Source organism: Nonomuraea sp. NPDC005692 (genome assembly GCF_040631115.1).
Classification (GTDB): Bacteria; Actinomycetota; Actinomycetes; order Streptosporangiales; family Streptosporangiaceae; genus Nonomuraea.
This window is the reverse complement of record NZ_JBEXYU010000016.1, coordinates 1-114,666: the sequence shown is the minus strand read 5'-3', so window position 1 is coordinate 114,666 and position 114,666 is coordinate 1. Positions and strand designations below refer to the sequence as shown.

At 73.7% G+C, this 114,666-nt stretch carries 99 protein-coding genes (1 of these 99 only partly in view); 51 read left to right on the top strand and 48 right to left on the bottom strand.

All coding sequences use genetic code 11. The annotated features are described in order from the left end of the window. The 5 genes from ABZ459_RS29380 to ABZ459_RS29360 all read right to left on the bottom strand — a co-directional run. Positions 1-1,857, bottom strand: partial view of a choice-of-anchor J domain-containing protein gene (locus ABZ459_RS29380; protein ID WP_357976867.1) — the 5' portion only. It extends 300 nt beyond the left edge of the window; the window shows 1,857 of its 2,157 coding nt (coding positions 1-1,857); it begins with the start codon at positions 1,855-1,857; the stop codon falls past the left edge of the window. 119 nt (positions 1,858-1,976) lie between these two features. Continuing rightward, positions 1,977-2,948 (bottom strand): LLM class flavin-dependent oxidoreductase, encoded by a 972-nt coding sequence (locus ABZ459_RS29375; protein WP_357976864.1) that lies wholly within the window; start codon positions 2,946-2,948, stop codon positions 1,977-1,979. Between the two features lie 29 nt (positions 2,949-2,977). Next, positions 2,978-3,736 (bottom strand): aminotransferase class IV, encoded by a 759-nt coding sequence (locus tag ABZ459_RS29370; RefSeq protein ID WP_357976861.1) that lies wholly within the window; start codon positions 3,734-3,736, stop codon positions 2,978-2,980. Next, positions 3,733-4,716 (bottom strand): adenylate/guanylate cyclase domain-containing protein, encoded by a 984-nt coding sequence (locus ABZ459_RS29365; RefSeq protein ID WP_357976858.1) that lies wholly within the window; start codon positions 4,714-4,716, stop codon positions 3,733-3,735. The genes ABZ459_RS29370 and ABZ459_RS29365 overlap by 4 nt, the downstream gene beginning before the upstream one ends. 30 nt (positions 4,717-4,746) lie before the next feature. After that, positions 4,747-5,508 carry an FCD domain-containing protein gene (locus ABZ459_RS29360; protein ID WP_357976855.1) on the bottom strand — a complete coding sequence of 254 codons (762 nt, stop codon included), beginning with the start codon at positions 5,506-5,508 and terminating at the stop codon, positions 4,747-4,749. Positions 5,509-5,597: 89 nt separating this feature from the next. Here ABZ459_RS29360 and ABZ459_RS29355 point away from each other — a divergent pair, with 89 nt between their 5' ends. From ABZ459_RS29355 to ABZ459_RS29310, 10 genes are read left to right on the top strand one after another with little or no spacing between them, the layout of a single operon-like run. After that, complete coding sequence (locus tag ABZ459_RS29355) at positions 5,598-7,097, top strand: ABC transporter substrate-binding protein (RefSeq protein ID WP_357976852.1); 1,500 nt, start codon at positions 5,598-5,600, stop codon at positions 7,095-7,097. Further along, positions 7,094-8,032 (top strand): ABC transporter permease, encoded by a 939-nt coding sequence (locus tag ABZ459_RS29350; RefSeq protein ID WP_357976849.1) that lies wholly within the window; start codon positions 7,094-7,096, stop codon positions 8,030-8,032. Before ABZ459_RS29355 ends, ABZ459_RS29350 begins: the two co-directional genes overlap by 4 nt. Next, complete coding sequence (locus tag ABZ459_RS29345) at positions 8,029-8,862, top strand: ABC transporter permease (protein ID WP_352351220.1); 834 nt, start codon at positions 8,029-8,031, stop codon at positions 8,860-8,862. Before ABZ459_RS29350 ends, ABZ459_RS29345 begins: the two co-directional genes overlap by 4 nt. Beyond that, positions 8,849-9,763 (top strand): ABC transporter ATP-binding protein, encoded by a 915-nt coding sequence (locus ABZ459_RS29340; RefSeq protein ID WP_357976846.1) that lies wholly within the window; start codon positions 8,849-8,851, stop codon positions 9,761-9,763. Before ABZ459_RS29345 ends, ABZ459_RS29340 begins: the two co-directional genes overlap by 14 nt. Beyond that, on the top strand, positions 9,732-10,556 hold the full coding sequence (locus tag ABZ459_RS29335; RefSeq protein ID WP_357976843.1) for an ATP-binding cassette domain-containing protein: 825 nt from the start codon (positions 9,732-9,734) through the stop codon (positions 10,554-10,556). The genes ABZ459_RS29340 and ABZ459_RS29335 overlap by 32 nt, the downstream gene beginning before the upstream one ends. Further along, a complete protein-coding gene (locus ABZ459_RS29330) occupies positions 10,553-11,734 on the top strand; it encodes a M20 family metallopeptidase (RefSeq protein WP_357976840.1) in 1,182 nt (393 codons plus the stop codon). Before ABZ459_RS29335 ends, ABZ459_RS29330 begins: the two co-directional genes overlap by 4 nt. Next, complete coding sequence (locus ABZ459_RS29325) at positions 11,734-12,870, top strand: P1 family peptidase (protein ID WP_357976837.1); 1,137 nt, start codon at positions 11,734-11,736, stop codon at positions 12,868-12,870. Before ABZ459_RS29330 ends, ABZ459_RS29325 begins: the two co-directional genes overlap by 1 nt. After that, a complete protein-coding gene (locus tag ABZ459_RS29320; protein ID WP_357976834.1) occupies positions 12,867-14,279 on the top strand; it encodes an aldehyde dehydrogenase family protein in 1,413 nt (470 codons plus the stop codon). The genes ABZ459_RS29325 and ABZ459_RS29320 overlap by 4 nt, the downstream gene beginning before the upstream one ends. Before the next feature lie 44 nt (positions 14,280-14,323). Beyond that, the gene (locus tag ABZ459_RS29315; protein ID WP_357976831.1) at positions 14,324-15,736 is read left to right on the top strand and encodes a WD40 repeat domain-containing protein; all 1,413 of its coding nucleotides are present in this window, start codon (positions 14,324-14,326) and stop codon (positions 15,734-15,736) included. A 59-nt stretch (positions 15,737-15,795) separates the two neighbouring features. Then, positions 15,796-18,879 carry a chondroitinase family polysaccharide lyase gene (locus ABZ459_RS29310; protein ID WP_357976829.1) on the top strand — a complete coding sequence of 1,028 codons (3,084 nt, stop codon included), beginning with the start codon at positions 15,796-15,798 and terminating at the stop codon, positions 18,877-18,879. Positions 18,880-19,116: 237 nt separating this feature from the next. Here ABZ459_RS29310 and ABZ459_RS29305 read toward each other — a convergent pair whose 3' ends face one another. After that, positions 19,117-19,671, bottom strand: a complete 555-nt coding sequence (locus ABZ459_RS29305; protein ID WP_357976826.1) for a DUF4142 domain-containing protein — start codon at positions 19,669-19,671, stop codon at positions 19,117-19,119. Between the two features lie 104 nt (positions 19,672-19,775). After that, entirely contained in the window at positions 19,776-20,540 is a 765-nt protein-coding gene (locus tag ABZ459_RS29300) for an SDR family NAD(P)-dependent oxidoreductase (protein ID WP_357976823.1), read from the bottom strand. 128 nt (positions 20,541-20,668) lie between these two features. Between ABZ459_RS29300 and ABZ459_RS29295 the strand changes: the two genes are divergently transcribed. Further along, on the top strand, positions 20,669-21,298 hold the full coding sequence (locus tag ABZ459_RS29295; protein WP_357976820.1) for a class I SAM-dependent methyltransferase: 630 nt from the start codon (positions 20,669-20,671) through the stop codon (positions 21,296-21,298). A 134-nt stretch (positions 21,299-21,432) separates the two neighbouring features. On the opposite strand, the gene ABZ459_RS29290 is transcribed toward ABZ459_RS29295, so the two are convergent. After that, complete coding sequence (locus ABZ459_RS29290) at positions 21,433-21,993, bottom strand: GNAT family protein (protein WP_357976817.1); 561 nt, start codon at positions 21,991-21,993, stop codon at positions 21,433-21,435. A 315-nt stretch (positions 21,994-22,308) separates the two neighbouring features. On the opposite strand from ABZ459_RS29290, the gene ABZ459_RS29285 reads away from it, so the two are divergent. From ABZ459_RS29285 to ABZ459_RS29265, 5 genes are all read left to right on the top strand, one after another. Further along, on the top strand, positions 22,309-23,160 hold the full coding sequence (locus ABZ459_RS29285; RefSeq protein ID WP_357977101.1) for an aldo/keto reductase: 852 nt from the start codon (positions 22,309-22,311) through the stop codon (positions 23,158-23,160). A 121-nt stretch (positions 23,161-23,281) separates the two neighbouring features. Continuing rightward, a complete protein-coding gene (locus ABZ459_RS29280) occupies positions 23,282-24,226 on the top strand; it encodes a TIGR01777 family oxidoreductase (RefSeq protein ID WP_357976814.1) in 945 nt (314 codons plus the stop codon). Between the two features lie 67 nt (positions 24,227-24,293). After that, positions 24,294-24,818, top strand: coding sequence for a type II toxin-antitoxin system prevent-host-death family antitoxin (locus tag ABZ459_RS29275; RefSeq protein ID WP_357976811.1), 525 nt, complete (start codon positions 24,294-24,296; stop codon positions 24,816-24,818). 88 nt (positions 24,819-24,906) lie between these two features. After that, positions 24,907-25,209 carry a hypothetical protein gene (locus ABZ459_RS29270; RefSeq protein ID WP_357976808.1) on the top strand — a complete coding sequence of 101 codons (303 nt, stop codon included), beginning with the start codon at positions 24,907-24,909 and terminating at the stop codon, positions 25,207-25,209. A 163-nt stretch (positions 25,210-25,372) separates the two neighbouring features. Further along, entirely contained in the window at positions 25,373-29,389 is a 4,017-nt protein-coding gene (locus ABZ459_RS29265) for a hypothetical protein (RefSeq protein ID WP_357976805.1), read from the top strand. A 7-nt stretch (positions 29,390-29,396) separates the two neighbouring features. Here ABZ459_RS29265 and ABZ459_RS29260 read toward each other — a convergent pair whose 3' ends face one another. Both ABZ459_RS29260 and ABZ459_RS29255 read right to left on the bottom strand, forming a co-directional pair. After that, complete coding sequence (locus ABZ459_RS29260) at positions 29,397-30,587, bottom strand: alpha/beta hydrolase (protein ID WP_357976802.1); 1,191 nt, start codon at positions 30,585-30,587, stop codon at positions 29,397-29,399. 10 nt (positions 30,588-30,597) lie between these two features. Then, positions 30,598-30,888, bottom strand: a complete 291-nt coding sequence (locus tag ABZ459_RS29255) for a hypothetical protein (protein ID WP_357976799.1) — start codon at positions 30,886-30,888, stop codon at positions 30,598-30,600. 111 nt (positions 30,889-30,999) lie between these two features. On the opposite strand from ABZ459_RS29255, the gene ABZ459_RS29250 reads away from it, so the two are divergent. Beyond that, positions 31,000-31,977 carry an alpha/beta fold hydrolase gene (locus ABZ459_RS29250; protein WP_357976796.1) on the top strand — a complete coding sequence of 326 codons (978 nt, stop codon included), beginning with the start codon at positions 31,000-31,002 and terminating at the stop codon, positions 31,975-31,977. 52 nt (positions 31,978-32,029) lie between these two features. On the opposite strand, the gene ABZ459_RS29245 is transcribed toward ABZ459_RS29250, so the two are convergent. Together ABZ459_RS29245 and ABZ459_RS29240 are read right to left on the bottom strand one after the other, a co-directional pair. Further along, positions 32,030-32,317 (bottom strand): iron-sulfur cluster biosynthesis family protein, encoded by a 288-nt coding sequence (locus tag ABZ459_RS29245; RefSeq protein WP_352327979.1) that lies wholly within the window; start codon positions 32,315-32,317, stop codon positions 32,030-32,032. Positions 32,318-32,427: 110 nt separating this feature from the next. Then, complete coding sequence (locus ABZ459_RS29240) at positions 32,428-32,877, bottom strand: pyridoxamine 5'-phosphate oxidase family protein (RefSeq protein WP_357976792.1); 450 nt, start codon at positions 32,875-32,877, stop codon at positions 32,428-32,430. A gap of 181 nt (positions 32,878-33,058) precedes the next feature. On the opposite strand from ABZ459_RS29240, the gene ABZ459_RS29235 reads away from it, so the two are divergent. From ABZ459_RS29235 to ABZ459_RS29225, 3 genes are all read left to right on the top strand, one after another. Then, on the top strand, positions 33,059-33,604 hold the full coding sequence (locus ABZ459_RS29235) for a DUF4142 domain-containing protein (RefSeq protein WP_357976789.1): 546 nt from the start codon (positions 33,059-33,061) through the stop codon (positions 33,602-33,604). A gap of 14 nt (positions 33,605-33,618) precedes the next feature. Continuing rightward, positions 33,619-34,254, top strand: a complete 636-nt coding sequence (locus ABZ459_RS29230; protein ID WP_357976786.1) for a hypothetical protein — start codon at positions 33,619-33,621, stop codon at positions 34,252-34,254. A 104-nt stretch (positions 34,255-34,358) separates the two neighbouring features. Then, positions 34,359-35,264, top strand: a complete 906-nt coding sequence (locus tag ABZ459_RS29225) for a PRC and DUF2382 domain-containing protein (protein ID WP_357976783.1) — start codon at positions 34,359-34,361, stop codon at positions 35,262-35,264. 77 nt (positions 35,265-35,341) lie between these two features. On the opposite strand, the gene ABZ459_RS29220 is transcribed toward ABZ459_RS29225, so the two are convergent. The 5 genes from ABZ459_RS29220 to ABZ459_RS29200 form a co-directional block, all read right to left on the bottom strand. Beyond that, complete coding sequence (locus ABZ459_RS29220; protein ID WP_357976780.1) at positions 35,342-36,658, bottom strand: flavin-dependent oxidoreductase; 1,317 nt, start codon at positions 36,656-36,658, stop codon at positions 35,342-35,344. Continuing rightward, positions 36,655-37,623 carry an ABC transporter substrate-binding protein gene (locus ABZ459_RS29215; RefSeq protein WP_357976777.1) on the bottom strand — a complete coding sequence of 323 codons (969 nt, stop codon included), beginning with the start codon at positions 37,621-37,623 and terminating at the stop codon, positions 36,655-36,657. The genes ABZ459_RS29220 and ABZ459_RS29215 overlap by 4 nt, the downstream gene beginning before the upstream one ends. An 88-nt stretch (positions 37,624-37,711) precedes the next feature. After that, entirely contained in the window at positions 37,712-38,455 is a 744-nt protein-coding gene (locus ABZ459_RS29210) for an ABC transporter permease (protein ID WP_357976775.1), read from the bottom strand. Beyond that, on the bottom strand, positions 38,452-39,246 hold the full coding sequence (locus tag ABZ459_RS29205) for an ABC transporter permease subunit (RefSeq protein ID WP_357976772.1): 795 nt from the start codon (positions 39,244-39,246) through the stop codon (positions 38,452-38,454). Before ABZ459_RS29205 ends, ABZ459_RS29210 begins: the two co-directional genes overlap by 4 nt. Positions 39,247-39,501: 255 nt before the next feature. Next, positions 39,502-41,205, bottom strand: a complete 1,704-nt coding sequence (locus ABZ459_RS29200) for an exo-alpha-sialidase (protein ID WP_357977098.1) — start codon at positions 41,203-41,205, stop codon at positions 39,502-39,504. Positions 41,206-41,452: 247 nt separating this feature from the next. Between ABZ459_RS29200 and ABZ459_RS29195 the strand changes: the two genes are divergently transcribed. The 5 genes from ABZ459_RS29195 (at position 41,453) to ABZ459_RS29175 (ending at position 46,924) form a co-directional block, all read left to right on the top strand. After that, entirely contained in the window at positions 41,453-42,343 is an 891-nt protein-coding gene (locus tag ABZ459_RS29195; RefSeq protein ID WP_357976769.1) for a hypothetical protein, read from the top strand. 69 nt (positions 42,344-42,412) lie between these two features. Next, the gene (locus ABZ459_RS29190) at positions 42,413-42,673 is read left to right on the top strand and encodes a hypothetical protein (RefSeq protein WP_357976766.1); all 261 of its coding nucleotides are present in this window, start codon (positions 42,413-42,415) and stop codon (positions 42,671-42,673) included. A 46-nt stretch (positions 42,674-42,719) separates the two neighbouring features. Further along, the gene (locus ABZ459_RS29185; RefSeq protein ID WP_357976763.1) at positions 42,720-44,105 is read left to right on the top strand and encodes an FAD-binding oxidoreductase; all 1,386 of its coding nucleotides are present in this window, start codon (positions 42,720-42,722) and stop codon (positions 44,103-44,105) included. 85 nt (positions 44,106-44,190) lie between these two features. Continuing rightward, the gene (locus ABZ459_RS29180; protein WP_357976760.1) at positions 44,191-45,759 is read left to right on the top strand and encodes an MFS transporter; all 1,569 of its coding nucleotides are present in this window, start codon (positions 44,191-44,193) and stop codon (positions 45,757-45,759) included. Positions 45,760-45,784: 25 nt separating this feature from the next. Further along, positions 45,785-46,924 carry an FAD-dependent oxidoreductase gene (locus tag ABZ459_RS29175; protein ID WP_357976757.1) on the top strand — a complete coding sequence of 380 codons (1,140 nt, stop codon included), beginning with the start codon at positions 45,785-45,787 and terminating at the stop codon, positions 46,922-46,924. Between the two features lie 36 nt (positions 46,925-46,960). Here ABZ459_RS29175 and ABZ459_RS29170 read toward each other — a convergent pair whose 3' ends face one another. Further along, positions 46,961-47,419: an Lrp/AsnC family transcriptional regulator gene (locus tag ABZ459_RS29170; RefSeq protein WP_357976755.1), complete on the bottom strand. Its 459-nt coding sequence runs from the start codon at positions 47,417-47,419 to the stop codon at positions 46,961-46,963. A gap of 95 nt (positions 47,420-47,514) precedes the next feature. Here ABZ459_RS29170 and ABZ459_RS29165 point away from each other — a divergent pair, with 95 nt between their 5' ends. The 3 genes from ABZ459_RS29165 to ABZ459_RS29155 all read left to right on the top strand — a co-directional run bounded on the left by ABZ459_RS29165 (position 47,515) and on the right by ABZ459_RS29155 (position 49,998). Further along, complete coding sequence (locus tag ABZ459_RS29165) at positions 47,515-48,396, top strand: LLM class flavin-dependent oxidoreductase (RefSeq protein WP_357976752.1); 882 nt, start codon at positions 47,515-47,517, stop codon at positions 48,394-48,396. Continuing rightward, positions 48,383-48,808, top strand: coding sequence for a nucleoside deaminase (locus ABZ459_RS29160; protein ID WP_357976749.1), 426 nt, complete (start codon positions 48,383-48,385; stop codon positions 48,806-48,808). The genes ABZ459_RS29165 and ABZ459_RS29160 overlap by 14 nt, the downstream gene beginning before the upstream one ends. Positions 48,809-49,032: 224 nt before the next feature. Next, positions 49,033-49,998, top strand: coding sequence for an acyl-CoA desaturase (locus ABZ459_RS29155; RefSeq protein WP_357977095.1), 966 nt, complete (start codon positions 49,033-49,035; stop codon positions 49,996-49,998). Here ABZ459_RS29155 and ABZ459_RS29150 read toward each other — a convergent pair. Continuing rightward, on the bottom strand, positions 49,965-50,267 hold the full coding sequence (locus ABZ459_RS29150) for a hypothetical protein (RefSeq protein ID WP_357976746.1): 303 nt from the start codon (positions 50,265-50,267) through the stop codon (positions 49,965-49,967). The two genes, ABZ459_RS29155 and ABZ459_RS29150, sit on opposite strands and share 34 nt — an antisense overlap. 76 nt (positions 50,268-50,343) lie before the next feature. On the opposite strand from ABZ459_RS29150, the gene ABZ459_RS29145 reads away from it, so the two are divergent. From ABZ459_RS29145 to ABZ459_RS29135, 3 genes are all read left to right on the top strand, one after another. Further along, the gene (locus tag ABZ459_RS29145) at positions 50,344-50,907 is read left to right on the top strand and encodes a hypothetical protein (RefSeq protein ID WP_357976743.1); all 564 of its coding nucleotides are present in this window, start codon (positions 50,344-50,346) and stop codon (positions 50,905-50,907) included. A 110-nt stretch (positions 50,908-51,017) separates the two neighbouring features. Further along, the gene (locus ABZ459_RS29140) at positions 51,018-51,551 is read left to right on the top strand and encodes a copper resistance CopC family protein (RefSeq protein WP_357976740.1); all 534 of its coding nucleotides are present in this window, start codon (positions 51,018-51,020) and stop codon (positions 51,549-51,551) included. Then, complete coding sequence (locus ABZ459_RS29135; protein WP_357976737.1) at positions 51,541-52,533, top strand: hypothetical protein; 993 nt, start codon at positions 51,541-51,543, stop codon at positions 52,531-52,533. Before ABZ459_RS29140 ends, ABZ459_RS29135 begins: the two co-directional genes overlap by 11 nt. 46 nt (positions 52,534-52,579) lie before the next feature. Here the strand turns inward: ABZ459_RS29135 and ABZ459_RS29130 are convergent, their stop codons facing one another. From ABZ459_RS29130 to ABZ459_RS29115, 4 genes are read right to left on the bottom strand one after another with little or no spacing between them, the layout of a single operon-like run. Beyond that, on the bottom strand, positions 52,580-54,484 hold the full coding sequence (locus tag ABZ459_RS29130) for a hypothetical protein (protein WP_357976734.1): 1,905 nt from the start codon (positions 54,482-54,484) through the stop codon (positions 52,580-52,582). Positions 54,485-54,536: 52 nt separating this feature from the next. Beyond that, on the bottom strand, positions 54,537-55,154 hold the full coding sequence (locus ABZ459_RS29125; protein ID WP_357976731.1) for a pentapeptide repeat-containing protein: 618 nt from the start codon (positions 55,152-55,154) through the stop codon (positions 54,537-54,539). A gap of 17 nt (positions 55,155-55,171) precedes the next feature. Then, positions 55,172-56,332: a cation:proton antiporter gene (locus tag ABZ459_RS29120; protein ID WP_125637599.1), complete on the bottom strand. Its 1,161-nt coding sequence runs from the start codon at positions 56,330-56,332 to the stop codon at positions 55,172-55,174. A gap of 6 nt (positions 56,333-56,338) precedes the next feature. After that, entirely contained in the window at positions 56,339-56,821 is a 483-nt protein-coding gene (locus tag ABZ459_RS29115; protein WP_357976728.1) for a cation:proton antiporter regulatory subunit, read from the bottom strand. Between the two features lie 217 nt (positions 56,822-57,038). Here ABZ459_RS29115 and ABZ459_RS29110 point away from each other — a divergent pair, with 217 nt between their 5' ends. From ABZ459_RS29110 to ABZ459_RS29100, 3 genes are all read left to right on the top strand, one after another. Next, entirely contained in the window at positions 57,039-57,683 is a 645-nt protein-coding gene (locus ABZ459_RS29110) for a response regulator transcription factor (protein ID WP_357976725.1), read from the top strand. Positions 57,684-57,776: 93 nt separating this feature from the next. Continuing rightward, complete coding sequence (locus ABZ459_RS29105) at positions 57,777-58,205, top strand: ATP-binding protein (RefSeq protein ID WP_357976722.1); 429 nt, start codon at positions 57,777-57,779, stop codon at positions 58,203-58,205. A gap of 40 nt (positions 58,206-58,245) precedes the next feature. Then, the gene (locus ABZ459_RS29100) at positions 58,246-59,286 is read left to right on the top strand and encodes a PAS domain-containing sensor histidine kinase (protein ID WP_357976719.1); all 1,041 of its coding nucleotides are present in this window, start codon (positions 58,246-58,248) and stop codon (positions 59,284-59,286) included. A 24-nt stretch (positions 59,287-59,310) separates the two neighbouring features. Here ABZ459_RS29100 and ABZ459_RS29095 read toward each other — a convergent pair whose 3' ends face one another. After that, positions 59,311-60,489: an acetate kinase gene (locus tag ABZ459_RS29095; protein ID WP_357976715.1), complete on the bottom strand. Its 1,179-nt coding sequence runs from the start codon at positions 60,487-60,489 to the stop codon at positions 59,311-59,313. After that, entirely contained in the window at positions 60,465-62,768 is a 2,304-nt protein-coding gene (locus ABZ459_RS29090; protein ID WP_357976713.1) for a phosphoketolase family protein, read from the bottom strand. Before ABZ459_RS29090 ends, ABZ459_RS29095 begins: the two co-directional genes overlap by 25 nt. Before the next feature lie 62 nt (positions 62,769-62,830). On the opposite strand from ABZ459_RS29090, the gene ABZ459_RS29085 reads away from it, so the two are divergent. The 6 genes from ABZ459_RS29085 (at position 62,831) to ABZ459_RS29060 (ending at position 69,250) form a co-directional block, all read left to right on the top strand. Next, positions 62,831-64,537: an IlvD/Edd family dehydratase gene (locus tag ABZ459_RS29085; RefSeq protein ID WP_357976711.1), complete on the top strand. Its 1,707-nt coding sequence runs from the start codon at positions 62,831-62,833 to the stop codon at positions 64,535-64,537. Positions 64,538-64,673: 136 nt separating this feature from the next. Beyond that, complete coding sequence (gene pgi, locus ABZ459_RS29080; RefSeq protein WP_357976709.1) at positions 64,674-66,305, top strand: glucose-6-phosphate isomerase; 1,632 nt, start codon at positions 64,674-64,676, stop codon at positions 66,303-66,305. Positions 66,306-66,307: 2 nt separating this feature from the next. Then, positions 66,308-67,675 (top strand): glucose-6-phosphate dehydrogenase, encoded by a 1,368-nt coding sequence (zwf, locus tag ABZ459_RS29075; RefSeq protein WP_357976706.1) that lies wholly within the window; start codon positions 66,308-66,310, stop codon positions 67,673-67,675. Positions 67,676-67,702: 27 nt separating this feature from the next. After that, positions 67,703-68,059 (top strand): spore germination protein GerW family protein, encoded by a 357-nt coding sequence (locus ABZ459_RS29070; protein WP_357976703.1) that lies wholly within the window; start codon positions 67,703-67,705, stop codon positions 68,057-68,059. Between the two features lie 19 nt (positions 68,060-68,078). After that, positions 68,079-68,615: a hypothetical protein gene (locus ABZ459_RS29065; RefSeq protein WP_357976700.1), complete on the top strand. Its 537-nt coding sequence runs from the start codon at positions 68,079-68,081 to the stop codon at positions 68,613-68,615. After that, a complete protein-coding gene (locus tag ABZ459_RS29060) occupies positions 68,612-69,250 on the top strand; it encodes a LysE family translocator (protein WP_357976698.1) in 639 nt (212 codons plus the stop codon). Before ABZ459_RS29065 ends, ABZ459_RS29060 begins: the two co-directional genes overlap by 4 nt. A gap of 42 nt (positions 69,251-69,292) precedes the next feature. Here ABZ459_RS29060 and ABZ459_RS29055 read toward each other — a convergent pair whose 3' ends face one another. From ABZ459_RS29055 to pulA, 3 genes are all read right to left on the bottom strand, one after another. Continuing rightward, complete coding sequence (locus ABZ459_RS29055) at positions 69,293-70,015, bottom strand: VIT1/CCC1 transporter family protein (protein WP_357976695.1); 723 nt, start codon at positions 70,013-70,015, stop codon at positions 69,293-69,295. 200 nt (positions 70,016-70,215) lie between these two features. Next, a complete protein-coding gene (locus tag ABZ459_RS29050; protein WP_357976692.1) occupies positions 70,216-70,911 on the bottom strand; it encodes a hypothetical protein in 696 nt (231 codons plus the stop codon). 156 nt (positions 70,912-71,067) lie between these two features. After that, positions 71,068-73,638: a pullulanase-type alpha-1,6-glucosidase gene (gene pulA / locus ABZ459_RS29045; RefSeq protein ID WP_357976689.1), complete on the bottom strand. Its 2,571-nt coding sequence runs from the start codon at positions 73,636-73,638 to the stop codon at positions 71,068-71,070. A 138-nt stretch (positions 73,639-73,776) separates the two neighbouring features. Between pulA and ABZ459_RS29040 the strand changes: the two genes are divergently transcribed. After that, a complete protein-coding gene (locus tag ABZ459_RS29040; RefSeq protein WP_357976686.1) occupies positions 73,777-76,026 on the top strand; it encodes a hypothetical protein in 2,250 nt (749 codons plus the stop codon). On the opposite strand, the gene ABZ459_RS29035 is transcribed toward ABZ459_RS29040, so the two are convergent. Then, entirely contained in the window at positions 75,986-77,179 is a 1,194-nt protein-coding gene (locus ABZ459_RS29035) for a cytochrome P450 (protein WP_357976682.1), read from the bottom strand. The genes ABZ459_RS29040 and ABZ459_RS29035 overlap by 41 nt on opposite strands. A 105-nt stretch (positions 77,180-77,284) precedes the next feature. On the opposite strand from ABZ459_RS29035, the gene ABZ459_RS29030 reads away from it, so the two are divergent. The 3 genes from ABZ459_RS29030 (at position 77,285) to ABZ459_RS29020 (ending at position 84,261) form a co-directional block, all read left to right on the top strand. Further along, complete coding sequence (locus tag ABZ459_RS29030; protein ID WP_357976679.1) at positions 77,285-80,692, top strand: phosphodiester glycosidase family protein; 3,408 nt, start codon at positions 77,285-77,287, stop codon at positions 80,690-80,692. A gap of 183 nt (positions 80,693-80,875) precedes the next feature. Next, entirely contained in the window at positions 80,876-83,053 is a 2,178-nt protein-coding gene (locus ABZ459_RS29025; RefSeq protein ID WP_357976676.1) for a glycogen debranching N-terminal domain-containing protein, read from the top strand. Between the two features lie 29 nt (positions 83,054-83,082). Next, the gene (locus ABZ459_RS29020) at positions 83,083-84,261 is read left to right on the top strand and encodes a glycosyltransferase family 4 protein (RefSeq protein WP_357976673.1); all 1,179 of its coding nucleotides are present in this window, start codon (positions 83,083-83,085) and stop codon (positions 84,259-84,261) included. Here ABZ459_RS29020 and ABZ459_RS29015 read toward each other — a convergent pair. From ABZ459_RS29015 to ABZ459_RS28995, 5 genes are read right to left on the bottom strand one after another with little or no spacing between them, the layout of a single operon-like run. Next, positions 84,203-85,480 carry an ABC transporter substrate-binding protein gene (locus ABZ459_RS29015; protein ID WP_357976670.1) on the bottom strand — a complete coding sequence of 426 codons (1,278 nt, stop codon included), beginning with the start codon at positions 85,478-85,480 and terminating at the stop codon, positions 84,203-84,205. The genes ABZ459_RS29020 and ABZ459_RS29015 overlap by 59 nt on opposite strands. After that, positions 85,470-86,573, bottom strand: a complete 1,104-nt coding sequence (locus ABZ459_RS29010; RefSeq protein ID WP_357976667.1) for a branched-chain amino acid ABC transporter permease — start codon at positions 86,571-86,573, stop codon at positions 85,470-85,472. The genes ABZ459_RS29015 and ABZ459_RS29010 overlap by 11 nt, the downstream gene beginning before the upstream one ends. Further along, entirely contained in the window at positions 86,566-87,456 is an 891-nt protein-coding gene (locus tag ABZ459_RS29005; protein WP_357976664.1) for a branched-chain amino acid ABC transporter permease, read from the bottom strand. The genes ABZ459_RS29010 and ABZ459_RS29005 overlap by 8 nt, the downstream gene beginning before the upstream one ends. Then, the gene (locus tag ABZ459_RS29000; protein WP_357976662.1) at positions 87,453-88,223 is read right to left on the bottom strand and encodes an ABC transporter ATP-binding protein; all 771 of its coding nucleotides are present in this window, start codon (positions 88,221-88,223) and stop codon (positions 87,453-87,455) included. Before ABZ459_RS29000 ends, ABZ459_RS29005 begins: the two co-directional genes overlap by 4 nt. A gap of 23 nt (positions 88,224-88,246) precedes the next feature. Further along, entirely contained in the window at positions 88,247-89,023 is a 777-nt protein-coding gene (locus ABZ459_RS28995; RefSeq protein WP_357976659.1) for an ABC transporter ATP-binding protein, read from the bottom strand. 188 nt (positions 89,024-89,211) lie between these two features. Between ABZ459_RS28995 and ABZ459_RS28990 the strand changes: the two genes are divergently transcribed. Together ABZ459_RS28990 and ABZ459_RS28985 are read left to right on the top strand one after the other, a co-directional pair. After that, complete coding sequence (locus ABZ459_RS28990; protein ID WP_357976656.1) at positions 89,212-90,414, top strand: helix-turn-helix domain-containing protein; 1,203 nt, start codon at positions 89,212-89,214, stop codon at positions 90,412-90,414. 300 nt (positions 90,415-90,714) lie between these two features. Further along, on the top strand, positions 90,715-91,674 hold the full coding sequence (locus ABZ459_RS28985) for a TNT domain-containing protein (protein ID WP_357976653.1): 960 nt from the start codon (positions 90,715-90,717) through the stop codon (positions 91,672-91,674). A gap of 43 nt (positions 91,675-91,717) precedes the next feature. On the opposite strand, the gene ABZ459_RS28980 is transcribed toward ABZ459_RS28985, so the two are convergent. The 5 genes from ABZ459_RS28980 to ABZ459_RS28960 form a co-directional block, all read right to left on the bottom strand. Then, positions 91,718-93,406, bottom strand: coding sequence for an aromatic amino acid ammonia-lyase (locus ABZ459_RS28980; protein WP_357976650.1), 1,689 nt, complete (start codon positions 93,404-93,406; stop codon positions 91,718-91,720). A gap of 131 nt (positions 93,407-93,537) precedes the next feature. Further along, complete coding sequence (locus ABZ459_RS28975; protein ID WP_357976647.1) at positions 93,538-94,323, bottom strand: ABC transporter ATP-binding protein; 786 nt, start codon at positions 94,321-94,323, stop codon at positions 93,538-93,540. Further along, on the bottom strand, positions 94,313-95,425 hold the full coding sequence (locus ABZ459_RS28970) for an iron ABC transporter permease (RefSeq protein ID WP_357976644.1): 1,113 nt from the start codon (positions 95,423-95,425) through the stop codon (positions 94,313-94,315). Before ABZ459_RS28970 ends, ABZ459_RS28975 begins: the two co-directional genes overlap by 11 nt. After that, positions 95,418-96,491 carry an ABC transporter substrate-binding protein gene (locus ABZ459_RS28965; RefSeq protein WP_357976641.1) on the bottom strand — a complete coding sequence of 358 codons (1,074 nt, stop codon included), beginning with the start codon at positions 96,489-96,491 and terminating at the stop codon, positions 95,418-95,420. The genes ABZ459_RS28970 and ABZ459_RS28965 overlap by 8 nt, the downstream gene beginning before the upstream one ends. A gap of 135 nt (positions 96,492-96,626) precedes the next feature. Next, a complete protein-coding gene (locus ABZ459_RS28960; RefSeq protein WP_357976638.1) occupies positions 96,627-97,244 on the bottom strand; it encodes a hypothetical protein in 618 nt (205 codons plus the stop codon). Positions 97,245-97,489: 245 nt separating this feature from the next. Between ABZ459_RS28960 and ABZ459_RS28955 the strand changes: the two genes are divergently transcribed. Beyond that, the gene (locus ABZ459_RS28955) at positions 97,490-98,098 is read left to right on the top strand and encodes a hypothetical protein (protein ID WP_357976635.1); all 609 of its coding nucleotides are present in this window, start codon (positions 97,490-97,492) and stop codon (positions 98,096-98,098) included. 10 nt (positions 98,099-98,108) lie between these two features. Here the strand turns inward: ABZ459_RS28955 and ABZ459_RS28950 are convergent, their stop codons facing one another. After that, entirely contained in the window at positions 98,109-99,833 is a 1,725-nt protein-coding gene (locus ABZ459_RS28950; RefSeq protein ID WP_357976632.1) for a phosphatidylglycerol lysyltransferase domain-containing protein, read from the bottom strand. Between the two features lie 78 nt (positions 99,834-99,911). Here ABZ459_RS28950 and ABZ459_RS28945 point away from each other — a divergent pair, with 78 nt between their 5' ends. From ABZ459_RS28945 to ABZ459_RS28930, 4 genes are all read left to right on the top strand, one after another. Further along, positions 99,912-101,000, top strand: a complete 1,089-nt coding sequence (locus ABZ459_RS28945; protein WP_357976629.1) for an alpha/beta hydrolase-fold protein — start codon at positions 99,912-99,914, stop codon at positions 100,998-101,000. A gap of 62 nt (positions 101,001-101,062) precedes the next feature. Beyond that, a complete protein-coding gene (locus tag ABZ459_RS28940) occupies positions 101,063-102,247 on the top strand; it encodes an amidohydrolase family protein (RefSeq protein WP_357976626.1) in 1,185 nt (394 codons plus the stop codon). Then, positions 102,244-103,506 (top strand): M20 family metallopeptidase, encoded by a 1,263-nt coding sequence (locus ABZ459_RS28935; RefSeq protein WP_357976623.1) that lies wholly within the window; start codon positions 102,244-102,246, stop codon positions 103,504-103,506. The genes ABZ459_RS28940 and ABZ459_RS28935 overlap by 4 nt, the downstream gene beginning before the upstream one ends. Positions 103,507-103,617: 111 nt before the next feature. Beyond that, complete coding sequence (locus ABZ459_RS28930; RefSeq protein WP_357976620.1) at positions 103,618-106,419, top strand: glycoside hydrolase family 2 TIM barrel-domain containing protein; 2,802 nt, start codon at positions 103,618-103,620, stop codon at positions 106,417-106,419. A 63-nt stretch (positions 106,420-106,482) separates the two neighbouring features. Here the strand turns inward: ABZ459_RS28930 and menC are convergent, their stop codons facing one another. From menC to ABZ459_RS28890, 8 genes are all read right to left on the bottom strand, one after another. Then, positions 106,483-107,583 (bottom strand): o-succinylbenzoate synthase, encoded by a 1,101-nt coding sequence (menC, locus tag ABZ459_RS28925; RefSeq protein ID WP_357976617.1) that lies wholly within the window; start codon positions 107,581-107,583, stop codon positions 106,483-106,485. A 132-nt stretch (positions 107,584-107,715) separates the two neighbouring features. After that, a complete protein-coding gene (locus tag ABZ459_RS28920; RefSeq protein WP_357976614.1) occupies positions 107,716-108,270 on the bottom strand; it encodes an acyclic terpene utilization AtuA family protein in 555 nt (184 codons plus the stop codon). Between the two features lie 70 nt (positions 108,271-108,340). Then, positions 108,341-109,918, bottom strand: coding sequence for a Na+/H+ antiporter (locus ABZ459_RS28915; protein WP_357976612.1), 1,578 nt, complete (start codon positions 109,916-109,918; stop codon positions 108,341-108,343). Between the two features lie 46 nt (positions 109,919-109,964). Beyond that, positions 109,965-111,005: a M24 family metallopeptidase gene (locus ABZ459_RS28910; protein ID WP_357976609.1), complete on the bottom strand. Its 1,041-nt coding sequence runs from the start codon at positions 111,003-111,005 to the stop codon at positions 109,965-109,967. Further along, positions 111,002-111,904 (bottom strand): ABC transporter ATP-binding protein, encoded by a 903-nt coding sequence (locus tag ABZ459_RS28905; RefSeq protein ID WP_357976606.1) that lies wholly within the window; start codon positions 111,902-111,904, stop codon positions 111,002-111,004. Before ABZ459_RS28905 ends, ABZ459_RS28910 begins: the two co-directional genes overlap by 4 nt. After that, positions 111,904-112,686, bottom strand: coding sequence for an ABC transporter ATP-binding protein (locus tag ABZ459_RS28900; protein ID WP_357704654.1), 783 nt, complete (start codon positions 112,684-112,686; stop codon positions 111,904-111,906). Before ABZ459_RS28900 ends, ABZ459_RS28905 begins: the two co-directional genes overlap by 1 nt. Next, the gene (locus ABZ459_RS28895; RefSeq protein ID WP_352328927.1) at positions 112,683-113,543 is read right to left on the bottom strand and encodes an ABC transporter permease; all 861 of its coding nucleotides are present in this window, start codon (positions 113,541-113,543) and stop codon (positions 112,683-112,685) included. The genes ABZ459_RS28900 and ABZ459_RS28895 overlap by 4 nt, the downstream gene beginning before the upstream one ends. Next, a complete protein-coding gene (locus tag ABZ459_RS28890; protein WP_357976603.1) occupies positions 113,540-114,562 on the bottom strand; it encodes an ABC transporter permease in 1,023 nt (340 codons plus the stop codon). Before ABZ459_RS28890 ends, ABZ459_RS28895 begins: the two co-directional genes overlap by 4 nt. Between the last annotated feature and the right edge of the window lie 104 nt (positions 114,563-114,666).

The window sequence follows — 114,666 nt, the reverse complement described above, 5'->3', positions numbered from 1 at the left end:
CACCGTGACGTCGTCGATCTTCCAGCCGCCCTCGTTGACCCCGCCGTCGCTGACGTACTGGAAGCCGACGAGGATCTCCTTGCCCGCGTAGGCGGACAGGCTGTAGGTGTGCGGCTGGAACCCGGTGGTGGTGCCGTTGACCGCCGGGCCGAGCGGACCGGCCACCGTCCTGTCACCGGGGATCGCGGTGTAGGTCTTGCCGCCGTCCGCGGAGACGATCACGTAGCCGTAGTCGAAGCCGGACTCCGCGCCGTACTTGGCGAGGAAGCGCAGCGTCGGGTCGGCGGCCGGGACCGTCACCTTGGTCACCGCGGCGACGTTGAGGTTGCTGGCGTTGCCGGACCACAGCACCGGGTTGCCCGCGCGGTCGGGGTCGTCGGAGACGACGGTCCAGGCCAGCGGGATCGGCGGCAGCGTCTTGGCGCCCTGGAACGACAGCGAGGTCGGCGCCGCGCCGCCCGGCTTGCGGATCTGCACGTAGTCGGCGCCGTTCGGGGCCGCCCCCGGAGTGTTGTACGTGGCCGGGTTGGCGAGGTTGACCGTGGAGTTCAGGCTCGCGGTCGTCACCCGCTTCTTCGGCACGCCCAGCACCACGCCGTGGCTGCCCACGACCTTGTCCACCAGCACCATCGTCTGGTAGTCGTGCAGCACCTGGTACAGGCTCGTGCTGCCGAGCGCCGCCTTGACGCTGGCCAGGCCCTGGAGGGCGCCGTCACGGTGCAGTTTGGACAGGAAGTCCGCGCCGTACCGGTCGTACAGGAACAGCATGAACGAGTAGGCGTTGCCGTAGTCGGCCAGCACGGCGTCCGGGTTGCCGCCGTCGCCCCACAGGTTGAGCGAGTTCTGCGGGCCGCCGCAGTTGCGCGGGTTCGGGTTGTACGGCGTCTGGACGATGCCGAAGCCCTGGAAGCAGTTGATGTGGTTGTCGAAGCCCTTCTCGAACACCGTCGCCTTGGGGTTGCCGTAACCCGTCACCGAGATGGCGAAGTCCGACAGGCCCTCGTTGACCCAGGTCGTCTCCAGCGGGTCGGTGTAGTAGTGCAGCAGGTGCTGCCACTCGTGGGCGAAGACGCCCTCGTACTGGAAGGGCCGGGCCGAGCGCGAGGTGCACACGTCGGAGGTCGGGTTGTCCGGCGGGTTCGCGCCGGTCCTGTGCAGCCAGTCGAACGCGTCGATCGTCATCACGTTGCGGTCGAGCAGCTCGTTGTACTGGGAGGAGAAGAAGCCCGCGATGTACGTGGTCGCGGCCGGGAAGGTGTAGTAGTTGTCGTCCCGGACGTTGTCGATCAGCGTCACCGTGCGGTCGCCGGCGCCGGTGTAGACGCCGCCGTTGCCGTTGGCGTCGGGGCCGAGCACGGCGTTCGTGCCGTCCCGGTCCGGCGGCGTGCTGAAGGTCGCGGTCTCCTTCGGGAACATGTTCGTGTCGAACTGCTGCACCAGGTTCGTGACCTGCGCGTCGGTGATCTCCGTGGTCCCGGGGACCTGCATCCGGCAGTCGCCGGCCGGGAAGGCCAGGTCGTTGGCGACCCAGACCTCGATCTTGTCGCCGACGCCGCGCAGCGTGTAGTCCTTGCGGTAGAGGCGGCCGTTGTAGTCGTCCGTGGCCAGCCACTGCCGAACGGTGCCGACCGGCGGCGTCTCGGCGGCGGCCTTGGCCGTGGCGCGGGCCTCGTACTTCGCGGGGACCTTGACGGGCTTGCCGTCGAGGGTGAAGTCCTTGCGGGTGAGCTCCTTGACGTCGCTCGGCGGCGCGGCCGTGGCGGCCGCCTGCGGGGACTCGGCCGACGCGGGTATCGCGGTCAGCGTGGGCAGTAAGAGAAGTGCGGCAGCGATTCCGATGATTCGGGTGCGCGCCATTGAACCCCCTAGGTATGGGTGTTGCCCGGATGGAACAGGGGTGACATCCGGTAATTACCGGAGCCCAATTGGCGCGCGCAATATGGGCATTTGCCAACAAAACACGACTGAATTGGCGATCACATCAGAACGGCCAGCCGCCGGTACGACTCCAGCCGCCGCTCCAGGTCGTAGGTGTTCATCGTGACCAGCACCTCGTCGGCGCCGGTGGCCTCCACCAGCGAGCCCAGCGCGACCGCCACCTCCGGCGCGGTGCCGTGGATCTGGCCCTTCAGCGCCTCCTCCAGCAGCGCCCGCTCCCGCCCGGCCATCTCCAGCCGGGCGACCTCCTCGGCCGGCACCAGCGGCGGGAACGCGCCGCTGGTGCGCGAGCGCGCCGTGGACCACGCCTCGGGCAGCTGGAGCAGCGCCGCCTCCTCGCTCGTCGCCCCCACCGCGACGCTGACCGCCGTCATCACGTACGGCCGCGCCGCCCACTCCGAGGGCCGGAACCCCGCCCGGTAGCGCGCCGCCGCCTCCACCGCCCGCGGCCCGGCCCCGATCACCATGGGCAGCCCGAGCTCCGCCGCGAGATCCGCCCCCGACCCCATGGCCAGCACGAACACCTGCGGACGCAGCCCCTCGGCCGGGACGGCGTGCACGCCCGGATGCGCCCGCTGCCCGCCGGTGAAGTACCCCAGCAACTCGCCGACCTGGTCGCCGAACCCGTCCGCGGCCTCCTTGCCGTGCCCGAGCGCCCGCCGGACGCCGCCGGTGAACCCCACCGAACGCCCGAGCCCCATGTCGATCCGCCCGGGGTGGAGCGACTCCAGCACCCCGAACTGCTCGGCCACCACCAGCGGCCGGTGGTTGGGCAGCATCACGCCGCCGGTGCCCACCCGGATGCGCCCGGTCGCCGCCGCGACGGCCGCGGCCAGCACGGTCGGCGCCGCCCCGGCCACGCCGGGCACGCTGTGGTGCTCGGCCACCCAGAACCGGTGGTAGCCCAGCTCCTCGGCCTGCCGGGCGAACGCGACGGTGTCCCGCAGCGCGGTGGCCGCGTCGGAGCCCCGGCGCAGGAGCGAACGGTCGAGAATCGAGTACAGGGTCACGCCTGCGTGCAACGCCGCACGGCCCGGGATCAATCCAGCGGGTCCCACGGGACGGCGTCGTAGCAGGAGAGCAGCCGGGCCAGCGTCGCGCCGTCCTGGCGCAGCGGCACGCCGTCGACCTCGCCGACCGGGACCACGCCGTGGGAGTTGCACAGGAACACCAGGTCGAAGCCCGGCAGGTCGGCGACCCGCAGCGGACGGCGCTCCTGGGGCACCTCGACACCCGCCAGCAGGCCCATGGCGGTGCCGCGCAGCATCGGCGCGTCCGGCCACAGCAGGCGCCCGCCGGACCAGCAGCCGACGTTCGTGATCGCGCCCTCGCTGATCAGGCCGTCGGCGGTGGTCAGCAGCGCCTCGTCGAAGCCCAGGGGCGCGACGGTCCGCCGCAGGTGCGCCTGGGCGAACCCGGCCGCCTTCTTGATGTGCGGCAGGTAACGCTGGAAGACGACCGCCGTGACGCGCTGCGGGCGGGTGGAGACCTCGGTGGGCGGGGCGGCGGTGGCCACGACGCGCGGGCGGCCGTCGTGCTCGACGACGTAGACCCGCACGCCCGCGTCGCGCAGGTCGTCGCCGAGCACGGCCCTGATCGAGCCGAGCACCGCCGCCGGATCGAGCCGGGCGCCGAACAGCTCCAGGTTGGCCGCCGCCAGCCGCTCCAGGTGCAGGGCCAGGCCGCGGGTGCGCCGGTCTCTGACCTGCATGGCGGTGAAGTGCCCGTAGCGGGCCTCCAGCGCGAAGCGCGCGTCGGCGTCCACCGGCCTGCCCTCGACCACCGCTCGTACGATCATGCGTCCAGCATGTCCCGTCCGCCCGCTCCCGCGCGCATGATCGTGAAGGGTGCCAGCTCGCCCAGCCCGCGCACCGACAGCCGGTCGACCGCGCGCAGCAGGAACGCCCGGTCGCCCTCCAGCTCCTCGGCCATCTCGGGGTCGGCCAGGATCGTTCCAGGCAGGGAGAGGGCGGTGAGCCGGCTGGCCAGGTTGACGGTGGTGCCGAACACGTCGCCCATGCGCCAGATCACCGGGCCGGCGGCCAGGCCCACCCGCAGCTCGGGCATGTCCCTGCCGCGGTGGGTCTCCACCAGGCGCAGCGCGATCTCGGCCGCCACGTGCGACTTGTCGGCCACGAACAGCACCGAGTCGCCGAGCGTCTTGACCACCCGCCCGCCCGAGGACGTCACGACGTCGGCCGACCGCCCCTCGAACCTGTCGACCAGCCGGGCCAGCTCGGTCGCCGTGATCTGCCGGCTGAGCCGGGTGAAGGCCACCAGGTCGGCGAACCCCACCGCCATGCGCACGGCGCTCATGTCCTGGTCGGCCAGCCGGCCGGCGGCGGCGGCGAGCTGGCGCTGCCAGGCGTAGACCAGCAGCCGCGCCAGGTCGGGCACCACCCGCTCGGCCCGCCGCCGCCAGGCCCGCGGGCGTTCGGCCAGCGGCACGCCCGCCTGGTCGAGCGCCTCCGCGCCCAGCTCGGCCTGCGACTCGGCGAGCCGGGCCGTCGCCCGCCCGATCGAGCGGGCCATCAGCAGCATGTGCTCCTCGTCGTAGGCGCCGGAGCTGACCATCGCGAGCATGGTGCGCAGCGCCTCGACGTCGGCGTCGGTGAACTCGACCGCGTCGTCGGCCACGTTGGCGAACCCCAGCGCCCGCCACAACCGGCGCGCCCGGTAGACCGGGACCCCGGCCATGTGGGCCACCTGGTGGCTGGTGTAGCGGCGCGGCGTGCGCAGGAACGCCTCCGCCACCCCGTCCCCGTCCTCGCGTGACACGCGTGCAACATAACACCCCTGTGGCGGGCGTCACTCCAGGAGGGCGCGCAGGGCGGGCCGCTCGGCGTCGGGCAGGTGGACGGCGTAGTAGTCGTACATGGACCGGCGCAGCAGGCGTGCGGCCGCGGCCCCGTCGCCGGCGCGCACGGCGGCCAGCACCTCCTCGTGGTGCCGGATGCTGCGCCGCATCAGCGACCCGCGGTCGGGCGCGTCGGCGATCTTCCCGGCGATCAGCCCCAGCACGACCGAGCGGACCACGTCGGTGCAGACCTGGATCAGCGTGTTGCCGCTGGCCGCCACGACGACGTCGTGGAAGGCCACGTCGGCCGCGCTGAAGGCGTCGTGGCCGGAGGCCGCGGCGTCGCGCATGGCGGCGCGCATGCCGGCGATGGCCGCCTCCATCTCGGCGAGCTGCTCCTCGGTGCGCAGCCGCGCGGCCAGCAGCACGGCCGAGGAGTCGAGCACCATCCTGAACTGCACCAGCTCGGCCAGCGACAGCTCGGCCACCCGCGCCAGCGTGGTCATCGACTTGTGTAAGGCGGCGGGGGAGAACGGCAGCACCTCCGCGCCGTTGGGATCGCCCGGCCGGGACCGCACCAGGCCGCGCGCCTGGAGCACGCGCAGCGCCTCCCGCACCGTGGAGCGCCCCACCGAGAACTGCACCATCAGCTCGCGCTCGCTGGGCAGCCGCGCCCCCGGGCCGAGGGCCCCGCTCTCGATGGCCTCCTCGACCTGTTCCACGACCCGCTCGTAGGCGCGTACGGCCCGCACCGGCTCGAACCGTGCACCCATGGGAAGCCCCCTTGACCCGAGCCGTCACGGACTGGCAATGTGCGTAGCCTACTGGTCAGACCAGTGCACTAGCCAGGAGGCTGTAAGACATGAGGCGAATCGGAATCTGGATCGCCGTGGGCGGTCTCCTGCTGGTCACAGCCGCCTGTGGCGGCGGTTCCGGCTCGGGCGGTTCCGGCACCGGAGGCACCCCCAAGGCCCAGTCCCTGTCCGTCGGGTTCGTGGCCGAGCCGGCCAACCTCGACTTCACCGCCACCGAGGGCGCGGCCATCCCGCAGGCGTTGCTGGTCAATGTCTACGAAGGCCTGGTCAAGCTCGACCAGGACGGCTCGATCAAGCCGCTGCTGGCCGAGAAGTGGTCGGTCTCCGACGACCGGAAGACCTACACCTTCACCCTGCGCAAGGGCGTCACGTTCAGCAGCGGGGCGCCGTTCACGGCCGACGACGTGGTGTTCTCGCTCGACCGGGTCAGGAGCGACTGGAAGCTCAAGATCAAGGCCCAGCTCGACGTCATCGACAAGGTGGCCAAGACCGACGACGCCACCGCGGTCGTCACCCTCAAGCGGCCGAGCAACGGCTTCCTCTACGCCCTGGCCACCCGGCTCGGCGCCATGTTCAGCCGCACCGGCGTGGCCGACCTGGCCAACAAGCCCGTCGGCACCGGGCCGTACACGCTGGGGGCGTGGAAGCGCGGTGAGTCGATCCAGCTCGCCGCCAACCCCTCCTACTGGGGCACCAGGCCGGCGCTGTCGGCGATCACCCTGAAGTACTTCAAGGACGCCACGGCGATGAACAACGCGCTGCTGACCGGCGGCATCGACGTCATCTCCGCCGTGCAGGCGCCCGAGTCGCTGCAGCAGTTCGCCGATCCGGGCCGGTTCCAGACGGTCGAGGGCACCACCAACGGCGAGGTCGTGTTGTCGATGAACAACGCCCGGCCGCCGTTCGACGACGTCAAGGCCCGCCAGGCCGTCCGGTACGCGATCGACCACAAGGCGCTGCTGGACACCGCGTGGGCCGGGCGCGGCCAGCTCATCGGCTCGATGGTGCCGCCCACCGACCCCTGGTACGAGGACCGCACCGGCGACTACCCCCACGACCCGGCCAAGGCCAAGGAGCTGCTGGGCGGCAAGACGCTGACGGTCAAGATGCGCATACCCAACCTGCCGTACGCGGTGGCGAGCGCGCAGGTCGTGAAGTCGCAGCTGGCCCAGGTGGGCATCACGGCCGACATCGAGCCGCTGGAGTTCCCGGCCCGCTGGCTGGACGTGGTGTTCAAGCAGGGCGACTACGACCTGTCCATCATCAACCACGTCGAGCCCCGCGACATGGGGATTTTTGCCGATAAATCGTATTACTTCCACTATGACAACCCCGAGTTCGGCAAACTCCTCGCCTCCGCCGACGCCGGCACCGAGCAGCAGCAGACCGACGACCTGAAGAAGGCCGCCAAGCTGCTCTCGGACGACGCCGCCGCCGACTGGCTGTTCCTGTTCCCCAACCTGATCGTGGCGAAGAAGGGCGTCACCGGGCTGCCGAAGAACGCCATCGCGGAGTCCTTCGACTTCACCGGTCTCGCCAAGCAGTGACGCTCTACCTGCTCAAACGGCTGGCGGTGCTGATCGTGAGCGCCGCCGTCGCCGCCGTCGCGGTGTTCGCGTTCATGGCGCTGCTGCCCGGCGACCCGGCCGAGATCGCGCTCGGCGTCAACGCCACCCCCGACGCGGTCGCCGCGCTGCGCCGCCAGTTCGGCACCGACCGCCCGCCGGTCGTGCAGTTCCTCGACTGGATCGGCGGGCTGGCCCACGGCGACTTCGGCGTCTCCTACGTCACCAGCTCGCCCATCGGCCCGCAGATCGGCGAGCGGCTCGGCGTGACGGCCGTGCTGGTGCTGGGCGGCATGGTGCTGGCGCTGGCCGTCGCGGTGCCGCTCGGCACGTTCGCCGCCGTGCACCACCGCAACCCGCTCGGCGCGGCGATCAGCGCGGCCAGCCAGCTCGGCATCGCCGTCCCCGCCTTCCTCGCCGGCATCCTGCTGGTGTTCGTGTTCGCGGTGAAGGCGCAGGCGCTGCCCTCCGGCGGGTACGTCCCGATCGCCGACAGCCCGCAGGAGTGGCTGCGCTCGCTGCTGCTGCCGTGGTTGTCGCTGGGGCTCGTCCAGGGCGCCGTGCTCACCCGTTACGTGCGCAGCGCCGTCCTCGACGTCGTGCGCGAGGACTACCTGCGCACCGCCCGCGCCAAGGGCCGCGGCAGCACCGGCGCGCTGTGGCGGCACGGCCTGCGCAACGCCTCGATCCCCGTGGTCACCGTGCTCGGCCTGCAACTGGCCACCCTGCTGGTCGGGGCGGTCGTGGTCGAGCGCGTCTTCGTCCTGCCCGGGCTCGGCGACCTGCTGCTCAACGGGGTCGCCGGGCGCGACCTGCTGCTCGTCCAGGGTGTGGTGATGGTGCTGGTGGCCGCGGTCCTGCTGATCAACTTCGTGGTGGACGTCGCCTACCGCCTGCTCGACCCGAGGCTGCGATGAGGGGCCGGGCGAACGCCGCGCTGCTGACCGGCGGCGCCCTGGTCGGGCTGGTGACGCTGGCCGCGCTGGTCTCCTTCGTCTGGACGCCGCACGACCCCACCCTCGTCGACGCCGCCCGCAAGCTGCGCGACCCCGGCGGCGGCTACCTGCTGGGGGCCGACAAGTTCGGCCGCGACACCCTTAGCCAGCTCATGGTCGGCGCGCGCACCACCCTCTACGTCGGCGTGGTGGCCGTCGGCATCGCCGCCGTCCTGGGCGTGCCGCTCGGCGTGGTCGCCGGGATGACGCCGCGCGGCTGGCTGTCGGAGCTGATCATGCGGGTCAACGACCTGGTGTTCGCCTTCCCCGCGCTGCTGCTGGCCGTCATGCTGGGCGCGGTCTACGGGGCCGGCACGCTCACCGCGATGATCGCGATCGGGGTGGCGACCGTGCCCGCGTTCGCGCGGGTGGCCCGCGCCGCCACGCTCCAGGTCATGGTGACCGACTACATCCTGGCCGCGCGCGCCGCGGGCCGCCGCCGGGGCGCGATCGCCGTGCGGCACGTGCTGCCGAACATCGGGTCCGTGCTGATCGTGCAGGCGTCGGTGTCGTTCGCGATCGCGATCCTGGCCGAGGCGGCGCTGTCGTTCCTCGGGTTCGGCACCCGGCCGCCGACCCCGTCCTGGGGGCGGATGTTGCAGGAGTCGCAGGAGCTGCTGTTCTCCACCCCGCGTCTGGCGCTGTGGCCGGGCCTGGCGATCGCGCTCGCCGTTCTTGGGTTCAACCTGCTCGGCGACGGCCTGCGCGACCACCTCGATCCGAAGCTCAGGAGGGTCCGTGCTGACGGTTGAGGGGCTTTCCGTACGGGCCGGCGGGGTGGGGCTCGTGCACGACGTGTCGTTCGCGATCGGGCCCGGCGAGCGGGTCGGGCTGATCGGCGAGTCCGGGTCCGGCAAGTCGCTGACCGCGCTGTCGCTCATGGGCCTGCTGCCCGAGGGCGTCACCGCCGCCGGCACGGCCAGGCTCGGGGAGCGCGACCTGGTCGGCGTGCCCGAGAAGCGGCTGAAGGACCTGCGCGGGCGCGAGCTGGCGATGGTCTTCCAGGAGCCGATGACCGCGCTCAACCCGCTCATGCGCCTCGGCGCGCAGGTCGCCGAGGCCATGACCCTGCACGGCGTCCCCCGCGCCGAGGCCGGGCGGCGCGCGCTCGCCCTGCTGGACCGCGTCCGGCTCCCCGAACCAGGGCAGATCGCCCGCGCCTACCCCCACCAGCTCTCCGGCGGCCAGCGGCAGCGCGTCATGCTCGCCATCGCCCTGGCCAACGAGCCGGGGCTGCTCGTCTGCGACGAGCCGACCACCGCGCTCGACGTCACCGTGCAGAAGCAGATGCTGGAGCTGATCGCCGAGGTCGCCCCCGCGCTGCTGTTCATCACCCACGACCTGGCGGTGGTGGCCTCCGTCTGCGAGCGGGTGATCGTCATGTACGGCGGCCGCGTCGTCGAGACCGGGCCCATCCGCGAGGTCTTCACCCGCCCCCGCCACCGTTACACCGAGGGCCTGCTGGCCGCCTCCCGGCTCACGCCGCGCGGCACCAGGCTCCCGACCATCAAGGGCAGCGTGCCGCCCGCGGGCGCCTTCCCCGAGGGCTGCGTGTTCCGCAACCGCTGCCCGCACGCCACCCCGCGGTGCGAGACCCCGCCGGCGCTGACAGGAGACGGCCATGCCTACGCATGCTGGCACCCCGCGGAATGAGCCCACGGCCGACGTGCTGATCGAGGCCCGTCGTCTCAGCCGCGTCTACCACCGCCCGCGCACCTCGCTCACCAGGCCGGGCGCGCCCGTCCACGCCCTGCGGGAGGTGTCGCTGACCGTCCGCCGCGGGGAGCGGTTCGGCATCGTCGGCGAGTCCGGCTCCGGCAAGTCCACGCTGCTGCGCCTGCTGTGCGGCCTCGACCGGCCCACCGGCGGGTCCGTCGTCTTCGACGGGCGGGAGATCACCGGCCTGCCGGAGCGGCGGCTGCGCTTCCTGCGGGAGAACCTGCAGATCGTCTTCCAGGACCCGATGAGCTCGCTCGACCCGCGCATGCGCGTGCGCGACCTGGTGGCCGAGCCGCTGGTCGCGCTCGGCCTGCCGGTCGGCGGGCGGGTGCCCGAGCTGCTGGAGGAGGTCGGCCTGCCGGCCTCGGCCGCCGACCGCTACCCCCACCAGTTCTCCGGCGGACAGCGGCAGCGCATCGCCATCGCCCGCGCGCTCGCGCCCCGGCCGAAGGTGCTGGTCGCCGACGAGCCCGTCAGCGCCCTCGACGTGTCCGTCCGCGGCCAGATCCTCAACCTGCTCGCCGACCTGGTGGACGAGCTGGGCCTCACGCTCGTGTTCGTCTCGCACGACCTGTCGGTGGTCCGGCACGTGTGCGAGACCGTGGCCGTCATGAGCGGCGGCGAGATCGTCGAGACCGGCCCGGTGGACGACGTCTGGGCCGCGCCGCGCCACCCCTACACGCGTGACCTGCTGCAGGCCGTACCGACCCTGGAGGGATTGTTGTGATCGAGGTCGACGAGCGGGGCGTCGTGGAGTTCACGCAGGCCCTGGTGCGCATCCCCAGCACCAACGACCCCGCGCGCGGGCGCACCGAGCGGCCCGCCGCCGAGCTGGTCGCGGCCAGGATGCGCGAGTGGGGCTGGGACCCGGTCGTGAGCGAGGCCGCCGCCGGGCGGCCCAACGTCGTCGCGGTGGTCGAGGGCGGCGGCGGCGACGGGCCGACGCTGATGTTCGAGGGCCACACCGACGTCGTGACCGAGGGCGACCTGTCCACCTGGACCGTCGACCCGTTCGGCGGCGAGATCCGCGACGGGCGGTTGTGGGGCCGGGGCAGCGCCGACATGAAGTCCGGCCTGGCCGCCACCCTCTACGCCACCCGCGCGCTCCAGCTCGCCGGCCCGTTCCCCGGCCGGATCAAGGTGTGCGCGCTGGCCGACGAGGAGGGCCTGATGATCGGCGCCCACCACTTCGTCGCCTCCGGGCTGGCCGACGGCGTGGACGGCGCGATCGTCGCCGAGCCCGAGGCCGGGGAGATCTGCGCGGTGGCCAAGGGCGCGTTGCGGCTGCGCGTCGACCTCACCGGCAAGATGGCCCACGGCGCGATGCCGCAGCACGGCCGCAACCCCGTCCAGGCGGCCGGCACGCTGCTGGTCGCCCTGCGCTCCCTCCAGCGGGAGCTCCAGGAACGGCATCCGGCCCACGAGCACCTCGGCGAGGTGTACGTCACCCCGACCGTGGTCCGGGCGGGCAGCGAGGAGCAGGTCAACGTCATCCCCGCCACCGCGTCCGTCTTCGTCGACGTGCGCACGGTCCCCGGGCTGGAGCACAAGGTCGTGGCCGACCGGGTGGCCGCCCTCGCCGCCGCCGAGGACGGGATCGAGGCGTCGGTGTCGGTCCTGGTGGACCGGCCGCCGGTGGACGTGCCGGTGACCGACCCGGTGGTGGCCGCGCTGGCGGCGGCCCACCGTACGGTGACGGGGGAGGAGCCGGTCTACGGCGGCGTGCCGGGCTCGACGGACGGGACCGTGCTCACCCACTGGGGCGGCGTCCCCTCGGTCGTGTACGGCCCCGGCGGCAAGTGGATCGCCCACCAGGCGGACGAGTACGTCGAGGTCGCCGAGATCGTCCGGTGCACCCGGGTGTTCGCCGAGGCGGCGCGGCGCTTCCTGCACCGGGACTTCTGATGCTCGCCGAACCCGGGCCCGGGATGCGTCCCGGGCCGACGAACTCGCTGGTGGACGTCGCCGGGTTGCGCGTCGGGCACGCGCACCGCGTGGGCGGCGGCTACCGCACGGGCACGACCGTGGTGCTGGCGCCCCCGGAGGGCGTGGTGGCCGGCGTCGACGTGCGCGGCGCCGCTCCCGGCACCCGCGAGACCGAGTTGCTGGATCCGCGCAACCTGGTCGAGCGCGTGCACGCCGTCGTGCTGTCGGGCGGCAGCGCGTACGGGCTGAGCGCGGCGTGCGGGGTGATGGACGCGCTGGCCGACGCGGGCATCGGCTTCCCGGTGGCGGGCGGCGTGGTGCCCATCGTCCCGGCGGCCGTCATCTACGACCTCGGGCGCGGCGGCGACTTCCGCGCCACCCCCGACGCCGGCCTCGGCGCCGCCGCCTGCGCCGCCGCCCGCACTCCGGCGCACCTACCGCCCTTCCCCGCGCCCCTGCCCCGCCCCGGAGACAGCGCGGGGGCCGCCCTCGCTCCCTCCTCCCCGGGGACGGCGGCCCGGTACGCCACCGCGCCCCCCACGGCCAGCGGGTCCATCGGGGCCGGCGCCGGGGCGATGGCGGGCGGCCTGGCCGGCGGCGTCGGGACGGCCAGCGCCGTCCTGCCCGGCGGCGTCACCGTGGCCGCCCTGGCCGTCGTCAACGCCGCCGGATCCGTCCTCGACCCCGCGGGCGCCACCCTCGCCGGCGTGCGCTACGGCCTGCCGGGCGAGTTCGGCCACCTGCGCCGCCCGGACCCCGCCGAGGCCGGGGCGTGGCAGCCGGACAAGGTCACCTCGTTCAACACCACCATCGGCGTGGTGGCCACCGACCTCACCCTCACCAAGGCCCAGTGCGGCAAGCTGGCCGGTGTGGCCCACGACGGCCTGGCCAGAGCCATCCGGCCGGCCCACACCATGGTCGACGGCGACACCGTCTTCGGCCTGGCCGCCTGCGCCCGCCCGGCCCCCGGCCCCGACGGGCTCCAGGACGTCCTGGCCGCCGCGGCCGACGTGTTCAGCCGGGCGGTGGCCCACGCCATGCTCGCCGCCACCGGCCGCGAGGGCGCGCCCGCGTACCTCGACGTGTTCCCGAGCGTCCTAGGGGGAGACAGATGACCTGGCCGGACGGCCTGCCCATCGGAGCCGGATGGGCCGCCACCGAGGACACCACCGAGGTGATCTTCCCCTACGACGGCTCGGTGGTGGCCCGCGCCCCGCTGGGCACCCCCGCCCACGCGGCCCGCGCCCTGGAGGAGGCGCTGGCCGTCGCGCCCGCCATGGCCGCGCTGCCCTCGCACGCCCGCCGCGCCGCGCTCATGGCCGCGCACGACGCGCTCGCCGCCCGCCGCGAGGAGTTCGAGCGGCTGCTCGTCCTGGAGACCGGCAAGCCGCTGGTCGACTGCCGGGTCGAGGTGGCCAGGACGCTGCTCACCCTCGCCACGGCCGCCGAGGAGGTCGCCCGGCTGCACGGCGAGACCGTCCCGCTGGACCTGCTGCCCTCGGGGGAGGGGCTGATCGGGTTCTGGACGCGGCGGCCGATCGGCGTCGTCGTCGGGATCACCGGCTACAACTACCCGCTGCTCCTGGCCGCCCACAAGATCGCCCCGGCGGTCGCGGCCGGCTGCCCGGTGATCGTCAAGCCCGCCCCGGCGACGCCCCTGGCCACGCTCCGGCTGGTGCACCTGCTCCGCGAGGGCGGCCTGCCGCCCGCCGGGGTCCAGCTCGTCACCGGGGACGTCGAGGTCGGCCGCACGCTGGTCGAGGACCGGCGGATCGGCGCGGTCTCCTTCACCGGCTCGGCCGCCGCCGGGCACGCCATCGCCCGCGCCGCCGCCCCCACCAAGGTGCTGCTCGAACTCGGCTCCAACGCCGCGCTCGTGGTCGCCGCCGACGCCGACCTGGCGGCTGCCGCCGACGCCGTCGTGCGCGGCGGTTACTACGCCTCCGGGCAGGCGTGCATCGCGGTGCAGCGGGTGCTGGTGGAGGAGCCCGTACGGGAGGAGTTCCTGGCGCTGCTGGCCGCCCGCGTCAAGGACGTCGCCGTCGGCGACCCGCGCCTGCCCGGGACCCGCGTGGCCCCGCTGATCGACCCCGCCGCCACGGACCGCGTCCTTGAGTGGATCGGCGACTCGGGCGCCGAGGTGGTCGCCGGCGGGATGCGCGAGGGCCGGGCGATCGCGCCGACCGTGCTGTCCGGCGTGCCCGACGGCGCCGCCGCGTGGGACGAGGAGATCTTCGGCCCGGTGGTGTGCGTACGCGGGGTGCCGGACCTCGACGCCGCCTTCGAGGCCGTCAACCGCTCCCGGTACGGCCTGCACGCCTCCGTCTACACCCGCTCGCTGGCCACCGCATTCACCGCGATCGAACGCATCCAGACCGGCGGCGTGGTGGTGAACGAGGTGCCCGGCTTCCGCGCCGACAACATGCCGTACGGCGGCGTCAAGGACTCGGGCAGCGGCCGCGAGGGCCCGAGGTTCGCCATGGAGGAAATGACGGTGACCAGAATGGCGATCATCCGCCCCTGACGGCCGCTGTAGGGTGGCGCCGAAACGGCGAGGAGGCGCGTGCCTTGGCTATTCAGGCGGACGAGCCGGCGGTTGTTCCGCGAGCGCGCGGCGGCAGGGCCCTGCCGGTGCTCGCCGTCCTCCTGGCCGTCGCCCTGGCGTGCGCCGGCACGGCCTGGTGGCGGGAGCACGGGCAGGCGCGGGACCGGGAGCGCGTCGCACTGGCCCACGGGCTCGCGCTGCACGCCGCCGAGCTGCGGGGGGACGATCCGGTCAAGGCTCGCGACCTCGGCCTGGCCGCTCTGGGCCTGCACGCCGACGACCAGACCCGCGCCGGGCTGACCGACACCCTCCTGCTGGGGCGCAGGGACGACCTCTGGCTCCGCGGCCCCGGCGGCGCCTGGCATGCCGAGCTGAGCGGCGACGGGCGCGTCGGCCTGGTCGCCGGGAACGGGAAGGCCGAGGTCTGGCAGCTCGGCTCCGGGAGAGCGGTCATCCTGGACGGCCCCGAGGGCGCGGTCGAGGCGCCGGCGCTCTCCCACGACGGCCGCACCGCTCTGACCGGCGGCGACGACGGCGCCACGACCGTGTGGGACCTCACCGATCCCGCCCACCCGGCCCGGCGGGCGACGTTGCCGGGCGTGGCGGCGAAGGGGCCGCTCGACGACGTCCAGGCGGTGGCGGTGAGCCGGGACGGCCGGGTCGCCGCGGTCGCCGACTTCGCCGGGAACCTGCTGGTGTGGGACCTGACCGTACGCGACCACCCGGCCCGGCGCTCGGTCACCGCCGTCCACGACTCCCCGACGGCGGACCTCGACCTCAGCGGCGACGGCAGGACGGCGGTCACCACGGCCGACGATGGCCCGGTGACGATCTGGAACCTGGCGGACCCGGCGCACCCGGTGAAGGCGGCCGAGCTGACCCCGGCCATCCACACCGGCACGGCCGCCGCCCTGAGCGGCGACGGACGCGTCCTCGTCGTCGCGCGGCGCGACCCGGGGGCCGACTGGCGGAGCCAGGCGGAGGTCTGGACGCTCGGCGACCCGGCCCGTCCGGCCCGCCCGGTCCGGACCGCCGTCATCGTGATGCCTCCGGCGGACATGCTCGACGTGGCCCTCACACCCGACGGCGGGACCGCTCTCCTGGCGGGCTCCAACGGCAACGGATCGCTCTGGGACCTGTCCGTCCCTTCCCGGCCCGTCCGGCTGGCCGGGCTGCGCGGGTACCCGTCGGAGGTGCGGGGGGTGGCGTTGAGCGACGGCGCCCGCAGCGCCCTGCTGGCCGCCCCCGACAGCACCACCTTCTCCCTGTGGGACCTCCACGACCTGCGGCAGGTGGTCGTCGACCCCGGGCAGGTCCTGTGCGACGGCGGCTCCCGGATGTTGAGCAGGGCGGACTGGGACCGCTACACGGGCGGCGCGGACCCTTCGGACCACGGCGGCGGCGACGGGGACGTGAGCCTCTGCTCGCTCCGATGAGGGTAACGGTTTGACCAGATGTCTTTACCTTGCCGCAGCGGTCGCGTTGGATGGCGCGCATGGTGGAGATCACGCGCAGAACGGTGTTCAAGGCGGGTGCGGCAAGCGCTTTCCTCGTGGGTGGCGGCCCGGGGACGGCGGCACTGGCGGCGGCCGGACCGGCGGGCGGACCGGCCGCGGAGGGGCTGGAGCAGCGGGCCATGGCGATGGACCCGCCGGTGTTCCTGCTGGAGAGCGCGGTCCCGCCGCACTTCGCGGCCGGGCCGGGCTCCACGTTGTCGATCAGCGACCGGGTCGCCGTGTGCGGGACGAGGTCGCTGCGCTGGGAGCACGCGAGCCGCGACGTGATCACCGTGCGGGCGCCGCTGCGGTGGGCGCCCGACCCCTACCGGCTCGGCGACGACCAGGCGTGGCAGGGGCTGGTGGACGCGTTCTGTGTGTGGGTGCACAACGCCGAGCCGGTGGATGACGTGCTCAGGTTCGAGTTCGGCCGGGGTGAGCGCACCGACCTGTGGTTCGAGTTCCGGCTCGGGTTCAGCGGGTGGCGTACGGCGTGGGTGCGGTACGCCTACGACATGCACGGCAGGCCCCACCCCGACATGGACACCCTGCGCATCGTCGCCCCGCGCAGGGCCGGGACCCTGCACCTCGACCAGCTCATGCTCAACGTGCCGCTGCGCCCCGACGCCCCCTGCCGCGACCACCAGCTCCCCGACATCGCCCCCGAGGGCGACGAGTACGACAACCAGCACTGGCAGGCCCTCCACCGCTTCGACCGGCTGCTGGCCACCGTCGAGCCCGACCTGTCGCCGCCGTCCGCCGGCGAGCTGGCCTCGCTGCGCGCCCTGCACACCCGCTACCACGACGAGTACCTGACCGCCCAGGTCAAGCCGGACGTGCCGGGGCTGACGGCGCAGGTCGCCGCCCTGGAGGGCCGCCCCACGCACGCCTACCAGTCGCAGATCTACCCGGCCGCGATCGCCGCCGAGCTCAAGGCGTTCGTGAACCCGGTCACGCTGCGCGCCTGCACCGATCTGATGAAGACGATCGCCCAGGCCCACCAGGCCGCCCCCGCCGAACGTCCCGCGCTGGCCGCGCTCTACCTGCGCATGGTCGCCCACCTGCGGGAACAGGGCTGGACGAAGGGCAGCTGCCAGGGCACCATCCACCACCTCGGCTACGATGTCCGCGGCCTGTACGACTCCGTCTACCTCATGCGGGACGCCCTGCGCGAGGCCGGGGAGTTCGAGCGGGTACGAGCGGACCTGGAATGGCTGAGCGGACTCGGCCGGATCTTCCGCGGTTTCGGCTTCCGGATGGCCCGGGGCAGCATGATGGACCTGTACAACACCACGGTCCGCGGCATGCTGGCGGCCGTGCTGCTGCGCGACGGCGAGGCGCAGCAGGTGGCCTACCTGCGGGCGCTGCGCGACTGGCTGAACGCCACCCTGCTGCCCACCGACGGCATCCAGGACGGCATCAAGGTGGACGGCACCGCCTTCCACCACGTCGGCTTCTTCCCCGACTACGTCCGTGACGGCTTCGCCGGGCTGGCGCCGCTGGTCTACGTGCTGCACGGCGGCTCGTTCGCGATCTCGCCCGAGGCGTCCGGCTGGCTGCGCAAGGCGCTGCTCACGCAGCGCGTCTACGCGAACAAGAACCACTGGCCGATCTCGATCAGCGGCCGCAACCCCAGCGGCGCCACGGCGTTGTCGATCGTCCCGTTCGAGTGGCTGGCCCCGATCGACGACGAGATCGCCGCCGCCTTCCTGCGGCTGCTGCCCGGCAACCCGACGCAGCGGCAGAAGGAGCTCGCGGCCCGGCTCGCCGCGCGCGGCATCGCCCCGGAACCGGCTCCGACCGGCGCCTGGGCGCTCAACTACGCCGCGCTCGCGGTGCACCGCCGCGACGAATGGCAGATCACCGTACGCGGGCACAACCGCTACCTGTGGAGCACCGAGATCTACGTCGGCGCCAACTGGTACGGCCGCTACAACACCTACGGCCAGATCCAGGTCCTGCACCGCGGCGACCCCGTCACCAACCAGGACAGCGGCTACGCCCAGCCCGGCTGGGACTGGAACCGCCGCCCCGGCACCACGGTCATCCACAAACCGCTCGACCGGCTCAAGGGTGACCTGACCGGGGCCATCGAGGAGATGCTCCTCACCGACTCCCGTTTCGCCGGAGCCTGCACCATCGACGGACGCAACGCCCTGTTCGCCATGGACCTGCACGGACACCCCAAGTACGACGGCACGCACCGGGCCCGCAAGTCGGTGTTCCTGTTCGACGACCGCGTCGTGGCCCTGGGCACCGGCATCACCAACGACGACGCCGCGGACGAGACGGAGACCACCCTCTTCCAGACCCGGCTGCCGGCCAGGAACGCGCCCACCGTGGTGGACGGCGCCGCGGTCACGGCCTTCCCGCACCAGGCGCTCGACGGCGGCCCGCGCTGGCTGCTCGACGACAAGGGCATCGGCTACTACCTGGCACCCGGGCAGAAAGTGGCCCTGACCCGCTCGGCCCAGACCTCCCGCAACAACGCCACGGAAGAGCCCACCAGCGGAGACTTCGCCACGGCCTGGATCAGGCACGGCACCGCCCCTCGGAACGGGACGTACGAGTACGCGATGGTGGTCAACGCCACGGCCGAGCGCATGGCCGGCTTCGCCGCCGCGATGGAGGACGCGGCGCGCGCCCCTTACCAGGTGCTGCGCGCCGACACGGCGGCCCACGTCGTACGGGATCGCGGCACCGGCATCACGGGGTACGCGGTGTTCGAGCGCACCCGTCTGGAAGGTCTGGTCCGCGAGGTCGACACGCCTTCGATGCTGCTCGTCCGTACGGAGGGGGAGACGCTGGTGATCGCGGTATGCGATCCCGACCTGCGCCTGTACGGCGGGATCGACCACGACCAGTACGAGAAGGGCCGCTACGTCGGGCACTACAGCCCGTGGTCGCGGCCCTGGCTGGCCAGCCCCAGCCACCCGCACCGCATGAAAGTGACCCTGGACGGGCGGTGGCGGGCGGACGCCGGCCAACCCTGCCGGGCCAGGATCACCGGGCCGTGCACGGCCCTGGAGTTCGAGACCGTGCACGGACGGCCGGTGCAGGTGCGGCTGAGTCCCGCGACCTGACCCGGGCGGGGGCGGGGGCGCCCCCGCCCGGGGATCACGCCCGTGACCGCGACGGCCACCGTCCCGATCAGACGGTTCACGTCCCCAGTCGGACGGTTGCCGTCCTGGCCGGACGGTTCACGTCCGCAGTCGGACGGTTGCCGTCCTGGCCGGAGGGTTCACGTCTCCAGGCGGACGGTTCGCGTCCCGGTCAGACGGTTCGCGTCCCGGTCACGGGGCGGGACGGTGCACGCCCGGTCAGCGGGTGTGCCGGTCGAGCTCTGCGCGGACCTCGCGCAGGTGGTGCCGGACCACGGGGGCGCCGTCGCGCGCCAGGTCCCGCACCCAGCCGGAGTGACCGTCCCGCAGCTCGCGCCTGATCAGCGTGAGCGTCCGCTCGTGCGCCCCGGCCTCCAGGCGCAGCCACGCCCGGTCGAACCGGTGACCGGACCGGCGGGCGAGCACCGCGTCCAGGTCGTCGCGCTGGGCGGCGCTCGGCGCGTCAGGAAGGCTGACGCGCAGCCGGTGCGCGACCTCGCGCAGCCGGGCGTCGAGCTTGCGGTGGTCACGGATCAGCCGCCAGGCGATCTCGCGCACGTCCTTGTCGTGCGACCTGCGGAGCGCGGCCTTCCCGGCCGCGATCTCGGCGAGATTGCCGCGGTGCGCCTGCCGCAGGTACGCCCGGTCCTGGGCCGAGGCGTGGAACGCCTGGACGGACTGGGCGGCTGCGGCGCCGGGCGCGGCCACCGGCTGGACGGTGGTGGCGGCCTGGGCCGCGGCGGGTGCAGTGGCGGACACGGTCAACGCCAGCACGGCCGCGATTCCCGCGGGTGCTAAGTGGCTCCGTGCTGTTCTCATGAGTCCCTCCCTTCAATGGGACCCGTGCCTGCTGCCCCATCCGGTCGGGAGTATTCGCGTTAATTGGGTGGATCGAAACGGCCGTCCACGGCGGTCCAACCGCCGTCCACGTACAACACCGAGCCCGTCACGAAGCTCGCCGCGTCGCCGGCCAGGTAGACCACCGCACCCGCCATCTCGGGCGCGGTGGCCCACCGGCCGAGGGCGCTCTTGGCGGCGTACGCGGCGTACCAGTCGGGGTTGTCCTTGATCTGTCTGGTCAGCGGGGTCTCCACGACGCCGGGCGCGATCGCGTTGACGCGCACGCCGTGCGGGCCGAACTCGGCCGCCGCCGTGCGCAGCAACTGCACCAGCCCCGCCTTCGTGGCCGAGTAGACGCCCTGCCCCGGCTCGGTCACCGACGCCCGGATCGACGCGAACCCGATGATCGACCCGCGCCCGCGCCGCACCATCCCGGCGCCGAACGCCCGCACCACGTCGAACGAGGCCCGCAGGTTCAGCCCCACCACCCGGTCGAACTCCTCGCCGGAGTAGTCGAGCAGCCGCTTGCGCACGTTCGTCGCCGCCGTGAACACCAGCACGTCGGCCGGCTCCTCCGCGGCGGCCGCCCGGACGGCGTCGGCGTCCAGCACGTCGAGCAGCCGGGCCGTGCCCCCGCACCCGGCGGCGGTCTCCTGCGCGGCGGCCAGGTCCCGGTCCACGCACACCACGGACGCCCCGTGCGCGGCCAGGGCGAACGCCGACTCCCTGCCGATCCCGCTGCCGGCCCCGATCACCACGGCCCGCCGCCCGTCGAGGCGGAACAGCGCGTCATATCCCGTCATGCTGAGAAACACTAGCGACTGGTCAGACCAGTACACCAGGTTCTCCCGATCGCGACCGCCCACCTCGCGCCTGGGGGCGTTCGGCCGCAGGCGCGAAACTGTCGGGGCCGCCTGCCAGGATGCGAGTCATGACGACCATCGCAGGCTTCTGGGACGCCGCCGCCGACTCCTTCGACGACGAGGCCGACCACGGGCTCCGCGACCCCGAGGTCAGGGCCGCCTGGGCGGCGCGGCTGGCCGAGTGGGTGCCCGCCGGGCCGCTCGACGTGCTCGACCTGGGCTGCGGCACGGGCTCGTTGTCGTTGCTGCTGGCCGTCCAGGGCCATCGGCTGACCGCCGTCGACCTGGCCCCGCGGATGGTCGAACGCGCCCGCGCCAAGCTGGCCGCCACCGGCGCCACGGTGCTGACGGGAGACGCGGCCGCCCCGCCCGTCGGCGACCGCCGCTTCGACGTCGTGCTCGCCCGCCACCTGCTGTGGACCATCCCCGATCCGGAGGCGGCGCTGGCCCGCTGGGTGTCGCTGCTGCGCCCCGGCGGCCGGCTGGTGCTGGTCGAGGGCCGCTGGCAGACCTCCGGCGGGCAGTCCGACTACGTGCCGGGTGAGCATTTCCCGTGGATGGGCGGCGTCACCGCAGACAACCTGACCACGGCCCTCCGTCCCCTGGTCGGCGACCTCCGGGTGCATCCCCTGCCCGACCCGGCGTTGTGGGGCAAGGAGATCACCGACGAGCGCTACGCGGTGGTGGCCACACTCTGAGCACACTTGGAGCGCCGGATGCCTGGCCCAGGCTCCCGGCCGGGGCCTGTCCCATGTCAGGAGCTGTGTGCCGAGCCGGCTTCACTGCTGAGAGCAACAGAATGAGGGCCGGTTCGGGACGAGGAGGGTTGCACCTACCGGCTGCGGTTGGCGGGGGCTTCAAAGATGAGTCCGCGACCGTCCTCTTCGTCCCAGTCTTCTCCGACCTCGACGAAGCCGAAGCCCGCGATCGTGGCCAGTGACGCCACATTGTCGGGACTGATCGTCGCCCGTACGGTCTTGACCGCCGGTTCGGCGGCGGCCCGACGCAGCAACTCGATCAGAATGGCCCGGCCATAGCCCTGGCGACGGAAGTCGGGAGCAACCGCGTACCCGATCTCCACCATGCCCGCCTCGTCGGGCGGTCCGTGAAAGCCGGCATGACCGACGACGACATCTTCCGGCCCGATCACCGCCTGCCGCACCATCCACCGTGCGTGGTCGGGATCGGCGGCCATCTGGTCGATGCGAACCCGCCACAACCACCGTGCTCTGTCCGTCACGAAGTACTCGGTCAGAGCGACCCCAGCCGTTCTGCCGGCCGTGGCCAGATCCCCATCGAGCAGGGCGGACATCGCGGTGCTCGACAACGCGACAAAGCGCACATGCTTCGGACCGGTGGGGAACGACGTCCGGCGATCGGCTTCATCTGTCACCGTGCGATGGTCGCAAAGCGTCCGGCGGACGTCCACGAAATATGGGGTGGTCGACCAGCCGGCTCCCCGGGCGCAGAGGCTGGGACCGGCCCTGCAGTCACGCATGGAAAAGCGCACGCGGAGTCCGCCTCGATCGGTTCCGTCGGCCCAGGGCAAGCTGGTGGCCCGGCCAGGCTGCCCTTCGCGCCGCTGCCATTTGATCTGCCTCGCCAACGGTGTCCCCATCAGGGGGTACGGCGGTCCCGGCGGTGAGGCCGCCGTACGATGGGCGCTTCATCAGGGGACGCTTTCATCAGGGGAAAGGCGGGCGCGGTGGTGGGCAGGACGTTCGAGATCGCCGGTGAGCTGCGGGTGCGACGCCTCGGCTACGGCACCGCCCAGCTCACGGGCCCCGGCTACTGGGGCCCGCGCCTGACGCCGGGCGATGCGGTCGCGCTCCTGCACCTGGCCGTCGACCGCGGCGTGACGCTCATCGACACCGCCGACAACTACGGCCCGGACATCGCCGAGGAGCTGATCGCCCAGGCCCTTCATCCGTACCCCGGCGACCTGGTGCTGGCCACCAAGGGCGGTGTGATCCGTACCGGGCCGGACAGGTGGCACCCCGCCGGACGGCCCGAGGATCTGCGTGCCATGTGCGAGGCGAGCCTGCGCCGCCTGCGCACCGACACCATCGACCTGTACCAGCTCCACCGCATCGACCCCGCGGTGCCGCTCGCCGACCAGCTCGGCACGCTGGCCGAACTGCGCGAAGAGGGCAAGATCCGGCACATCGGGCTCGACACCGTCACCCTGGACCAGCTCGACGAGGCGCTGACCGTCCTGCGGCCGGCGTCGGTGCAGAACCGGTTCAACGTGCTGGACCGGGAGTCGGAGCCGGTGCTGGCGCGGTGCGCGGAACTGGGCATCGCGTTCCTGCCGTGGTTCCCCCTGGGGAACGGCTCCCTCGCCGCGGGCGCCGGGACGGGGGCGGCGATCGAGCGGGTGGCGGCCCGGCACGGCGCGACGTCCGGGCAGGTGGCGCTGGCGTGGCTGCTGCACCGCTCCCCGGTCCTCCTGCCGACGCCAGGCACCGGCTCGGCCGTCCACCTGGAGGAGAACCTGGCCGCCGCCGACCTCGCCCTGACCGACGAGGACACGCACGCCCTGGACGCCCTCGCGGCCTGATCCGCCGCGACGACGAACTCCCGCCCGACCCTGACCAGGACCCTCCACCGCTACGAGCGTGCGACCCCGTTGCGCGGGCCCGCCCTGAACGCGTTCAAAAGACGGGAGTAGGGTCGGCAAGGTGAAGACGGTGATTCCCGGAGGAACCGGGCAGGTCGGCGAGCTTCTCCGCCGGGCGCTGACCGCCGCCGGCCACGAGGTCGTGGTGCTGACCCGCAGGCCGTCCCGCAAGGGCGAGGTCGCCTGGGACGGCGAGACCCTGGGCGCGTGGGCGCGGGAGATCGACGGCAGCGACCTCGTGGTCAACCTGGCCGGGCGGAGCGTGAACTGCCGTTACACCCCCGCCAACCTGCGGGCCATGATGGACTCGCGGGTGCGCTCCACCCGGGTCGTGGGACGGGCGATCGCCGCCGCCGCACGTCCTCCCCGGGTCTGGCTGCAGATGAGCACCGCCACCGTCTACGCCCACCGCTTCGACGCGCCCAACGACGAGGCGACCGGCCTGATCGGCGGTGCGGAGCCCGGCGTCCCGGGCTACTGGCGCTACAGCGTCGAGATCGCCAAGGCGTGGGAGCGGGAGCAGGAGCGGGCCGGGACCCCGCACACGCGCAAGGTCGCCCTGCGCACCGCCATGGTGATGAGCCCCGACCGTGGCGGCGTCTTCGACGTGCTGCTGCGCATGACCCGGCTCGGCCTCGGCGGGCCGCTGGCGGGCGGCGCCCAGTACGTGTCCTGGATCCACGACCGCGACCTCGTCCGCGCGGTCGAGTTCCTGGCGGGGCGGGAAGACCTCGCCGGACCGGTCAACCTGGCCGCGCCCGGTCCGCTGCCGCAGGCCGCGTTCATGCGCACGCTGAGGTCCGCCTGGGGCGTGCCGGTGGGCCTGCCCGCGACGCGGTGGATGGCCGAGCTCGGCGCGTACGCGCTGCGGTCCGACACCGAGCTGCTGCTCAAGAGCCGCCGGGTCGTCCCGGGCCGGCTGCTGGAGGCGGGTTTCGACTTCGAGTACCCGCAGTGGCGGCAGGCCGCCGAGGACCTCGTCCGGAGGGTGCGTCGCGGGAGGTGAGCGCGCCGCACGCGGCGGCGGGCGAGAATCCTTGCGCGAATATCGTAAGGTGCCTTACGGTTTTCTCATGATCAATTACAGCGAGATGGAGGACAGGCTGGGCGTGCCCATCGGGGTCGAGGAGGCACGGTCCCGCTGGGGGGCGCTGGTGGGCGCGGCGGGCGAGGGGCAGATCACGCTGATCACGCGGGAGCGCTGGGAGTGGGCCGCTCTGGTGCCGCTGTCCAAGGTTCCGGGGATGCTGACCGGGTTGCCCGTGGTGTCGTTGTCCACGGCCAAGGCGAAGCTGGGGGAGCTCGTCCGGCAGGTCTCGGAGCCGTACGACGACAGCCCCGTGCTGCTGGCCCGGCACCGGACGCCGGTCGCCGCGCTGATCGCGGCCACCCGCCTGCTCGGGCCCGGGTCCGGTGAGCGGGCCGCGCCGCCGGGGACGCCCGACGTGGAGACGCTGCTGCGTGACGGCTGCACGGTCACCCTGAGCCGCCATCCGACCGGGTCCGGCGTGATCGCCGTGGCGCGTGACGGCGACGGCGGCGAGGTGGCCGTCGGCGTCGGCGACACCGCGGAACAGGCCCTACGCACACTGGGCTGAACATCCCCCACCCCGGGCGCCGACTCCGATCCCCACCCTCGGGGTCGGCGGCGGGCTGTTCATCACGGCCGACACCACCGCGATCACGATGGACGCGCCGCAGGACCGGCTCGGTGTGGTCGACGGTGTACGGCTCATGCTGGTCAACGTCTCGACCGTGATCAGCGCCGCCATGTCGCCGGCCATCGTCGCCGCGTCCGTCCCGGCCGCCGAGCGGCGCCTGGTGTACGCCGCCGGCCCCGCCCGGCTGTCCGGCGTGGCCGGTGTGCCGGGGGACGGTTGCGAACGCGTCGGCGGGGGCGAGGGGTGTGGGCGGAAACTGAAGTTCCATGTTGCGCCGCGTTTGACGATTAGTGAGGAAATATGGTCATCTCGTGACCATTGTTTCTGATGGGATGAGTTAGACGGGTTCGGGGGAACGCTTCATGCCGCACGCCCTTCTGCGCGTGCTCGCTTCGACGTCCATCGCAGCCACCGCACTGGTAGGTCCGCCCGTCGCCGCCTCCGGTCACGCCGCGACTGCGCGAGTCGTCCAGGCGTCGACGGGTGGTCAGGTGACGGCGAAGGCGGTGCCCGCGGTTCCGGAGCCGCCGCCTGCCGTGGTGCGGGTCCCGTCGGGGCCGTCGCCCGCCGTACGGCCGATGGGGAAGGGGCCGGTGGGGCCGGAACGGCCGGAGATCACCACGCCCGCCGGGACGGGCCTCGCCGACGCCATCGCCGCCCAGGCCGCTCGGCGGCAGGAACGGCAGGGGCTCGGGCGGCGGGCCCCCGACCCCGCCGCCCTCCTCCCCGACACGACCGGCGCCGCCCCGCTGACCCTCCTGTCCCCGCCCCGGGCGGTCACCAGGGCCCTGGACGCCCTTCGCCTGGACATCCACCCCCCGATCCGCCCCCAGGGAGGCCGCGCGGCCGTTTCGCCGAGAGGGCCGGTGGGTGATGCGGCCGGTGGGGCTCTGCCGAGGAGGCGAGGGGTGATGTACCGGTTGTGCGTGGTGGGGGTGGAGCGGGCGGTGGCGTGTTCGGCGCGCAGGCCCGTCGCCCTGCCGGTCGCCGCGGACGTCACCGGCGACGGCCTCCCCGACCTGGCGGCCGACCTGGTGCCCGCCGCGAACCCCGGGAACGGGGGCATCGGGCTCGGGTTCGCCGTCAGGAGCCTGTCCGGGAAGAGGATCAGGGCACTGGTCTGGGCCGAGTACGACGGCAGGGTGACCGTCGGGTTCGACGGCCTGCGCGGCGGCGCGTCGCTGTCGGTGCTCGACCGCGGGACGTTCACCATCGACCCGGACGGCCGGACGGTCAGGGCGAGCGTCACCCGCAAGGACCCGGGACCGTCCGCCGTCACCCTGGTGGGGCTGACCGGACGCACGGCGGTGAGCCTGCGCCAGACCCCCGCCACCGAACGGCTCACCGTCGAGGCCACCCTCGGCTCACCCACCCCGGCCGCCATCACCTCCCCGGCGGTCGAGCTGGACGTCACCGCCTCCCGGTCCGCCAGGCTGGACGCGGTCGCCGTCTCCCCGGGCCGCTACACGCAGGCCGTACTGGACCGCATGCCCACCCGCGCCCAGGTGCGCCTGGCGGGCGGACGGATGCGCTTCACCGCCCCCGCCCCGATCGCCCGCGCCGAGCTGCACAGCCACCTCTACCGCGACGGCCGCCTGGCCACGGCGGCGAGCGCCGAGCTGCGCGAGGTGCCCCGCTCCTTCACCGCCGCCCACGTCTCGTCCGGCGGCAGGCAGAGCCTGACCGTCGAGTCGTCCGGGCCCGCGCGGACGGGCTCGGCCAAGGTGCTCTACTACGACCGGGCCGCGTCCAGGACCGTGCTGCGGGCCGAGCTGAGCGGTCTGCCGGCCCGGGTCCGGATGGAGAACGACCCGGCCGCGCACCGCGTCACGCAGACGGCCAGTTCGCCGATCGGCCGGTTCGCCGCGGTCCTGCAACGCGGCGGCGGCGCGATCTCCAGCCCCGCCGGCGGCCACGTCACCCTGATCAGGAACGGCGCCGCCACCGGCGTCTCGGCGCTGCTGTCCGGCGTGTCGAAAGTCGACGTCACGTACGGGAGCGCGCCGCACGCCCACCTGGAGGCCAGAGCGAGCGGCAGGTCCTTCGTGGCCGCGGCCGGCCTCGACGGGAGGCGCCTGGCACGCCTCGAGATCTCCAACACGCCCGCCGAGGCCGACCTCACCCTCGACCCGGCCGCCGGGACGGCCGTCTACCGGGCCGGCGGCGTGATCGACCGGGTCCGGGCGGCCTACGCCGACGTCCGGAGCGGGCCGACGATCGACGGCACGGTCCGCGGGGTGCGCGGGGACGTCAGGACCGCCTGGACGCTGGGCGCGCGCTCGTCGGTCGCGGCCACCACGTCCGGCCGGCTCCGCGGCCTGCGCCTCTACGCGGCCAGGTCGTACGTCACCACCCTCGACGGCGCCCCAGCCGGGGACGACGTGCGGGTGGCGGTGGACGGGGTGCCGAAACGGGCCGAACTGGCCGCCGACACCGCGGCCGGGACCCTCGCCTGGACCGCGAGCGCCCCCGTGGCCAAGGTGTCGGCGCTGGCCCGGATCAGGACGGCCGGCCGGGTGCTCAGGGCCGCCGCCGACGTGACCGGCGTCCCGGCCCGCTTCGAGGCCGCCTGGAAGGGCGGCGGCTACCGCTTCCGCGGGCTGTCCGGCCCGGTGGGGTCGGCGGCCCTCGCCGTCGCCAACCACGACGGCGCCACGTCCCCCGACGGCCCGCACCTGGCCGCCCACTACGACCGGGCCGGCGGCGACCTGGACGCCAGCGTGCTGGTCAGGGGCCTGTCGCGGGTCGAGCTCAGCCCGTCCGGCCAGGGCTTCCTGGCCCGGTTCCGCGCCGCCCGGCAGCGGCTGGCCGTGGACGCCGACATCGTCCTGGGGGACGTGCGCTTCGGCGTCCTCGGCAGGGTGGGGCCGGTGCCGGGCGACCTGAGCGTCGCCGCCACGCCCGAGGGCAGGCTCACCTACTCCGGCTCCCGGCTCGGCGTGACCGCCCGCGCCTGGCTCGGCAGGACCGCCGCGCTGGCCCGCATGCGTCCCGCGCCCGCCGTCGAGGGCGGCCTCTCGCTGGTGGACGGCGGCTGCCCGGCCGGGGGCTGCGGGCAGGGCCCGTTCTGCACGGCACGACGCGGCTGCTACGGCCTGCAGGGCTACCTCGACGTCACCGGCCTGCCCAGCCAGGTGACGATCGACCCGGCGGGCGGCACGTTCGCCTTCTCCGGGTTCGCGCCCAGGCGCCGGACCCTCGCCCTCCACCTGGCCAGCAGCGTGCTCGCGCCGGTCCCGGTCAAGGCGCGGGCCACGCTGACCCGGCTGCCGCCGAGGATCACCCGGATGTCACTGGGCCCGCTGGACGCCGGGCACGTCGCCTACCGCGTCGAGCCGCCGGCCACGCTGGGCGCGCTCGACGTGCGGGCCGAGGCGGGCGGGCTGCGCGGCCACGTCGCCCTCGACCCGGTGCCCGCCGCCGTGGACGTGCAAGGCACGTACGGGGCCAGGACCCGCATCCGGGTACGGAACTCCGCGCCGGTCGAACGCCTGACCGCCGAGGTCACCCTGCCCGGCCGGGGCAGCGGCGGGCTGCGCCTGACCGACGTCCCGGCGGTGCTCGGCATGGACGCCGACGCCTCGGCCGCCGGGCTGAGCGTCCCCACGCTCACCTACCGGGGCGGCGCGAGCACCCTGGACGGCCGGCTGGCCGTGGACGGCCGCCTGGTGGACCCGTCCGGGCGGCTCGGCGGCGTCTCGCTCGCGGTCGAGGACCTGGCCGCCGACACGACGATCCGGCTCAACCCCGACCAGTCGCTCGACCTGGTCTCGAAACCGGGGCCGACGGGCCGGATCGCGGTGGGCGCCGGGTTGCGCGTGGGCCCGGTCCAGCGGCAGCGGATCGCGGTGTCCAAGGAGGTCCCGTACACCTCGGGGTTCCTCACCTACCAGGTCGGCGGGGACTTCGCGTTCGGCGCGAGCGCCGTGCGGGAGGTGTCGCTGGCGGTCCGGCGCGTGTCCTGGTTGCGGGTACGGCCGGGACGGATCCCGTTCGGGCTCAAGGCCCCGCCCGCGGCCGGGTTCCTCGCGCCCGGCTTCGAGGGCGCCTACGACCGCCTCCATCTGGCCGCCAAGGGCGTGGACCTGCGGCCGGACGTCTCCCTGCGGGTCGGCCTGAGCAGGAGGATCGGCGCGGACGCCTTCACCGGCTCCCTGCGGCTCACCAAGGCCACCTCGCTGGCCCTGCGCCGCTACGACCAGCGCATGCGCCGCATCGGCGCCCGCCAGGAGATCGCCGCCGCCGGGATCGGGCTCGCCTGCCTCACCGTGGACGCCAAACCCGGCTTCGCCTCCGGCGGAAGGGGCGGCTCGATCACCCTGCGCGGCTCCGACGGCCCGCAGATGGTGTCCTTCCTCGACCCCGGTGGGCAGGCCCCCGACTACGCGGTGGACCTGCTGACCCACTTCATGTCGCCGTTCCCGGACGCGGGCTGGAAGGTGGCGGCGGCCACGGCCGGCTCCTGCGCCCGCCCCGGCCGCCCGGAGTCCCGGACACAGGACCGCTGATCCGGGGTCACCACGGGCCCCGGTAGCCGGGCGGCGGGGTGGCGCCCTCGTACGGGGGCACCGCCCGGCCCGCCAGGAACGCCCGCAGCGTCGCCAGGTACGCCCCCCGCCCCTCGGCGTAGACGAGCCCGGCACCGGGGATCGCCTTCCGGACGTCGGTGGCCGCCGACCAGCTCTCCCCGTCGCACGGCCCCTTGACCACCAGCACGGGCGCCGCCACCCGGGCCAGCCCCTCCCGCATCCCAGGCGGCGACGGCCGATCCACCAGCCCCGCATACCCACCCGAACCGTCCAACTGGGTCAGGGGCGGCTTCTCGGCGGGACGGCCCTTCGCGCACACGGCGGCGCCGACGGCTCGGGCGTCGAGTTCGGCGTCGCCGGCGAAGGCGTGCGCCGCCGCCGGTTCGACCCGCAGCAGCGTGTGGACCGCCAGCATCCTGGGGCTGGGCGGGCCGTCGTCCAGGAGCGTCGCGGCACGGGCGCGGTCGAGATCGGCGGGGGAGGCGAGCACCGCCCTGGCCACCCCGTCCGGATGGGCGGACAGGTAGGCCGCCGCGAGCCGGGCGCCCTCGCCGCGCGCGACCAGGTTCAGGCGGCGGGCGCCGATCGCCTGGCGCACCTGCTCCAGGTCCGCCACGTCGCGCCCCAGCCCGTACGCGGCCGGGTCCGGCAGCCGCGCCGAACGTCCCGCGCCCACCCGGTCGTAGACGTACACCTCGTGCCCGTCGGCGGCCAGCCGCCGGTAGAACGCCGGATCGCCGGCCAGGTCCGCCAGGCCGGCCCCGCCGGACAGGAACACCACCGGCTCCGTACGGGTCACCCGCTTCGGCGCGACCCGTACGTACGCCAGCCGCGAGCCCGTCGGCAGCCGCCACTCGCGCTGCCCGGCCACCGGCGACGGGGCCGCGGCCGGCACCGGCGGCGGGGTCAGCGTCGCGTCCGCGACCCGCCAGACCACCGCCACCTCCACGGCCAGGATCAGCGCCGCCCGTAACCACCGCCCCCACGTCGCGCCCGGCCGCGGCACGCACAGCAGCAGCCCGAGATAGAGCACCGAGGCGAACACCGCGAGCCCGGTCACCGTGAACACCCCGGGCCGCGCGCCCACCATCGCCGTCCCGGCCAGCGCGGCCAGCCCGGCCACGGGCGACAGCGCGAGCACCGCGGCGCCCGCCACCATCCCGGCGAAAGACCTCACAAAGGGGACGCTAGCCCCCGACGGGGGAGGGAAGCGAGCGGCCCAGGCGGATGCGCAGGCGGTCGCCGGTGCGCAGCGTCTCGCGCACGGTCCACACCCGCTCGTCGATGACGGTGCCGTTCGTGGTCATGTATCCGCCGACCCTGAGCACCGGACGTCCTGAGGCGTCGCCGAGGAGCTGGGCCCGCGACTCGGAGTCGTCGGCGAACAGCACGAGGAAGTCCGCGGCGTGCGCGGGGGCCTCCAGCACCAGGCCGGGATAGAGATGGGAGGAGGGAACCTCGATCACGTATTCGGTCACGCGATCACCACTACCCCGCACGCGCGCTTTCAGCTTCCGCCGACGGCGGATAGCGCTTACCTGGGCTGATGAGGTGAAATATCAGGGTTGCCTACAGCTTGGAGCCCCCGCATGTCCTTGTTCGACCTCCCGATCGAGCAACTGCGCGCCTACCTCCCCGACCGCGACGAGCCCGCCGACTTCGACGACTTCTGGTCCCGTACGCTGGCCGAGGCCGAGGCGTTCGACCCGGCCGCCGAGTTCGTGCCCTACGACCTGCCGCTGAGCGGCGTCGACGTCTACGACGTGTCGTTCGCCGGGTGGGGCGGCCACCGGATCCGCGGCTGGTTCATCCTGCCGCGCGGAGTGCGGGAGCCGGTGCCGTGTGTGATGCACTACATCGGTTACGGCGGCGGGCGCGGGTTCCCGAAGGACCACCTGTTGTGGCCCGCGGCCGGGTACGCGGTGTTCGTGATGGAGACCCGGGGGCACGGCGGCGCGAGCCCCACCAGCCCCGGCGCGACCGGCGACCCGCACGGCAGCGCCGACGTCCAGGCGCCCGGCATGATGACGCGCGGCATCCTCGATCCCGAGGACTACTACTACCGGCGGGTGTTCACCGACGCGGCCAGGGCGGTCGACGTGGCCGCGGCCCACCCGGCGGTGGACGCCGAGCGCATCGTGGTCTCGGGCGGCAGCCAGGGCGGCGCGATCGCGCAGGCCACGGCGGCGTTGCGCCCGTCGGTGCGGGCCGCGCTGGTGGACGTGCCGTTCCTGACGCACTTCCGGCGGGCGGTGGAGATCACCGACAGGGACCCGTACCAGGAGCTGGTGCGCTTCCTGGCCTCCCGCCGGGAAGGCGCCGACCAGGTGTTCCGCACGCTGTCGTACTTCGACGGCGTCAACTTCGCCGCCCGCGGCCGGGTGCCCGTGCTGTACTCGGTCGCGCTCATGGACTACGTCTGCCCGCCCTCCACGGTCTTCGCCGCCTACAACCACTGGCAGGGGCCGAAGGAGATCACCGTCTGGCCCTGGAACGGGCACGAGGGCGGGTCGGGCTACCAGACCGAGGAGCAGATCCGCTACCTGCACAAGCTCCTGGCCGGCTGACCCGGGTGCGGGGCCGCCGTACCGGCGTGATCACCGGTACGGCGGCTGCCCGTCACACCGCCTGCGGGGTCACCATGAACGACACGCTCCCCTGCGCGTCGGCCCCGGCGTCGAGGGACTTGTCGTCCAGCACGGTCGCGGCCACGGGATCGAGGTAGACCCGCGCGCCCTCGGTCTCGACCACCTCGTCGGCCGGCTCAGGGGCCGTGGCCAGGGAGAGGGTGAGCGAGTTCGCGCCCTCGCCCTGCGACGAGATGCGGATCCCGCCCTGGGCGGGTTCCGGCGCGGACGCGGTCAGGTCGCGGATGGCCTGGGCTGCGTTGGCTGTCAGGGTGAGCACTACGGCTCCTCCAAACGGTCGACGTACAGAAGTTGCCTGCCATTCCCCCCAAGCCGGAGCCCAACCCTTCTCGGCGTTTTCTTTACCGGGAATTCCTGCCCGGGGTCGGGTCAGACGGTCCACTTCCCGTCGAGCATGAGGTCGCGCCCCGCGAGTTCGTTCACCTCGCGCCACGCCTGCACCAGCACCGGCGTGATCCAGAAGTACGTGTACGGCCCACGCGACACCCGCGGGTCGAACCCGGTCTTCACCGCGAACGCGTCGCCGATGTCGTCCGGGATCGTGGTGGCCGGCTGCGCGGTCACGGTGCCGTGGATGAGGACGACGTCCCTGGTCAGGCCCAGGCCGAGCCGCACGGTGCCGCTGTCGAGCAGGTTGCGGGCGGTGGGCGTGGCGTCGGCGGTGGAGAGCAGGAGCCGGTGCCCGTCCCACAGGAACGACAGCGGCGTCATGTACGGGCCGCCGTCGCCCGCCGTGGCCACCCAGGCGTCTACGTCGTGTTCGAGCCGGTCGAGCGTGTCCTGCTTGCGCTGCTCCGGTGATCGGGCCGGTGGCGTCATCCTTCTCCTCGCGCTCTCGGCGGTCGCGTCGACCGCGTCACGTCCGTCAACATGATGACGGACCCCGGCGGCGGCCCGCGACATCCGGCCAGGGGTGCGACGCGGCGCGCCTGAGGAGGAAGTCGCGAGCGCGTGGTTACTCTCTGTGTCGGAGAAGTGTCACCATGTCATAGGAAACCTCATGCGTACTCGTCTGACCATGCTGCTGGCCGCCGCGGCCGTCGTCGCCCTGTCGGGGTGCGGCGACAACGCCACCACCAACACCGCGGGGCTGGCGCCGCGGACCGACGCTCAGCCGTCCGAGCAGGACAGGGCCTGGATGGCCACCATCCACCAGGGGAACCTGGCCGAGATCGAGGCGGGCCGCCTGGCCGAGAAGAAGGGCGCCACCGACCAGGTCAAGTCGATCGGCCGGATGCTCGTCGACGACCACTCCCAGTTCGACAAGAAGGTGACCGAGACCGCGAGCCAGCTCGCCATCCAGCTTCCCGCCGCGCCGACCTCCGCGCAGACCGCCATGGCCAAGCGCCTCCAGGACGCCAAGGGCAAGGAGTTCGACAAGGAGTTCGTCGTCGGCATGGTCAAGGCCCACAAGACGGCGATCGAGGCCACCAAGGAGGAGATCTCCAAGGGCTCCTCGCCGGCGGTGGTGGCTCTGGCCAAGTCCGCGTCCCCGACGCTGCAGGAGCACCTCAAGGCGCTGAAGAAGGCGCAGGAAGACTACTGACGAGGGCGTCCGCGATGCCCGACCGTGCGGGCGTGCCGGCCGCGCTCGCCTCCATCGCCCGCGCCGCGGCGCGCGCGCTGGCCGGGCTCCGGCACGGCCGCGCGCTGCACCGGCGCGGCCTGCTCCTGGCGGGCACGCTGACGGTCGAGGCGGCGCCGCTGGGGGAGCCGGGCGAGCACGAGGTGCGGGCCCGGCTGTCCAAGGGGCTGTCCCTGCCTGGACGGCTGCCCGACGTGCTGGGGCTGGCCGTGCGCCTGCCCAACGGGGTCGACCTGCTGCTGTCCACCGGCGTGGGCGCCCTGCCGGTGCCGCGCCGCACCTTCGCGTCGGGGCCGTACTCCAGCCTCACGGCGTACGTGTACGGAACGGGTCTGTACCGGCTGGTCGCCCGGCCCGAGGGGGAGCGCGTGCCCGCCGATCCCGCGCTGCTGCCCGGCGCGCTGGCCCGCGGCCCGCTGCTGTTCCACCTGTGGGCGGGCGGTCGCTACCTGGCCCGCCTGCGCCTGCACACCGCGCTGCCCGGCGAGGACCTGACCTTCGACCCCGTGCTCAACAGCGCCCCCTGCCTGCGTCCGGCCGGATGGACGACGCGGCTGCGGCGGGCCGCCTACGAGGGCTCCCGGGAGGGCCGCGGCGTGCCTCCGCCGTAGGCCGGTTATGGCAAAGACTGGCCGACCCGTGTGTGCAAATGCGACTCTCTGGGGTATTTGTCCTTTTTGAACCAGGACGAACAATCGGGGGGATCGTCGTGGCTATGCAAACAGAGATCCGGAGCCTGCTCGAGTGCCATGTGATCGGGTCGGACGGACAGTCGATCGGCAAGGTGGGCCAGGTCTACCTCAGTGACCGCACCGGCGAGCCGGAGTGGGTGACCGTGCGCACGGGGTTCTTCGGCATGAAGCAGACCTTCGTGCCGCTGGCCAACGCCCGGCGTTCCGGGGACGAGATCAGGGTCCCCTTCGACAAGGAGATGATCAAGGGCGCGCCCAACATCGACGTGGACGGCCGCCTGTCGCTGGAGGAGGAGGCCGAGCTCTACCGGTACTACGGGATGCAGCCGTCCACCATCCCGTCCCAGCGCTCGCCCGCCGCGGGGGAGCGGCAGGCCCAGCGGGCCGCCGGAGAGCCGCGGACGGCCGAGGAACGCGGCAGGCGCCCGGGCATGACCGGCCAGCCGCCGACCGGCCAGCCGGGTGCGATGGGCCAGCCGGGGCAGCCGGGCCGGATGCGCGGCAGGGACGTGGGCGACCGCGACATCGACATGACCACGTCCGAGGAGCAGCTGCGCATCGGCAAGGAGAGCCGCGAGAGCGGCCACGTCCGGCTGCGCAAGTACGTCGAGACCGAGAACGTTCAGGAGAGGGTGCCGCTCGCGCACGAGGAGGTCGTGATCGAGCGCGAGCCCATCAGGGACGGCGAGCCCGGCACGTACGAGATCGGCGAGGACGAGCAGCAGATCACCCTGCACGAGGAGCGGCCGGTGATCGGCAAGGAGACCAGGCCGGTCGAGCACATCCGCGTGCACAAGGAGCGCGTCGAGCACGAGGAGACCGTCGAGGGCCAGGTCAGGAGGGAACGCCTGGAGGTCGACGAGGACGGCGACGCGCGCGAGCACACCCGCAACCGCAACCGCGGGGACGACCTCCCGCCGAAGCGGTAGGAGGCCGCGCCCGGTCCCGCGCGGGGGCGCCCACGCGCCCCCGCCTCACCACACCCACCTCCAGGACGCGACACCGGTCAGGGCGCGCCCTCGGCCTGCCCGGCGTTCAGTGGAACCGACTCCTGACCGGCGTTCAGGGGAACAGGCCCTTGACCGGCGTTCAGGGGAACAGGCCCCTGGCCGGTGCCCGGGGGGACCGACCAGCTGGGGCGGGCGTTCAGGGTGGCCGGCTCGAAGCCCGCGAGCTGCTTGTAGTGCAGCGCGATCTTCTCCAGCGTGTCCCGGGGGATGACCTCCTCGATGTCGGCGAACCCGTCAGGGGCGCGTTCGTGCGCCAGCCGCAGGACGACCTCGGGCCCGTCCTCCCGGTTGGCCAGCACGATCCGGTTCGTGACCGGCCGCCGCCGGCTCTCGTAGAACTCCAGGCCCTGGCCGGTGGCCAGCGCGTGGGCCAGCACGCGGGCGTCGACGACGGCCTGCGTGCCGCCGTTGGACCCGGTCGGGTACATCGGGTGCGCGGCGTCGCCCATCAGCGTCACCGTCCCCGACGACCAGTACGGCAGCGGGTCCCGGTCCACCAGCGGGTACTCGTACGCCTTGTCGGCCGAGGCGATGAGGCCGGGGATGTCGAGGGCGTCGGAGCGCACGTCGGCCACGTGGTGCAGGAACTTGCCGACCTCCACCTCCCGGTTCCAGTCGCCCCGGGGGACGGTCTCGGGGGCCCGGTGCTGGATGGCCCAGTTGACGAGCTGCGTGCCGTCGGGGTCGGGCGGCGCGATCGGATAGATGACGATCTTCTGGGCGCCGTCGCCCGCCATGATCATGGATCGGCCGGTCAGGAACGGCCGGACGCGCGACGTGCCGCGCCACAGCACGTGACCGCCCCACAGCGGCTCTCCCTCCTCGGGGAACAGCGCGGCCCTGACGCCGGAGCGGATGCCGTCGGCGCCGACGAGCAGGTCGGCGTCGTGGTCGAGCCCGGTGACGGGGGAGCCGGTCACCACGGCGTCCGGGCCGAGCCGCTCGCGTACCGCGTCGAGGAGCATGACCTGCAGCCGGCCGCGGTGGATCGAGTACTGGGGCCAGGCGTGGCCCGCGGCCCGGCCGCGCGGCTCGGTCCAGATGTGCTGCCCGCGCCGGGTGACGAAGGTCAGGTCGGCCGTCTCGACGCCGATGCGGGCCAGACGGTCGCCCAGGCCGAGCTCGATGAGCTCGCGCACGGCGTGCGGCAGCAGGTTGATGCCCACGCCGAGCGGCCGGATGTCCTTGACGGCCTCGCGCACGGTCACGTCCGTGATGCCGGCCGCGTGCAGGCTGAGGGCGGCGGTGAGCCCGGCGATGCCCGCCCCGGCGATGACCACCCGCCGCGGGCGTCGTCCCGCGAGGCCCGTCATGAGGAGCCGCCGGGAAGGAGCAGGGTGGAGACGTCGAACGGCGCCTCCAGGTAGCCGTTGCCCTTGAACTCCAGCATGAGGTCGGCCACGCGCTGCAACCTGGCCTTGTCGACGCTGGTGGAGTAGCCGCCCAGCGCCATCAGGTCGGCGGTCGCCTTGTCGATCTTCGTGTACTTGAGCAGCGCGGCCTTGGCCTGGGCCGGGTCGGCGATCGCCAGGTCCACCGCCTTGCGCAGGCCGCGCTGGAAGGCGGCCACCGTGCGCGGATTGTCGGCCGCGAAGCGCTCGGTGGTCAGGTAGCCCGCCATCGGGAAGTCGGCGGTCGCGCCGGTGAACAGGTCCGACAGGCTGCGGGCGCCGCTGGTGGCGGCCGCGGTCTGCCAGAACGGCTCGGGCAGCACGGCGGCGTCCACGTCGCCGTTGGCCAGGGCGCCGGCCATCTGCGGGAAGGGCCGTTCGACGAAGGTGATGTCGGCGGGCGCCACGCCGGCGGGCTTGAGCAGCGCGCTCACGGCCAGGGTGGCGACGTTGCCGAGGGTGTTGACGCCGACCTTCCTGCCCTTGAGGTCGGCCAGCTTCGTGACGGGCGAGTCCTTCCGCGTCATGAGGACGAAGTTGCCGGGCTTGGCCGCGTAGGCGTCGCCCACGACCTTCAAGCGGCCCACGCCACGCGAGGCGGCCAGCATCGCCGAGACGTAGTTGCTGTGCAGGACGTCGAGCTTGCCGCTGATCAGGTCGGGCATCGCGGCGGCCCCGCCCTGGATCACGACGGGCTTGACGGTCAGCCCCTCCGCCGCGAAGAAGCCCTTGTCGATGCCGATCTGGACGGGGGCGACCTCGGGAAGGGCCAGCATGCCGAGGTTCAGCACGGCCTTCTCCGGCCCGCCGGACGACGGCCGTGGATCCGCCCCGCCGCACCCGGTCACCGCCAGGGCGAGGGCGACCGCCGCGAGTAACAGACGCATGAACGCTCCCAAAGAGTTGAGTTCGTGAACAAAGCGTGCCGGGGAAAAGGAACAGCCGTCCGGCAATCTTCTTCATTCCCGGGCGGCTTTATTCGGTCGCGCCATAATGCGCCACCGCCCGGCGTTCCAGAATCAGGAAAACCTGATTGAGCAGATAACCGAGGACGCCGAGCACGGTGACGGCCGCCCACATGCCCGGCAGGTCGAAGGAACGCTGGGCGGCGCGCAATCGGAAACCGACGCCGTCGGTGGCGAAGAATTCGGCGATCACCATGAGGATCAGCGCGAGCGACAGGCTGAGCCGCAGCCCGGCGAGGATCTTCGGGGCCGCCGAGGGCAGCACGACCCGCAGCAGGCGCTGCCCGGCCGACAGCCTGAAGACCCGCGCGGTGTCCAGGTGGAGCCGGTCGACGTTGCGGGCGCCGTCGGCGGCGTTGACCAGCACCGGCCAGACGATGCCGCACGCGATGGTCGCGACCTGCATGAGCGCGCCGGTCGAGAACAGCGCCAGGAACACCGGCAGCAGCGCGGGCGGCGGCAGCGCCCGGCAGAACTGCACGGCCGGGTCCACGAACCTCGACAGCAGCGGCGAGCGGCCCATGGCGACCCCGGCCGCCACGCCCGCGACGCCGGCCAGCACCCACCCGGTCAGCAGCCGGCCCAGGCTGTGGGAGAGGTCGTCCAGGGCCGTCCGGCTGATCCACAACTCGCGCAGGCGCAGCGCGATCGTGGACGGCGGCGGGAAGTAGGGGTTGCCCGCCGCCCTGGTGGCCAGCTCCCAGACGGCCACGACGACGGGCACGGCCCACAGCCGCGCCACGGACCTGATCATCGTGCCGCTCCCGTCAGCGCCGTGTGCCAGCGCAGCAGCCGCCGGAAGGCGTGGGCGAGCAGGGTGTTGGTGAGCAGGCCGAGCGCGCCGGCCCACAGGGTGGCGGCGATGGTCAGCCGCAGGCCGTCCGGGCTGCTCTCGGCCACGATGATGAAGTGGCCGATGCCGCTGGTGCCGGCCAGCAGCTCGGTGCTGACGGCCAGGATCAGGGCGATGGCCGCGGCCACCCGCACGCCGGTCGCCACGAAGGGGGCCGCGCTCGGCAGGCTGACCCGCCACAGGACGGCCGGCGGGCCGAAGCCGAAGGCCCGCATCGTCTCCTTGGCCAGCGGGTCGACCTCGCGCAGCCCGTACATCGTGTTGAGCAGGACGGGCCAGGTCGCGGCGTACACGATCATCGCGACCTCCGTCTCCAGCCGGCCGGTGAAGACGAACGCGGCCAGGGGGATGAGCGCCACCGAGGGGATGGGCCGCAGGAACTCCAGCACGGGACGCAGGGCCCGCTCGACCGGTGGCAGGCTGCCCAGCAGCAGCCCGGCGGGCACGGCCACCGCCACGGCGGTCAGCAGCCCGAGCGCCCACGCGCCGCAGGTGGCCAGCACGTCGGCCAGGAAGGCGGGGTCGGCGGCGAGCCCGGCGGCGGTGGCCAGGACCGCCGAGGCGAGCGGCAGCTCCAGCTGGGAGACGAGCCCGAGGCGGCCGGCCGCCTCGGCGGCGCACAGCAGCGCGACGGTGCCCGTCACGCCGCACACGGCGGCGCTGTCGAAGGGGCGGGAGGGGATCAGGCGCACGGCGACGCCTCGGCGCCGGGGGAGCAGGGGGAGTAGGGCGGCAATTTATCGGCTCTCCGGAACATCGGTCCGGCCATTCGTCACCGCGGCAGGCCGGAAGGCGGGCAGAGAGGAACGGAAGTCACAGTAACCGAGCCGCGCGTTTCCGCCCGGCCGGAAAAACTCCGGTCACCTGAAGCCGCCGAGTCCGGCGTCACATTCTGTTGAGGTCACGCCATTTCGGCCCGCCGGTTAATACGCATATTCCGGCCGGGTTCAGCGTCCGTAGAGTTCGAGTTCGTTGAGCATGCTGCAGGAGTCGCCGATCTCGGCGTCGCAGTCGTCCGTCGGCTCGGTGACGATCATGACGTGCGCGCCGGTGCGGGCCACCGTGTGGTAGCGCATGGCGTAGTCGGTCCGGTCCTCGACGGTGACGACGGGCTCGCCCCAGGAGCGGCCGTCGGCGGAGACGTACACGCGGGCGCCGGCCGCGTGCCCGGGGCGCAGGCTGAGGCCGATCCGGTTGATCGCGTACGGGCGGTCGAGGTGCAGGACGTACCGGCCGGGGCCGGCGGCGACGGCGCTGGACCAGTAGTCGGTGCTGCCGTCGAAGGCGCCCGCCGGGCCGGAGCGCGGCCGGCCGGGGCGGGTCCACCGCATGTCGGTCTCGACCGTGAGCGCGCCGCGGCGGTACAGGGCGGCCAGGTCGAGCAGGTCGGGGCCGGGGGCGGTGACGGTGAACAGCCGGCGCTTGATCGCGTACCAGCCGCCGTTCTCGAACTTGCCGTGGGCCGGGCAGGCCGTCTCGTTGAGCAGCCCGTCGGGGCGCACGCCGGGCAGCTTGCAGTTGTCGAACACCTGGATCAGCCGGTGCGGGCCGACCGCGGCCACGGCGGTGTAGCCCGAGGAGCCGTGCACGTCCCGCACGCCGTCGCTGTTGCGGTACGTCACCGTCTGGTGCCGCCACTCCTCGCCGATCCCGTCGGGGGCGATCGCCAGCCAGTTGTACGGACGCCCGGCGCTGAGCACGAGCACGCCGTCCGGCATCAGCAGCAGCCGTGGCGCCACGCCGCGCACCAGGCAGTCCTGGCCGTCGATGCGCAGCGGCCGGACCGGCGACCAGGTGCGGCCGCCGTCGGACGAGCGGCTCTGGTGCAGCGTGGAGGGCGGCTCGCCGTCCCTGCGCAGCACCGCCAGCAGGGAGCCGTCGAGCGTCTGGGCGAGCGCGGCCTCGTTGTAGACGAACGGCCCTTGGGGAGAGGCGATCACGCCGCGCCTGGCGAACGTGCGGCCGCCGTCGTCGCTGGCGAACACCTCCGGCTGGTACGTCTCGCTGTCGCCCTGGCGGATGTAGGCCGTGAACATGATCGTGCCGTCGGCGAGCTGGATCGGCAGGCCGTGCGCGGCCCCGCCGGAGGCGCCGGCGTCCGGCGAGGAGACCGTGGCCTCCCGGCGCACCCAGCTCTCGTCGTGGGCGGAGGCGGAGGTCAGCACGCCCAGCTTGGCGGTGCCCGGCCCGGAGCGCCGCAGGTAGTACTCCAGGGCCAGCAGCCGGCCGTCGCGCAGCTCGATCGGCGCCTCCCGCAGCGGCGTGCGGTTGGTCGGGCCGAACGTGACGCCGCCGTCCTCGGAGGTCGCCGACTCGCTGGAGAGGGTGACGACCTTGTCCACGTTGGAGGCGTAGGTGACCAGGAGCTTCCTGACCGGAGCGCCGTCGCGGCCCACCGTGTCGAGCGCCGCCACGCTCGGGAACCCGGCGAAGTCGAGCCGCTGCTCCGACGACGGCTCGCGCTCGGCCGGCGTCGGGTACGGGTAAATCCACCGCGGTGAGACATCAGTGTCGATCAGGTAAGGCCCGTCGGGAACCGACTTGCCGGTGAACTCCGGGAGACGGCAGAACGTCTCGCCGGCGTGCGTGACCCCATGGGCCGCGGGCAGGCCGGCGGCCAGGAACACCGCCGCCAGCGCGGCTCTGGGCATCGCCACCGGGCACTCCTTCCTCTCGTGGCCGCCCGCGGGCGGCCGCCTCGCGACGGGCGAGGCCATGCCTTCTCTCTTCCCCCTCCGGCCCCTTGGTTCACCTGCGTCCCAGGGTTGCCAACAGTGGATCCGATAGGTATTCGTTAAGTGTCAGTTGACAGCGACGGGCCGTGACCCGAGGATCAGAGCTGCAGGATTAAGTGTCAATTTACGCAGGAGGGACCTTCGGGTCTGGAGGTGGCCTCAGATGAGCATCGAGCCCAGGGCGCGAGTCGCCCCCGAGCGCGTGCCGCCGGTCTGGGCGGCGGACCCGGTGCCGGTGGCGCCGGAGACGGCGGCGCAGCAGAAGGTCGTCCAGCGCATCTGCGCCAGGGTGGCCCCCGAAGGGGTCGAGGTCGGCGTCGGCGAGCTGCCTCCCGGCGGCCTGCAGGTGTGGATCGACGCCCCCGTCCACGTCGACCCGCGCGAGTCGTGGGTGCTCCACCACCGCATGGCCCGCGAGGTCAGCCTCGTCGGCTGGCACTGCGAGGCCGACAGCGACCGGCTGCTGGTGCTCGGCTGGAGCGCCGCCTGCCTGCACAACCGCATCAGGCTGCTGCAGAGCGGGCTGAAGCGGCTGTCCGACTTCGAGCACACCGCGCAGCGGGCCGTGCAACTGGAGGGCGAGGACCCGCGGGGCCGCACCGCGGCCGACGTCGCCGCGGCGACCCGCGCCGCCGTCGAGCGGCGGCTGCGCTGGCCGGCCCGGCTGGCCGAGCTCGACGGGTTCGACCGCAGCTCCGGCCTGGCCCACCTGCAACTGCTCCTGGCCCAGGTGGTCGGGCTGGAGTCGAAGGTGGCCGCGGCCTGCGAAGAGCACCTGATCATGGCCCGCGCGCTCGCGTGGTCCGTCTGTGAGCACTACGCCGCCCACGGCGACCTGCCCAGGGCGCAGCGCGAGGTGCTGGCCGAGACCCGCAGGTGGGTGCACGCCAGCTCGATCATCCGCGGCACGGCCACCGTACGGCCGGCCGGCGCGCCCCGTCCGCACATGGGGCTGGCCGAGCGCCGGATCGCCGCCAGCGTCATCAACCACGGCGTGCCGAGGGCGACCCCCACGGCCGTCATCCCCCGCTCCGGCCATCAGGAGGGCACCTGACGACCCGGGTGCCGCGCCACGGGCGGCAGCACGCACAACCCGTACGAACCCTGTAGGAGAGCTCCCGTCATGCGAACCCCACCGCATCTGCCCGCGCTCGTCCGGCACGAGTCGTCCGACACCGAACGCACCCGCGCCCGCCGCCACCCCTACGGCCCGCACGACGTGCCCGTACAGGCCGCGCCGCGCGGCTCACTCGACTTCCCCGCCACCGCCGCCGTCCCGGCCGCGCCCTACGAGGCGTTCACCGAGCAGCGGCTGCGTGAGATCAGGGAGATGTCCACCCAGGCCATCGGCTCCATCGACGACCTCCTCCAGCACACCGCCTGACGTGATTTCGCATCCCCCGAGGAGAGCCATGCAGGGACTATCGCGAGTGGATCTGCGGCCGCGTGACGTGGGCGCCCACCGACCGCGTTCGCTGGCGGGCACCGAGACCCCGCACACCCTGGACGAGGTCCGCGCCCTCGTCCGCCGGGCCACGGTGAGCAAGAGCCGCCTCTACCCGGTCAGCACCGGCAGGAACTGGGGCATGGGCTCCGCGCTGCCGGTCACCGAGGACAACGTCGTCGTCGACCTCAGCCAGATGAACCGCATCCGCGGCCTCGACCTGGAGGCCGGCTACGCCGTCATCGAGCCCGGCGTGACCCAGGCCCAGCTCGCCGAGGCGCTGCGGGACACGCCGTGGATGCTCAACGTCACCGCCTCCTGCGCCGACACCTCCGTCATCGGCAACGCCCTCGAACGCGGCGACGGCTGCTTCCGCTCCCGGGTCCACGACGTGGCCGGCATCGAGGCCGTGCTCGCCGACGGCAGCGTGATCACCACCGGCGGGCTCGACCCCACCGGCGTCTACCACGGCCGGGTCGCCGGGCCCGACCTGACGGCCGCGTTCGTCCAGCACAACCTGGGCGTCGTCACCGCCATGGCCGTCTCCCTGGTGCCGCGCCCGGAGCGGATCGGGCTCGTGCACGCGCGCATCCGGCGCGACCAGGTCGGCGCCGCGATCGGCGCGATGACCGGGTTCCTGCGCCGCGGCAACCCCGCCGGCGGGCTCATGCGGCTCCGCGAGCTCGCCCTCGCGCCCGCCCGCGACGCCGGCTGGCTGCTGCCGGCGGGCGCGGACACCGGCAAGTTCACCGTCCTCGGGCCGCTGCTGGGCACCGGCGCCACCGTCGAGCTGGCCGAGGAGATGCTGCGCAAGGCGCTCATCGAGGTCGAGGGCGGCGAGACGCTGCGCGTGCTCGACGCCGCCGCGGTCGGCCCCGACGACCCGCTCTACACCAGGGCGCTCACCGCCCAGGGCATCCCGACCTGCAAGGGCGTGCGCAACGCGCTCGGCGTCACCTCCTGCGAGCAGATCGACGCCGGCGGCATGGGCTTCCTCGTGCTGCTGCCGCTGATGCCGCTGCACGCCAGGAAGACCGAGCGCATCCTCGACGCCCTGCAGACCGCCGTGGACACCCACGGCATCGCCCTGATGGTGGAGTGGAACCTGGTCAGCCCGCACATGGCCAACGCCGTCATCCAGATCTTCTTCGACCGGGCCGACGCCGACGCCGCCCACCGCGCCCACCAGCTGCGCAACGACGCGAGCTGCCTGCTGCGCGGCAACGGCTGCGCCATCTACCGCTCCGACATCGACCACGCCGCCGCCGACGTCTGGTCCGAGACCAGCACCGCCAGCCTCGGCATGCTCCACCGGCTCAAGACCGCTCTCGACCCGGACGGCCTGCTCTCTCCCGGCCGTTACGGCGCCTGACCCCCCGAACCACCCCGCGCCGGTCGCACCCACCGCAGTGTGCCGGCCGGCGGGGAACCTGAGGCTTTCTTGCGAGGAGGACCGAGTGCGTGAGACACCAGTGGCCGTCAGAGCAACCGGCGTGACCCGCCGTCACGCCGTGATGCTGCGGCTGGTCGGCGCGGGCGTGATGCTGACCGTGATGGCCGACACCACGGCCACCACCCTGGCCGTCGGCGTGCTGCGTTACACCCCCGCGGGCGCCGGCATGCCGCTGGGCGACCTGGTCTGGCTGACCAGCGCCGCCTTCATCCCGATCGCGGCGCTGCTGGCCACGGCCGGCCGCTGGGCCGACCTGTTCGGCCGCCGCCGGGTGCTGGCGTTCGGGCTGGTGGTCTTCGTGGCCGGCGGGGTCGCCACCGTGGCGGCGTCGTCCTGGTCGTTCGTGCTGGCCGCGCGGGCGGTGCAGGGCGCGGGCGCGGCGGCGATGATCCCGGCCAGCCTCGGGCTGCTGCTCGGCGAGCTGCCCGAGTCGCAACGCCGGGGCGCGATCGCGCTGTGGAGCTCGGCCTCCGGGCTCGGCTGCCTGCTCATGCAGGCCGGCGGCGGCTGGCTGGCCGCCACCGTCGACTGGCGCGCCCTGTTCGTGCCCGACGTCGTCATCGGCGTCGCGCTGCTGATCGCCTGCGCCGCGCTCCCGTCAGGCAGGCGTACCGCGGCCAAGGGCGTGCCGGACGTGCTCGGCGCCTGGCTGCTGGCCGCCGGGATCGCGGTGATCGTGCTGGCCATCTCCAAGGCCATGGCCTGGGGCATGGACGTCGTGTGGCTGGCCGTCGCGGCCCTGGCGCTGCTCGGTGGCGCGCTGGCCCAGGCCAGGCACCACCGCCTGCCCGCCATCGACCTGGCGTTGTGGCGACAGCGCAAGTTCGTCTGGGGCTGGCTGGCCACCTGGTTCTTCGGCGCCCTGTCCTACGGGCTGCTCACCGTGCAGCCGCTGTACCTGCTCCACCTCGGCTACCCCATGCTGGAGGTGGCCATGTGGCTGACGCCCACCTCCGTGGCCGTCGTCGTCACCAGCTACCTGGCCGGCAAGCTGCTCAAGCACATCGGCGCGTACGGCCTCATCTACGCCGGCTCCCTGCTCTGCGGCGGCGCGTGCGTGCTCGTGCTGACCCAGTCCGGGCCGACGGTGTGGGGACTGATCGCCAGCGTCGTGGTCGGCATGGGCGTCGGCGCGCTGGCGCCCGGCACCTCCGTGGCCACCACCCTGGCCGCCCGCCCCAGCCAGTACGCCTCCGCCGTCGGCGCGGCCACCATGGCGCGCATGGTCGGCGGGGCCGTCGGCATCGCCGTGGTGTCCCTCGTCATCGACCACCCGTTCATCCTGACCGGCCCGCTGGCCGGGCTGGCCGGCGCGCTCGCCATGTGCGTGGCCATCTCGGTGTTCATCGGGGCCATCGCACTCACCAAGATCACCCGGCTGCGGACCGACCCGGGCGACGACATGATCAAAGTGCCGCGCCGGCTGCTGCTGGAGCTGCGCATGACCCTCGCCACCGTCGCGGCGGAGGCCGACGCGCTGCTGCCTGTCGAGACCCGCACGACCCCCAGGGATCACATCCCGAGGCCCCGGGCGGCAGAGAGCTCGGAGACCTACGGAACCACGCACGTCTAGTTCAACCTCAAGAAGGGCTCTCGTCATGGCAACCACCTCGTGCGACGTGGCCATCGTCGGCGCCGGGCTCGGCGGCTGTTTCCTCGCACTGCTGCTGCGCCGCCGCGGGCAGCGCGTCGTCGTCATCGAACAGGGACCTTCGATCCCGAGCGCGGGCGCCGACTTCCTCAAGCCCCCCGGCCTGCGGGTGCTGGCCCGCCACGGGCTGGCCGAGCTCGTCGAGCGCCACGGCCTGCGGCGCGACCTCATCCGCTACTACCACGACGGCGAGCCGATCAGGGAGTGCCGCTTCCCCGACGGCGGCTTCCTCATCCGCCCCTACCGCGAGCTGGTCGAGCTCATCTACGCCTGCTGCGCCATGGAGGGCGTCGAGTTCTGCTTCGACGCCGCCATCGAGCACGTCGAGCGCGACGGCGACCGCATCGAGCTGCTGACGCTCTCCGACGGCAGCCGGCTGCGCGCCGACGTGGTCGTGGGCGCCGACGGCACGAAGTCGGCCGTCCGCCGGGCGCTCGACATCGACCAGGTCACCATGCCCTACGACCGGCTGCTGATGCGGGTGGCCACCGTGCCGCTGAGCGCCAGCGTCGCCCGGCTCAACCGGCTCTACTTCAGCTCCGGCGGCTGGCTCGCCTACCTCTACCCGCTCGACAAGGACCAGGCCAGGGTGTTCGTCGGCCTGCCCCCCGAGCAGGACGACGAGGTCTTCGGCCGGGGCGCCACCAGCCTGCCCGACATGCTGAAGGGCTTCGTCACCGACAGCACCGACGCCTTCGCCTCCCTGCACGCCGCCGCCTGGCAGCCGATCAGGGTCTCGTCGCTGCGGGTGGGGGCGTACCACAGGGGCAACGCCGCGCTGCTCGGCTCGGCCGCCTTCGCCTGCCACCCCATGACCGGCATGGGCATGAGCTACACCCTGTACGACGCCGAGATCCTGGCCGACGTCATCTCCGCGGCCGACGGCGACCTGCCGCTGCTCGACAAGCTGCTCCAGGCCCGCTACGAGCCGCGCCGGCAGGCGCACCGGCAGCTCATCGACTACGGCGACGCCCTGGCTGCCACGTTCCACGACCGGCGGGCGTACCTGCGGGCCTTCCGTGCCGACCTGCACATCTACGGCGACGAGGCCGCGCCCCGCACCGCTCCCGCGCTGCAGCCGATCTGACCCCGCCGCCCTCCGGGAGGCCCCGGCGCGCCCGCCTCAGAGCCGTGCGGGCGGGGCGGCCGGGCCCCGGTAGGGCAGGGTCTGGCTGTAGACGATGTTGGTCGTGGTGCTGCCGAACCGGGCCAGCTCGTCGATGACGCGTTCGAGGTGGGGCATCGAGCCGGCCGCGACCTTCAGCGTGTAGCAGTCCTCGCCGGTGGTGCGCAGGCATTCGAGGATCTCCGGGCGCTCGCCGAGCAGGCGGCGCAGCGGCTCGTGCCGGCTGCCCGGATACTTCAGGCGCACGACGGCCAGCACGCCGAACCCGACCTTGCCCAGATCGACCTCCGCCCGGTAGCCGGCGATGACGCCCAGCGCCTCCAGCCGCCGGACCCGCTCGGTCGTCGCCGACGCGCTCAGGTTGACCCGGCGGCCCAGCTCGGTCAGCGGCAGGCGGCCCTCCCGCTGCAGCTCCGCCAGGATCGCCCAGTCGGTCTCGTCGAGATCCTCGGCCATCCGGCGAATATACCGGCAGATCCACGGCGATCCCGGCCGTACACCGTGAGCGGGCCCTTCAGTCCGGCGGGACGGCCTGGATAGCCTTCGGTGTCATGAGAATCGGCGTGAACGTACCGAACTTCGGGCCCGGCACCGACCCGGCCACGCTGCGGCGATGGGCGCAGACCGTCGAGGGCCTCGGCTACGACCTGCTGATGATCTCCGACCACGTCGCGATCACGCCCGACGTCGCCGAGCAGTACCCGGGGCCCTTCTACGAGCCGTTCACCACGCTCGCCTGGCTGGCCGGGATCACCACGCGGGTCAGGCTCGGCACCTCGGTGCTCATCGTGCCGTACCGGCATCCGCTGGTGATGGCCCGGATGGCGGCCAACCTCGACCGGTTCAGCGGCGGGCGGCTGGTGCTCGGCGTGGGCGTCGGCTGGGCGCGGCAGGAGTTCGACGCGCTCGGGGTGCCGTTCGAGCGGCGCGGACGGCTGACCGACGACCACCTGCTGGCCATGCGCGCCGCCTGGTCCGCCGCGGACGACTACCGCGCCGGGCCCATCCCCTTCTGGGTCGGCGGCAACGGCGAGGCGGGCCTGCGCCGCGCCGTACGGCTCGGCCAGGCTTGGCACCCCCTGCGCAACACCCTGCCCTGGCTGCGCGAGGCCGCCGGTCGGCTGGCGGACGTCGCCGCCGAGCTCGGCCGCCCCGTGCCCGCGTTCGCGCCCCGCATCCTGCTGCGGCTGACCGCCGAACCGGTCACCGATCCCCGCCGCCACGCCGGGGAGGGCACCCTCGACCAGGTCCTGGCCGACCTCGACGCGCTGCGGCTGCTGGGCGCCGACACCGTCGTGCTCGACCCGTTCGCCGGCGACCCCGCCGAGACGCTGCACCCCCGGACGGCCTGGCACGCGCTCGCGGCCGTGGCCGCCCACTGGGACCTCGAATCCCGCGACCCGTCCAAGGAGGACGACGATGACCCCCGATGACGAGACCCTGCTGCGCCGGGCCATCGAGCTGGCCGCCCGCGCCCGCGCGAACGGCGAGGCCCCCTTCGGCTCGCTGCTGGCCGGCCCCGGCGGCGAGGTGCTGGCCGAGGAGCACAACACGGTCCTCGGCGACCGCGACATCTCCGCCCACCCGGAGCTGAAGCTCGCCCGCTGGGCCGCCCGCGAGCTGACCCCTGAGGCCGCGGCCGCCACCACCATGTACACCAGCTGCCAGCCGTGCGGCATGTGCGCGGGCGCCATCGAACGCTCCGGCCTCGGCCGCGTGGTGTACGCCCTGTCGAACGAGCAGCTCGCCGGCCTCAAGACCGGCCCCGGCTGGCCGCACGTCCCGCAGGAGGGCCCGGCCCTGTACGCCGAGGCCAGCGCGCCGCTGGAGGGCTACTACCGCTGACCCGCCCCGGCCCGGCCGGGGGCCGCCGATGGTAGGGCCTGCCCCACCATCAGGACGGGTGACAGCGGGGGTCCGCCGGAACGCCGCCGCCGCGATGCTGAGGAGTGATCACGCCCGCCTCACCAGCATCGGAGAGAACCTTGACCGTGGTGGAAACCCCTCGCGCCGCGCCCCGGGGGAGCGACTTCGCGCGGCTGTCGCGCCGCATCGCCCAGGCGGGGCTGATGGAGCGGCGGCCCGCCTACTACGTGATCAGGATCGGCCTGGTGGCCGCCCTGTTCGCCGGAGGGTGGACGCTGTTCGCCGCGGTCGGCGACTCCTGGTGGCAGCTCGGCGTCGCGGCGCTGCTGGCCGTCGCCTTCGCCCAGGTCACGCTGCTGGCCCATGACCTGGCGCACGGCCAGGTGTTCCGGTCGCGGCGCCGCAGCAGGATCGCCGGGCTGGTGGTCGGCAACCTGACCGTGGGGCTCAGCTACGGCTGGTGGATGGACAAGCACACCCGCCACCACGCCAACCCCAACCACGAGGACCACGACCCCGACGTCGCGCCCGACATCCTCATCTGGTCGCGGCGGCAGGCCGAGGCCAGCCGCGGGCTGCCCCGCTTCATCGGCCGGTGGCAGGCGTTCCTGTTCTTCCCGCTGCTCACCCTCGAGGGCCTGAACCTGAAGGTGGCCGGCTTCCGCGCCCTGCCCAGGGTGAAGGGCGGACGCACCGAGGGGCTGCTGCTCGTCGCGCACAACCTGGCCTACCTGGCGGGGGTGTTCGCGGTACTGCCGCCCGGCAGGGCGCTCGCCTTCCTCGCCGTGCACCAGGCCTGCTACGGCGTGTACCTGGGCTGCACGTTCGCCCCCAACCACAAGGGCATGCCGGTGCTCACCGCCGAGGACTCCCTGGACTTCCTCCGCCGCCAGGTGCTGACCTCCAGGAACGTGCGCGGCGGCCGGCTGATGAACGTCGCGCTCGGCGGGCTCAACTACCAGATCGAGCACCACCTGTTCCCCGGCATGCCCTCGGCCAACCTGCGCCGCGCCCGGCCCCTCGTGCGCGAGTACTGCCGCGAGCTCGGCGTCGCGTACGTGGAGTGCGGGCTCGTCGAGTCGTGGGCCCAGGCCATGCGGCACCTGCACGACGTCGGGGCGCCGCTGCGCGCCCCTCAGGAGGTGACCACCAGCTCCAGGCCCTCCTGATCCTCCAGGATCTGATGGCCCGCGCGGGCCAGGACCGTCCGCAGCGCGAGCAGCACCGCGGTGCGGATGGTCGCGTACTTCACCAGGTGAGCGGCGGTGTCCGTGCCGGCCGGACCCCAGACGATCACCACCCCGCGGGACGGGTCGTGCCAGACGCTCAGGCCGCCGTCGACCGGCAGCAGGGACGGTTCGATGTTGAAACCCGCGTCGGTCAACTCCTGCCGGACCACCAGTTCCAGATCCGGCCCATCGCCTCGGGCGAAGTCCATCAGAGTCCGCTGCCCCCGCACGGACACGGCGAACGCGCCGCCTGGTAAGTGTGGCGGTTGTGTAAGGATGGCGGCTGTGACCGCCGCGTCAGTCTGGCTGCGCCTGTCGCGGGCCGTCGTGTTCGCGACGGTCTGCGGCTTCGTGTCCGCGGCGGGGCACCTGCTGGCCGGTGGCGGGGCCGTCCCGCTCTGGGGCTGCGCGCTCGGGGTGCTGGCCGCCCTCGCCGCCGCTGTCACGATCAACGGCCGCGAGCGCGGCCCCGCGGCGATCCTGGCCGCCACCACGCTCACCCAGCTCCTGCTGCACCAGCTCTTCGAACGCCTCGGGCCCGCCACGGGCGCCGCCGCCGGGCACGGCCATCCCGCGCCCGCCATGGCGCTGGTCCACCTCACCGTCGCCGCGCTGACGGCGTGGTGGCTGCACCGCGGCGAGAGCGCGCTGTGGCTCATGCTCCGCCTGTCCGCCGGGCCGCCCCCGGTCCTCGGCCCGCTGCTGCTCGCGCCGGTCGAGGTGCCGATCCCGCCGCGCCGCCCCGACGGGCGCCGCCCGGCGCGCGCCGACGTCCCTCCTCCGATGGGCAGGACGGCCTGCCGCACGGTCACCCGGCGAGGACCACCCCGGCGGCTCCGCCTCCGCTGAAGTCCCGCGCCCGCTGAGGGCGCGTCCTCGTCCGTCCGTGCTCGTCCGTGCTCGTCCGTGCCCGGACCCGCGCCCCGGCGCCGGTCCGGCCGTCCGCATCCGGAGTTCCCATGAAGCCCTCCTGGCCCTTCCGCCTGGCCTCGCTCGCCTGCGCGGCCCTCCTGGCGCTGCTGCCGTCCACCGCGGCGCTCGCCCACGACACGCTCAAGAGCAGCTCACCGGCCAAGAACGCGCAGCTGTCCGCGATCGAGCGGATCGAGCTGGAGTTCAACGCCCACGTCCAGTTCCCCTTCGTCGTGCTGCACGACGCGGCGGGCAAGGCCGTCGAGCTCGGCAAGCCCCGCCTCGACGGGCCCAAGGTGTTCGCCGACGTGCCCCGGCAGCCCGCGCCCGGTTCGTACGTGATCGCCTGGCGTGTCGTGTCCTCGGACGGACATCCGATCGAGGGCGAAATCCCGTTCGTCATGAAAGGATCTATTTCTCAACCGGCAGCGGCGCCCTCGCCCGTCGAGGAACGGCCCGCCGCGACGGGCGTCCCCGTCTGGATCTGGGGCGGGCTGGCGGTGCTCGTCGTGCTGGGCGCGTTCCTCCTGATCAGGGGCGCGCGCCGCGGCCCTGACCGGGAGGACGTGGATGCTGGTTGAGCGGGCCAGGCAGCTCGCACGGCAGTGGGTGCTCGACGAGGGCGCCGGCCTGCCCGGGTTCGAGGGGGCGTTCCTGACCGGGTCCGCGCTGTGGGCGGCCCCGGGCACGGAGCTGGGCCCCACGTCCGACGTGGACGTGATGGTGCTGGCCGACCCGCCGCCCGCGATCGGCAAGTTCCGCTACGAAGGCGTCCTGCTGGAGGTCTCCGGCATCGCCCGCATCGGCTCCACCCACGAGGTGCTGAGCGACTACCACCTGGCCGGCAGCTTCCACCTGCCCAGCGTGCTGGCCGACCCGACCGGGCGGCTCGGCGAGATCCAGCGCCTGGTGGCCCGCGACTTCGCCGAGCGGCCCTGGATCATCGCCCGCTGCACGCAGGCGATGGACCGGGTGCGCGGCTGGATCAACTCCATGGACGAGAACGCGCCCGTCCCCGAGCAGGTGGCGGCCTGGCTGTTCGGCACCGGCGTGACCACGCACGTCCTGCTGGTCGCCGGGCTGCGCAACCCGACCGTGCGCCGCCGGTACGCCGCCGTGCGCGAGCTGCTGGCCGGGCACGGCCGGCTCGACTGGCACGAGCACCTGCTCGAACTGCTGGGCTGCGCGCGGATGACCCCCCAGCGGGTGGAGCGGCACCTGGCGGCCCTGGAGGCGGTCTTCGACGCGACGGCCGGGCTGGAGGCGCCCTCCTACCGCTTCGCCTCCGACATCACGCCGCAGGCGCGTCCGGTGGCCATCGACGGCAGCCGCGAGCTCGTCGCCGCCGGGCTCCACCGGGAGGCGGTCTTCTGGCTGGTCGCCACATACGCGCGCTGCCTGGACAAACGCGCCGCCGCCGGTGCGCCCGCCGGGTACGAGGAGGGCTTCCAGGAGCTGCTGGCCGACCTCGGCGCCGAGACGTTCGCCGACCGGCGCCGCCGCGGCGACCACGTGCTGGCCGCCCTGCCCAGCCTGTGGCAGACGGCCATGGCCCTGTGCTGACGGCGGTGGGGCACTCCCCGCCCTCCGGGCAGGCCGGCCGCGTGCCTCAGGTCCGGCGCAGCGAGCGGGTCAGACCGGCGGCGATCGTCGTGGCCAGCACCCAGCCGGCCATGATCAGCCCCCAGGCCAGCCACTGCGCGCCGCCCTGCGGGCTGTAGGCCTTCTCCTGCCCGAGATCGATGATCGGCAGCAGCAGGTCGAGGGTGTAGACCAGCGCGTGGAACGGCGGCGCCTCACCCGGCTTCAGCGGCGGCGGCACCTCGAGCCCGAACACGACCGTGCCCGCGGCCAGCAGCGCGGCCAGCCAGGCCGCCGCGCGCAGGGGGCGGAAGCCATAGCCGACGGTGGCGTCCTGGAGGTGGCCCCAGGATCGGGCGTACCAGGGAAGCGCGGCGCGGCGTTGCCGCTGGCCGGCCAGCAGCGTCTCGCGGGCGTCGGCGTCGCCGCCGAGCCGCCGGTACATCGCGGCCAGCTGCTCGTAGGCGCCCGGCAGATAGCCGTCGGGGTCGGTACGCAGCCAGCGCAGCCGCCGCGCGGCCGGCAGCATGGGGTCGAGCACCTCGTACGACAGCCCGTCCATGCGCATCGCCCGCGGCCACCCGGCGGGGTCGTCACGCAGGACGCCGATCCGCGCGTACCGTAACTCCACCACCCCCTCCACCGGCGCGGCCGTGCGCAGCGCCAGCTCGCGGGCCTCCAGCCGCCAGCACTTCAGCGCCACCTCGCCGGGCGCCGCCAGGGTGGCGCCGTCGAGGCACAGGCGGCTGCCGACCTGGGCGCTGGTCAGCCTGATCCGGCCGCGGGCGGAGAAGCCGTCGCAGAGGTTGAGCACCTTGCCCACCGACAGTCCGTTGGCCGACAGCGCCGCCCCGCCGGGGTTGACCAGGGTCGCGCCCTCGAAGTGCGCCGGGCCGGTGACCGTGGCGTCGAGCAGGCTGAACTCGCCCTCGGTGCGCAGCCCCCGCCAGGCCAGCAGCGAGCCGTTCACGGTGAGGCCGTCGGCGGCGACCACCACGCCGCCCGGGGCGCTCAGCCGGGCGCCCTCCAGGCCGAGGGTGCCGCCGATGACCGAGCGGTTGAGGCGCACCTGCCCCTCGGCCGTCAGCCCGGCCAGGAAGAGCCCCGCCTCGGCGTTGAGCCCGGTGGCGCGCAGCGCGAGCCCGCCCGGGCGCCGGATGCGCGAGCCGCGTAACGTGAGCGGGCCGGACACGCGGGCGAACCGCACGCTGACCTCGCCGTCGGCCTCCATGTCCCGCGCGAACAGCCCGACCTGGACGATCACGTTGGACGCCTCCAGGGCCGTGCCGCCCGGCGCGTTCAGGCGGGCGCCGTCCAGCTCGACCGCGCCGCCGATCCGGGCGGAGGCCAGGACGAGCGTGCCGTCGCAGGTGAAGCCGTCCTGGGCGCGCAGGTGGCCGGCCACGTCGAGGTGCTCGCCGTTGAGCGCCGTGCCCCCCGGATGGCTCAGGCGGGCGCAGTTGAGCACGAGGTTGCCGCTGATCCGGCCGCCGGGCAGCCGCAGCTCGCCGGTGACCTGGCTGCCCGCCAGCCGCAGGTTGCCCTCGACCTGGACGTTCGAGGCGGTCAGGCCGGGCAGCAGCGAGCCGCTGAAACTGAGGAAACGGGTGCGGGCGTGGTAGAGGTCGGGGGCGGCGTCGAAGGCGCAGCCCTGGAAGGTGACGGGGAAGGGCAGCTCGGCGAAGGCCAGGTTGAGCGGGCCCGTGATCCTCGCCCCCGCCAGGATCAGCCGCGGTTTGGCGGCGGGCTCGTCGAACCCGGCGAGCAGCAGCCCGGCCAGCACCTCGCCGCGGACCGTGCGCCCCGCGCCCCAGGACGCGGCCGCGGCCGGGTCGTCGGCGGCGGGGTCGCCGGTGCGCAGGTCGACGGCGCGGCCGTGGGCGAGCGCGGCGGCCACGGCCCGCTCGGCGTCGTTGAGATCGGCGATCGGCACACCGCCATCATCGCCGACCCCGCCGCTGGAACGGATCTCGAGGGCCGGCGCTCTAGGCGCGGACCTCGAGGCCCAGCGCCTCGGCGATGACCGTGGCCTGGAGGGGGTCGATGACCGCCTTCTTGAGGGTGACCGTGTGCGGGTCGAGGGTGCTCAGGTCGCTGCCGCGCAGGTCGCAGCCGGTGAGGTCGGCGCCGTGCAGCCAGGCCCCCGACAGGTCGGCCCGGCGCAGCTCGGCCCCGGCCAGGCGGGCCCCGGTCAGGTCGGCCTCCCGCAGCCGGACGCCGTGGAAGGTGCTGCCGCGCAGGTCGGCGCCGGGCAGCCCGGTGTAGGACCAGTCGCCGCCGTCGACCTTCAGCAGCCCGTAGGTGCAGCCGTCGAACATGCTGCCGGTCAGCTTGCACCCCCTGAACGTGGCGTCGAACAGGGAGCACCGGCTGAACAGGCAGTTGAGGAAGCGCGCGTCCTCGTGGGTGGAGACGTTGAGCCGCACGTTCCTGAACGTGCACTCCTCGAACGACGCCCCCTGGTCGACCAGCTCGGTCAGGTCGACGCCCTGGAACAGGACCCGGTGAAAGGTCTCACCGGCGATCTCCGTCCGGTCCCAGTCGTCGGCGTGGATCGTCGTCTCGATCGGGGGCGCGGGCACCCCGTGCTTGCGGTCGGCCATGCGAACAAACTAGCGGATCACGCCTTGTTCGCGATGGCCGTGATGAGCGGCTGGACGAGCTTGGCCGCCAGCGGCCCGAACGCCGCCAGGATCAGCACGTACGCCGCCGCCAGGGCCCCGAGGTCGGGATGGGCCCCGGCGCCCACCGCCAGGCCCGCGATGACGATGTTGAACTCACCGCGCGGGATGAGGGCGATGCCCGCCCGTGCCTGACCGGCCTTGCCGATGCCCGCCCGTCTGGCCGCGTACGCGCCCGTCAGGAGCTTGGTCACCATGCTCACCAGCGCCAGCAGCGCGGCCAGCCCGGCCACCGGCAGGATCTTCGCCGGGTCGGTCTGGAAGCCGAAGAACACGAAGAACACCGCCGCGAACAGGTCGCGCAGCGGCGCGAGCAGCGCCTGCGCGTCGTGCGCGAGCTGCCCCGACAGCGCGATGCCGACCAGGAACGCGCCGACCGCCGCCGAGACCTGCAGCTGCTGGGCCAGCCCGGCCACCAGCAGCGCCAGCCCGACCACCTTCAGCAGCAGCACCTCGGAGTTGGGGCTCGACACGAACGCCTCGATGAAGCGCCCGAAGCGCAGCGCCACGACGAGCACGACGCTCACCGTGCCGAGCGCGATGCCGACCGAGATCGCCCCGCTGACCAGGCTCAGGCCCGCCAGCAACGTGGTGAGGACCGGCAGGTAGACCGCCATGGTCAGGTCCTCGAACACCAGCAGGGACAGCACCGTCGGCGTCTCCCTGTTACCGATCCACCCCAGATCGGACAGCACCTTGGCGGTGATGCCGGAGGAGGTGGCGTAGGTGACGCCGGCCATGGCCACCGCCGCGACCGGCCCCCAGCCCAGCAACAACGCGCAGATCGCGCCGGGGGCGGCGTTCAGCACGAGGTCGACGATGCCGGCCCGCGCGTTGCTCGTGAGGCTGGTGACCAGTTCGTCGGCGTTGTACTCCAGACCGAGCGTCAGCAGCAGCAGGACGACGCCCAGCTCCGCGCCGACCGAGATGAACTCCTCGCTGGTCGCCAGCGGCAGCACGCCGCCCGTGCCGAACGCCAGACCGGCGATCAGGTAGAGCGGGATCGGGGAGATGCCGACGCGCAGCGCGAGCGCGCCCAGAACCCCCAGACCCAGAAGAACAGCACCGAACTCGAGAAAGATGACCGCGGTTTCGTGCACCCGCGGTTACCCGTCAGCCAGGATGCCGGCGACTTCCGCGGTGCTGTCCGCGCTGCCCACCACGACCACGACGTCGCCCTCGCCGAAGACGAAGTCGGGGCCGGGGCTGGCGAACACCTGGCCGCCGCGGACCACGGCGACGATGGAGGCGCTGGTACGGGTCCTGACCCGGGCCTCGCCCATGGCACGCCCGGCGTAGGGGGAGCCGGACGGGATGGGGAGCTGGACGCTGACCAGGCCCTCGACCTGCTGGTGCAGCTGGTTGAGCCGCTGCACGATGCGGGGGGCGCCGAGGAGCTCGGCCAGGGCGTCGGCCTCCTCGTCGTTCAGCTTGACCGTCTGACAGGCGCGGTCGGGGTCGTCCTTGTCGTAGATCACCAGGTCGCGACGGCCGGTGCGGTGCGAGACGATGCCTACCCGCTGGCCGGCGCGGGTGGTGAAATCGTGCCGAAGCCCGATCCCCGGCAACGCTGTCTGCTCAACCTCCACCTATCCCACCCATCCAAAAAAATACGCATATTTCTGGACAACACTACCAACGGTCTCCGCCCGCTTGACCTCCTCGTATCCCGCCCTCCCACACGGTCCGGTGCGCGCCGGCCGCCCGCCGCGTGCCCCGTCCGGCCTGCGCGGGAACGGGAGGCGGAGGCGGGACACGGGTGGGAGGATGCCGGGGACGTTGCCGCGGGAGAGGCGAGACGAAGCGATGCCGACCACTTCCCCCATCCGGCTGCTGCTCGTGGAGGACCACGCGATGGTGGCCGAGGCCATCGGCCTGGCGCTCGGCCGGGCGCCGGGCATCGAGGTCGTGGCGCAGGCGGGCACGGTCGCCGCCGCCCTGGCCGAGGCCGCCCGCCACCGGCCCGACGTCGTGGTGCTCGACCGGCGGCTGCCCGACGGCGACGGCGTCGAGGCGATCGGCCGGTTCGCGGCGGTCGCGCCCGCGGCCCGGGTGCTGGTGCTGACCGGGGAGGCCACCGCCTCGGTCGCCGCCCGGGTGGTGGAGGCCGGCGGGGCGGGCCTGCTGGTGAAGTCGTCCCGGCTGGAGGAGCTGGAGTCGGCGGTGCGCGAGGTGGCCGCCGGCGGCGTGGTGTTCGCGCCCGGCCTGCTGCCCGGCGTGCTCGACCGGCTGACCGGCCGGGTGCGGAGCCCGGGTGCGGCGCTGACCGCGCGCGAGCGCGAGACGCTGCGGCTGCTGGCCGAAGGGGCGAGCACGGTCGAGATCGGCGCGCGGCTCGGCGTGGCCCGCAACACCGCGCGCAACCACGTCCAGCACGTCCTGGAGAAGCTCGGGGCCCGGTCCAAGCTGGAGGCCGTGGCCGTGGCGCGCAGGGAAGGGCTGCTCGACTGACGCAGATGCACCAGACGGCGTCCCTCATCCGCACCGGAAGAGGTGGTTCCACTGCGTCTCGTGATCAGTCCTGTACTGCCCGACAGTAGGAGGATGGGCAGTTTCGCTGCGCCGTACCAGGTGGACACCCAGCTGCCGGAAGAGATGGGCAGCATCACCGCGGCCCGTCAGAGAGCACGTGAGGTGCTGGCCGCGTGCGGCTACCGCGGGCGCCGCGAGGACGTCCTGCTCGTGGTCTCCGAGCTGGTGACCAACGCGCTCGTCCACGGCGACGGCCCGCCCGCCTTACGCATCCGCTGCACCCCCGTCCACGTGCGGATCGAGGTGCGCGACTCGGGCTCCCGCCTGCCCGAGCCGCGCGAGCCGGGGCCGGACAACGGCTGGGGCCTGCGCGTCATCGAGCTGCTGTCCACCGGCTGGGGCGTCTCCCGCGCCGAGGGGGGCGACGAAGGCGGCAAGGTGGTGTGGTGCGAGCTGGCGCCCCACGTCATCGCACCCGCCCAGGAGCGCTCCAGGGCGTGACCGGGTTTCGGTCTTCCGCCGGACCGTGCGAAGCTGCAGTATGCCCGGTCAAGACAGGCAGTCAGAGGACATCCAGCTGCTCGTCCGCAGCGTCGTCGACTACTCGATCTGTCTCCTCGACCCCGCAGGCCATGTGACCAGCTGGAACGCCGGTGCCGAGCGCATCAAGGGCTACCGGGCCGAGGAGATCATCGGCCGCCATTTCTCGGTCTTCTACCCGCCCGAGGACGTCGCGGCCGACAAACCCGCCATGGAGCTGGAGGTCGCCGTCGCCGACGGCCGGTGGGAGGAGGAGGGCTGGCGCGTCCGCAAGGACGGCACCAGGTTCTGGGCCAGCGTGGTCATCACCGCCCTCCACGACGACCGCGGCGAGCTGCGCGGGTTCGGCAAGGTCACCCGCGACCTGACCGAGCGCCGCAACGTGTCCCGCGCCCTCGACGAACGCGGCATGCTGCTGGCCCACCTGGTCCGCGCCCAGGAGGTCGAACGCCGGCGCATCGCCTACGACGTGCACGACGACACGATCCAGTCCATGGTCGCCGTCGGCATGCGCCTGCGCGCGATGGAGAGCGGCCTCGGCGGTGAGCGGGCCGCCGAGGTGCGCGGCATCGGCGAGGCCGTCGAGGCCGCCGTCGCCCGCCTGCGCGACCTGACCTTCGAGCTGCGCCCGCCGGCCCTCGACGAGGAGGGGCTGGTCGAGGGCCTGGCCGGCTACCTGCGGCAGGTGACGGCCGGCACCGGGTTGTCGTTCGAGATCGACCACCGCCTCGACGCCGACCCGCCGCCCGAGGCCGCCGTCACCATCTTCCGGATCTGCCAGGAGGCGATCACCAACGTGCGCAAGCACGCCCGCGCCACCTCGATCAGGCTCTCGCTGGTCTCGCTCGACCGCGGCGTGCACGTACGCGTCGCCGACGACGGCGCCGGGCTGCCGCCGGGCGTCGAGGGGCCGCTGCGCCACTTCGGGCTGATCGAGATGCGCGAACGGGCCGAGATCGCGGGCGGCTGGTGGAGCCTGACCGACCGGCCGGGGGCCGGGACCACCGTGGACTTCTGGGTCCCGGCCGTCCCCCACGCCTGACCGGAGCGACCGGCGGAGCGGCGCTCAGCGGCGGGGGAGCACCTCCAGGGACTGGCGGGCGATCTCCCACTCCTCGTCCGTGGGGACGACCAGCACCGCCACCTCCGCGCCCGGCGGCGAGACCGCCCGCTCCCCGGCCGGGCCGGCCGCGTTCAGCGTGGGGTCCACGGTGATGCCGAGCCGGTCGAGCCCGGCCAGGGACTCCGCGCGGGTGGCCGCGTCGTGCTCGCCGACGCCGCCGGTGAACACGATCGCGTCCAGGCGGCCGAGCAGGGCGTAGTACGCGCCGACGTACTTGCGGATGCGCCGGGTGTAGACCTCCAGGGCCAGCCGGGCCTCCTCGTCGCCGCGTGCCCGCACCTCGCGCATGTCGAGCGTCCCGGCCAGGGCGCGCAGGCCGCCCTCGTGGCTGAGCGCGCGCTCCACCTCCTCGCCGCCCATGCCGCGCACCCGCGCCAGGTAGCCGGCGATCGCGGGGTCCACGTCGCCGGAACGGGTGCCCATCACCAGCCCCTCCAGCGGGGTCAGCCCCATGGAGGTGTCCACGCTGCGCCCGCCGGACATCGCCGTCGCGCTGGCGCCGTTGCCCAGGTGCAGCACGACCAGGTCGAGGCCGGCCAGGTCGCGGCCGAGCAGGGCGGCGGCGCGGCGGGAGACGTAGGCGCAGGAGGTGCCGTGGAAGCCGTAGCGCCGCACGCCGAGCTCCCGCCAGGCCCGCGGCACCGCGTACGTGTACGCCTGCGGCGGCAGCGTGAGCTGGAACGCCGTGTCGAACACCGCCACCTGCGGCACCCCGGGGAACGCCGCCCGCGCCACCCGGATCCCCGCCAGGTTCACCGGGTTGTGCAGCGGCGCGAGCGGCGCCAGCTCCTCGATCGCGGCGATCACCTCGTCGTCGACGAGCGCCGGGCCGGTGAAGCGGGTGCCGCCGTGCACGACCCGGTGCCCGACCGCGACCGGCGCCAGCTCGGGCCCGGCCCGCGCGAACGCCTCCAGCATCGCCGCCAGCCCCTCGGCGTGCCCGGGGAAACGCTCCTCCCGCACGTACGGCGGGCCGCCGTCCGCGTGGTGCGTCAGCCGTCCGCGCTCCTCGCCGATGCGTTCCACCAGGCCGCGCGCCGGCCGCTCCCGGGTGCGCACGTCCACCAGCTCGTACTTGATGGAGGAGGAGCCGGTGTTCAGGACGAGTATTCGGCCGGCCATGTCCACGACCTGATCTCCGCCGGGTCCTCGCCGTGCTCCCTGGTGTACGCGCGGGCCCGCAGCCGCGCGTCGCTCATCCGCTGGCGCAGGTGCGCGGCCTTGGAACCGAGCCCCGGCACCCGGTCGATGACGTCGATGACCAGGTGGTAGCGGTCGATGTCGTTGAGCATGGCCATGTCGAACGGCGTGGTCGTGGTGCCCTCCTCCTTGTAACCGCGCACGTGCATGTTGGCGTGCCCGGTGCGGCGGTAGGCGAGCTGGTGGATGAGCGAGGGGTAGCCGTGGAAGTTGAAGATGATCGGCCGGTCCACGGTGAACAGCGTGTCGAACTCGGCGTCCGGCATGCCGTGCGGATGCTCCGACCGCGGCTGCAGCCGCATCAGGTCCACCACGTTGACGACCCGCACCTTCAGCTCCGGCAGGTGCTCGCGCAGCAGCGCCGCGGCGGCCAGCGTCTCCTGGGTCGGCACGTCGCCCGCGCAGGCCAGCACCACGTCCGGCTCGCTGCCCTGGTCGGTGGAGGCCCACGGCAGGATGCCCAGGCCGCGCGTGTTGTGCGCGATCGCCTCCTCCATCGTGAACAGGTCCAGCACCGGCTGCTTGCCCGCCACGATCACGTTGACGTAGTCGCGCGAGCGCAGGCAGTGGTCGGCCACCGACAGCAGGGTGTTGGCGTCCGGCGGCAGGTAGACCCGCACCACCGACGCCTTCTTGTTGACGACCACGTCCAGGAAGCCGGGGTCCTGGTGGCTGAAGCCGTTGTGGTCCTGCCGCCACACGTGCGACGACAGCAGGTACGTCAGCGACGCCACCGGCCGCCGCCACGGGATCTTCTGCGACGACTCCAGCCACTTGGCGTGCTGGTTGAACATGGCGTCCACGATGTGGATGAACGCCTCGTAACAGTTGAACAGGCCGTGCCGGCCGGTCAGCAGATAACCCTCCAGCCAGCCCTGGCACAGGTGCTCGCTCAGCACCTCCATCACCCGGCCGCCCGGCCCCAGGTTCTCGTCCGTGGGCAGCAGCTCGGCCTCCCACGCCCGGTCGGTGACCTCGAACACGTCCTGCAGCCGGTTGGAGGCGGTCTCGTCGGGGCCCATCAGCCGGAAGTTGCGCGGGTTGCCGGCGATCACGTCGCGCAGGAACCCGCCGAGCACCCGCGTCGGCTCGGTCAGCTGCGCGGCCGGGGACTTGACCTCGACCGCGTGCCGGCGGAAGTCCGGCAGCCGCAGCGGCTGCAGCAGCTCGCCGCCGTTGGTGTGCGGGTTGGCGCTCATCCGCAGCGGCCCCCGCGGCACCGTCGCCAGCACCTCCTCGACCGGCCTGCCGTCGGAGCCGAACAGCTCCTGCGGCCGGTACGAGCGCATCCACTCCTCCAGCATCGCCAGGTGCGCCGGGTTGTCCCGGACCGCGGCCAGCGGCACCTGGTGGGCCCGCCAGGTGCCCTCGACCGGCTTGCCGTCCACCTCGCGCGGGCCGGTCCAGCCCTTCGGGGTGCGCAGGACGATCATCGGCAGCCGCCGGTCCTGGCCGTCCTTGTACTCGGCCAGCTCGTCGAAGACGGTGTCGAGGGTGGCGGCCATCTCCTCGTGCGAGGGGCCGACCAGATGGGGGCGGTAGCCGTACCCCTCCATGAGCTTGAACAGGTCCTGCTCGGGGATGCGGGCGAGCACGGTGGGGTTGGCGATCTTGTAGCCGTTCAGGTGCAGGATGGGGAGCACGACGCCGTCGCGCCGGGGGTCGAGGAACTTGTTGGAGTGCCAGCTGGCGGCCAGCGGGCCGGTCTCGGCCTCGCCGTCGCCGATGACGCAGGCCACCACCAGGCCGGGGTTGTCGAACGCGGCGCCGTAGGCGTGGGCCAGGGAGTAGCCCAGCTCGCCGCCCTCGTGGATGGAGCCGGGGGTCTCGGGTGCGACGTGGCTGGGGATGCCGCCGGGGAATGAGAACTGCCGGAACAGCCGCCGCATGCCCTCGACGTCCTGGGAGACGTCCGGATAGCGCTCGGTGTAGGAGCCCTCCAGCCAGGCGTGCGCGACGGCGGCGGGCCCGCCGTGCCCGGGACCGGCGATGTAGATCATGTCCTGGTCGCGCTCGGAGATCACCCGGTTGAGGTGGGCGAAGCAGAAGTTCAGCCCCGGGGTGGTGCCCCAGTGGCCGAGCAGGCGCGGCTTGATGTGCTCGGGGCGCAGCGGCTCGGTGAGCAGCGGGTTGTCCAGCAGGTAGATCTGCCCGACGGACAGGTAGTTGGCCGCCCGCCAGTACGCGTCTATGTGGTCCATGCCCTTGCCCATTCCTCTGCAGGCGGTGCTGAATCCCCGGGCTGCCGATAATGTGCCGTCACATGGCGCTGCGCAGTTCCCACTGGTACTCCGGTGACGACAGGAACTCCTACATCCACCGGGCCTGGATGCGCCGCGGCCTGCCGCGCGAGGCGTTCGAGGGCGAGCGGCCGCACATCGCGATCGCCAACAGCGCCTCCGACCTCGCGCCGTGCAACTCCCACCTCGACGAGGTCGCCCGCAGCGTCATGAACGGCGTGTGGGAGGCCGGAGGCGTGCCGCTCGACCTGCCCGTCCTGTCGCTGGGCGAGACGAACGTGCGCCCGACCGCCATGCTCTGGCGCAACCTGGCCGCGATGGCCGCCGAGGAGCTGCTGCGGGCCAACCCGATCGACGGCGTGGTGCTGCTCGGCGGCTGCGACAAGACCGTTCCCGCGCTGCTCATGGCCGCGGCCTCGGTCGACCTGCCGGCGCTCGTCGTGCCCGGCGGGCCCATGCTGACCGGGCACTTCCGCGGCGTGCCGCTCGGCTGCGGCACCGACGTGTGGCGGCTCAGCGAGGAGGTGCGGGCCGGCACGCTCTCCCGCGAGGCGTTCCTCGCCTCGGAGTCGTCCATGATCCGCAGCCGCGGCCACTGCAACACGATGGGCACCGCCTCCACCATGGCCTGCCTGGCCGAGGCGCTCGGCATGACGCTGCCCGGCACGGCGGGCACCCCCGCCCCCGACAGCCGCCTGCTGGAACGCGCCCACGACAGCGGCCGGCTGGCCGTCGAGCTGGTACGCGCGGGCCGCCGCCCCAGCCACGTCATGACCCGGGCCTCCTTCCTGAACGCCATCGTGACGCTGGCCGCGATCGGCGGCTCGACCAACGCGGTCGTGCACCTGCTGGCCGTCGCCGGGCGGCTCGGCGTCGAGCTGAGCCTCGACGACTTCGACCGCGCCGGCTCGGGCGTGCCGCTGCTGGCCGACCTCCAGCCCGCCGGACGCCACCTGATGGACGACCTGTTCAGGGCGGGCGGCCTGGCCGCCGTGCTGCGGGAGGTCGAGGACCTGCTCGACCCCGCGGCGATCACCGTCACCGGCAGGCCGCTGGTCGAGCACCTGGCCGGCGCCGAGATCTGGGACGACACCGTGATCCGGCGGCGCGGCGACCCGCTGCTGCCCGACGCGGGCATCGCCGTGCTGCGCGGCAACCTCGCGCCCGACGGCGCCGTGATCAAGCCCGCGGCCGCCTCGCCGGAGCTGCTGCGCCACCGCGGCCGGGCGATCGTCTTCGACGGCGTCGAGGACGCCCGCGCCCGGCTCGACTCGCCCGGCCTCGACGTCGACGAGACCTCGGTGCTGGTGCTGCGCGGCTGCGGCCCCAAGGGCTACCCGGGCATGCCGGAGGTCGGCAACCTGCCGCTGCCGCGCAAGCTGCTGGCCAGGGGCGTGCGCGACATGGTGCGGGTCAGCGACGCCCGGATGAGCGGCACCGCGTACGGCACGGTCGTCCTGCACGCCTCGCCCGAGGCGGCGGCCGGCGGCCCGCTGTCGCGGGTGCGCACCGGCGACCCGATCGTGCTCGACGTGGCCGCCAGGAGGCTCGACGTCGACGTCCCCGACGCCGAGCTGGCCGCCAGGGAGCCGGTCATGACCGGCCACGCCCGCCCGGCCCGCGGCTGGGAGCGCCTGTACGTCGACCACGTCACCCAGGCGCACCTCGGCGCCGACCTCGACTTCCTGACGGGCTCCTCCGGCGACGCGCCCGGCCGGGAGTCCCACTGAACGCAAAGAGTGCCCGGCGCCATGCGCGGAATCTTCCCCGTGGGGTACGGGGTTCCCTGACGGGAGCCCGGCTCAGCGGATCTCCCGCGAGTACGGGACGATGTGATCAGGTTTGACGACGTATGAGGAGGAAGCGGTGAACGGCGACATCAGCCAGAGCCAGGAGTGGGCGGCTCTGGGCAAGCATCACGAGGAGCTGGCGGGAAAGCAGCTTCGTGAGCTGTTCGCGGAGGACCCGGGCAGGGCCGGGCGGATGACGGTGAGCGCCGGGGACCTCTACCTCGACTACGCCAAGCACCGCGCCACCCAGGAGACGATCGACCTGCTGGTGGCCCTGGCCGAGCGGGCGGGCCTGCGCGAGCGCATCGCCGCGATGTTCGGCGGCGAGCACATCAACGTGAGCGAGGACCGCGCCGTCCTGCACGTCGCGCTGCGCATGCGGGAGAACGCCAAGCTGGTCGTGGACGGCCAGGACGTCGTGGCAGACGTGCACGCGGTGCTGGACAAGATGAGCGCCTTCGCCGACCGCGTCAGGTCCAAGGAGTGGAAGGGCGCCACCGGCCGGCCGATCACGACCGTGGTCAACATCGGCATCGGCGGCTCCGACCTCGGCCCGGCCATGGCCTACGAGGCGCTGCGCGACTACGTGGACGCCGGCGTCGAGGCCAGGTTCGTCTCCAACATCGACCCCGCCGACATCCTGGGCAACCTGCGCGACCTCGACCCGGCCGGCACGCTGTTCGTGGTCGCCTCCAAGACCTTCACCACCCTGGAGACGCTGACCAACGCCAGGGTCGCCCGGTCCTGGCTGGTCGACGCGCTGGGCGAGGACGCGGTCTCCAAGCACTTCGTGGCCGTCTCCACCAACGCCGAGAAGGTCGCCGAGTTCGGCATCGACACCGACAACATGTTCGGCTTCTGGGACTGGGTGGGCGGCCGCTACTCCTTCGACGGCGCGATCGGCCTGTCGCTGATGGTCGCCGTCGGGCCGGACCGGTTCCGCGAGATGTTGTCCGGTTTCCACAGCATGGACCAGCACTTCCGCACCGCGCCCTTCAATGCCAACATGCCGGTCCTGATGGCCCTGCTCGGCATCTGGTACACCGACTTCTTCGGCGCCGAGACCCGCGCCGTGCTGCCCTACAGCCAGCGGCTGCACCGCTTCCCGGCCTACCTCCAGCAGCTCACCATGGAGTCCAACGGCAAGTCGGTGCGCGCCGACGGCAGCCCGGTGACCGTCCCGACCGGCGAGATCTTCTGGGGCGAGCCCGGCACCAACGGCCAGCACGCCTTCTACCAGCTCCTGCACCAGGGCACCCGGCTCGTCCCGGCCGACTTCATCGGCTTCGCCGAGCCGTTCGAGGACCGCGAGGGCATGCACGACCAGCTCACCGCCAACCTGCTCGCCCAGACCAGCGCGCTGGCCTTCGGCAAGACCGCCGAGGAGATCGCGGGCGAGGGCACGCCGCCGGAGATCGTGCCGCACAAGGTGATGCCGGGCAACCGGCCCACCTCGACGATCCTGGCGACCAAGCTCACGCCGTCCACGCTGGGCCAGCTCGTCGCGCTCTACGAGCACATCGTGTTCGTCGAGGGCACGATCTGGGGCGTCGACTCCTTCGACCAGTGGGGCGTCGAGCTGGGCAAGAAGATGGCGCTCGACGTGGCGCCCGCGCTCACCTCCGACGAGCCGCCGCAGACCTTCCCCGACTCCTCGACCGAACAACTCGTGCGCAGATACCGCGAGCTGCGCGGAAGGCGGGCCTAGAGATGGGGCGGGCGGGCGCGCTGGTCCTGTTCGGCGTCACGGGCGACCTCGCGCGCAAGATGCTGCTCCCCGCGCTCTACCACCTGACCGCCGACGGCAGGCTCGACCTGCCGATCATCGGCGTCGCCAAGACCGACATGGACCTCGACGCGCTGCGCGAGCACGCCCGCGAGGCGTGCGGCGGCGTCCAGGACGCGGCGTTCGAGAAGCTGGCCGGCAACCTGCGGCTGGTGGCGGGCGACTACCGCGACCCCGAGACGTTCGCGAGGCTGCGGCAGGAGGTCGAGGGCAAGGGGTTCCTCGTCCACTACCTGGCGGTGCCGCCCGCGCTGTTCTCCGTCGTCGCCGAGGGCCTGGCCGGCGCCGGGCTCAACCACGAGGCCAGGCTGGTGGTGGAGAAGCCGTTCGGGCACGACCTCGACTCCGCGCGGCGGCTCAACGACGAGCTGCTGAAGTACTTCGACGAGGACCACCTGCGGCGGGTCGACCACTTCCTGGGCAAGGAGCCGGTCGAGGACCTCATGGTGTTCCGGTTCGCCAACATGCTGCTCGAACCCCTGTGGAACCGGAACTACGTGCGCAGCGTGCAGATCACCATGGCCGAGGACTTCGACGTCGCCGACCGCGGCGGCTTCTACGACGCCAACGGCACGGTCCGCGACGTGGTCCAGAACCACCTGCTGCAACTGCTGGCCATCCTGGCGATGGACGCGCCGCCGTCCATGGACGCCCGCGCCCAGCTCGACGAGAAGTGGCGGGTGCTGCGCGCCGTCCAGGCGATCGACCCGGCCCACGTCGTGCGCGGCCAGTACGACGGCTACCTCGACACCCCCGGCGTCCGGCCCGGCTCCACCACCGAGACGTTCGTCGCCATGCGGCTCTACATCGACAGCTGGCGGTGGGCGGGCGTGCCCTGGTGCATCCGTTCGGGCAAGGCGCTGCCCACCACCGACCTGGAGATCGTGGCCGAGCTGCGCAAACCGCCGGTGACGATGTTCCGCGGCGGCGACGTGCCGCCGGGGCCCAACCTCATCAGGTTCCGGCTGCAGCCCGACGCCGGGGTGACCTTCGACGTGCTGGCCAAGGAGCCGGGCCGGCAGCGGACGATCCCGGTGCCGGTGAGCGTCGACTTCACCAAGGTGCTCGGGCCGATGGAGGCCGCCTACGAGCGCATCCTGACCGACGCCGTCAGCGGCGACCCGCGGCGGTTCGCCCGGTTCGACCTGGTGGAGGAGTCGTGGCGGATCGTGGGCCGGCTGCTCGACCTGCCTGACCAGCCGCTGCCGTACGAGAAGGGCACCTGGGGGCCGGAGCCGGCGGAGAAGATCCCGCCGGGCGGCTGGCACGAGATCTCCACCACGTTCGACTAGCGGCCGATCCGGGTGAACGATGGGCCCATGGACATCAAGGAGCTGTTGGAGCAGTCGAAGGACGCCGTCACCGTCAGGCGCGTGTTCGGTGAGCCGATCCACCACGGCGACGTCCTGGTCATCCCCGTCGCCCGGGTCGCCCAGGGCGGCGGGGCCGGTCAGGGGCAGGGCCGGGACGAGAAGGGCGAGGAGATCGGCAGCGGCGGCGGTGGCGGCTTCGGCTACAGCGCCACCCCCGCCGGGGTGTTCGTGATCAAGGACGGCGACGTGCAGTGGCGTCCGGCCGTCGACGTCAACCGGATCGTGCTCGGCGGCCAGATCGTCGGCCTCGCCCTGGTGCTGACGATCCGGACCATCTTCAAGAAGTGGCGTCGCGGGAAGTAACGGGGGCACATCATCTGACGTGCTCATCGATCTGCTCGACGCGGGGCTGCCCGGTCACGAGGCGCTGCTGCCCGGCTCCAACCTGCCGGTGCGGGTCACCCCGCTGGGCGGCGGCACGTCGCTGGTCCGCTTCCCGCCCCGGTGGAGCCGTCCGGGCCGCGGCCACTACCTGGCGGGGGAGGAGTTCGTGCTGCTGGAGGGCGAGCTGCGGGTGTCGGGGGTGGCGTACCTGCCGGGGGAGCACGCCTGGCTGCCCGCCGGCGCCCTGCGCCACTCCGGCGCGGCGCCGGCGGGGGCGCTGGTGTGCACGTTCTTCGCCGGTGAGCCCACCTGGGTGTCCAGCGACCTGGACGAGCCCGACGGCCCCAGCCTGCGCACCCCGCTGGGGAGCGTCGTCGTCCCCGGCGGCGGGTTGCCGCTCACGCCTCACTCCGTCCTGGTGGACACGCCCGTCCCGCTCGACCATCCGGCCGAAATGATCACGGTGCCGAGCTGGACGTGGGAGCTGTCCACCTTGATCCCCGAGGGCCGCGTCCTCGTAAGGTGGACGCCGTGACGCTCCCCCTGACGTATCACGTGACCTTCGGCGTTCTGGTGATGGTCGGGGCGATGTCGCCCGGCCCCGCCTTCGCGATCGTGGTCCGCCGCTCGGCGCTGTCCGGCCGCGGGCCCGGCATGGCGGCGGCGGCCGGGATCGCCGTGGGTGTGGCCGCCTGGGTGGTGGCCGCCGCCACCGGCGTGGCCGCGCTGCTGGCGGCCTCGGCCACGGCCTTCACCGTGATCAAGGTGGCCGGCGCCGCCTACCTGCTGTACCTGGGGGCCAGGGCGCTGCGCGCGGCCCTGCGCAAGGGCGGCCCGCTCGACCTCGGCCTGCCGGGCCGCCCGGACCGCGGCCCGTGGGCGGCCTTCGCCGAAGGGCTGCTGACCAACACGCTCAACCCCAAGACCGCGCTGTTCTTCATGGTCCTGGTGCCGCAGTTCGTGGACGAGGACGCCGCGTTGGGCGAGACGCTGCTGCTGGCGGCGGCCGCGCTGGCCGGGACGATGGTCTGGTTCCTCCTGGTGGCGAACGTGGTGGGCACGCTGCGCCGGGTGGTGGCCAGGTCGGGCGTGCGCAGAGCCGTGCACGGGCTGACCGGCGCCGGGCTCATCGCCCTCGGCGTCAGCCTGGCCGTCACCGGCCGCCCTTGAACGGCTCCTCGACGGCCCGGCGATGAGCGGGGCGCGCCGGCGTCAGGAGACGGCGACGCCGAGCAGGTGTCCGAGGCCGAAGGTGACGGCGGCGGCGCCCGCGCCCAGCCCGAGCTGGCGCAGGCCGCCCAGCCACCACGGCCGCGCGGTCATCACGGCCACCGCCGCGCCGAACCCGAACAGCGCCACCATGCTCAGCGCAAGCGCCAGGAACAGCCCCGACGCCCCGAACAGGAACGGCGCCAGCGGCACCAGCGCCCCGGCGGCGAAGGCGAGGAACGACGAGCCCGCCGCCAGGTAGGGCGAGGGCAGGTCGTCGGGGTCGACGCCCAGTTCCTCCCGCACGTGCACGCGCAACGCCTGCTCCGGATCGGCCGACAGCCCCTCGGCGACCCGGTGGGCGAGGTCGGCGTCCAGGCCGCGCGACCGGTACAGGGCGGCCAGCTCGGCCCGCTCGCCGTCGGGGTTGCGGGCCAGCTCGCGCCGCTCCACGGCGATCTCGGCCCGCATCAGCTCGGTCTGGGACCGCACCGACGTGTACTCGCCCGCCGCCATCGAGCACGCCCCGGCGACCAGGCCCGCGAACCCGGCGAGCACCGCGCCGCGTCCGGCGCCCGCGGCGCCCACGACGCCGGCGATGAGCGCCACGTTGGAGACCAGCCCGTCCATCGCCCCGAACACCGCCGGACGCAACCAGCCACCGGTGACGTCACGGTGGCTGTGGTGCTTCTCAGGAGAGTAGGGCCGGGCAAGCTCAATGGTCATGACAATCCTCCCCTTAGTGGCAGTTCGTCAGGGAATCTAGGCCCTTCCGGCATGATCCGCAACGAAGGAGAGGCTTGCCTGATCTGCGGTTTTCCTGCTGCGTCACCGGCCGTGCACGCGCGATCACATGCCCGGGGACGGGAACACGAACGTCCCCCCGGCACCCGCGGCGCGCGGGAGCCGGAGGGACGCGGACGAGGTCAGGCGTGCGCCGGGCTGACGGGAGCCGGCTCGGCCGGATCGGGCTGAGCGGAACCGGACCGGGCGGCCGCCGGGCCGTTGACGAGCGCGTCGCAGTCGGCGATCGCGTCCTCCAGCAGCCTGCGCAGCAGCGCGTCGGGGTCCTTGATGCACGCCTGGACGATGCCGACCACGGCGAGCTGCACCGCGTTGGGCGCCGCGTACCGGCGGAAGCCCTTCTCGGTGATCTTGGCGGCCCGGCTGAAGCGCCTGGCCTGCTCGGCCGCGTGCGGCACCTGCTCCATCGCGCTGCGGCTCAGCTCGCTGAGCCGGCCGGACGGCGCGCCGTCGAGCCTGGCCAGCATCTCCTCGGCCGCCAGCACCGACACCGCGAGCGCGAGCTGGCGCTCGGCGGCGGCGACCGGCAGGGCCGTGGTCGCGCAGCGCAGCGCGATGTGCGCGTCGATCCGCAGGTCGTCGCCGGCCAGCCCGATGATGGACGGCACGAGCCCGACCAACTGGGCGCGGCTCTCGTCGCCGGTGTTGTCGTTGACCAGGCGGGCGAGCGCGGCCAGCAGCGGATGGGTGCAGGCCGGGTGGTCGCTCCACCGCTCGCCGGCCAGGTAGGACGCCAGCTCCATGAAACAGGCGCCGCGTTTCGGGTTGCGATGCCTGCCGCGGGACAGGACCGGCATGTGATCAAGGTGATTGTCCACGGGGTGCTCCATGCTCCACGCGATCGCCGTCCAGCCAGTTTGCGCTGTCGGGCGCGTCAAAGCCAGTGATCGGGCATCTTCCACAGGAATGGTTCCCTCAGGCGATGCGATCATTCCTCAACCGCTATTCATGGTTATGACACCAAAGAATTTAATTTATGAGGAATTTTCGGCATTTATGACGAAAACAGCGGCCGTGCGGGCCGGAACCGTCAGCGTGCCGGCCGCCGGGTCGTAGGACGACCGCCTGACCACCTCGTCCGCCGACGCCGCCTGCACCGGGTGCAGCGCCACCCGGCGGCCCTGCGGCACCCCAGGCGCCCGCGTACAGGGCGACGGGGTGGGGTTGAGCACCACGACCACCGCGTCCCAGCGCGGGTCCAGCCCCGCGGTGTCCACCCGCATCACGATCACGCCCTCGCCGCCGGCCGGGAACGACAGCCGCCGCCGCACCTCCTCGGCCGTGCCCAGCGCGAACGCCGGGGTCGAGGCCCTGATCCGCAGCAGCTCCCCGAACGCCGCCCGCGCCGCCCCGATCGCCGCGCAGCCCGGACGCAGCGCCGGGTCCGCCAGCAACGGCCGGGCGTACGGCCAGGCGGCCTCGTTGTCCGCCCTCGGCGGCAGGCCCGCGCCGAACCCGTTGCCCGCCGAGCAGTCCCACAGCAGCCGGTTGAACCAGTCGCCGGAGTCGTAGGAGTTGCGGTCGAGCGACTTCGAGCGCAGCCGCTCGCTGCCCGCGTGCACGAACGCCGCCCCCTGCCCCAGCAGCACGGTGGCCAGCGACAACACCTGCATGCGCACCCGGTCGGCCATCGGCGTGCCCGCGGGCAGCTTGTAGGCCAGCGCGTCGAACAGCGTCTCGTTGTCGTGCGCGTCCACGTACGTCACGACGTCGTCCGGCCGGGCGGCGTAACCGGCGGCGGCGCCGTTGTGGCCCACCTCCGAGCCCGCGCGGCCCGAGGGCAGCACGTAGTCGCGCAGGCCGCCGGCCAGGCCCAGCATGACCAGCTCGGTGCAGTGGCGCAGGCGCTCGCGCTGCTGCTCCTCCGAGCCGTTGGCGGGCGCGCCGTTGGGCGCGCCGGCCAGGCCGGAGCCGAAGCCCTGCACCCGCGGGTCGGCGTCGAACGGGCCGCCGCCGCGCACCGCGTCCCGCAGCCGGTCGTCGAACGTGCCGATGCCGGTGCCGGCCATGTTGGCCTGCGTGGCCTGCTCGAACCTGGCGTCGCCGGCCACCTCGCCGAAGCTCCAGCCCTCGCCGTACAGGATGATCGAGCGGCCGTCCACGCCGTCGCGCTCGGGGGTGAGCGCGTCGAGCGCGGCGCGCACGGCCAGGATGTTGGCCTTCGGGTGGTGGCCCATGAGGTCGAAGCGGAAGCCGTCCACCTTGTACTGCCTGGCCCAGGTGCGCACCGAGTCGACCACGAGCCGGCCCATCATGGCGTGCTCGGGCGCGGTGTTGGCGCAGCAGGTGGAGGTGGCCAGGGAGCCGTCCTCCAGCAGGCGGTGGTAGTAGCCGGGCACGATCGGGTCCAGCACGTCCGCCGAGTGGGTGTGGTTGTAGACCACGTCCATGACCACGCGCAGCCCGGCCTCGTTCAGCGCGGCGACCATGGCGCGGAACTCGCGGATCCGCTCGTCGGGGTCGGTCGCGTACGAGCCCTCGGGGACGGTGTAGTGCAGCGGGTCGTAGCCCCAGTTGAAGGAGTCGCGGTCCGCGGTGAGCGCCACGATCTCCTGCTGCCGTTCGGAGTCGGGTGGCAGGGCGGCGAGGTCGCAGTCGGGCTCGGTCCGGTCCGACCGGCGCTCGGGGACCGTGGCCAGGTCGAACACCGGCAGCAGGTGCACGTGGGTGAGCCCGTCCGCGGCCAGCGCGCGCAGCTCGCGCATGCCGTCGCCGTCGTGGCGGAAGGCCGCGTACGTGCCGCGCAGCTCCTCGGGCACGGTGGCGTCGGAGGCGGAGAAGTCGCGTACGTGCAGCTCGTAGATGACCGCCCGGTCCAGCGGGACCGGGGCGGGCTTGGCCAGGCGGTCCCAGCCGGGCGGCTTGAGCGCTGGGTCGTCCAGGCTCACCAGCCTGCTGCGCACCCCGTCGGGCGCGGTGGCCAGGCTGTAGGGGTCGGTGACCTCGCTCGTGACGACGCGGCCCGCGGCGGGGGAGTAGACGGTGACGCGGTAGGTGTAGTCCTTGCCGTACCAGGTGGGCAGGCCGCGGATCGACCACACGCCGGTCTCCTCGTCCAGCCGCATCGCGTGCCGGCGGCCGCCGAGCGCCAGCTCCACCCGTCGCGCGGTGGGCGCCCAGAGGGCCAGGCGGGGCAGCAGCCGTCCCGACGGCCCGAGCCCGGCGCGGACGGCCCCGGCGTAGACGTCGTCGAGCACGCCCGGGATCTGCACGCCGGTCGCCGCCGCCACCGCGCCCGAACCGTCGTGGGCCACGGCCACCACCTGGCCGCGCAGCGCCTCCTTCACCAGCCCGGCGTCCTCGGGGCGCAGCTTGAGCGCGGTGCCGCCGGTCAGGTGCGGCCACGCCCGCCGCCGGACGTCGTCCAGCGCGCCCGGCGTGAGCGGGACGGTCACGGCATGGCCGGTCAGCCGGCCGTCGTGGCAGGCGATGCCGCCGGCCGGGGCGCAGGCCAACGCGTGCGTCAGCGACGGATCCACCGTCCAGACGACCGTCTCCCTGTCGATCCAGTGGGCCCGCGCCTCGCCGTCGCCGATCGCGGTCACGTAGATCATGGTGCCCGCCCGGCGGCGGCCCATGCGAGGCCGCCGCGCCGGGCGGCGCACAGCTTCCGGGACCAGCTCACGTTGTCGTGACCGTGTCATTACTTTGCGTGATCGGTGACTTTGCGTGATCCTGAGCTCATGGACGGATTCCTGGACCCCACCTGCGGAGGCATGACCGAACTACGTGTGCACGGCGTCTCCGGCACCCCGCCGGCGAGCATCCTCAACCATCCCCACCCCCGCCAGATCGCCGGCGACGCCACCACCGGCTTCTATCGCCGCTGGTGGCCCGGCGGCCGCCCCGACGGCGAGCAGGACGACCTGCCCGGCATCCGCCACCGCGAGGCCTACGCCTGGGGCGGCCTCACCTCGGGCGGCAGGACCATCGCCCTCTGGCTGCTCCTGCTGCCCTTCTCCCTGGCCAACCTGTCCTACTTCATGCTCCCCAGGCCCGTGGGCGGCGCCCGCCTGCGGCACGTGGCCGAGGCGGCGCAGCGGCTGTTCGCGCTGCTGCTCACCGGCACCCTCGTGGGCGCGGTCACCCGGGCGAGCGTCGACCTCATCGGCTGGCAGTGCACCGCGGCCGGCCGGGCCTGCGCCCGCGAGAGCGCGCCCGCCTGGGTCCACTGGATGAGCGAGTTGTGGGGCGCCGAGCCGTCGCGGCGGCTGGCCGTCGCCGCGCTGGCGCCGTTCGCGGTGGTCGTGCTGCTGTGGTGGCTGGCGCGGCGCACCTGGGAGCGCGACGAGCAGACCGGCTTCCCGCCCGACGGCGGCTCGCGTCCCGGGCCGTTGCTGGCCCGGCCGCGGTTGTGGCACGGCGGCGCGCCCGTGTGGCGGTTGCGGGCCGTGCACGTCGCCTTCGCGCTGGGGTCGATCGGCCTGGCGGTGTCGGCGCCGTTCGTGGGCGACCCGCGGGGGCTGGCGCTGACGGCGGCCAACGCCGCCGTCCAGGTCGCCGCCGCCGTGCTGGCGGCGCTGCCCGGCATCGCCAGGCGGCTGGCGCCGGGCGAGGCGGTCCCGCCGTGGCTCACCGGCGCGTGCCGGGCGCTGCGGGTGGCCGGGCCGCTGGCCTTCGTCGCCACGATCGCCGCCGCCCTGGCCGGGATGTCGCCCGCGCTGCCGGGGCGGCAGCTGCCCGGCATCGGCGTTGGAGCGTTCCAGTTCGCGCTGACGGTCGGGCTGGGGCTGTTCATCCTGGTGGCGACGTTCGTCCTGGCCCGCATGGACCGGCCGGCCGAGACCGGCGACCCGATCGAGCGGCGGGCGATGTGCGGCATGGCGGCCTGGTTCACGCTGATGGTGGCGGCCGGCAGCGCCAACGTGCTCGCCCTCGGCCTGCTGTTCTGGACGGCCACGTTCTTCGGCGTGCCCGCCTCGGTCGCCGAGCCCGGACCGGTCGACCGCAGGCTCTACCTCGACGACCCGGTCTGGTGGACGGCCGCGCTCGTGCCGCTGCTGGTGATCGGGTTCGTCGCCGTGGCGGTCGAGCTGTGGCTGGTCCGCGGGTCGGCCGCCGCCGCGCTCACCCCGAAGCTGACCCCCTACTACGGCGCCTACGACCGGGACGTGGCCGGCAAGTGGGCGCTGGCCTCGCTCACCGACCGCGCCGGGCTCGTGCTGGCCGTGCTCACCGGCATCGGCGTGGCCGGTTCCGGCGCGGTGACCGTGATCTACCGGTTCCACCTGTTCGCCCCGGTGGGCGGCCTGGCCGGCCTGCTGGCCTCGATCGGGAGCTGGGCCATGACGGCGATCGTCGTGGGCCTGGTCCTGCTGGGCCGCCGGACGTACAGCGACACGCGGCTGCGGCGTACGGTCGGCATCCTGTGGGACGTCTCGACCTTCTGGCCCAGGGCCATCCACCCGCTGGCGCCGCCCTGCTACACCGAGCGGGTGATCCCCGAGCTGCTCGCCCGGGTCAAGACCCTGACCAGGACCGCCGACGACGAGGTGGTGCTGTCCGGGCACAGCCAGGGCAGCGTGCTCACCGCCGCGCTCGTCCTGCAGGTACGGCCCGAGCTGCGGTCCCGGGTCCGGCTGCTCACCCACGGCTCGCCGCTGCGCCGCCTGTACGCCGCCTTCTTCCCCGCCTACTTCGGCACCCCCGGCCTGTCGGCGATGCGCGACGCCGTCCGCTGGACGAACCTGTACCGGCTGAGCGACCCCATCGGGGGGCCGGTCTTCCGCCGGGTCGACCCGTTCGGGCCACGTCCGGCGGGCGAGGGCGAGCAGACCGTCGACCGGTTCTGCTGGGACCCGCTCCAGCCGGGGCCGGGCGAGCCGCTGCCCGAGGCGCGCTGGCACTCCGACTACTGGCTCGACCCGGCCTACGAGGAGACCCTGGCCCGGCTCACCAGGTCAGATGGAGCTCCTCGGGCGCGCGGTGGATGAGCGTGGCGGCCATCACGACGTCCTGGCGGGCCAGCCGGAGGCCGGGCAGCTCCGCCACCAGCAGCTCCAGCGTCACCCGGAGCTGCTCGCGGGCCAGGAACGCGCCGGGGCAGCCGTGCACGCCGTGGCCGAACGCCAGATGGCGGGCGCGCGGCCGGGTGATGTCGAAGACGTCGGGCCGCTCGTGCACCGCCTCGTCGCGGCCGGCCGAGGCGAAGGAGACGAAGACCGTCGAGCCCTCTTCCAAGGGCGTGCCGGCCAGGGTGAGCGGCCTGGTGACGCGGCGGCGGAAGCCCTGGACGGGCGCCTCGTACCGGGCGGCCTCCTCGATCGCGGCCGGGATCAGCTCGGCCGGGCTCGCGCACAGCAGCTCCCACTGGCGGCGGTCGCGCAGCAGGTGGTGCACGACCGAGCCGAGCAGCGCGGTCGTGGTGAGGTGCCCGGCGAGCATGACGTTCTCGACGTTGGAGGCGATCTCGTCGCGCTGGGCGGCCGTCGGCTCGCCGGGGCCGGGCGCCAGGCCGCGCACCACCTCGCCGGTCAGGTCGGCGGCCCCGCCTGAACGGGCGGCGTGGGCGGCCAGCAGGCGCCGCAGCGCGGCCACGTCGCGGGCGGCGGCGATCTGCTCGTCCTCGGGCATCGGGGTGAACAGCAGGTCCTCGGCCCGGAAGCCGCCCCTGATCGCGGTGGGCACGTCGGCCGGGGGAAGGCCCAGCAGGTGGCCGATCACGGCGGCGGGCAGCGGCCTGGCGTAGCGGGACATCCACTCGCCCCCGCCCGCCTTGGCGAACGCGGTGACCAGGTCGGCGGCCGTGGCGGTGACGAACGGCAGGGCGGCGGCCACCCGGGCGGGCGACAGGCCGCGGGTGAGCGGCCTGCGGTAGCGCCGGTGCGCCTCGCCGTCGGTGCTGAGCACCACGGGCGCGCCGCCCGGCACCCCGGCCAGCTCGGCGAAGGCCCGCGGGCTCGGGATCACGTCGGGTCGCAGGGCGCCCTGGGAGGAGAAGTCGTCCGGCCTGGACAACACCTCGCGCACGTCGTCGTGCCGGGCCACCAGCCAGGCGTCCAGCTCCTCGACGAAGGTGAGCCCGGGGGCGGCGCGGGCGCGGGCGTAGAGCGGGTACGGGTCGCGGTAGAGCGCCTGTCGATCCACGCGTCCCATCGTCCGGCGTGGCCCGGAGCGCCACAAGATCTGAAATTTTCTTTTAGTTCACTCCGAAGTCTTGAAACTTATATCCACGAACGATTGAGTTCGGTCGTGCAGACCCTCCGTTTCCTGGCCGCCGCCGCGCTCGTGTTAGGGCCGGTGGCCCTGAGCGCGCCCGCGCAGGCCGACCCCGCCCCGCCCGCCGAGGACGCGCTGAAGGCGTCCTCCTACCCGCCGCCCTCCACGCTGATCAGCCAGGCCACCGCCGGGCAGCCCCGCCTGGAGACGGCCAAGAGGACCCGGCCGGTCGCGCCGGGCCTCTCGCTGACCTCGTTCGACACCTACGACGCGCTGGGCTGGCTGCGTGCCGACGCGCTGACCGCCGACCTCGGTGGCGGCAAGGGCGGGCCCAGGGCCGACTACGTCTTCTCCGGCGAGGTGACCAGGACCGAGCCGCTGTCCGGCCCCGCCGGGCGCTCCCGTGCGGTGGCGGCGGTCAACGGCGACTTCTTCGACATCAACAACTCCGGCGCCGCCCAGGGCATCGGCGTGCAGGACGGCACGCTGGTCCAGTCGCCGGCCGCCGGGCACGACAACGCGGTCGCCGTCACCGGCGACGGCGTCGGGCGGGTGCTCAAGATGTACTTCGAGGGCACCGCCACGCCCTCCGGCGGCGCGCCGATCGCGCTCACCCAGTTCAACCAGATGGTGCAGAACGGCGGCGTCGGCCTGTTCACGCCGCTGTGGGGCTCCTACAACCGGGCCCGCGCCGTCGAGGGCGCCGCCACGGTCACCGAGGTCGTGCTGGTGGACGGCGTGGTCACCGAGGTGCGCAACGCCGCCGGCACCGGGCCCATCCCCGCCGGCACCACCATCCTGCTCGGCCGGGACGCCGGCGCCGCCGCCCTGTCGGCCCTGAAGGCCGGCGACCGCGTGGACGTGAAGTACCAGCCGAAGGCCTCGGACGGCTCGACCGTCAAGGCGGCCGTCGGCGGCAACTACGTCCTGGTCAAGGACGGCGTCGTGCAGAACAGCACCGACGCGGCCGCGCACCCGCGCACCGCCGTGGGCTTCTCCGCCGACGGCAGGAAGATGTACCTGCTGACCGTGGACGGCCGCCAGGCCGACAGCCGCGGCGTCACGCTCAACGAGCTGGCCGCCATGATGGTGGACCTGGGCGCGGCCAACGCGCTCAACCTCGACGGCGGCGGCTCCTCCACCCTGCTGGCGCGCGAGCCCGGCTCGGCCGGGGTGCAGGTGGAGAACAGTCCCTCCGACGGCGGCGAGCGCCACGTGCCCAACGGCCTGGCGCTGTACGCGCCCGAGGGCAGCGGCAGGCTCAAGGGCTTCTGGCTGGAGACCGCGAGCGACCCGGCCAAGGCGCCCGGCGTCGGCCCGGTCGCGGGCGGCCGTCCCGACCGCGTCTTCCCCGGCCTCACCAGGCGGCTGACCGCCGCCGGCTACGACGAGACGTACGGCCCCGCGGCCGGCACGCCGTCGTGGCGGGCCAACCCGGCCGTGCACGGAGTCATCAGGAACGGCAGGTTCCACGCCCTGGTGCCCGGCCAGACCACGGTCACCGCCGCGCGCGGCGGCGCCAAGGGCACGATCGGCCTGACCGTGCTCCAGCCGCTGCAGCGGCTCGGCGCCACGGCCGACCGGCTCGGCATCGCGGGCGCCGACGGCAGCGCCGCCTTCGGCGTCGTCGGCTACGACCGCAACGGCAACTCCGCGCCCATCGAGCCGGACGACCTCACGCTCGACTACGACCGGAACCTGTTCGAGGTCACCCCGGCCGAGCACGGCTACTTCACCGTCAAGGCCCGGCAGGCCACCGGCTCCGGGCTGATCACCGCCAAGGTCGGCAAGATCACCACGGCCGTGCCGGTGACGGTCGGCTTCGAGTCCAAGCCGGTCGCCGACTTCGAGGACGCGGCCAGGTGGACCTTCGCCGCCGCCCGCGCCACCGGCTCGCTGTCGGCCGCGCCGGGCCAGAGCGGCGGCGGGCTCAAGCTGTCCTACGACTTCACCACCTCGACCGCCACCCGGGCCGCGTACGCCAGCCCGCCGCAGCAGATCGTGGTGGACGGGCAGCCGCAGGCGTTCGGGCTGTGGATCAACTCCACCGGCAAGGGGGAGTGGCCCAGCCTGGAGTTCTACGACGCGCTCGGCCAGTCGCAGATCCTGCGCGGGCCGTACCTGACGTGGACCGGCTGGCAGTACGTCGAGTTCCCGGTGCCCGCCGGGGTCAACTACCCGCTCAAGCTCCGGCGCTTCTACGTGGCCGAGACCAGGGCCGACGCCAAGTACGGCAACGACATCCTGATCGACGGCCTGGTGGCCAAGGTGCCGCCGTCGATCACCGCGCCCGCCGCGCCCAAGGTCGCCGACCCCGTGGTCAAGGCGGACGTGGCCAAGGCGCCCTGGCGGTTCGCGGTCATGTCGGACGCCCAGTTCGTGGCCAGGAACCCCGACAGCGACATCGTCAGGAACGCCCGCCGCACGCTCAAGGAGATCAAGGCCGCCAAGCCCGACTTCCTGCTGATCAACGGCGACCTGGTGGACGAGGCGTCGCCGGAGGACTTCGCGCTGGCGAAGAAGATCCTCGACGAGGAGCTGGGAGGAGAGCTGAAATATCACTACATCCCCGGCAACCATGAGGTCATGGGCGGCAAGATCGACAACTTCAAGGCCGTCTTCGGCGACACGTACGGCACGTTCGACCACAAGGGCACCCGCTTCGTCACCCTGGACACCTCCCGCCTGAACCTGCGCGGCGGCGGCTACGACCAGGTCGCGATGCTCCGCTCCGAGCTCGACAAGGCAGCGAAGGACGCCTCCGTCGGGTCGGTCGCCGTGCTGTTCCACGTGCCGCCGCGCGACCCCACGCCGGGCAAGGGCAGCCAGCTCGGCGACCGGAAGGAGGCCGCGCTGGTCGAGGGCTGGCTGGCCGGCTTCCAGCGCGACACCGGCAAGGGCGCGGCCTTCATCGGCGGGCACGTGGGCACGTTCAACGCCTCGCGCGTGGACGCGGTGCCGTACTTCATCAACGGCAACTCCGGCAAGAACCCGGCCACCGCCCCCGAGGACGGCGGCTTCACCGGCTGGTCGCTGTGGGGCGTGGACCCCGTGACGCCCGCCGAGGCCGAGCACGTACGGCGCAACTGGTTCACCGACGCGCCCGACTGGATCGGCACGCAGGTGCGGCCGCACGTGGACGAGCTGACGCTGACCGCGCCCGCGACCGTCGCCGTCGGCGCGCCCGCGCCGGTCACGGCGGCGATCCGGCAGGACGACCGGGCCGTCCCGGCCGCCTACCCGGTCTCGGTCACCTGGTCCGGCTCGCCCAACCTGCACGTCGGCACCCGCCAGACGGCCAAGCCGTGGCACGTGGCGGTGCTCGACCCGGGCACGGGCACGATCACGGCCCTGCGGGCGGGACAGGTGACGGTCGCGGTCACCGTCAGCGGGGTCACCCGCCAGGCGACCGTGGCGCTCACCGCCAAGGCCGCCGCCTGAGGCCCCGGCCGGGGAGGAATCACCCTCCCCGGCCGAAGCACCCCAGATACCGAAATATCGGGACGAAGTGTTAAGAATCTAGACAGCCATGGGATTCCCCCTTCTTCCTCCGGATAGCACTCCTGACGTGCGGGGACCTGCCCCCGCAGGCGCGGGACCGGGGGAAGGACTGGGGGCTCGTCGGTGAACGCATGGACCTTCGAGGGACAACCCGGCGCGCTGGGCGACACGGTCACGCTCGTGGAGGGCGGCTCGTTCTGCGTGTGCCAGTGCGGCGGCGACATCGTCCCCGGCGGCGCGCAGGGCGTCTACCACGCCGACACCCGCCTGCTGTCCCGCTGGATGCTGCGGGTGGACGACCATCCCGTCGAGCCGCTGCAGGTCATCATGGGCGAGCCGTACCACGCCACCTTCCTCGGCAAGGCCCGGCCGCGTCCCGGATGGGCCGAGAGCACGCTGCTCGTGGTGCGCGACCGCTACGTCGGCGGCGGGCTGCGCGAGGACCTCACGCTGCGCAACATGTCCGAGGAGGCCGCGGGCTGCGTCGTGTGCGTGCAGGCCGGCGCCGACCTGGCCGACCTGTTCGAGGTGAAGTCCGAACGGAGCTGGCCCGCCGAGGACGTCGAGATGAACCCCGGCGAGCGCGGCATCGAGGTCTACTCGCCCAGCCGGGCCCGCGGCGCCAGGATCGCCGTCGAACCGGCGGGCACGCCGGTCGTCACCGCGCCGGGCCTGCTCACCTTCGACGTCGTGGTGCCCGCCCGCGGCGAGTGGCGGGTCACCGTGCTCGTGACGCCGGTCCACGAGGGCGAGGAGTCCTCGGCCCGGTTCCCGGTCGCCCATCCCACCCACCACGCCGAGCCGGCCCGCCGTCTGGCCGAGTGGACCGCCAGCACCCCCGTCCTGGAGAGCACGAACGCCGCTCTCGTCGAGGCCCTGGCCCGCTCCCGGGAGGACCTGGGCAGCCTGCGCCTGTTCGACCGCGACCATCCCGACGAGCCGCCCGCGATCGCCGCCGGCGCGCCCTGGTTCATGACGCTGTTCGGCCGCGACTCGCTGCTGACCTCCTGGATGGCGCTGCCGCTGGACCAGACGCTCGCCCTCGGCACCCTGCGCAGGCTGGCCCGGCTCCAGGGCGCCAAGGTCGACGCGCTGTCCGAGGAGGAGCCCGGCAAGATCATGCACGAGCTGCGCTTCGGCGTCCAGGACGGCTCCTCGCCGTACGGCGGGCGGGCCTACTACGGCTCGGTGGACGCCACCCCGCTGTTCGTCATGCTGCTCGGCGAGGTGCGCCGCTGGGGCGTGCACCGCGAGGCGGTGGAGGAGCTGCTGCCGCACGCCGACGCCGCCCTGGCCTGGATCGAGGAGTACGCCAGCCGCGACGGCTTCGTCTGGTACCAGCGCAAGACCGACCGCGGCCTGGTCAACCAGGGCTGGAAGGACTCCTTCGACGGCGTCAACTTCGCCGACGGCACCATCGCCCGCCCGCCGATCGCCCTGGCCGAGGTGCAGGGCTACGTCTACGCCGCCTACCTCGCCCGCGCCCACTTCGCCTGCCAGCAGGGCGACGAGGCCGCCGAGCGGCGCTACGTGCAGCGGGCGCGGGCGATCAGGGAGGCGTTCAACGAACGGTTCTGGCTGCCCGGCCCCGGCTACTACGCCATGGGCCTGGACGGGCGCGGCCGGCCCATCGACGGCCTCGGCTCCAACATGGGCCACTGCCTGTGGGCCGGCATCGCCGACGAGGACAAGGCCCGGCAGGTGGCCCGCCACCTGCTCTCGCCCGAGATGTTCACCGGGTTCGGGGTGCGCACGCTGGCCTCGTCCATGGGGGCCTACAACCCGATGAGCTACCACAACGGCTCGGTGTGGCCGCACGACAGCGCGATCATCGCCGCCGGGCTGATGCGCTACGGCCACGTCGAGGAGGCCCAGCGCATCGCCGTCGGGCTGCTGGAGGCCGCGCACGCCTTCGGGGGGCGGCTGCCGGAGCTGTTCTGCGGGTTCGGCAAGGAGGAGTACGGGCGGCCGGTGCCGTACCCGACGTCGTGCTCGCCGCAGGCGTGGGCCGCCGCCGCGCCCATCCAGCTGCTGCGCACGCTGCTGCGGCTGGACCCGTGGGTGCCGTACGGGAAGTTGTGGCTGGTCCCGGCGCTGCCCGAGGGGTTCGGGGAGGTGACGATCAAAGGCATGCCGGTGGGCGACTCCAGGGTCGGCATCCGCGTCAGGGGCGAGGACGGCACGCCGCTGGTGTCCGGCCTGCCCGACGGCGTCGAACTGGTCACCGAACCTCGCTGCCCGATCAGCGGCGCCTGCCGGTCCGGCCCCGCCCGCAGGGCGCACGGCCTGCCGGCGCTGTGACGACCGGACCGACACGGGGAGGTGCTGGGATGACGACGGAAGCCGAGGACGACTGGGAAGGCGCGCTGCGCATCGTGATGGTCGCTCCGCCGTGGGAGGAGGTGCCGCCGCGGGCCTACGGTGGGATCGAGCAGATGCTCGCCGACCTGATCACGGGCCTGTCCGCCCGCGGCCACGAGGTGACGCTGATCGGCGCGGGCAGCACGGGTCTGCCGGCCAAGTTCCTGGTCACCTACCCCGAGGCGCCCTCGGAGCGGATCGGCGAGGGGCTGCCCGAGGTGCTGCACGCCGCCCAGGCATGGCGGGCGCTGGAAGGGCTGCCCGCCGACATCGTGCACGACCATTCGCTGGCAGGGCCGCTCACCGCCCTCGGCAGGGCGACCCCGACCGTGGTCACCTGCCACGGCGATGCCGGCGGTGAGCTGGGCGAGGTGTACCGGGCGCTCGGCGAGCGCGTCAACCTGATCGCCGTCTCCGACGCCCAGCGCGCCGACGCCCCCGACCTCAACTGGATCGCCACCGTGCACAACGCGCTCGACACCGCCTCCTTCCCCTTCCGGGAGCACAAGGAGGACTGGGTGCTGTGGCTGGGCCGCTTCAGCCACAGCAAGGGCACGCACCTGGCCATCGACGCCGCCCGCGCGGCGGGCCGCCGCATCGTGCTGGCCGGCAAGCTCACCGAGCCGTGCGAGCACGTCTACTTCGACGAGCACGTACGGCCGCGGCTCGGCCCCGGCGTCACCTACCTGGGCGAGGCCGACGCCGGGCGCAAGCGCGAGCTGCTGGCCGCCGCCCGCTGCATGGTCTTCCCCATCCAGTGGGAGGAGCCGTTCGGCATGGTGGTGATCGAGGCCATGGCCTGCGGCACGCCCGTCGTCGCCATCGGCCGGGGCGCGGTGCCGGAGATCGTGGTGGACGGCGTGACGGGGTTCGTCCTGCGGGAGGCGGCCGAGCTGCCCGCGGCGATCGAGGCTGCCGGACGGCTCGACCCGCGGGCCTGCCGCGCCCACGTCGAACGGCACTTCGGCGTGGCGGCGATGGCCGCGGCCTACGAGGCGGTCTACCGCCGCATGCTGGCCGCCCCCCGCCCGGCGGGGCTCGCCGACGAGCCCGGCGGCCGGGGCGACGTCCAGCGGTGGGGCTCACCGGTCAGCCGGCCGCCGGGACGGTGTACTTGCCGGCCAGCTCCGACACCGCCGCCTCCTTGAGGATGACGGCGCCGCCCACCGCCTGCTTGTCGGGCTTGACCACGTAGGAGGCGCGCGAGGCGGGCCGGTCGAAGACGCTGAAGTCCATCGGCGTGCCGCCCAGCCCGGCCTCCCACGACTTCTGCGACCGGTGCGCCGCGACGATGCCCGCCCGGCTGAGGTCCTTGGCCTCGCACGCCTTGCGCAGCGCGTCGCCGACGATGATCGCCGCGGTCCATCCGGCCGCCACGCCGCTGTCCAGGGGCTGGCCGGCGTACTTGGCCCGGTAGTCGGCGACGAGCTTGGCGTAGGCGGGCAGCGGCGCGCTGATCGGGGCGCCCGCGGTCACGTAGAAGAAGTCCTTGAGCAGCGCAGGCGCGGCGGGGGTGGCCAGGAGCTGCGGGCTGTAGGCCGAGTTGCTGCCCACGAACGGCACGTCCATCCCGGCGGCCAGGGCCACGCCGACCAGCGAGGCCGTCTGGCGCGGGCCGACCGAGACCAGCACGGCCCGCACGCCCGCCTTCCTGAACGCCGCCACCTGCGCGGTCATGTCCTGGTCGGTCGCCTTGATCTTCTGCTCGACCAGCGTGAGCCCCAGCTCGCCGGCGGCGTACTTGGACCCGGCCAGCGCGCTCTCGCCGTAGTCGCCCTCGAAGTACAGGTGGCCGATCCGGTCCCCGGCCTTGACGCCCTTCTCCTTCACCAGGAAGTCGACGGCGTTGATCATGTCGACGTCGTAGGTGGTGCCGGTGACCTGGATGGCCTCGCTGCCGAGCAGGCTGGTGGCCCATGCCATGGGCAGGGTGAGGATCTTGTCCGCGGTGATCCGGTCCTTGAGCGCGGTGACCATCGGCGAGCCGATGAACTGCGGGATCGCCGCCGTCCTCGGCGCGACCTCGGCGTAGGCGGCCATCGCCTTCTGCGCGTCGTAACCGTGGTCGCGGACGATGGTCTCGATCTTCCTGCCGCAGACGCCGCCGCTCTGGTTGACCTGCTCGAAGTAGAGCTGCTGCGCCTGGGTGAGGCTCTTGCCCAGCGAGGCGTAGGGGCCGGTCAGGTCGGTGAGCAGGCTGAGCGTGATCGTGTCGGCGGTGACGCCGGGGCCGGTCCTGACGCCGTCGCCGCCGGCGGCGGTGGCGGTCGCCTGGCCGCCGCCGGTGGCCTTGCCGCTGGCGCAGGCGGTGGCCGCCAGCCCCAGCGCCAGCAGCGCGGCCAGGACGGCCGTGCGGTTACGGGACATGTGAGCTCCTGGTCTCGGGGGACGGATCCGGTGACGGTGAAGCGGACGGGCGGCGCCCCGGTGACCGGCGGCGCAGGACGCGCGGCAGGCCGAGCAGGCCGCCCGGGAGGAAGAGCACGACGGCGACGACGGCGGCGCCGTACAGGATGCGGGCGGCCTCGGCGGGGGACAGGCCGCCGCCGGAGCCGGACGGGGACACCAGGGGGATGGCGTCGCCGTACCGGGTCAGCAGCTGCGGCAGCAGGGAGACGAAGACGGCGCCGAGCACCGCGCCGCCCACCGAGCCCAGGCCGCCGATGACGATCATCGCGAGGTAGTCGAGGGAGAGCAGCATGCCGAAGTAGTCGGGCACGGTCCGCTGGAAGACCAGGGCCAGCAGCACGCCGGCCAGGCCGCCGTACATGGACGACAACACGAAGACGCCGGCCCGGTAGCGGGTGACGGGCACGCCCATCACCCCGGCCGCGATCTCGTGGTCGCGGATCGTGTTCAGCGCCCTGCCCGGCCGCCCGCGCAGCACGCCGCGGGCGAACAGCGCCGCCGCGAGCAGCGCCAGGCCGCCCAGGAACCACAGCCGCTCCAGCGCGCCGAACGGAACGTCCAGCACGACCAGCTCCGGCCCGTCGGCGAAGGCGAACCCGAAGACCTCCATCGCCGGGACGGCACGCCCGTTGAACCCGCCGGTGACCGGCCCGGCGTTGAACAGCAGATGCTGTCCGCCGAAGATCAGCGCCAGCGTGGCGATGCCCAGGTAGGCGCCCTTGAGCCGGCCCGCGATCGGGCTGAACAGCCCGCCGGCGACCCCGGCCAGCGCCACCGCCAGCACCGCGGCCACCGGCGTCGGCAGGCCCAGGCCGCCCAGCGACGCGGTGGGCTCGGCGGCCAGGTAGACGTAGGCGTAGGCGCCGACGGCCAGGAAGAACGCGTGGCCCATGGACAACTGCCCGGTCGCCCCGGTCAGCAGGTTGACGCCGATCGCGCCGATCGCGGCCGCCATCGCGAACAGGCCCGCCTGCAGCCAGAACCCCTCCAGATAGAAGGGCACGGCGACGAAGACGGCCAGGGCCACCAGTGACACGACGGGCCTAGACACGGGCCCGCTCCCTCGTCCCGAACAGCCCGGCGGGCCGCAGCAGCAGCACGACGACCATGACGAGGAACGGCGCCACGTCGCCGATCCCGCGGCCGAGGAAGGCCAGGTCGTTCTGGTAGCCGGTGGTCAGGGCCTCGGTGACGCCGACGATCAGGCCGCCGGCCAGCGCCCCCGTGGTGGAGTCCAGGCCGCCGAGTATCGCGGCGGGGAAGGCCTTCAGCGCGGCCAGCGAGGAGCCGCGGTCCAGGCCGGGCGTGGGGAAGACGCACAGGAACAGCGCGGCCACCGCGGCCAGCGCCCCGGCCACGGCCCACGCGCTGACCGAGACCCGGCCGAGCCGCACGCCCATGAGCGCGGCCGTCTCGGGGTCCTCGGCGGTGGCCCGCATCGCCACCCCCCACCCGGTGTACTTGAACGCCAGCAGGAACGCCGCGATCAGCACCCCGGCCACGGCCAGCGCGACGACCCGGGTCTCGGCGACCGTGACCGGCCCGAGGCGCAGCACCCGCGAGCCCCACGGGTCGCCCATGGCCAGCACCTCGGTGCCGATCCGCCGGGTGAGCTCGGTGGTCAGCACGATGTCCACGCCGATGGTGACGATGGCCAGCACGCTGTGCGAACCGGCCTTCGAGCGGCGGATGACCAGGAACTCCACCAGCGCTCCGATGACCGCCGCCGCCGCGACCCCGGCCAGCAGCGCGGGCCAGAAGCCGAGGTGGGGGTGCAGCCGCGCCACCACGTATCCGCCGGCCAGCAGCAGCGAGGCGTGCGCGAAGTTCACCACCTCGGTCGCCTTGAAGATGACGACGAAGCCGAGCGCGATCAGCGCGTAGACGGCCCCCAGCGAGACCCCGTTGACGAGCAGCTCCACGAAGGTGATCACTCCGTCTCCTCCACGCCCAGGTACGCGCCGATGACCGCCGGGTCGTTCTGCACCTCGGCGGGAGGCCCGTCGGCGATGCGGCGGCCGAAGTCCAGCACGGTCACCCGGTCGGCCAGCCGCATGACCATGCCCATGTCGTGCTCGACCAGGAGGACGGAGACGCCCAGGCTCTCCCGTACCGACCTGATCAGCCCGGCCATCTCCAGCCGCTCGCCGCCGTTCATCCCGGCGACCGGCTCGTCCAGCAGGAGCAGGCGTGGCTCCATGGCCAGGGCCCTGGCCAGCTCGACCCGCTTCTGCACGCCGTACGGGAGCAGCCCGACCGGCGTGTCCAGCACCGCGGCGAGCCCGGCGAAGGCCGCGATCTCGGCGACCCTGGCGGCGTGGGCGCGCCGCTCGCGGCGCGCGCCCGGCAGGCCGAGCCCGGCGGAGACGAACCCGGCCCGGGTGAGCCGGTGGCGGCCCAGCAGCAGGTTGTCCCGCACCGGCTGGTGCGGGGAGAGCGCGATGTTCTGGAACGTGCGGGCGACGCCGAGCGCGGCGATCCGGTGCGGGCGCAGCGCGGTCAGCTCGCTCGCGCCGAACCTGACGCTGCCCGAGGCGGCCCGGCAGACGCCGGACAGCACGTTGAAGCAGGTGGACTTGCCCGCGCCGTTGGGGCCGATGAGCGCGTGCACGGTGCCGGGCGCGACCGTGAAGCCGACGCCGTCCAGCGCCGTCAGGCCGGCGAAGCGGACGGTCACGTCGCGTACCTCCAGGGCGGGCATACCATCCGGTTGGTATGTCGGGGTCACGCGGACCACCTCGACAACCCGGCTCTCGCCGGCGGGGCCGGGGTCCCGTCGTCCACGCCCAGGTAGCGGCGGCGCACCTCGTCACCGGCGGCCAGCTCGGCCGCGGGCCCCGCCAGCGCGACCGCGCCGACCTCCAGCACGTACGCGTGGGAGGCCAGCGACAGGGCCGTGGCGACGTTCTGCTCGACGAGCAGGATCGAGGTGCCGGCGGCGTTGATCGTCCTGATCGTGGCGGCGATCGTGGCGGCCGCCCGGGGGGCCAGGCCGAGCGTCGGCTCGTCCAGCAGCAGCACCGACGGCTCGGCCATCAGCGCCCGGCCGATGGCCAGCATCTGCTGCTCGCCGCCCGACAGCAGCCCGGCGCGCTGGTGCGCGCGCTCGGCCAGGACGGGGAACAGCTCGCGCACGCGCCGCCCGGCCCGGACGGCGGCCGCGCGCGGCGTGCCCAGCCCGCCGGCCCGCAGGTTCTCCTCCACCGTCATGCGGGCGAACACGCGGCGGCCCTCGGGCACGTGCGTGACACCGCGCCGCACCACGGCCGCGGCCGGCTGCCCGTCCACCCGCACCCCGGCCACGGTGACGCCGCCCGCGGCGATCCGGCCCCGGTGGAACCGGAGCGTTCCCGAGACCGCCCGCAGCAGCGTCGTCTTCCCTGCGCCGTTCGCGCCCAGCACGGCCACCACCGCCCCGGACGGCACGCTCAGTGACACGCCGTCCAGCGCCCGGACGGGACCGTAGTCCACCACGAGACCGTCCACGCTCAGCTCGGCCATTCGTCTTCCTCACAGGACCCCATGGCGGCCCACCCAAACCGGCGGGCGGGGCCGCCGTCCAGATGCGGCGGCGAAGTCGGGCTCGCTGCCCACCGCGGCCGGGGGCCCGTTGTGCAGCCGCACAATGCGAGGTCACAAAACGCTACAGAGCCTTGTTCTGGAACGGCGGCCGGTGGCAGCCTCGGGGAATGCGTCCCCCTACGGTCGTGGACGAGGACGTCCGCCAGACGTTACGCACCGCAGCCAGGGCACTGCTCGAACGCCTGCCCGAACTGACCGGCGAGCTGGTCGCCAGGACGCGCGGCGGCGACGACGTCTACAGCGCCTGCGTCCCCTACGACGAGCACTGGAAGAGCACCCTCGAAGGCGTGCGCCTGGGCCTGACCGCGATCCTGCAGGAGCCGTCCGAGCGGCGCGACCTGGTCTTCACCCGGTCGATGGCCCAGCGCAGGGCCGAGCAGGGTCTTCCGCTGGAGTCGCTGCTGCGCATGTACCGCCTGGCCGGCCAGGTCACCTGGGCGGCGATCGTGGACCACATGGAACGCGAGCGCCCCGAACGCCTCGACGTCCTGGTCCGCGCCGCCAGCCACGTCTGGCACGCGATCGACCGGCAGTCGCTGGTGGCCTGCGACGTCTACGGCAGGCGCGAGCAGGAGATCCTCGGCCGCAGCAAGGAACGCGTCAACGCGCTGCTGGACGCCCTGCTCGACGGCGCCGCCGACGCGGGGGTGGTGCGCGCCGCCGCCGACTCCCTGGACCTGCCGGAACGCGCCCGCTACGCCGTCGTCACCGTGCGCTTCCCGCGCGGACGCCACCACGACGACGTCCGGCTGCCCGCGACCCTGGGCACGCTGCGGCTGCTGTGGCGCATGCGCACCGGGCACGAGGTCGCCGTCGTCGCGCTCGGCCGGGCCACCCTGGACGACCTGTGCCAGGAGCTGAGCCTCATCGTCAGCGGCGTGGCCGGGGTCAGCCCCGTCGTCACCGGCCTGGACGAGCTGGGCACCGCGCACGAGCTGGCCTCCCTCGCCATGCGCACCTGCGCCGACGGCGGCCCCGAGATCGCCCGCCTGGACGAGCGCGTGCCCGCCGTGCTGATGATCAGCCGGCCCGGCGTCACCGGCCACCTCGTCGAAGGCGCGCTCGGCCGGCTGCTCGCCCTCGACCCGGCCGACCGCGACACGTTGCTGACCACCCTGGAGACCTGGCTGGCCTGCGACGGCTCGGCCGCCAGGGCCGCCGGCCGGCTGTTCTGCCACCGCAACACGATCATCAACCGGGTCCGCAGGATCGAGCAGCTCACCGGCCGCTCGCTCACCCGCCCGCGGGACATCGTCGACCTCGCGCTGGCCCTGGACGCGGTCCGCCTGCTGCCCCCGGCGCAGGGATGATCAGGCTCGGCCCCGCCCGGTGAGACCCGCAAAGCGCCGCATTCTCGGATATTTCAACCCTTAGCGAGAATGGCCGCTTTCGTTGCTGCACTCTTTGCTGTTCTCTTGTCATGCCGAAGATGCGATATGGGCGGCAGGCGGGAATGTAGCTGTCGATCAGCGCATTCGACACCTGGCTGCATACATGCCGGCATTGCTGATGAATTATCCGGACGTCGCGTCCATGCCGCCGTCCCAGGTGTCGCCGAATCGCTCGTGATCTCTTTCATTCGCTTATTCTGCACGATCCACGGGAAACTCATGCGAATCAACCGACGAAGTGTCGTCCTGGCCGTCGCGATATGCCTGGCGGCCGACCCCATGGGGAGCGTGTCCGCGCACGCCGACAGCACCCTCCGGCAAACCGCCCCGCTCGTGCGGCCGGTGCCTGTCCAGCCGACGCCGCCTGCAGGCAAGGGCGAACCCGGGAAGGAGGGCCAGGAAACCGGCGGGCTGGTCTGCGGGCCGCCGTACGTGACCGGCGATCCGGACCTCGGGCCGACGATCCTGCCCCGGACCGGCTATCTCGGCGCCCTTCTGCGTGACTACGTGCCGCTGGGCGGTCTCACCCCGCAGCACTTCCTCTCCCGCTACTGGGACTACGCCGCCAACAATTACCGTTTCCCGCCCGACTCCGGTTTCGGCCGCTCCGGCAATTACCCCAACGGCAGACTGCTGCTCAAGACGACGTTTCTGCAGATCGGCATGAGGCTCGACCGTTTCGGCGGTTACGGGGGAGCGTTCCTGTCGCCGCTGGGCGACCAGTTCATCAAGCGCGCTCTGCCGCCGCGCAACCTGAACACCAATCCGCAGGATCCGCAGCATCTGTGCAATTACCACGCGTTCCGGGTGCTCAAGTCGTTCCGCGTCGAGGTGGGCCCGGCGGCGCCCGCGTTCGAGCAGTCGGGCGGCGGCACGCAGTACCACGTGCTCAGCAGGTACATCCCGGAGGCTCCGCAGACCAGCGAGGAAGTTCCGGTGAGCTGGCTGCTCGCGAACGGATACCTGGAGGAGATCGAACCGGTCGTGGTGACCGTCGTCAGGACCGACGGCGACACGGCGGCCCGCGACACGGCAGCCTCCGACACCGGGACCTCCGACACCGGTGCCCGCGACACGTTCCGCGACACGGCGGCCCGCGACGCGATCAACCGCGGCACCTACGTCACGGCCGGCAAGCCCGCCCCGATGATCCGCCCGTCCAGGTCCGGGCGGCCCTAGGCACGGGCCGCGGCGGCCTGCGCACCCCCACCGTTCCGGTACGTCACCGGGCGGTGTACGGCGTCAGGCCGCCCGCGTGCACCAGCGAGATCGTCCGTTCCAGGTCGGGGGTCAGGTAGCGGTCGTCGCCCAGCGGCGCGACGTGGCGCCTGAGCTCGTCGTGCAGGGCGCGGGTCGCCGTCCCGAGCGGCAGGCCGGCCATCTTCGCCGCGATCAGGTCGATGCCCTGCGCCGCCATCAGGTACTGCACCGCCAGCACGATCTCCAGCCGGTCGAGGTTCGCGTGCAGGTCGCGGGCCGAGGCCATCGCCATCGTGTTGTGGTCCTCCTGGCCGTCCTTGACCGGACGCGACAACGTGCCCGCCGGATGGGCCCTGACCTGCATCTCGGGGACCACCGCCGCGGCCACCGACTGCACCTGCACCATCCCGGAGTTCAGGCCGACGCTCCCGCCGGCCAGGTTCGCCGGCAGGCCGTAGCTCCAGCGGGGCGACAGCAGGCGTCCGGACAACTCCTGCGACAGGACGCCGAGGTCGGTGATCTCGGCGTTCAGGCTGTCGGCGAGATGGCCCATGATCGAGCCGTCCCAGTTGCCGCCCATCACGAACTCGTAGCCGGGGCCGCGTTCCCGCCGGAAGACCAGCGGGTTGGAGGTCGAGGAGTTGGCCTCGCGCGCCAGCGTCCGGCGGATGGCGGCGAGCACCTGCCGCAGCCCGGCCATGATGTGCGGGGCCGCGCGCACCGAGACCGCGTCCTGCACGCGCGGGGTGTAGTTCGCCGGGTCGAGCCGCCTGCGGCCCTCCTCGGTCATCCATTCCGAACCCGCGACCATGGCCCGCAGCCGCGCCGCGACCGCGTCCTCCTCCGGGATGTGCCGCTCGCGGTGCGTACGCGCGTCCAGCGAGCCGCGCTCGGCCCTGGTCGCCTCCATGAACAGGGCGAATGCCCCCTCCGCCTGGTCGGCGAGCACCGTGGCCCGGTGCAGGGCGTGCATCAGCGTGGCGGCCAGCACCGTGCTGCCGCTGACGATCGGCAGCGCCTCCCCGGCCTCGAAGGTGAAGCTCGCGGGCAGCCCGGCCCGCGGCAACATCTGCGAGGCCGGCCCGGTCTCGCCCCGGTAGTGCACCGGCGCGTCCTCGCCCAGCGCGGCCAGCCCGGCCGCCGCCTGCGGCTGCAGGTCGCCGGTGCCGAGCGAGCCGATCTGCGGCATCACCGGCACGACCCCGGCGTTCACCAGGGACAGCAGCCGCTGCGGCACCTCGGGCCGTACGCCCATCTTCGCCCTGGCCATCTGGTTGGCCTTGAGGATCAGCGCCAGCCTGACCACGTCGTCGGGGAACGCCGGGCCGACGCCCGCCGCGTGCGAACGCAGCACGTTGCGCTGGAACTGCTCGGCCTCCTCCGGCGAGAGCAGGCGGTCCTTCAGCGGGCCGAGCGCCTGGTTCCAGCCGTACACCCGCTGGCCGCTCAGGGCCGCCAGCGCCCCCGCCCGCGACTGCGCCATCCGGGCCCGCGCGGCCTCCGACACCCGCGCGAGCACGGGACGGCCCGCCAGGATCGCGAAGGCGTCCCGCAGCGCGAACCGACCGCCGTCCAGCACCAGGTTCAGCACCGGCGCCGTCCCCGGAGGGGCCGGGGCCGCCACTGGGGGAGGGGCCGGGAGAGGGGCCGGGACGGCGACGGCCCGCTCCGGCACGCACACCGCCGCGAGCAGGCCGACACCGGCGGCCATTCGTCCTACTTTGCTGATCGCCACGGTCCCCCGGCCCCTTCACGACGAAGTTCCACTCCGCTCCGTTTATAACCGGCCGGACGGACGGCGCCCGGCACGGCTCCGCACCGGGGGACGAGTGCTGACCCGCCCTATGGCAGGCGCTTACCTCCCGCCCTGGACGCCACCGCCACATGCGGCCGCCCGGTGATCGGATGCGGCCCCACATGGGCCAGGACGCCGAAGACCTCCTCGATGAAGGCCGGGGTCAGCACCTCCAGGGGCGGCCCCTGCCCGGCGACCCGGCCCTCGCGCAGCACGACGATCCGGTCGGCGTAGGCGGCGGCCTGGTCCAGGTCGTGCAGGGCGGCCAGCAGCGTCAGGCCGAGCGAGCGGATCAGGTCCAGCAGGAGGAGCTGGGACCCGACGTCCAGGTGGTTGCCCGGTTCGTCCAGGATCAGCAGCGGCGCCTCCTGGGCCAGCGCGCGGGCCAGCAGCACGCGCTGCCGCTCGCCGCCGGACAGCGTGGTCATCAGCCGGTCGGCCGCCCAGTCCATGCCGACCCGCTCCAGGGCCGTGGCGACCACCGCCCGGTCGCCCGCGCTCTCCCGGTCCAGCGCCCGCTTGTGGCTGTGGCGTCCGGCCGCGACGACCTCGGCCACGGAGAACCCCTCTCCGGCCGGATTGTGCTGGGGCAGGACCGCCCGCCGCCGCGCGGCGTGCCGGGGCCGCATCCGCCACAGGTCGTCGCCGTCCAGCCGGACGACGCCGCCCGACGGGCGCAGCGACCGGTAGACCGTGCGCAGCAGCGTGGACTTGCCGCTGCCGTTCGGCCCGACCAGCGCCACGAACTCGCCCGGCCCGGCGCTCAGCGTGACGTCGGTGACGATGGGCCGCGCGTCGATGCTCGCGCTGACGCCCGCGAGGTCAAGCCGCATCGCCGCCGCCTCCCGCCCGCCGCCGGCGCAGCAGCCACAGGAAGAACGGCACGCCGAGCCCCGTGGTGAAGACGCCCACCGGCAGCTCGTTCGGCCGGTCGGCCACCCGCGCCGCCAGGTCGACCAGCACCAGGAACACCGCGCCGGCCAGCAGCGAGACCGGCAGCACCCGGCGGTGGTCGGCCCCGACCACGAAGCGGACCATGTGCGGGACCATCAGCCCGATGAATCCGATGCCGCCGACCACGCTGACCACCGTCGCCGTCAGCAGCGACCCGGCCGCCAGCAGCCCGATCCGCAGCGCGGCGACCGGCACGCCGATCGCGACCGCGGACTCCTCGCCGGCCAGCAGCGCGTTGAGCGCCCGCGCCTGCGAGGACAGCCACGCCACGCAGCACACGACGAGCAGTGCGGGCACGCCCAGGTCGGCCCACGACGCCCCGGCGACGCTGCCCATCAGCCAGAACATCATGCCCTGCAGCTCGGTCGGGTTGAGCTGGAGCTGCACGAACGTGGTGGCCGCCGAGCACAGGTAGCCGACGGCCACGCCGGTCAGCACCAGCCACGAGTCCAGCAGCCTGCCGGAACGCTGGGACAGGACGTACACCACCAGCGCCGACAGCAGCGCGGCGGCGAAGGCGGCCCCGGTGACGCCGAGCGCGCCGGTCAGCCCGGCCAGCGCGCCGCCCCCGAGCGCGGGCACCAGTACGGCTCCCAGCGACGCCGCCGACGACACGCCCAGCACGTACGGGTCGGCGAGCGGGTTGCGGACCAGCGCCTGCAACGCCACCCCGGCCACCGACAACGCGGCCCCGGCCAGCGCGGCCAGCAGCGCCCGGGGCGTGCGGATCTCCCACACGACCTGCGCGAGCAGCGGATCGGCCTGCTCGCCGCGCCCGGTCAGGTACGCCCACACCACCCCCCACACCTGGTCCGGCGGCAGGTTCACCGACCCGGCGGAGATCCCGATCACCAGGGCCACGACCAGCGCGGCCCCGAGCCCGGCCAGCAGGAACCCGGTCGCCCGCCCGGACACCGCGTGCGGCCGCCGCGGCGGGACGGGCGCGGCGCGGCGCGGCGGCGCGGTCAGCGTGTCAGCCACCGGGATGCACCACCTTGGAGATCTTCTCCACGGCCCAGGCGTTCAGCGGCCCGAGGTAGACGCCGTCGGAGACGACCGTGAAGGTTCTGGATCTGGCCGCGGCCCAGTGGGGGTAGGCGGCGAACAGCTTGGCCGCCGCCTCCGCGCCCTTCTCCGCGGGCGTGAACAGCCCGACGACCAGCACGTCCACCTGGGCGGTGGCGAGCTGCTCGCGGTTGAGTGTGCGCGTCATGTCGGCGGTCTGGCCGGCGAAGGCGTTGACCCCGCCGGCCGCCCTGATGACGTCGTCGTAGATGCCGCCGGTCATCACGGCGGGCAGGCCGTTGGCGTTCATCATGGCCATGCCGGGATAGGCGATCAGCACCTTCCTGGGCGGCAGCGCCGCGACGCGGGCCCGTACCGACTCCACCCGCGCCCGCAGCCGCCCGATCAGGTCGAACGCCTTGCGCTGCACGTCGAACACCCGCCCGAGCAGGCTGAGGAACTCCAGCGAGGAGTTGATCGACTGGTTGCGGTAGGCGCGCTTCTCCTGCTCGGTGGCCTCCGGCTTGCCCATCGCGCAGTTGACCGGGTTGACCACCGAGGTGATGCCGGCCGCGGCGAGCTGCTCGCGGGTGGCGAAGCCCCGGGCGGGGTCGAACCCGCCCGACCAGGTGGAGACCACCAGGTCGGGCTTGAGCTTGAGCACCTGCTCGGCGGGCACGTCGAAGTTCTTGTTCATGGTCAGCCCGCCGGTCGGCAGCGCCTTGATGCGGGCCGTCATGGACGGGTCGTCGGACACGCCGTAGCTCTGGGCGTTGGCCAGGATGCTGCGCTCCAGCCCGAGCAGCAGGAAGCTCTCCACCTCGCCGACGCTGGTGCCGTTCAGGATCAGGACGCGCTGCGGCGGCCGGCGGAAGGTGACCCGCGTGCCGCAGTTGTCGAAGGTGAGGGGGTAGGCGGTCCGGCCGGCGGACGCCGGTGCGACGGTGGCCGCCTCGCCGCCGGTGGCCGCGGACGTGCCGCAGGCGGCGGCCAGCAGCACGAGCGCGAGCGCCGAGGCCCGGCGGGTACGGGAAGGTCTCATGGGTGATGTCCTCTGAGTCGGGTCCGGAGGCGCGCACGCCGGACCGGCCCCACGGCGGGGGCGGGCACGGCGGCGAGCCGGGATTGTCGTCGGAGGAACCGCGGGGCACGGGCGCGCGAAGGACCGCGGGCGCGCTCAGGCGGGCAGGCCCACGACCGTCGGACGGACCGGCCACCGCGGCTCCGGTCCACCCGCGGGAGGCCCCCGCAGCACCAGCACGTGCCGCAGGAACAGCCGGACGCGCGCCGTGACGTCGTCGCGCCCGCCCACCGGGGTGCGCGCCGGCGCGGCCCACCCGGACACGGCGAGGAACAGCACCAGCAGCGGGCGCAGCACCCACCCGGCCAGCTCGCGGACCAGGGCGCACAGCCCCGACTCCACCCAGCGCAGCCAGACCGACGTCAGCAGCACGCTCGCCGCGTGCACGAGCAGCATCCCGAACCCCGGGGCGCCGGTGTCGTGCGCGTGAACCAGGCTCGCGGGGGCGGCGGCGGGGGCGGGATGGTCGCAGCTCAGCGAGAGCAGCAGGTGCAGGACGACCTGCGAGGCGCCCGTCGCGGGCACGATGGCGGCCAGCGTGCGCTCACGCCCGGTCAGGGCCAGGGCCGGCGCGAGGACCAGCAGGAACCCCGCCAGCAGCGCCCCGGGGTCGAAGCAGCCGCCGCCCGCCAGGTGGGCGAGCGCGGCCAGCGCGGCACACGTGCCGGCGAAGCTCGCCGCACGCAGCCACCGCACCAACGACCATGGACCCATCGAGGCCAGATCCTCCCACACGCCCGGCTCGCCCGCGTCTCACGGGGTGCGCGGGGTGGGGGATGGGCACGGGCCGGGGGCGGCGTGCTTCCCGGTTCGGGGATGGGCATGGGCCGGGGGCGGTGTGCTTTCCGGTGGGGTGTGCGGCGTGGCCGGCGCGGCGTACGCTCCGATGGTGACCCTCCGGTTGACTCCTCCGCCGCCTGACGACCGCTCGACGACGAGGGCTCCGTGAGGAGCCGCACATGACCGGCCTCGGCCCGCGCGCGGTCCTCGTCCCCGACCTGGGCGAAGACCTGGCCCGCGCGGTGGGCGAGCTGGAGAGGCTGCTGCTGGTGCTGCGCGCCGCCGAGTCCGTCGGCTCGCCGCTGCCCGGCCCGCTCGCCGGCGGGATCGCGCTGACCGCGCTGCGCCGGCTCTGGCGCGCGATCGGCCCCACGCAGGGCAGGCGCGCCGCCGCCGCCCGCCTGGCCGGTCGCCTGTACGCCCCCGGCGGCCAGGTCGAGCACGTGCCACTGCGCCTGGTCGACGTCGACCCGCTCGACGTGGCAACCCTGTCGGCGGCCGCGGTGGCGCTCGGCCTCGGGGCGGTCGGCAAGGGCGTGGTCCGCCAGGCCCTCGACGCCGTGTGCACCGACCTGCCCGCCACCGAGCTGGTGTCGGCGGCCGCCCGCTTCACCGGCCTGCTCGACCTGGCCGACACCGCCGACTCCATCGTCCTGCGCGAACGGCTGGCCGCCGCCGGGCCGGGCGCCGACGTCGTCCTCACTCCGGAGGCCGAGCGCGCCTACCAGGCCACCGCCGGCCGCCTCAACACCATGTGGCCCGCCACCGGCACCGCCGCCTCTCCCTGAACCGCGCGGTTCACGGGGTCTGGGGGGCGGCGGCGGCGCGGTCGTGCGTGAAGGGGCGGGGGAGGCGCAGGCGGGCGCGCAGCGGAAGGCCCGACGGGATGAACGCCTCGGCCTGGAGCGCCGCGACGCCGATCCTGGGCAGGTCGCGGGCGTTCGGGTAGACGACGAAGCGCGGCTCCCAGATCGGCCGGAACTTGGCGTTGAACCGGTACAGCGACTCGATCTGGAACCAGTGCGACAGGAAGACCAGCACCGACCGCCAGGCCCGCAGCACGGGCCCCGCGCCGAGCCGGTCGCCGCGGGCCAGCGTCGAGCGGAACATCGCGAAGTTGAGCGACACCTGCGTGATCCCCAGCGACGGCGCGGCCCGCAGTGTCTCGGCGATCAGCAGCTCGTTGAGGCCCGGGTCGGCGTCGCGGTCGCGGCGCATCAGGTCCAGCGAGACGCCCCGCGTGCCCCACGGCACGAAGTGCAGCACGGCCCTGAGGTCGCCGTCCTTGCAGGCGGTGGCGACCAGGCACTCGGCGTCGGCGGGGTCGCCGAAGCGGCCGAGCGCCATCGAGTAGCCGCGTTCGGTCTGGGTGCCGCGCCACAGCCCGGCGGCCCGGCGGATGCCCTCCTTCTCCTCCTCGGGCACGTCGCGGGCGCGGCGCACCCGGCAGACGTACCCGGCGCGGCGGGTGCGGTTGACCATCTGCCGCACGTTGCGCATCGCGCGGCCCTCCAGCGTGAAGTCGTCGACCTCGACGATCGCCTCGTCGCCGATCTCCAGCGCGGACAGTCCCGCCACCTTCGTCCAGACCTCGCCGCCCGTCTCGCCGCAGCCGATGACGGCGGGCACCCAGGCGTGCCGCCGCGCCTCGGCCGTGAACGCGCCGATCGCGGCCGGCCACGCCTCGCGGTCGCCGATCGGGTCGCCGCTGGCCAGCATCACGCCGGAGACGACCCGGTAGGCCACGGCCGCCTTGCCCGACGGCGAGAAGATCACGCTCTTGTCCCTGCGCAGCGCGAAGTAGCCGAGCGAGTCGCGCTCGCCGTGCACGGCCAGCAGGGCGCGCAGGCGGCGTTCGTCGTCGGCGGTCAGCTCGGCGGCCGGCCGTTCCGGACGCAGCGCCAGGTAGAGCGTCGTCACGGCGGTGAGCGCGCCCAGCGCGACGAGGGAGAAGTAGACCAGGTCGGAGACGCGTTCCACGGTGAACGTGACCGGCCCCTCGATGCCCGCCAGCCCCAGCGCCACGTGCTCCAGCCGGTCGGCCACGCCCGGACGGTCCACCAGCGCGCCCGGCCGGACGCTCACGATCAGGTAGCCGAGCCCCATGTCGATCGCGCCGAGCACGAGCAGGTTCCACAACGCCCGCCAGCGCGAGCGCGGGTCGGGCAGCGCCGTGAACTCCCGCTTGCCGGCCACCAGCACGGCCAGCAGCACGACGCTGATCGCGGCGGTCACCGGCCGCAGGTGCAGCACGCCCATGACGGCGCTCACCGGCAGCAGCACCACCACCGCCCGCCAGGCCCGCACCTTCCCCCGGCGCAGCGCGTGCGCGATCATCACCAGCATGATGCCGACCACCAGCGACGTCGCCCGCGCCACGGTCGTCACCGTCCCGGGCAGCAGGTCCGACCACTGGCCCATCCGCGTGTGCTCCAGCCGCGGCGCCACGGCCTTGGCGATGTCCAGCAGGCCGATGACCAGCGACGCGTAACCCGCCAGCGCGGGGATCCAGGGACGCTTCACAAATACCGATTGAAGCTCCTGCCGGTTAATCTCGTCGTTAACCACGCGCTTACGCCGGCCGGGATATTCCTGCTGTTCATGGGACTGACCTCGATCGCGCTGCTGGTGGCCGCCGCGGTGCTCGCGGTGGCCGGGCTCGCGGCCACCGTCTGGGTGTGGCCGCGGCTGGCCGGGCGGGGCCTGCCGCCGGTGCTGGGCCGGGCGGGCCTGCTGGCGGGCTGCCAGGCGCTGACCGTGGCGGCGCTCGCGCTGCTGGTCAACTACTACTTCGGCTTCTACGCCTCCTGGGCGGACCTGCTCGGCGCCGACACCGGCGCCGCCCAGATCACCGTCGCCGGGGCCGCGGCCGGGCTGCGGGTGCTGGACAGCCGGGCGGTCCCGGGCGGGCGGATCGAGGAGGTCGTCCTGCCGGGCGCGACCACGCGCCTGAGCGAGGAGGCGTACGTGTTCCTGCCCTCGGCCTACTTCAAGGACCCCCGGCGCAGGTTCCCCGCGATCCTCGCCCTGACCGGCTACCCCGGCGACCCGCGCAATCTCATGACCCGCCTCGACCTGCCCGGACGGCTGGCCCACGCCATCGCCCTGCACCAGGTCGAGCCGGCCGTCCTGGTCATGATGCGGCCGAGCGTGGTGCTGCCGCGCGACACCGAGTGCGTGGACGTGCCGGGCGGCCCGCAGGCGCTGACGTACTTCGCCACCGACGTCCGGCAGGCCGTGACCGCGCACTACCGGGCGGCGGCCGGCCGCGACTCCTGGGGCGTGCTCGGCGGCTCGACCGGCGGCCACTGCGCGCTGAAGCTGGCGATGAGCCGCCCTGACGCGTTCTCCGCCGCCGTCTCCCTGTCGGGCTACTACAAGACGATCGTGGACGGCACCACCGGCGACCTGTTCCACGGCGACCAGGGGCTCGCCGACCGCAACGACCTGATGTGGCGCCTGGCCCGGCTGCCCGCGCCGCCCGTGTCCGTGCTCGTCACGAGCAGCAGGAAGGGCGAGGCCGACTACCTGCCGACCGAGCGCTTCCTGAACGCCGTCAAACCGCCCATGCGGGCCTCGTCGCTGATCCTGCCCAGCGGCGGCCACAACTTCAACACCTGGAACCGGGAGCTGCCGCAGGCGCTGCCGTGGCTGGTCCAGCAGCTCGCGGTGCCCGCCGCGGCCCCTTAGACGAGGCGCCGGATCGGGGCGGGGTGGTTCATCCGCGCGCCCACGGGGGAGTAGATCTCTCCGTGACCGACGTGTACGCCACCGCCGCCGACCTCGACCTCGCCCCGGCCGGGTTCGTCCGGGCCATCGAGGAGCTGCCGCTGGTCGACCAGCACGTCCACGGCGTGGTGCCGCGCGATCTGTCGCGCACCGCGTTCGAGGAGCTGATCACCGAGTCCGACCGGCCGGTGCCGGAGTGGATGACGCAGTTCGACTCCCAGACCGGGTACGCCATCCTGCGCCACTGCGCGCCCGTCCTCGGCCTCGAACCGCACTGCACGCCGGAGGAGTACCTGGCCAGGAGGGCCCGGCTGGGCGCCGGCGAGGTGAACCGGCTGCTGCTCGGCGCCACCAACGTGGCCCACTACCTGGTCGAGACCGGCTACCGGGGCGAGGAGCTGGTGGGCCCGTCCGGCATGGCGGAGCTCACCGGCGTGCCGGCCGACGAGGTGGTGCGGCTGGAGACGGTGGCCGAGCAGGTCGCGGCCGGCGGCTGCGCGGCCTCCTCGTTCGCCGACGCGTTCGCGCGGGAGCTGTGGGAGCGCACCGGCAGCGCGCGCGGGCTCAAGAGCGTCGCCGCCTACCGCCACGGCCTCGACCTCGATCCCGAGCCGCCGAGCCGGGCCGAGGTCACCGAGGCGGCCGGGCGCTGGCTCGGGTCGGGCGGCGGTAAGCTGACGGAGCCGGTGCTGCTGCGGCACGTGATCTGGGCCGGGATCGAGCGAGGGTTGCCGATCCAGTTCCACACCGGCCTCGGCGATCCCGACCTCGACCTGCGCCGGGCCGACCCGCTGCTGCTGCGCGGCCTCGTCGAGCGCGCGGAGCCGACCGGGGTGCCGCTGGTGCTGCTGCACTGCTACCCCTTCCAGCGGCACGCGGGGTTCCTCGCGCAGGCCTATCCCAACGTCTACTTCGACGTGGGGCTCGGTGTGACCTACACCGGGGCCCGCAGCGTGGCGCTGGTGGCCGAGAGCCTGGAGCTGGCGCCGTTCGCCAAGATCCTCTTCTCGTCCGACGGGTGGGGGCCGGCCGAGCTGCACCACCTCGGCGCGGTGTTGTGGCGGCGGGCGATGGCGCGGGTGCTCGGCAGGCTCGTGCTGGACGGCGAGTGGTCGGCCGAGCAGGCGATGCGGGTGGCGGCGATGGTCGGGGCGGACAACGCGCGACGCGTCTACGGACTGGGAACACGGGAGGAGAGCACGGGGTGAACGACTTCGGGGGCCGTACGATCAACAGGCCCGTCGACGGAGCCGTCATCGGGACCGGCGCCGCGGAGAGCGCCGCCTACACGGCGCTGCGGGAGGGCCTGCGGCGGGAGCTGCCCGCGGCGCAGGCGCTGCGCCGCGAGCTGCACGCGGCGCCCTGCCTGTCGGGCCAGGAGGGCCCGACGCTGGCCCGGCTGCTGGCCGCGCTGCCCGCCGGGGAGGTCGAGCACGTCGCCGGCACGGGCGCGGTCCTGCGCGTCGGCGGTCCGGGCCCGGCGGTCGGCGTACGCGGCGAGCTCGACGCCCTGCCGCTGACCGAGCGCACCGGCGTCGAGTGGGCCGCCCCCGAGGGCGCGATGCACGCCTGCGGGCACGACGTGCACATGGCGGCAGTGGTCGCCCTGGCCAGGACCCTCGACCGGCTCGGCGCCGACCCGCCCTTGCTGGTCGTGCTGCAACCGCGCGAGGAGGGTTTCCCCTCCGGCGCCTCCGACGTCGTGGGGTCGGGCGCGCTGCACCGCCACCGGGTCGGCGCCATGATCGGCGCGCACGTGCAGCCCCTGCTGGCGGAGGGCACGGTCGCGTCCGTGCCGGGCGCGGTCAACGCCTCCTCCGACGAGTTCAGGGTGGTCGTCAGGGGAGTGGAGGGCCACGCCGCCTACCCCCACCTGACCAGGGACCCGGTGGTCGCCATGGCGCAGGTCATCGTGACCGCCCAGCAGGTCGTCAGCCGGGTCGCCGACCCGATGACGCCCACCGTGGTCACCTTCGGCACGGTCAACGCCGGCACCGCACCCAACGCCGTCCCGGGCGAGGCCGTGGCCAGGGGGACCCTCCGGGCGATGTCCGAGAACTGGCGCCAGGAGCTGCACGAACGGTTCACCCAGGTGGTCGAGGACGTCGCCAGGGCATGCGGCTGCGTGGCCGAGGTGACGATCCTGCCGGGGGAGCCGGTGCTGGTCAACGACACCGGGCTGGCCGTACGCGCCGGCGGGCTGCTGCGCGGCCACGGCTGGACGGTGGACGGCGGGCTGCGCTCGTGCGGGGCCGACGACTTCTCCCACTACGCCTCGGTGGCGCCCTCGCTCATGATGTTCGTCGGCGTGGACACCGCCGCCGGCCTGCACACCCCCGAGTTCCTGCCCGGCGACGCGGCCGTGGGCGCGGTGGCCGAGAGCCTGCTGGCCGGCTACCTCGCGGCCGCCTCCGCGCTGCCCGGCCCCGCCGGCGCGAACGGGATCCTGTTCTCCAGGAACGCCTGAGACCGGGCCCCTGCCGCGTCCATTCCTCCAACAACCACGGCAGGGAAGTCCAAGCACCGCCAGACGGGGCATCGCTGACGAAACCACCATCAACCCCTAGTGTCGGAAGGGATGGATCTCGAAACCTTCGCCCCCGGTTCGGGCCGTCTCGAACCCCGCGCGGCGCTCCGTTCCGACGCCCCCGCCCTCGACCTCGACGGCCTGTGGCGCTTCCGGCTCTCACCCGTGGCCGACGTGCCCGACGACTTCGCCCGGCCCGGCTTCGACGACTCCGCCTGGGACGAGCTGCCGGTGCCGGCCCACTGGCCCCTGCACGGCCACGGCGCCCCCGCCTACACCAACGTCTCCTACCCCTTCCCCGTGGACCCGCCGCACGTCCCGGACGAGAACCCGACCGGCGACTACCGGCGCGCCTTCGACCTGCCGGACGGCTGGAGCGGCGGCCGGCTGCGCTTCGAGGGCGTCGACTCCTTCGCCAGGGTCTGGCTGAACGGCCACGAGCTGGGCTTCTCCACCGGCAGCAGGCTGCCCGTCGAGTTCGACGCCGGGCCGTGGCTGCGTCCGGGACGCAACGTGCTGGCCGTGCGCGTGCACCAGTGGTCGGCCGCCAGCTACCTGGAGGACCAGGACATGTGGTGGCTGCCCGGCATCTTCCGGGACGTCACCCTCACCCGGTCGGCCGCCGACGTGTTCGTCCACGCCTCCCACGACGGCCGGCTGTCCTTCGAGGCCGCCGCGGGCCTGCTGAGCATCCCCGAGCTCGGCGTGCGCGACCTGGAGCCCGGCGTCGAGATCACCGTCGAGGCCGAGCCGTGGACGGCCGAGACGCCCCGCCTGTACGAGGCCGTCCTCACCACCCCGCACGAGACCGTACGGCTGCGCGTCGGCTTCCGCACCGTCTCCGTCGAGGACGGCGTGCTCCTGGCCAACGGCCGCCCGCTGCTGCTCAAGGGCGTCAACCGGCACGAGTTCCATCCCGACCACGGCCGCGCGGTCCCGTACGGGACCATGCGCGAGGACGTGCTGCTCATGAAGCGGCACAACGTCAACGCCGTCAGGACCAGCCACTACCCGCCGCACCCCGACTTCCTGGACCTGTGCGACGAACTGGGCCTGTGGGTCGTCGACGAATGCGACCTGGAGACGCACGGCTTCGGCCAGGTCGGCTGGCGCCGCAACCCCACCGACGACCCGCGCTGGGCCGACGCCCTGCTCGACCGCATGCGCCGGATGGTCGAACGGGACAAGAACCACCCCAGCGTCATCATGTGGTCGCTCGGCAACGAGGCGGGCGCCGGTCGCAACCTCGCCGTCATGGCCGACTGGACGCGCGAACGCGACCCGTCCAGGCCGCTGCACTACGAGGGCGACTGGTCGTGCGCCCACACCGACGTCTACTCGCGCATGTACGCCACCCACGCCGAGGTCGAGGCCATCGGCCGCGGCGAGGAGGAGCCGCTCGACGACCCCGCCCTGGACGCGCGGCGGCGCGCGATGCCGTTCCTGCAGTGCGAGTACGCCCACGCCATGGGCAACGGGCCCGGCGGCCTGGCCGAGTACCAGGAGCTGTTCGAACGTTTCCCGAGGCTGGCCGGCGGGTTCGTGTGGGAGTGGATCGACCACGGCCTGACCGATCCCCGCCACGAGTACGCCTACGGCGGCGACCACGGCGAGCCCGTGCACGACGGGAACTTCGTCATCGACGGGCTGGTGTTCCCCGACCGCACGCCCTCCCCGGGCCTGCTGGATCTGAAGAAGGTGTTCGAGCCGGTGCGGTTCGAGTTCGGCGACGGCGTCGTGCGGGTGGTCGACCGGCACGACTTCCGCGACCTGGCCCACCTGGCCTTCGAGGCCGTCGTCGAGGACGACGGACGCCCGGTCGCGCGCTTCCCGCTGGCGGTGCCGCCGTCCGGCGGCGAGGTGAAGCTGCCCGATCCGCCCCCACCGGCGGACGGGGCGGGGGAACGCTGGCTCACCGTCCGCGCGACCCTGGCCGGCGACCAGCCGTGGGCCCCCGCGGGCCACGAACTCGCCTGGTCCCAGACCCGTCTGCCGAGCCCCGCCCTTCCCGCAGCCGCCGCCGGTACGGAAGTACGACCGGAGACGTCCGGCGGGCGGCTGACGCTGGGCGGCGGCGAGTTCGACCCGCGCACCGGCCGCCTGCTGCGCCTGTTCGGCCTCGACGTCGAAGGCCCGCGCCTCGACCTCTACCGCGCCCCCACCGACAACGACCGCTACGGCGGCCTGGGCCGCAGGTGGCGTGCGCTCGGCCTGCACCGCCTCACCCACCGCGTGGACGGCGTGCGGACCGGGGACGGCCTCACCGTCCGGACCAGGGTCGCCCCCGCCGCCACCGACCTCGGCATGCGCGTCACCTGGACATGGACCGCGCCTGGCGGCGACGCCCTGGACCTCACCGTGGACGTCGAGCCCGAGGGCGAGTGGCCCGACCCGATCCCGCGCCTCGGCGTGCTTCTGGTGCTGCCCGGCGAGCTCGCCCACGTCACCTGGTTCGGCCGGGGGCCGGGGGAGGCCTACCCCGACACCGGCATGGCCGCCCGCGTGGGCCGCTGGAGCGCCACGATCGACGACCTCCAGACGCCCTACGTCTACCCGCAGGAGAACGGCCGCCGCGCCGACGTGCGATGGGCCGAGTTCGGCGGGCCGGCCGGGACGCCCGGGTTCCGGGTCGCGGGCGAGACGGCGTTCGGGCTGACCGCGCGCCGGTGGAGCACCGCCGAGCTGGAGGCCGCCCGCCACCGTCCGGACCTGGTGCCCGGCGACCGGGTGCACCTCCACCTGGACCTCGCCCAGCAGGGCATCGGCACCGCCACGTGCGGCCCGGGTGCGCTGCCCCGGTACGACCTGCACGCCACCTCGGCCACCCTGCGCCTGCGCTTCACCCGGTCCTGACCCCGCAGGGCGCCGGCCGGGGTCCCTCGACCCCGGCCGGCCCCACCCTCCAGGACGGGCGCCCTACAGCGGGATCCACTCCGTGGCCGTCGTGACCTCCTCCAGCACGGACGGGATCGGCTCGACGCCGAGCCCCGGCCCCGTGGGCACCTCCAGATGGCCGTCCACCAGCTCGAACGGCTCGGTCACGTCGGTCGCGAAGTAGCGGCGCGACCCGGAGGTGTCGCCGGGCAGCGTGAAGCCCGGCAGCGCCGCCAGCGCCACGTTCGCCGCCCGCCCGAGACCGGTCTCCAGCATGCCGCCGCACCACACCGCCACGCCGTTGGCCCGGCACAGGTCGTGGATGCGCCGTGCCTCCAGGTAGCCGCCGATGCGGCCCGGCTTGATGTTGATGATCGAGCACGAGCCGAGCTCGATGGCGGCGGCCGCGTGCTCGGCCGACTCGATGGACTCGTCCAGGCAGATCGGGGTGCGCAATTGGCGGGCCAGCCTGGCGTGCTGGACGAGGTCGTCGTTGGCCAGCGGCTGCTCGATCAGCAGCAGGTCGAACGCGTCGAGCCGGGCCAGCCGGCGGGCGTCGGCCAGCGAGTACGCCGCGTTCGCGTCCACCTGGAGCAGCAGGTCGTCGCCGAAGCGCTCGCGCACCGCGCGCACCGGCTCGACGTCCCAGCCGGGCTCGATCTTCAGCTTGATGCGGACGTAACCTTCCTCGACGTAGCCCGCCACGGCGTCGAGGAGCTGCGGGATCGACTCCATGATGCCCACCGACACCCCGCACGGCACCCGGTCGCGGGCCGCGCCCAGGAAATGGCCGAACGACTCGCCGGAGGCCCGCAGCTGCGCGTCCAGGACGGCGGTCTCCAGCGCGGCCTTGGCCATGCGGTGGCCCTTGATCGGTTCGAGGGCGCGGGCGACCCCGTACGCGTCCAGGGTCGTCGGCAGGGCGGGCAGCAGGAACCGGCGGATCACCTCGGCGGCGCCGTCGACGTACTCGGAGGAGTAGAGCGGCTCGGACATGGCCACGCACTCGCCCCACCCCTCCGCGTCGGGCGTCACCACCCTGACCAGCAGGACGTCCCGGGCGGTCTCGGTGCCGAACGACGTGCGGAACGGCGCCACCAACGGCATCGCGATCCGGCGCAGCTCTACTCCTGTGATCTTCACACTCTCTCCAACTCGGTCGGCGCGCAGGTGCTCCCTGGCGACCGTACGACATGCGGCGACACCAGGGTTCGTGCCGGGCCACCAAAGGCCGGCGGTTCTTCGTCGCCGAGCCCCAGAGCCCCGGGACGGCCCTCAGACGACGATGCCGGGGGTGCGGGCGATCCGGATCCGGCACGGCGTGTCCTCGCTGAGCCGCACCGCCTCCAGCGGCACCGTCACCTCCGGCGTGCGGTACCGGCCGCCGGAGAACGCCGCCGCCAGGCGGGCGCGTACGGACTCGGCCGGCATCTGCCCGTCGATGGAGCTGGTGCCGTCGCGCCCGATCTCCGCCACGCACGCGCCCGGCTGCGTGGCCAGCGCCAGACCGGCCACCGTCGCCCCGGCGAGGGCGGACACGTCGCGCCTGGTCCAGCCGTAGTGCCACATGCCGGCCGCCACCACGGGCGCGGCCGGGCAGGCGGGCTCGGTGATCACCACGTCGAGCCCCTGGAGCAGGGCGGCGGCGATCTGTTCGGCGCCCCTGAGCGCCCCGGACCCGATCCGCAGGCCGGGCAGCTCGGGCAGCGGGCCGCCGAGCGTGTAGATCAGCTTGATGCCGGTGGTGAAGGGCCCTGGACCGCTGTCGTGCCAGCCACAGGCCACGACGCCGACCGACGGGGCGGCGCCCAGCGTGCCGATCCGCAGCATAAGGAAATGACTACCCTCCGCGGCCCCCGGTCACACACCGTCAACCCCTCCGGCAGAGGATCCTGGCTGGTCAGCGCATGCTCCGGGCGTCGAGGGCGCGCAGCACCCGGGAGACCACCTGGGGGTCGGCCCGCGGGTCGCGGCGGGCGTCCAGCACCGCCTGCCGGGCGGCCGACATCATCTCCTCCTGCACCCGCCGCACCAGCCGGGCCCGCTGCGCCCGCTGCTCGAACGCCTCGCGCCGCTCGTCGTCGGCGGCCTCGGGGCTGATCCGCAGCCCGAGGTCCATCATGCGCCGGCCGAGCAGCTCGACCACCTCCTCGGGCAGGTCCTCGGCCTCGTCGATCTCCCGCAGCCGCCGCTTGGCCGCGTGGGCGGCCCGGATCGCCAGGCGCTTCTCCAGGTCGCGCTCGGCCGCCGTGTCGGCCTTGACGCCGAGCCGCGCCACCAGCCACGGCAGCGTCAGCCCCTGCGCCACCAGCGTCACCAGGATGACCGCGAACGCGATGAACACGATCACCGGCCGCTGCGGGAAGGGCCGCCCGTCGTGGATCCGCAGCGGGATGGCCAGCGCCAGCGCCACGGACGCCACGCCGCGCATGCCCGCCCACCACATGACGACGGTCTCGCGCCAGCTCATCGGCACCTCGGTGTCCTCGCGCCGCCCCTTCTTGGCCAGCCACGCGGCCGGCAGCAGCCACAGCAGCCGGACCACCACCACGACGCCCACCACGGCGGCGCTCCACCACAACACCGCGCCGAACCGCCCGTGGACCGTGCCGAACACCGTGTGCAGCTCCAGCCCGATCAGCCCGAACGCGATCCCCGTCACCAGCGTGTCCACCACCTGCCAGAACGTGGCCGAGGCGAACCTGCCGAACACGTCGTCGGCGTCCCACATGCGGTCGCTGAGGTAGAAGGCGGTGGTCAGCACGGCCAGCACGCCCGACCCGCGCAGCTCGTCGGCCACCGCGTAGCTCACGAACGGCACCACCAGCGACAGCCCCACCTGCAGCGTCGCGTCGCCCAGCAGCGCCATCAGCTTCCCGGCCGCCCAGCCCAGCGCGAACCCCGCCGCCACGGCCACCCCCGCCGACAACACGAACTCGCCCAGCGCGCCCGGCCACGAGAACACGCCCGTCACGACCGCCGCGACCGCCACGTGGTAGAGCACGATCGCGGTCACGTCGTTGAACAGGCCCTCGCCCTCCAGCAGCGACACCATGCGCCGCGGCAGGCCCAGCCGCCCGGCCACCGCCGTGGCCGCCACCGGGTCGGGCGGCGCGACCAGCGCGCCCAGCGCCACCGCCGCCGCCAGCGGCAGGCCCGGGACGAGCGCGTGCGCCGTGGCCGCCACGGCCGCCGTCGTCACGAACACCAGCGCCACCGCGAGCAGGAAGATCGGCTGCCAGTTCGCCGCGAACTGCCGCCACGACGTACGCCGCACCGCCGCGTACAACAACGGCGGCAGCAGCAGCGGCAGCACGATGCCCGGCGGGATGTCCACGTTCGGCACGAACGGCAGCACCGCCAGCAGGATGCCCAGCAGCGTCATCAGCACCGGCGCGGGCAGCCCCAGCCGCTCACCCAGCGGGACGGTGACCAGCGCGCCCAGCAGCACCAGCATGAGCAGCACGAACTGGTCCACGACGCCCCCCGGTGATCGTCGTCACCCAGCGTAAGCGCAGGCCGCCTCAGCGGTCGAGGACGTGCAGGGTGTGCGGCCGCGTGCCCAGAGGCACCGGCTCGGCGGCGGTGCAGGCCACCACGTCGGCCACCCTGGCGCCGAACAGGTCGGGCACGTAGATGGCCGGCTCCAGGCAGACCGTCATCCCCGGGGCGAACACCGCGTCCTCGCCGGCCCGCGGCCCCTCGTCGTGGCCGAGGCCCACGCCCCGGCCCACGTGCGGGGCGGCGAAGCGGCCGTACCCGCTGGCGTCGATGACCTCGTGCACCGTCCTGGCCAGCTCCGCGAACGGGACCGACGGCCGCAGCGCCGCCAGCGCCGCGCGGTGGGCGGCCAGCACCACCGAGTACATCGCCTCGTAGTCCTCCGGCGGCTCGGCGACGGCGAACACCCGGCCCGCCTCGGCGCAGTAGCCGTCCCAGCGGCCGCACACCGACACCAGCAGCGCGTCGCCCGGGTTGATCACCCGCCCGCCCGGCACGTGCTCGGGCCGCGCGGTGTGCTCGCCCGCCGACACGCGCAGCGAGATCACCTCCTCGCAGCCCGACTCCAGGGCCAGCAGCCGCAGCCGGCGCGCCATCGCCCGCTCGGTCGCGCCGAACCAGGCCAGCTCGGCCGCCTGCGCCAGCACCGCCTCCGCGGCCGCGACCGCCCGGCAGAGCGCCGTCAGCTCGGCGGGGTCCTTGCGCAGCCGCAGCGGCGCCAGCACCGCGGAGGCGGGCACCAGCTCGGCGGCGATCGCCAGCCGGAACAGCTCGCTCGCCCGCATCTCCGGGTCCACCCCCACCCGGCGCGCGGAGGCGGGCACCAGGCCCGCCGGGTCACGGGTCTCGACGACCGCGTCGGCCGTCACCACGAGGAACACGCCCGGCCCGGCGCCGCCGTCCGGCGAGCCGTCCTCCGGCCCGGCGCCCTCAGGGAAGGTGGTCTCGGGGGAGGCACTCAGGAACCGGAAGTCGGGCGAGGGCCGCAACACCAGCACGTCGATGCCCTCCTGGGCCATCGCCCGCCGCACGGCCGCCACCCGCGCGGCGTGGCGCCGGCTCACGCCGGCTCGTGCAGCCAGCAGGCGACCGGCCCGAAGTCCGGCTCCTTCTCGCGGCACACCTCCATCACCAGCGGGCAACGCGGGTTGAACCGGCAGCCGCCCGGCGGGTTCGCCGGATCGGGCACGTCCCCGGCCAGCTCGGCGGGCAGCACGCCCATGCCGTCCGGCTTGGGGATGGCCCCCAGCAATGCCTTGGTGTACGGATGCTTCGGGTCGTCCCACACCTCGGCCGTCTCGCCCACCTCGACGATCTTACCGAGGTACATGACGGCGATCCGGTCGGCGATCAGCCGCACCACCGACAGGTCGTGGCTGATGAACAGCAGCCCGGCCCCGGAGTCCACCGCGAGGTCGCGCATCAGCCGGGCCACCTGGGCCTGGGCGGAGGCGTCCAGCGCGGAGATCGGCTCGTCGCCGATGAGCAGCCGCGGCCGGGCCGCCAGCGCCCTGGCGATCGCGATGCGCTGCCGCTGGCCGCCGGAGAACTCGTGGGGGTGCCGTCCGGCGAACTCGCGCGGCAGGCCCACCCGCTCCAGCAGGTCGGCCGGGTCGGTACGGCTGTCGCCCGCGGTGCGCAGGCCGTCGGCGATCTGGTCGCCCACCCGGCGCCGCGGGTTCAGCGACGCGTACGGGTCCTGGAACACCATCTGGATGCCCGTGAGCTTCCTGCGCCGCAGGCCGAGCGGCGTGACCTGCTGCCCCTCGAACGCGATCGACCCGTGGGTGACCGGGTTCAGCCCGCAGACCGCCCGCGCCAGCGTCGACTTGCCGCACCCCGACTCGCCGACCAGGCCCACTACCTCGCCCGCCCGTACGGTCAGGCTGGCCCCCGCCACCGCCCGCACCACCGGACGCCCGGGGGAGCGGTGTTCGACGACCAGGTCCTCGATGTCCAGCATCAGCCCTCCACGTCCGAAGCAGAATCAGGCAGCGAGTCCAGCAGCGCGCGGGTGTAGGGGTGCTCGGGGTCGCGCAGCACCCGCCCGCGCGGCCCGGTCTCCACGACCAGGCCGTCCTTCATCACGCTCACCTCGTCCGCGACCGCCGACATGACGCCCAGGTCGTGCGTGACCAGCAGCACCGCCAGGCCCAGCTCGTCGCAGAGCCCGCGCAGCAGCCGCAGCACGCCCGCCTGCACGGTCACGTCCAGCGCCGTGGTCGGCTCGTCGGCGATCAGCACCTTGGGCGAGCACGCCAGCGCGACGGCGATCGCGATGCGCTGGCGCATGCCGCCGGAGAACTGGTGCGGGAAACGCCCGTACGCCTCCTCGGCGCCCGGGATGCGTACCTTGCCCAGCAGCTCGACCGCCCGCGCCTTCGCCTCGGCCTTGCCCAGGCCCAGGTGGTGCCGCATGTGCTCGGTGAGCTGCCGGCCGATCGTGAGCATCGGATGCAGGCTGGTCGCCGGGTCCTGGAACACCATGGCGACCTCGCCGCCGCGCACCTGGTTGAGCTCCTTGGGCGGCAGCGTGAGCAGGTCCCGCTCGCCGAGCCCGATCCGGCCCGAGACGCGCGCGCCGTGCGGCAGCAGCCCCAGCACGGCCAGGCCCGTCATCGTCTTGCCCGACCCGCTCTCGCCGGCCAGGCCGTGCACGCGCCCGGCGGCCAGCTTCAGGTCGACGCCGCGCAGGATCTCCTTGCCGCCGATCGACACCTTCAGGTCGGTGATGTCCAGCGTCACAACGCACGCTCCTTGATCGCGCGGGCCGTCCGCGGGTCGAGCGCGTCCCGCAGCGTGTCGCCGAGGAAGTTGAACGCCAGCACCACGGTCAGGATCGCCAGGCCGGGGAACGTCGCCACCCACCAGCTGTCGAAGACCTCCACGCCGGAGGCCACCATCGCGCCCCACTCGGGGGACGGCGGCTTGGCGCCCAGGCCCAGGAACGACAGGCCGGACAGCAGCAGCAACGCCGTGCCGATGTCGAGCGTGGCCAGCACCAGGATCGGGCCGGTCACGTTCGGCAGCACGTCCACCCGCAGCGAGCGCCACACCGAGAAGCCCAGCAGCCGCCCGCTCAGCACGAACTCCCGCTCGCGCACGCCCAGCACCAGCCCGCGGGTGACCCGGGCGTAGGCGGGCCAGGCCACCACCAGCACGGCCAGCACCGCGTTGCCCAGGCTCGCGCCCAGCGCCGCGGCCACCACCATGGCCAGGATCACGGTCGGGAACGCGAACACCAGGTCCGCGATCCGCATGATCGTCTCGCCGACCCACTTGCCGAAGTACCCGGCGCACGCCCCCAGCAGGCCGCCGACCAGCACCGACAGCACGACCAGCAGCAGCGTCAGCGGGATCGACACCCGCGCGCCGTACATGACGCGGCTCAGGATGTCGCGTCCGAGCTGGTCGGTGCCGAACCAGTGGCCGGGCCCCGGGGGCGCCAGCCGCGGCAGGTCCTGGGCCAGCGGGTCGTGCGGCGCCAGCCACGGCGCGGCCAGCGCGATCACCAGCCAGGCCACGGCCAGGACGGCGCCCGCGACGGCCAGCGGTTGCCGCCACGCCTCGGGCAGCCTGCCCAGCAGACCCTTGCCTCTCATTGCAGCCTCACTCGGGGATCGATGACGCCGTACAGCACGTCCACGATCAGGTTGATGACCAGGTAGACCACGCCCACGACCAGGCCGACGCCCATCACGGCGGGCAGGTCGAGGCTGGTGGCGCTCTTGTAGGCGTACTGGCCGACGCCGGGCCAGGCGAAGATCGCCTCGACCAGGACGGTGCCGGACAGCAGGCTGCCGAAGGCCAGACCGGCCACGGTGATGATCGGGACCAGCGCCGAACGCAGCACGTACCTGAACAGGATCACCCGGCCCGGCAGCCCCTTGGCGCGGGCGGCCCGGACGTAGTCCTGGCCCAGCACCTCCAGCACCGCCGAACGGGTGAAGCGGGTCAGCAGGCCGATCGTGTACAGCGCCAGCACCAGTGCGGGCGTGATCAGGTGGCCGACGGCGGAGGTGAAGATGTCCCACCGGCCCGCCAGCAGCGCGTCGACCGTCTGCAGCCCGGTCACCGCCGGCGCCGAGCCGAGCGCCGCGTCCACGCGGCCGCTGCCCGGCGTGATCTGCAACCGGAAGAAGAACACGTAGAACGCCACCAGCGCCAGCCAGAACGTCGGCACCGAGATGCCGATCAGGCTGACCAGCCGCAGCACGTGGTCGGACAGCCGGTCCCTGCGCAGCGCGGCGACCACGCCGAAGGCCACGCCCAGCACCAGCGAGATCAGGATCGCCGCGCCCGCCAGCTCCAGCGTCGCCGGGACGAACTCGGCCAGGTCCTGGCTGACCGGGCGGTGGCTCTGCTGGCTCATGCCCAGGTCACCCTGGACCAGGCCCTGCAGATAGATCCCGTACTGCTGCCACAGCGGCTTGTCCAGGCCGTGCTCGGACCGCCACTGCGCCACGATGGCCGGGTCGCCCAGCGCCCGCTGGCCCAGGTTGGCGGCCACGGGGTCGCCGGGCACCAGGTTCGTCAGCAGGAACGTGACGAGCGTGATGCCCCAGGCCAGCAGCACGGCGATGAGGATGCGCCGGATGAGGAAGCGGGCCAGCGGGTGCACACCCCGCCGCCGCGGGCACGGTACGGCGACACGGAGCGGCTGGCCCTGTACAGCAGGAAGTTCAGCGAGGACGTGATCGTGCCGCCGTTCAAGTACAGCTACGG

What these genes read in the sequence shown, in the direction of transcription:
- ABZ459_RS29125 (WP_357976731.1), bottom strand. Translation starts at nt 55,154, where the DNA reads ATGGCCGACCGCAAGCACGGGGTGCCCGCGCCCCCGATCGAGACGACG.
- ABZ459_RS29085 (WP_357976711.1), top strand. Translation starts at nt 62,831, where the DNA reads ATGGCGCTGCGCAGTTCCCACTGGTACTCCGGTGACGACAGGAACTCC.
- ABZ459_RS28965 (WP_357976641.1), bottom strand. Translation starts at nt 96,491, where the DNA reads ATGAGACCTTCCCGTACCCGCCGGGCCTCGGCGCTCGCGCTCGTGCTG.
- ABZ459_RS29220 (WP_357976780.1), bottom strand. Translation starts at nt 36,658, where the DNA reads ATGACGGGCCTCGCGGGACGACGCCCGCGGCGGGTGGTCATCGCCGGG.
- ABZ459_RS29175 (WP_357976757.1), top strand. Translation starts at nt 45,785, where the DNA reads ATGGCAACCACCTCGTGCGACGTGGCCATCGTCGGCGCCGGGCTCGGC.
- ABZ459_RS29040 (WP_357976686.1), top strand. Translation starts at nt 73,777, where the DNA reads ATGGACGGATTCCTGGACCCCACCTGCGGAGGCATGACCGAACTACGT.
- ABZ459_RS29015 (WP_357976670.1), bottom strand. Translation starts at nt 85,480, where the DNA reads ATGTCCCGTAACCGCACGGCCGTCCTGGCCGCGCTGCTGGCGCTGGGG.
- ABZ459_RS29110 (WP_357976725.1), top strand. Translation starts at nt 57,039, where the DNA reads ATGCCGACCACTTCCCCCATCCGGCTGCTGCTCGTGGAGGACCACGCG.
- ABZ459_RS29055 (WP_357976695.1), bottom strand. Translation starts at nt 70,015, where the DNA reads ATGACCATTGAGCTTGCCCGGCCCTACTCTCCTGAGAAGCACCACAGC.
- ABZ459_RS28980 (WP_357976650.1), bottom strand. Translation starts at nt 93,406, where the DNA reads ATGGCCGCCGGTGTCGGCCTGCTCGCGGCGGTGTGCGTGCCGGAGCGG.
- ABZ459_RS28920 (WP_357976614.1), bottom strand. Translation starts at nt 108,270, where the DNA reads ATGCTGCGGATCGGCACGCTGGGCGCCGCCCCGTCGGTCGGCGTCGTG.
- ABZ459_RS29225 (WP_357976783.1), top strand. Translation starts at nt 34,359, where the DNA reads ATGCAAACAGAGATCCGGAGCCTGCTCGAGTGCCATGTGATCGGGTCG.
- ABZ459_RS29360 (WP_357976855.1), bottom strand. Translation starts at nt 5,508, where the DNA reads ATGGGTGCACGGTTCGAGCCGGTGCGGGCCGTACGCGCCTACGAGCGG.
- ABZ459_RS29335 (WP_357976843.1), top strand. Translation starts at nt 9,732, where the DNA reads ATGCCTACGCATGCTGGCACCCCGCGGAATGAGCCCACGGCCGACGTG.
- ABZ459_RS29320 (WP_357976834.1), top strand. Translation starts at nt 12,867, where the DNA reads ATGACCTGGCCGGACGGCCTGCCCATCGGAGCCGGATGGGCCGCCACC.
- ABZ459_RS29235 (WP_357976789.1), top strand. Translation starts at nt 33,059, where the DNA reads ATGCGTACTCGTCTGACCATGCTGCTGGCCGCCGCGGCCGTCGTCGCC.
- ABZ459_RS29140 (WP_357976740.1), top strand. Translation starts at nt 51,018, where the DNA reads ATGAAGCCCTCCTGGCCCTTCCGCCTGGCCTCGCTCGCCTGCGCGGCC.
- ABZ459_RS29300 (WP_357976823.1), bottom strand. Translation starts at nt 20,540, where the DNA reads ATGACGGGATATGACGCGCTGTTCCGCCTCGACGGGCGGCGGGCCGTG.
- ABZ459_RS28975 (WP_357976647.1), bottom strand. Translation starts at nt 94,323, where the DNA reads ATGCGGCTTGACCTCGCGGGCGTCAGCGCGAGCATCGACGCGCGGCCC.
- zwf (WP_357976706.1), top strand. Translation starts at nt 66,308, where the DNA reads ATGGGGCGGGCGGGCGCGCTGGTCCTGTTCGGCGTCACGGGCGACCTC.
- ABZ459_RS29275 (WP_357976811.1), top strand. Translation starts at nt 24,294, where the DNA reads ATGATCAATTACAGCGAGATGGAGGACAGGCTGGGCGTGCCCATCGGG.
- ABZ459_RS29345 (WP_352351220.1), top strand. Translation starts at nt 8,029, where the DNA reads ATGAGGGGCCGGGCGAACGCCGCGCTGCTGACCGGCGGCGCCCTGGTC.
- ABZ459_RS29170 (WP_357976755.1), bottom strand. Translation starts at nt 47,419, where the DNA reads ATGGCCGAGGATCTCGACGAGACCGACTGGGCGATCCTGGCGGAGCTG.
- ABZ459_RS28930 (WP_357976620.1), top strand. Translation starts at nt 103,618, where the DNA reads ATGGATCTCGAAACCTTCGCCCCCGGTTCGGGCCGTCTCGAACCCCGC.
- ABZ459_RS29195 (WP_357976769.1), top strand. Translation starts at nt 41,453, where the DNA reads ATGAGCATCGAGCCCAGGGCGCGAGTCGCCCCCGAGCGCGTGCCGCCG.
- ABZ459_RS28960 (WP_357976638.1), bottom strand. Translation starts at nt 97,244, where the DNA reads ATGGGTCCATGGTCGTTGGTGCGGTGGCTGCGTGCGGCGAGCTTCGCC.
- ABZ459_RS29150 (WP_357976746.1), bottom strand. Translation starts at nt 50,267, where the DNA reads ATGGACTTCGCCCGAGGCGATGGGCCGGATCTGGAACTGGTGGTCCGG.
- ABZ459_RS29070 (WP_357976703.1), top strand. Translation starts at nt 67,703, where the DNA reads ATGGACATCAAGGAGCTGTTGGAGCAGTCGAAGGACGCCGTCACCGTC.
- ABZ459_RS29370 (WP_357976861.1), bottom strand. Translation starts at nt 3,736, where the DNA reads ATGATCGTACGAGCGGTGGTCGAGGGCAGGCCGGTGGACGCCGACGCG.
- ABZ459_RS29105 (WP_357976722.1), top strand. Translation starts at nt 57,777, where the DNA reads ATGGGCAGTTTCGCTGCGCCGTACCAGGTGGACACCCAGCTGCCGGAA.
- ABZ459_RS29100 (WP_357976719.1), top strand. Translation starts at nt 58,246, where the DNA reads ATGCCCGGTCAAGACAGGCAGTCAGAGGACATCCAGCTGCTCGTCCGC.
- ABZ459_RS29190 (WP_357976766.1), top strand. Translation starts at nt 42,413, where the DNA reads ATGCGAACCCCACCGCATCTGCCCGCGCTCGTCCGGCACGAGTCGTCC.
- ABZ459_RS29310 (WP_357976829.1), top strand. Translation starts at nt 15,796, where the DNA reads ATGGTGGAGATCACGCGCAGAACGGTGTTCAAGGCGGGTGCGGCAAGC.
- ABZ459_RS28955 (WP_357976635.1), top strand. Translation starts at nt 97,490, where the DNA reads ATGACCGGCCTCGGCCCGCGCGCGGTCCTCGTCCCCGACCTGGGCGAA.
- ABZ459_RS28990 (WP_357976656.1), top strand. Translation starts at nt 89,212, where the DNA reads ATGCGTCCCCCTACGGTCGTGGACGAGGACGTCCGCCAGACGTTACGC.
- ABZ459_RS29270 (WP_357976808.1), top strand. Translation starts at nt 24,907, where the DNA reads ATGGACGCGCCGCAGGACCGGCTCGGTGTGGTCGACGGTGTACGGCTC.
- ABZ459_RS29295 (WP_357976820.1), top strand. Translation starts at nt 20,669, where the DNA reads ATGACGACCATCGCAGGCTTCTGGGACGCCGCCGCCGACTCCTTCGAC.
- ABZ459_RS29095 (WP_357976715.1), bottom strand. Translation starts at nt 60,489, where the DNA reads ATGGCCGGCCGAATACTCGTCCTGAACACCGGCTCCTCCTCCATCAAG.
- ABZ459_RS29020 (WP_357976673.1), top strand. Translation starts at nt 83,083, where the DNA reads ATGACGACGGAAGCCGAGGACGACTGGGAAGGCGCGCTGCGCATCGTG.
- ABZ459_RS29165 (WP_357976752.1), top strand. Translation starts at nt 47,515, where the DNA reads ATGAGAATCGGCGTGAACGTACCGAACTTCGGGCCCGGCACCGACCCG.
- ABZ459_RS29230 (WP_357976786.1), top strand. Translation starts at nt 33,619, where the DNA reads ATGCCCGACCGTGCGGGCGTGCCGGCCGCGCTCGCCTCCATCGCCCGC.
- ABZ459_RS29325 (WP_357976837.1), top strand. Translation starts at nt 11,734, where the DNA reads ATGCTCGCCGAACCCGGGCCCGGGATGCGTCCCGGGCCGACGAACTCG.
- ABZ459_RS29160 (WP_357976749.1), top strand. Translation starts at nt 48,383, where the DNA reads ATGACCCCCGATGACGAGACCCTGCTGCGCCGGGCCATCGAGCTGGCC.
- ABZ459_RS28985 (WP_357976653.1), top strand. Translation starts at nt 90,715, where the DNA reads ATGCGAATCAACCGACGAAGTGTCGTCCTGGCCGTCGCGATATGCCTG.
- ABZ459_RS28995 (WP_357976659.1), bottom strand. Translation starts at nt 89,023, where the DNA reads ATGGCCGAGCTGAGCGTGGACGGTCTCGTGGTGGACTACGGTCCCGTC.
- ABZ459_RS28945 (WP_357976629.1), top strand. Translation starts at nt 99,912, where the DNA reads ATGGGACTGACCTCGATCGCGCTGCTGGTGGCCGCCGCGGTGCTCGCG.
- ABZ459_RS29355 (WP_357976852.1), top strand. Translation starts at nt 5,598, where the DNA reads ATGAGGCGAATCGGAATCTGGATCGCCGTGGGCGGTCTCCTGCTGGTC.
- ABZ459_RS29250 (WP_357976796.1), top strand. Translation starts at nt 31,000, where the DNA reads ATGTCCTTGTTCGACCTCCCGATCGAGCAACTGCGCGCCTACCTCCCC.
- ABZ459_RS29000 (WP_357976662.1), bottom strand. Translation starts at nt 88,223, where the DNA reads ATGCCCGCCCTGGAGGTACGCGACGTGACCGTCCGCTTCGCCGGCCTG.
- ABZ459_RS29090 (WP_357976713.1), bottom strand. Translation starts at nt 62,768, where the DNA reads ATGGACCACATAGACGCGTACTGGCGGGCGGCCAACTACCTGTCCGTC.
- ABZ459_RS29155 (WP_357977095.1), top strand. Translation starts at nt 49,033, where the DNA reads ATGGAGCGGCGGCCCGCCTACTACGTGATCAGGATCGGCCTGGTGGCC.
- ABZ459_RS28895 (WP_352328927.1), bottom strand. Translation starts at nt 113,543, where the DNA reads ATGAGAGGCAAGGGTCTGCTGGGCAGGCTGCCCGAGGCGTGGCGGCAA.
- ABZ459_RS29210 (WP_357976775.1), bottom strand. Translation starts at nt 38,455, where the DNA reads ATGATCAGGTCCGTGGCGCGGCTGTGGGCCGTGCCCGTCGTCGTGGCC.
- ABZ459_RS29215 (WP_357976777.1), bottom strand. Translation starts at nt 37,623, where the DNA reads ATGCGTCTGTTACTCGCGGCGGTCGCCCTCGCCCTGGCGGTGACCGGG.
- ABZ459_RS29200 (WP_357977098.1), bottom strand. Translation starts at nt 41,205, where the DNA reads ATGCCCAGAGCCGCGCTGGCGGCGGTGTTCCTGGCCGCCGGCCTGCCC.
- ABZ459_RS29240 (WP_357976792.1), bottom strand. Translation starts at nt 32,877, where the DNA reads ATGACGCCACCGGCCCGATCACCGGAGCAGCGCAAGCAGGACACGCTC.
- ABZ459_RS29135 (WP_357976737.1), top strand. Translation starts at nt 51,541, where the DNA reads ATGCTGGTTGAGCGGGCCAGGCAGCTCGCACGGCAGTGGGTGCTCGAC.
- ABZ459_RS28905 (WP_357976606.1), bottom strand. Translation starts at nt 111,904, where the DNA reads ATGCTGGACATCGAGGACCTGGTCGTCGAACACCGCTCCCCCGGGCGT.